At 32.8% G+C, this 99626-nt stretch carries 96 protein-coding genes and 2 pseudogenes (1 of these 98 only partly in view); 76 read left to right on the top strand and 22 right to left on the bottom strand.

Annotated elements, in window-relative coordinates:
- Positions 1-34: 34 nt before the first annotated feature.
- Positions 35-2317, bottom strand: coding sequence for a Xaa-Pro dipeptidyl-peptidase (locus BG261_RS03320; RefSeq protein WP_070791768.1), 2283 nt, complete (start codon positions 2315-2317; stop codon positions 35-37).
- 154 nt (positions 2318-2471) lie between these two features.
- Here BG261_RS03320 and gla point away from each other — a divergent pair, with 154 nt between their 5' ends.
- From gla to BG261_RS03280, 8 genes are all read left to right on the top strand, one after another.
- On the top strand, positions 2472-3356 hold the full coding sequence (gene gla / locus BG261_RS03315) for an aquaglyceroporin Gla (RefSeq protein WP_070791767.1): 885 nt from the start codon (positions 2472-2474) through the stop codon (positions 3354-3356).
- A gap of 130 nt (positions 3357-3486) precedes the next feature.
- Positions 3487-4404, top strand: a complete 918-nt coding sequence (locus BG261_RS03310) for a helix-turn-helix domain-containing protein (RefSeq protein WP_070791766.1) — start codon at positions 3487-3489, stop codon at positions 4402-4404.
- On the top strand, positions 4388-5308 hold the full coding sequence (locus BG261_RS03305) for a helix-turn-helix domain-containing protein (RefSeq protein WP_070791765.1): 921 nt from the start codon (positions 4388-4390) through the stop codon (positions 5306-5308). Before BG261_RS03310 ends, BG261_RS03305 begins: the two co-directional genes overlap by 17 nt.
- A complete protein-coding gene (locus BG261_RS03300) occupies positions 5292-6182 on the top strand; it encodes a helix-turn-helix domain-containing protein (protein WP_070791764.1) in 891 nt (296 codons plus the stop codon). Before BG261_RS03305 ends, BG261_RS03300 begins: the two co-directional genes overlap by 17 nt.
- Before the next feature lie 112 nt (positions 6183-6294).
- Positions 6295-7875: an ATP-binding cassette domain-containing protein gene (locus BG261_RS03295; RefSeq protein WP_070791763.1), complete on the top strand. Its 1581-nt coding sequence runs from the start codon at positions 6295-6297 to the stop codon at positions 7873-7875.
- Between the two features lie 126 nt (positions 7876-8001).
- A complete protein-coding gene (locus tag BG261_RS03290; RefSeq protein ID WP_070791762.1) occupies positions 8002-9582 on the top strand; it encodes an ABC transporter ATP-binding protein in 1581 nt (526 codons plus the stop codon).
- 23 nt (positions 9583-9605) lie between these two features.
- Positions 9606-10469: an aminoglycoside 6-adenylyltransferase gene (locus BG261_RS03285; protein ID WP_070791761.1), complete on the top strand. Its 864-nt coding sequence runs from the start codon at positions 9606-9608 to the stop codon at positions 10467-10469.
- Positions 10453-11307, top strand: a complete 855-nt coding sequence (locus tag BG261_RS03280) for a helix-turn-helix domain-containing protein (RefSeq protein ID WP_070791760.1) — start codon at positions 10453-10455, stop codon at positions 11305-11307. Before BG261_RS03285 ends, BG261_RS03280 begins: the two co-directional genes overlap by 17 nt.
- A 52-nt stretch (positions 11308-11359) precedes the next feature.
- Here BG261_RS03280 and BG261_RS03275 read toward each other — a convergent pair whose 3' ends face one another.
- The gene (locus BG261_RS03275; protein WP_070791759.1) at positions 11360-12034 is read right to left on the bottom strand and encodes a CPBP family intramembrane glutamic endopeptidase; all 675 of its coding nucleotides are present in this window, start codon (positions 12032-12034) and stop codon (positions 11360-11362) included.
- Positions 12035-12159: 125 nt separating this feature from the next.
- Positions 12160-13053, bottom strand: a complete 894-nt coding sequence (locus BG261_RS03270) for a sulfite exporter TauE/SafE family protein (protein ID WP_070791758.1) — start codon at positions 13051-13053, stop codon at positions 12160-12162.
- Between the two features lie 211 nt (positions 13054-13264).
- Between BG261_RS03270 and BG261_RS03265 the strand changes: the two genes are divergently transcribed.
- From BG261_RS03265 to BG261_RS03255, 3 genes are all read left to right on the top strand, one after another.
- On the top strand, positions 13265-14074 hold the full coding sequence (locus BG261_RS03265) for a CppA N-terminal domain-containing protein (protein WP_070791757.1): 810 nt from the start codon (positions 13265-13267) through the stop codon (positions 14072-14074).
- 1 nt (position 14075) lies between these two features.
- Entirely contained in the window at positions 14076-15020 is a 945-nt protein-coding gene (locus BG261_RS03260) for a serine hydrolase domain-containing protein (protein ID WP_070791756.1), read from the top strand.
- Positions 15021-15122: 102 nt separating this feature from the next.
- Entirely contained in the window at positions 15123-16442 is a 1320-nt protein-coding gene (locus BG261_RS03255) for an APC family permease (RefSeq protein ID WP_070791755.1), read from the top strand.
- A gap of 77 nt (positions 16443-16519) precedes the next feature.
- On the opposite strand, the gene BG261_RS03250 is transcribed toward BG261_RS03255, so the two are convergent.
- From BG261_RS03250 to BG261_RS03235, 4 genes are all read right to left on the bottom strand, one after another.
- Positions 16520-17611 (bottom strand): hypothetical protein, encoded by a 1092-nt coding sequence (locus tag BG261_RS03250; protein WP_070791754.1) that lies wholly within the window; start codon positions 17609-17611, stop codon positions 16520-16522.
- Positions 17601-18122 carry an RNA polymerase sigma factor gene (locus BG261_RS03245; RefSeq protein WP_070791753.1) on the bottom strand — a complete coding sequence of 174 codons (522 nt, stop codon included), beginning with the start codon at positions 18120-18122 and terminating at the stop codon, positions 17601-17603. Before BG261_RS03245 ends, BG261_RS03250 begins: the two co-directional genes overlap by 11 nt.
- A gap of 132 nt (positions 18123-18254) precedes the next feature.
- The gene (locus BG261_RS03240; protein ID WP_070791752.1) at positions 18255-18533 is read right to left on the bottom strand and encodes a hypothetical protein; all 279 of its coding nucleotides are present in this window, start codon (positions 18531-18533) and stop codon (positions 18255-18257) included.
- Between the two features lie 18 nt (positions 18534-18551).
- Positions 18552-18956: an HIT family protein gene (locus BG261_RS03235; RefSeq protein ID WP_070791751.1), complete on the bottom strand. Its 405-nt coding sequence runs from the start codon at positions 18954-18956 to the stop codon at positions 18552-18554.
- Positions 18957-19138: 182 nt separating this feature from the next.
- Between BG261_RS03235 and BG261_RS03230 the strand changes: the two genes are divergently transcribed.
- From BG261_RS03230 to BG261_RS03185, 10 genes are all read left to right on the top strand, one after another.
- Positions 19139-19876: an ABC transporter ATP-binding protein gene (locus tag BG261_RS03230; RefSeq protein WP_070791750.1), complete on the top strand. Its 738-nt coding sequence runs from the start codon at positions 19139-19141 to the stop codon at positions 19874-19876.
- On the top strand, positions 19869-20906 hold the full coding sequence (locus BG261_RS03225) for an ABC transporter permease (RefSeq protein WP_070791749.1): 1038 nt from the start codon (positions 19869-19871) through the stop codon (positions 20904-20906). Before BG261_RS03230 ends, BG261_RS03225 begins: the two co-directional genes overlap by 8 nt.
- 85 nt (positions 20907-20991) lie before the next feature.
- Positions 20992-21780, top strand: a complete 789-nt coding sequence (locus tag BG261_RS03220; RefSeq protein ID WP_070791748.1) for a phosphotransferase family protein — start codon at positions 20992-20994, stop codon at positions 21778-21780.
- A gap of 17 nt (positions 21781-21797) precedes the next feature.
- Positions 21798-22436 carry a tRNA (guanosine(46)-N7)-methyltransferase TrmB gene (gene trmB / locus BG261_RS03215; protein ID WP_070791747.1) on the top strand — a complete coding sequence of 213 codons (639 nt, stop codon included), beginning with the start codon at positions 21798-21800 and terminating at the stop codon, positions 22434-22436.
- Between the two features lie 347 nt (positions 22437-22783).
- Positions 22784-23254 carry a transcriptional regulator NrdR gene (gene nrdR / locus BG261_RS03210; protein ID WP_070791746.1) on the top strand — a complete coding sequence of 157 codons (471 nt, stop codon included), beginning with the start codon at positions 22784-22786 and terminating at the stop codon, positions 23252-23254.
- A 53-nt stretch (positions 23255-23307) separates the two neighbouring features.
- Positions 23308-24516 carry a DnaD domain protein gene (locus BG261_RS03205; protein WP_070791745.1) on the top strand — a complete coding sequence of 403 codons (1209 nt, stop codon included), beginning with the start codon at positions 23308-23310 and terminating at the stop codon, positions 24514-24516.
- Position 24517: 1 nt separating this feature from the next.
- Positions 24518-25420: a primosomal protein DnaI gene (gene dnaI, locus BG261_RS03200; protein ID WP_070791744.1), complete on the top strand. Its 903-nt coding sequence runs from the start codon at positions 24518-24520 to the stop codon at positions 25418-25420.
- The gene (locus tag BG261_RS03195) at positions 25413-26123 is read left to right on the top strand and encodes a nitroreductase family protein (RefSeq protein WP_070791743.1); all 711 of its coding nucleotides are present in this window, start codon (positions 25413-25415) and stop codon (positions 26121-26123) included. Before dnaI ends, BG261_RS03195 begins: the two co-directional genes overlap by 8 nt.
- Positions 26124-26416: 293 nt before the next feature.
- On the top strand, positions 26417-27727 hold the full coding sequence (gene der, locus BG261_RS03190; protein ID WP_070788217.1) for a ribosome biogenesis GTPase Der: 1311 nt from the start codon (positions 26417-26419) through the stop codon (positions 27725-27727).
- A gap of 153 nt (positions 27728-27880) precedes the next feature.
- Entirely contained in the window at positions 27881-29080 is a 1200-nt protein-coding gene (locus BG261_RS03185) for an MFS transporter (protein ID WP_070791742.1), read from the top strand.
- 114 nt (positions 29081-29194) lie between these two features.
- Here BG261_RS03185 and lrgB read toward each other — a convergent pair whose 3' ends face one another.
- From lrgB to BG261_RS03150, 7 genes are all read right to left on the bottom strand, one after another.
- A complete protein-coding gene (gene lrgB, locus BG261_RS03180; RefSeq protein WP_070791741.1) occupies positions 29195-29881 on the bottom strand; it encodes an antiholin-like protein LrgB in 687 nt (228 codons plus the stop codon).
- Positions 29882-29905: 24 nt separating this feature from the next.
- Positions 29906-30349: an antiholin-like murein hydrolase modulator LrgA gene (gene lrgA / locus BG261_RS03175; protein WP_070788213.1), complete on the bottom strand. Its 444-nt coding sequence runs from the start codon at positions 30347-30349 to the stop codon at positions 29906-29908.
- A 150-nt stretch (positions 30350-30499) separates the two neighbouring features.
- Positions 30500-31231 (bottom strand): LytR/AlgR family response regulator transcription factor, encoded by a 732-nt coding sequence (locus tag BG261_RS03170; protein WP_070791740.1) that lies wholly within the window; start codon positions 31229-31231, stop codon positions 30500-30502.
- Complete coding sequence (locus tag BG261_RS03165; protein ID WP_070791739.1) at positions 31212-32981, bottom strand: sensor histidine kinase; 1770 nt, start codon at positions 32979-32981, stop codon at positions 31212-31214. Before BG261_RS03165 ends, BG261_RS03170 begins: the two co-directional genes overlap by 20 nt.
- A gap of 187 nt (positions 32982-33168) precedes the next feature.
- Positions 33169-33672, bottom strand: a complete 504-nt coding sequence (locus BG261_RS03160) for a YbhB/YbcL family Raf kinase inhibitor-like protein (RefSeq protein ID WP_070791738.1) — start codon at positions 33670-33672, stop codon at positions 33169-33171.
- A 63-nt stretch (positions 33673-33735) separates the two neighbouring features.
- Positions 33736-34995, bottom strand: coding sequence for a S41 family peptidase (locus tag BG261_RS03155; RefSeq protein ID WP_070791737.1), 1260 nt, complete (start codon positions 34993-34995; stop codon positions 33736-33738).
- Positions 34996-35140: 145 nt separating this feature from the next.
- A complete protein-coding gene (locus tag BG261_RS03150; RefSeq protein WP_070791736.1) occupies positions 35141-35650 on the bottom strand; it encodes a thioredoxin domain-containing protein in 510 nt (169 codons plus the stop codon).
- 244 nt (positions 35651-35894) lie between these two features.
- Here BG261_RS03150 and rimP point away from each other — a divergent pair, with 244 nt between their 5' ends.
- The 6 genes from rimP to rbfA all read left to right on the top strand — a co-directional run bounded on the left by rimP (position 35895) and on the right by rbfA (position 41803).
- Positions 35895-36365 (top strand): ribosome maturation factor RimP, encoded by a 471-nt coding sequence (gene rimP / locus BG261_RS03145; protein ID WP_070788208.1) that lies wholly within the window; start codon positions 35895-35897, stop codon positions 36363-36365.
- Between the two features lie 25 nt (positions 36366-36390).
- The gene (gene nusA, locus BG261_RS03140; RefSeq protein ID WP_070791735.1) at positions 36391-37626 is read left to right on the top strand and encodes a transcription termination factor NusA; all 1236 of its coding nucleotides are present in this window, start codon (positions 36391-36393) and stop codon (positions 37624-37626) included.
- A gap of 20 nt (positions 37627-37646) precedes the next feature.
- The gene (gene rnpM, locus BG261_RS03135; RefSeq protein WP_070788206.1) at positions 37647-37940 is read left to right on the top strand and encodes an RNase P modulator RnpM; all 294 of its coding nucleotides are present in this window, start codon (positions 37647-37649) and stop codon (positions 37938-37940) included.
- Positions 37937-38242, top strand: coding sequence for a YlxQ-related RNA-binding protein (locus BG261_RS03130; RefSeq protein ID WP_162271526.1), 306 nt, complete (start codon positions 37937-37939; stop codon positions 38240-38242). Before rnpM ends, BG261_RS03130 begins: the two co-directional genes overlap by 4 nt.
- 62 nt (positions 38243-38304) lie before the next feature.
- Positions 38305-40755, top strand: coding sequence for a translation initiation factor IF-2 (gene infB, locus BG261_RS03125; RefSeq protein ID WP_070791734.1), 2451 nt, complete (start codon positions 38305-38307; stop codon positions 40753-40755).
- Between the two features lie 700 nt (positions 40756-41455).
- Positions 41456-41803 carry a 30S ribosome-binding factor RbfA gene (gene rbfA / locus BG261_RS03120; protein ID WP_070791733.1) on the top strand — a complete coding sequence of 116 codons (348 nt, stop codon included), beginning with the start codon at positions 41456-41458 and terminating at the stop codon, positions 41801-41803.
- A gap of 42 nt (positions 41804-41845) precedes the next feature.
- Here the strand turns inward: rbfA and BG261_RS03115 are convergent, their stop codons facing one another.
- A complete protein-coding gene (locus BG261_RS03115; protein WP_070791732.1) occupies positions 41846-42427 on the bottom strand; it encodes a hypothetical protein in 582 nt (193 codons plus the stop codon).
- A gap of 160 nt (positions 42428-42587) precedes the next feature.
- On the opposite strand from BG261_RS03115, the gene BG261_RS03110 reads away from it, so the two are divergent.
- On the top strand, positions 42588-42965 hold the full coding sequence (locus BG261_RS03110) for a hypothetical protein (RefSeq protein ID WP_070791731.1): 378 nt from the start codon (positions 42588-42590) through the stop codon (positions 42963-42965).
- Here BG261_RS03110 and BG261_RS03105 read toward each other — a convergent pair.
- Positions 42949-43509, bottom strand: a complete 561-nt coding sequence (locus tag BG261_RS03105; RefSeq protein WP_070791730.1) for a nucleotidyltransferase family protein — start codon at positions 43507-43509, stop codon at positions 42949-42951. The two genes, BG261_RS03110 and BG261_RS03105, sit on opposite strands and share 17 nt — an antisense overlap.
- Positions 43510-43714: 205 nt before the next feature.
- Here BG261_RS03105 and rplK point away from each other — a divergent pair, with 205 nt between their 5' ends.
- The 9 genes from rplK to BG261_RS03060 all read left to right on the top strand — a co-directional run bounded on the left by rplK (position 43715) and on the right by BG261_RS03060 (position 51178).
- Entirely contained in the window at positions 43715-44140 is a 426-nt protein-coding gene (gene rplK, locus BG261_RS03100) for a 50S ribosomal protein L11 (RefSeq protein ID WP_070788199.1), read from the top strand.
- A 145-nt stretch (positions 44141-44285) separates the two neighbouring features.
- On the top strand, positions 44286-44975 hold the full coding sequence (rplA, locus tag BG261_RS03095; protein WP_070788198.1) for a 50S ribosomal protein L1: 690 nt from the start codon (positions 44286-44288) through the stop codon (positions 44973-44975).
- Between the two features lie 542 nt (positions 44976-45517).
- A complete protein-coding gene (locus BG261_RS03090) occupies positions 45518-45862 on the top strand; it encodes an arsenate reductase family protein (RefSeq protein WP_070791729.1) in 345 nt (114 codons plus the stop codon).
- A gap of 17 nt (positions 45863-45879) precedes the next feature.
- Positions 45880-46206, top strand: coding sequence for an inorganic pyrophosphatase (locus BG261_RS03085; protein ID WP_070791728.1), 327 nt, complete (start codon positions 45880-45882; stop codon positions 46204-46206).
- Positions 46207-46472: 266 nt separating this feature from the next.
- On the top strand, positions 46473-47459 hold the full coding sequence (gene rsgA / locus BG261_RS03080) for a ribosome small subunit-dependent GTPase A (protein ID WP_070791727.1): 987 nt from the start codon (positions 46473-46475) through the stop codon (positions 47457-47459).
- Between the two features lie 3 nt (positions 47460-47462).
- Positions 47463-49073 (top strand): ATP-binding cassette domain-containing protein, encoded by a 1611-nt coding sequence (locus BG261_RS03075; protein WP_070791726.1) that lies wholly within the window; start codon positions 47463-47465, stop codon positions 49071-49073.
- A 120-nt stretch (positions 49074-49193) separates the two neighbouring features.
- Positions 49194-49586 carry a GntR family transcriptional regulator gene (locus tag BG261_RS03070; RefSeq protein WP_070791725.1) on the top strand — a complete coding sequence of 131 codons (393 nt, stop codon included), beginning with the start codon at positions 49194-49196 and terminating at the stop codon, positions 49584-49586.
- Positions 49587-50315 carry a DUF1648 domain-containing protein gene (locus tag BG261_RS03065; RefSeq protein ID WP_070791724.1) on the top strand — a complete coding sequence of 243 codons (729 nt, stop codon included), beginning with the start codon at positions 49587-49589 and terminating at the stop codon, positions 50313-50315.
- Positions 50316-50407: 92 nt separating this feature from the next.
- Positions 50408-51178 (top strand): HAD hydrolase family protein, encoded by a 771-nt coding sequence (locus BG261_RS03060; RefSeq protein WP_070791723.1) that lies wholly within the window; start codon positions 50408-50410, stop codon positions 51176-51178.
- Positions 51179-51224: 46 nt separating this feature from the next.
- On the opposite strand, the gene BG261_RS03055 is transcribed toward BG261_RS03060, so the two are convergent.
- Positions 51225-52052 (bottom strand): exodeoxyribonuclease III, encoded by an 828-nt coding sequence (locus BG261_RS03055; protein ID WP_070791774.1) that lies wholly within the window; start codon positions 52050-52052, stop codon positions 51225-51227.
- Between the two features lie 115 nt (positions 52053-52167).
- Here BG261_RS03055 and metG point away from each other — a divergent pair, with 115 nt between their 5' ends.
- From metG to BG261_RS03005, 10 genes are all read left to right on the top strand, one after another.
- On the top strand, positions 52168-54171 hold the full coding sequence (gene metG / locus BG261_RS03050) for a methionine--tRNA ligase (protein WP_070791722.1): 2004 nt from the start codon (positions 52168-52170) through the stop codon (positions 54169-54171).
- Positions 54172-54286: 115 nt separating this feature from the next.
- Entirely contained in the window at positions 54287-55270 is a 984-nt protein-coding gene (locus tag BG261_RS03045) for an agmatine deiminase family protein (protein ID WP_206598613.1), read from the top strand.
- Positions 55271-55621: 351 nt separating this feature from the next.
- Entirely contained in the window at positions 55622-57205 is a 1584-nt protein-coding gene (gene abc-f / locus BG261_RS03040; RefSeq protein ID WP_070791718.1) for a ribosomal protection-like ABC-F family protein, read from the top strand.
- Between the two features lie 69 nt (positions 57206-57274).
- A complete protein-coding gene (locus BG261_RS03035; protein WP_070788187.1) occupies positions 57275-57514 on the top strand; it encodes a DUF2829 domain-containing protein in 240 nt (79 codons plus the stop codon).
- Positions 57507-58226 carry a 3-oxoacyl-ACP reductase gene (locus BG261_RS03030; RefSeq protein ID WP_070791715.1) on the top strand — a complete coding sequence of 240 codons (720 nt, stop codon included), beginning with the start codon at positions 57507-57509 and terminating at the stop codon, positions 58224-58226. The genes BG261_RS03035 and BG261_RS03030 overlap by 8 nt, the downstream gene beginning before the upstream one ends.
- Positions 58227-58247: 21 nt before the next feature.
- Entirely contained in the window at positions 58248-59084 is an 837-nt protein-coding gene (locus tag BG261_RS03025; RefSeq protein ID WP_070791713.1) for a metallophosphoesterase family protein, read from the top strand.
- 224 nt (positions 59085-59308) lie between these two features.
- A complete protein-coding gene (locus BG261_RS03020; RefSeq protein WP_070791773.1) occupies positions 59309-60694 on the top strand; it encodes an alkaline phosphatase in 1386 nt (461 codons plus the stop codon).
- 298 nt (positions 60695-60992) lie between these two features.
- Positions 60993-62096 carry a ribosome small subunit-dependent GTPase A gene (gene rsgA / locus BG261_RS03015; protein WP_070791709.1) on the top strand — a complete coding sequence of 368 codons (1104 nt, stop codon included), beginning with the start codon at positions 60993-60995 and terminating at the stop codon, positions 62094-62096.
- Between the two features lie 119 nt (positions 62097-62215).
- Positions 62216-62857 carry a DJ-1/PfpI family protein gene (locus BG261_RS03010; RefSeq protein ID WP_070791707.1) on the top strand — a complete coding sequence of 214 codons (642 nt, stop codon included), beginning with the start codon at positions 62216-62218 and terminating at the stop codon, positions 62855-62857.
- Between the two features lie 126 nt (positions 62858-62983).
- Positions 62984-63853 carry a hypothetical protein gene (locus BG261_RS03005; RefSeq protein ID WP_070791705.1) on the top strand — a complete coding sequence of 290 codons (870 nt, stop codon included), beginning with the start codon at positions 62984-62986 and terminating at the stop codon, positions 63851-63853.
- A 79-nt stretch (positions 63854-63932) separates the two neighbouring features.
- Here BG261_RS03005 and BG261_RS03000 read toward each other — a convergent pair whose 3' ends face one another.
- Positions 63933-64277, bottom strand: a complete 345-nt coding sequence (locus BG261_RS03000) for a DUF6176 family protein (RefSeq protein ID WP_070791703.1) — start codon at positions 64275-64277, stop codon at positions 63933-63935.
- Positions 64278-64373: 96 nt separating this feature from the next.
- Here BG261_RS03000 and manA point away from each other — a divergent pair, with 96 nt between their 5' ends.
- From manA to BG261_RS02970, 6 genes are all read left to right on the top strand, one after another.
- Positions 64374-65315, top strand: a complete 942-nt coding sequence (manA, locus tag BG261_RS02995) for a mannose-6-phosphate isomerase, class I (RefSeq protein WP_070791701.1) — start codon at positions 64374-64376, stop codon at positions 65313-65315.
- A gap of 64 nt (positions 65316-65379) precedes the next feature.
- Complete coding sequence (locus BG261_RS02990) at positions 65380-66171, top strand: SDR family oxidoreductase (RefSeq protein WP_070791699.1); 792 nt, start codon at positions 65380-65382, stop codon at positions 66169-66171.
- A gap of 63 nt (positions 66172-66234) precedes the next feature.
- Positions 66235-66438: a DUF3923 family protein gene (locus BG261_RS02985; RefSeq protein WP_070791698.1), complete on the top strand. Its 204-nt coding sequence runs from the start codon at positions 66235-66237 to the stop codon at positions 66436-66438.
- 95 nt (positions 66439-66533) lie between these two features.
- A complete protein-coding gene (locus BG261_RS02980; protein ID WP_070791697.1) occupies positions 66534-66737 on the top strand; it encodes a hypothetical protein in 204 nt (67 codons plus the stop codon).
- A gap of 131 nt (positions 66738-66868) precedes the next feature.
- The gene (locus BG261_RS02975; protein WP_070791695.1) at positions 66869-67309 is read left to right on the top strand and encodes a LytTR family DNA-binding domain-containing protein; all 441 of its coding nucleotides are present in this window, start codon (positions 66869-66871) and stop codon (positions 67307-67309) included.
- Complete coding sequence (locus tag BG261_RS02970; RefSeq protein WP_070791693.1) at positions 67306-67710, top strand: hypothetical protein; 405 nt, start codon at positions 67306-67308, stop codon at positions 67708-67710. Before BG261_RS02975 ends, BG261_RS02970 begins: the two co-directional genes overlap by 4 nt.
- Before the next feature lie 24 nt (positions 67711-67734).
- Here the strand turns inward: BG261_RS02970 and BG261_RS02965 are convergent, their stop codons facing one another.
- Positions 67735-68913 (bottom strand): helix-turn-helix domain-containing protein, encoded by a 1179-nt coding sequence (locus BG261_RS02965; protein WP_070791691.1) that lies wholly within the window; start codon positions 68911-68913, stop codon positions 67735-67737.
- Positions 68914-69032: 119 nt separating this feature from the next.
- Here BG261_RS02965 and BG261_RS02960 point away from each other — a divergent pair, with 119 nt between their 5' ends.
- The gene (locus tag BG261_RS02960; protein WP_070791686.1) at positions 69033-70607 is read left to right on the top strand and encodes an ATP-binding cassette domain-containing protein; all 1575 of its coding nucleotides are present in this window, start codon (positions 69033-69035) and stop codon (positions 70605-70607) included.
- Between the two features lie 119 nt (positions 70608-70726).
- Here BG261_RS02960 and BG261_RS02955 read toward each other — a convergent pair whose 3' ends face one another.
- Both BG261_RS02955 and BG261_RS02950 read right to left on the bottom strand, forming a co-directional pair.
- A complete protein-coding gene (locus BG261_RS02955; protein WP_070791685.1) occupies positions 70727-72514 on the bottom strand; it encodes an ABC transporter ATP-binding protein in 1788 nt (595 codons plus the stop codon).
- On the bottom strand, positions 72511-74247 hold the full coding sequence (locus tag BG261_RS02950; protein ID WP_070791683.1) for an ABC transporter ATP-binding protein: 1737 nt from the start codon (positions 74245-74247) through the stop codon (positions 72511-72513). Before BG261_RS02950 ends, BG261_RS02955 begins: the two co-directional genes overlap by 4 nt.
- A 351-nt stretch (positions 74248-74598) precedes the next feature.
- Between BG261_RS02950 and uvrA the strand changes: the two genes are divergently transcribed.
- The 20 genes and pseudogenes from uvrA to pknB all read left to right on the top strand — a co-directional run bounded on the left by uvrA (position 74599) and on the right by pknB (position 95842).
- On the top strand, positions 74599-77430 hold the full coding sequence (uvrA, locus tag BG261_RS02945) for an excinuclease ABC subunit UvrA (protein ID WP_070791682.1): 2832 nt from the start codon (positions 74599-74601) through the stop codon (positions 77428-77430).
- Entirely contained in the window at positions 77420-77836 is a 417-nt protein-coding gene (locus BG261_RS02940; protein WP_070791680.1) for a hypothetical protein, read from the top strand. The genes uvrA and BG261_RS02940 overlap by 11 nt, the downstream gene beginning before the upstream one ends.
- Positions 77837-77842: 6 nt before the next feature.
- Positions 77843-78898, top strand: coding sequence for a M24 family metallopeptidase (locus BG261_RS02935; RefSeq protein WP_070791679.1), 1056 nt, complete (start codon positions 77843-77845; stop codon positions 78896-78898).
- Positions 78899-79008: 110 nt separating this feature from the next.
- On the top strand, positions 79009-79569 hold the full coding sequence (gene efp, locus BG261_RS02930; RefSeq protein WP_070791678.1) for an elongation factor P: 561 nt from the start codon (positions 79009-79011) through the stop codon (positions 79567-79569).
- A gap of 31 nt (positions 79570-79600) precedes the next feature.
- A complete protein-coding gene (locus tag BG261_RS02925) occupies positions 79601-80011 on the top strand; it encodes an Asp23/Gls24 family envelope stress response protein (protein ID WP_070791677.1) in 411 nt (136 codons plus the stop codon).
- On the top strand, positions 80001-80408 hold the full coding sequence (gene nusB, locus BG261_RS02920; protein ID WP_070791676.1) for a transcription antitermination factor NusB: 408 nt from the start codon (positions 80001-80003) through the stop codon (positions 80406-80408). The genes BG261_RS02925 and nusB overlap by 11 nt, the downstream gene beginning before the upstream one ends.
- Before the next feature lie 100 nt (positions 80409-80508).
- The gene (rapZ, locus tag BG261_RS02915; RefSeq protein ID WP_173646038.1) at positions 80509-81402 is read left to right on the top strand and encodes an RNase adapter RapZ; all 894 of its coding nucleotides are present in this window, start codon (positions 80509-80511) and stop codon (positions 81400-81402) included.
- On the top strand, positions 81399-82376 hold the full coding sequence (locus tag BG261_RS02910) for a YvcK family protein (RefSeq protein WP_070791674.1): 978 nt from the start codon (positions 81399-81401) through the stop codon (positions 82374-82376). Before rapZ ends, BG261_RS02910 begins: the two co-directional genes overlap by 4 nt.
- A complete protein-coding gene (gene whiA, locus BG261_RS02905; RefSeq protein ID WP_070791673.1) occupies positions 82373-83287 on the top strand; it encodes a DNA-binding protein WhiA in 915 nt (304 codons plus the stop codon). Before BG261_RS02910 ends, whiA begins: the two co-directional genes overlap by 4 nt.
- Before the next feature lie 204 nt (positions 83288-83491).
- The gene (locus tag BG261_RS02900; RefSeq protein ID WP_070791672.1) at positions 83492-84187 is read left to right on the top strand and encodes a DeoR/GlpR family DNA-binding transcription regulator; all 696 of its coding nucleotides are present in this window, start codon (positions 83492-83494) and stop codon (positions 84185-84187) included.
- A gap of 52 nt (positions 84188-84239) precedes the next feature.
- Positions 84240-85151, top strand: coding sequence for a 1-phosphofructokinase (gene pfkB / locus BG261_RS02895; RefSeq protein ID WP_070791671.1), 912 nt, complete (start codon positions 84240-84242; stop codon positions 85149-85151).
- A gap of 78 nt (positions 85152-85229) precedes the next feature.
- Positions 85230-86013 (top strand): annotated as a pseudogene (locus BG261_RS11740) (fructose PTS transporter subunit IIA); the annotation flags it as partial.
- A gap of 65 nt (positions 86014-86078) precedes the next feature.
- Positions 86079-87191 (top strand): annotated as a pseudogene (locus tag BG261_RS11735) (PTS fructose transporter subunit IIC); the annotation flags it as partial.
- 255 nt (positions 87192-87446) lie between these two features.
- Positions 87447-88055 (top strand): guanylate kinase, encoded by a 609-nt coding sequence (gene gmk, locus BG261_RS02885; RefSeq protein ID WP_070791669.1) that lies wholly within the window; start codon positions 87447-87449, stop codon positions 88053-88055.
- Positions 88056-88081: 26 nt separating this feature from the next.
- On the top strand, positions 88082-88396 hold the full coding sequence (gene rpoZ / locus BG261_RS02880; RefSeq protein WP_070791668.1) for a DNA-directed RNA polymerase subunit omega: 315 nt from the start codon (positions 88082-88084) through the stop codon (positions 88394-88396).
- Positions 88397-88468: 72 nt separating this feature from the next.
- Positions 88469-90838: a primosomal protein N' gene (locus BG261_RS02875; protein WP_070791667.1), complete on the top strand. Its 2370-nt coding sequence runs from the start codon at positions 88469-88471 to the stop codon at positions 90836-90838.
- A 13-nt stretch (positions 90839-90851) separates the two neighbouring features.
- Entirely contained in the window at positions 90852-91787 is a 936-nt protein-coding gene (fmt, locus tag BG261_RS02870) for a methionyl-tRNA formyltransferase (protein WP_070791666.1), read from the top strand.
- Entirely contained in the window at positions 91774-93090 is a 1317-nt protein-coding gene (rsmB, locus tag BG261_RS02865) for a 16S rRNA (cytosine(967)-C(5))-methyltransferase RsmB (protein ID WP_083318250.1), read from the top strand. The genes fmt and rsmB overlap by 14 nt, the downstream gene beginning before the upstream one ends.
- Positions 93091-93117: 27 nt before the next feature.
- Complete coding sequence (locus BG261_RS02860) at positions 93118-93873, top strand: Stp1/IreP family PP2C-type Ser/Thr phosphatase (RefSeq protein ID WP_070791664.1); 756 nt, start codon at positions 93118-93120, stop codon at positions 93871-93873.
- Positions 93866-95842 (top strand): Stk1 family PASTA domain-containing Ser/Thr kinase, encoded by a 1977-nt coding sequence (pknB, locus tag BG261_RS02855; RefSeq protein ID WP_070791663.1) that lies wholly within the window; start codon positions 93866-93868, stop codon positions 95840-95842. Before BG261_RS02860 ends, pknB begins: the two co-directional genes overlap by 8 nt.
- Before the next feature lie 72 nt (positions 95843-95914).
- Here the strand turns inward: pknB and treR are convergent, their stop codons facing one another.
- Positions 95915-96631, bottom strand: coding sequence for a trehalose operon repressor (gene treR, locus BG261_RS02850; RefSeq protein ID WP_070791662.1), 717 nt, complete (start codon positions 96629-96631; stop codon positions 95915-95917).
- 140 nt (positions 96632-96771) lie between these two features.
- On the opposite strand from treR, the gene treP reads away from it, so the two are divergent.
- Together treP and treC are read left to right on the top strand one after the other, a co-directional pair.
- Positions 96772-98826, top strand: coding sequence for a PTS system trehalose-specific EIIBC component (treP, locus tag BG261_RS02845; RefSeq protein WP_070791661.1), 2055 nt, complete (start codon positions 96772-96774; stop codon positions 98824-98826).
- A 52-nt stretch (positions 98827-98878) separates the two neighbouring features.
- On the top strand, positions 98879-99626 hold the start of the coding sequence (gene treC / locus BG261_RS02840; RefSeq protein WP_070791660.1) for an alpha,alpha-phosphotrehalase. The gene runs 866 nt beyond the window's last position; only the first 748 of its 1614 coding nucleotides appear in the window; its start codon is at positions 98879-98881; its stop codon lies beyond the right edge, outside the window.

Raw genomic sequence — 99626 nt, 5'->3', positions numbered from 1 at the left:
ACCACCCACACTAGAAATTATAGAGCCATCTTTTTCATCTATGTGGCAATGTGATTGTTGATTGACTTAAATCTATTTCATAGGTTACAGATCTATTATCTCTGACTGTAAGTTCAAAATCAGTGCTATATATAATAACTCTTAGACTATCACCTTTTTTCAGTTGGTAAATTGTTGGTTGGAGATCAAGCTTTACATCCATCCATGTGTCTGCTGGTATTTCATCGACTTGAAGAAGACCATTACGGTTTTGAAGATTTAACAAGGCTTTTGACACTAATTTATAAGGGGAATCAGCAAGTTTCAATTCTTTTAAGTCGTCGAATTGGAAATTATGACCTAAATCAATTTCTTTTGGTTCAAGCATAGTTGCTAAAGTATTGAGACGTTTTTTGTCACCATATTCAAGAACTTGTGCTGAAAGTAATCCCTTACTGTCATTTAGTTTCACTTTCAAATTAAGCTGAATTTGACCATTAATTAAAATATCATCATCAATCTTGATATCAATTACAGAAGCATTAGCCTTATCTGTATAGAGGTCAGTAATAAATGTACGGTAGTTTTTACTATAGCTATCGTATTTTTCTTGCTCGTATTGATTTTCAAAGCTTGAAATTTCACTGCCAAGCTTAAAGCTAGTTGCATCCTTTTCGCCAAATCTATCAAGTGATTTGAAAGACTGTTCAACATTATTTTCCTGCCATACAACTTCAGGCAATTCAAGATTGAGCTTACGGCCTAAAAGTTTTGCTGTGAAATAAGTATTAATTGTTTCGGAAAAGTCTAGGCTTTGCCAGTTATTAATGTAGATGTGTTCTCCGTGATGGAGGAAGGCGTGCTTAGTGACATTTTCAGGAAGGTCTTTTAAGTATTCAAAGGCATGGATTGGTTTAACATTCCAATCTTGTAAGCCGTGAACAGCGATAATATCTGCCTTAACTTTATTGATATGTGGTCTGTAGTTTCTATCGTGCCAATATTGATTATAATCACCAGTGGTACGGTCGCTATCAGAGGTCATTTGAGTAAGTTCTTTTTGATAAAAGTCATTGTTTTTGAGATAATCTGCAGCATCAAGATTTTTTGAATATGTTAGTGCAGCAAGTACATCTAAGTCTTCACCAGGATAGCCACCAGGGCTTGAAATTGCTCCATTTTCACGGTAGTAGTCATACCAAGAAGTTATTCCAGCTTCGGCAACGATAACTTCTAAACCGTCAACACCAGTAGTTGCTGCACCGTATGCTAGAGTACCAAGATAAGACTTGCCTGTCATAGCTACTTTACCGTTTGACCAATTAGCTACAACTCGAGAAGTACGTTTGCGGTCGGTAAAGGCTTTAGCACGTCCGTTTAACCAATCTATTACTGCAGTTACACTTGCTACCTGTTGGTAGTCTCCTGATGTCATAAATCCATCAGAACCACGTGTACCAACACCTGCAACATAGATAGAAGCAAATCCTCGAGCAAGCATATAATCATTTAAAGTATAAGTCCAACCATGGCTGAACTTTTCAGTTTCGTCAGATTCAGGAATAAGAATAGCTTTCTCAGGTAATTTCGGAAACTCTGAAGTTTCGTCAGTAACTTTAATTTCATGACTTTCTTTTTTACTCAATTCAACGTTCATATCATGGAGTTGATCATCATTTGCCTTAATATTAATTCCTAAATGATAAGGGCTAGCTGTCATAACGGAAGGAAGCTTACCATCAAATTTTGGACGAATAATCTGAACTTTGATTAAGTCATATTCCATATTATTATCTGTATCAACTGGACTCTCTACATAGACAACTTCTCTGATTAAGTTTCTTGTATCGAAAGTAGCAAGACTCTTATCATTGAAGAAGTGGTAGTTATTATCCATAGGTAATAAATTTTCTGATACTAACTTTTCAATTAGGATAACTCCTGATTTAGTACGAGTTACCAGTAGAAGATATATTGCTTGCCAGACATTGTCTTTATTCACTGAAGAATCTTCTTCAAAAATTGGAAGATTTACTTCCTTAATAAATTTCAACGCATCATTAATTTGGAAATCAAAGTGAGCTGTAAACCCTAAAAGTTGTAGAGCAAGTATGTAAAAAATATCCCAAGTTAAATCTTCATCACTTTGAATAAACTCAAAATAATCAAGTGAGTCTGTTGCTTGAAGAGTTGATAAATCGAAGGGAATCTTTACGAGAAAATCATTTAATATTTCTTTTTCTGTTAAATTTTTATCTACTGAAAATCCAAGATTTTTAAGTTCACCAAGTTGCTCTGATTTTTCTTTTTTTACGATCGAAAATTGGTTAAATTTCATTCTTTTACCTTTCTGGATGCATTATTAGTAAAATTATATCATACATCAGAAACTTTCTACTAACTTAAGCGTTTTCATCTTCTGGAAGTTCTTTACAAAAGACTTTTAACTTGTTAGAATTACTTGAATTGATAATTTTTGGAGGTTTTTTTTAATGGATGTAACATGGACAGTCAAGTACATTACGGAATTCTTGGGTACGGCTTTACTTATTATTTTAGGTAATGGTGCGGTAGCTAACGTCGACCTTAAAGGTACTAAAGGTTTTGCCTCAGGTTGGATGACAATCGCATGGGGTTATGGTATGGGTGTAATGATCCCAGCACTTATGTTTGGTAACGTTTCTGGTAACCACATCAACCCAGCTTTCACTCTTGGTCTTGCGGTTTCAGGATTATTCCCATGGGCACATGTAGCTCAATATATTATTGCACAAGTTTTAGGAGCAATGTTCGGACAACTAGTTTTAGTTTCTGTATATCGTCCTTATTACTTGAAAACAGAAAATCCAAACCACGTTTTGGGTACTTTCTCAACAATTGATAATATCGATAACGGAACAGTTGAAGCTCGTCGTGGAGCAACAATCAATGGTTTCCTTAACGAGTTTGTAGGTTCATTTGTTTTATTCTTTGCTGCTGTTTCAATCACAAGCAACTTCTTTGGTGCTGAGATTGTTAAATCAGTTGGTAAATTATTAACTAGCCAAGGACAAAACCTTGCTACAATGACTACTGACCAACAAATTCAAGCAGGTATCACATCAATCGTTGGTGCTAGCTCTGCTTCAAAAGCAGTAGCTCACGTAGCACTTGGTTTCCTAGTTATGGCTCTAGTAGCTGCACTTGGAGGACCTACTGGTCCAGGTCTTAACCCAGCGCGTGACTTCGGTCCTCGTTTGGTTCACTTCCTATTACCAAAATCAGTATTAGGTGAAGCTAAAGGCGATAGCAAATGGTGGTATGCATGGGTTCCAGTTGTGGCACCAATCTTAGCATCAGTAGCAGCGGTAGCTTTATTCAAGCTTCTATACGCTTAATATTAAATCAACCAACCTTTGGGTTGGTTTTTTTTAATGGAAAAATAATTTTCAATATATTCTGATTAATATTAACTATCAGTCATTAAACATTTGTGATAAAATTATGAAAAGACATTGGAGATTTATTATGAAAATGACAAATGAAGAGATAGGCTCTTTTTTCAGAGATATTAGGAAAGTACGTAAGTTAACCTTAAATGATATTGCATCGGACAATATTACCGTTGCTCAATTATCAAAATTTGAGCGTGGTGAAACTGTTCTTTCTTTTGATCGTCTATTTCATATTATTGATGCTTTACATTTAACAATTGAGGAATTTTCCTATGCTATTAATGGTTATGAAAATGATGAATTGACCCAATACGGACTTCAGATATCTGAAGCATATGACCAAAGAGATATCAGTCGGTTACAAAAAATGTTTGACGAGTATCGTAATTTAGAAAATCTTACTAGTGATGATAGAATCAAAAAAATATTTGTATCAACTGCTCTTTACAAATTAAATAAATATTCAAAAGAAACTTTTCAAATTGAAGCTGATAATATTCGTTTTGTTGCAGATTATTTAATGTCTATTGATGAGTGGACTATGTATGATATGGTTCTTTTTAGTGAGATTATGTGGATGATGAACATTGAAACGGTTAAAACATTAGCAAAGGAACTTATATATCGTGATTCTTTTTATTCTGGCATTTTAAATAATAAGCAATTTAGTGTAGTTATTTTGATAAATATATACTGTAGAATGATTTTAGAGTTTGATAGACAGAGTTGTAGGTTTTTTAAAAATAGGATTTCTGAAATGCTCAGTGATTACTCTGGACTTGTAGAAGAAAAAATATATTTTGATTTTGCTAGAGCTTTTGAAGATTATACATTCAATAACTCCCAAGATGGTCTTTATAAAATGGAAAATATTATAGACTATACAAGTAAGTTAGAGTTATTTAAAATTTCTTCACACCTTAAATCACAGTATGATGGTTTGTTAGCACAATTACAGGAGAAAACGATAAGATATGAAAATGACAAATGAAGAACTAGGTTTATTTTTTAGGGAAATAAGAAAAGCTCGCAAGCTGACATTAAATGATGTAGCCTCTGATACTGTAACAGCTGCTCAACTATCTAAGTTTGAACGTGGAGAAAGTGCTTTATCATTTGACAGACTCTTTTCTGTAATTAATGCCTTAAATATGAGTATTGAAGAATTTGCATATGCAATGAATGGTTACGAATTAAATGACTTTCAGACTTTCATAAGTAAGTTAAATGATGCTCAAGGAAGAAAAAATGATAATTACTTATTACAATTAAGAGAAAAATATTCATCAATTGAAACTCCAACAACTGACGAGAGAATGAAAAAAATTTTAATTGACACATATCTAAGAAATTTAAACCGTTTTATCGGAAGCGAATATAAAGTTTCTAAGGAAGATGCGGATTTTGTAGCAGATTATTTGATGTCGGTGGATATATGGACTAACTATGAAGTATTACTACTTAATCAAATTATGTATTTCATTAATATAGAGACAATAAATACCTTGGCCAAAGATATGATTTTCCGTGATACATACTATCAAGATATACATGAGAATAAAGAAGCTATCTTCAGTTGTCTATGCAATATATATTGTTTGATGATTCTCAATAAGGATAATAGCTATCATTTTTATAGGAAAAAAATAGAAGAAATCTTATCTAGTTCATCAGAATCGGAGTTTATATCTTGTAAGATATTCTTTGATTTTGCAACTTGTATGGAAGATTATATTATTAATCAATCACTTCAAGCACTGGAGGAAATGGAAAAAATAATTTCGGGTGTAAAAATATTAAAACTTAATGGGACTTCATCTCACTTACAATTTGAATATGATTTGATTTTAAAAAAATATCCTTTAAAGGAGCAGATCAATGAAGATGACGAATGAAGAACTTGGGATTTTTTTCAGGGAAATACGGAAAGCTCGAGGGTTGACTTTAAAGGATGTAGCAAGTGAACAAGTCACAGTTTCACAGCTTTCAAGATTTGAGCGTGGAGAGACAGTATTATCATTTGAGAAATTATTTGCAACGATTGAAGCTATGAATATGGGAATTGAAGAATTTACTTCAGCAATGAATGGATATTCAAGAAATAATAATCAAAACTTTAGACGTAAAATTTCAATTGCCTACAATGAAAAAAATATATTTGCCTTAGAAAATATGCTCAAGGAATATGAAAACAAGGATCTGACAACATATCAGAGACTTCAATATATAATTGTTCAAGCGAATTTGATTCAAGTTGCAAGATATAGGGAGAAGTACCTTGCTCTAACAAATGAAGATATACTTTTTGCTACTGATTATTTAATGGCAATAGATGAGTGGACAATATTTGAAGTGGAATTGTTTAGAGATTTAACATTTTTTATTAAAAATGAGAGTCTATTCACACTAGCAAATGAGATGATAGCAAGGACAACATTTTATATAGAGAATAGTAAACATAGAGAATCTGTGGTGACTAGTCTAATGTTTATTTATATTAGATTTATTAATGAAAAAGATAAAAAGAAATGTCTTTTTTTCCGGAAAAAAATTGAGTCTTTACTCACTAAAGATATGGTGAGTTATAGAATAAATATGAAAATGCTGAATTTATTTTATGATTATCATATTAATAATGAGAAAGCTGCTCTATTTGAAATGAATGAAGTAATAAGGTCTCTTAATATTATTGGTCTTGATGATTTATCATTAGGGTTCCAAAGAGAGTTTGAATTTTTTTTGAAGTATCTTGAAGACAAAAATTCTTAAATTTGAGAAAATATTTTAATAAATAATCTGGAATTATCATATATGGTAATTTCTTTTTTTAACATATTTTTCATATATACTTAGCCCATAAAAAGAAAAGAAGGGTATAGATATGAAAAAATATTTTTTGAAGCATAAGATACTGAACTTTATACTAATAATTCTAACTACTATTACAGTAGGAGCACAGACTATAAATAGTATGCTCTTAATACCATTAATGCAAGCAATGACAGACAAGAATGTCAATCAGTTTTTAAGGATTTTACTTATTTTTGTGGTTATCTTTGTTGTACTAGTTTTAGCTAATTATTTTCAGACTGTCGTACAAACTATAGTGACGCAAAAGCAGGTAAATGATATCAGAGAAGATATATTGACCAGTGTTTCTAATATGAATTATGAAGAATTTCATTCGAGAAAATCTTCCGATTATGTTTCTTGGATTACAAATGATATGAGTATGGTTGAGACTGAAGGATTTGCTAATTTTTATAACATTATAACGTGTATAATTACTGTTATTTTAACTGCTCTTGCATTGTTTAAGCTAAATAATACTATCTTGATAGTAGCAATTGTACTTGGACTCCTCATGACTACTGCACCAAGAATATTTGACGACGAGATGAGAAGAGCTGTTAAAAATATATCTCAAAAGAATGAAAAATTTACTTTCATTTCAAATAATTATTTAACTGGATTTGATTTACTTTTTCACAATGAAAGAACTAAGCTTTTAATAGAGAAAATAAAAATTTCCTTCACGGATCTAAAACAGGCAAAAGTTAAACAGTCTAAGGTACAAGCTAGCATGATAGTTGTAATACTGCTCTTAAATGTTATCGCTCAATGTTCAATGCTTGGCTTAACAGGTTATTATATAATTCAAGGTAAGTTACCTATTGGAGCCATTATGGTATCAGTTAATCTATCAGGTGTTTTATTCAATACTATCCAAACCATGGTGGGAGCATACTCACGCGCAAAAGCTAATGGTAATATCCTTGATAAGTATCCAGTTGTCGAAAGAGATGATTTAGGCATTTCAAAAGACTTTGATAATATCATAAGTTCCAAAAATCTGACTTTCAAATACAACGACAAATCAACTATTACTTACCCATCATTTACTTTTTCTAAAGGCAAAAAATACGCACTAATAGGATCAAGTGGATCAGGGAAATCTACACTTTTTAAACTTCTGATAGGAGATTTAAGAAAGTACCAAGGAAATTTAAACTTTGATAATGATTCATATAGTGAGTTAAATGTTTCAAGTTTACACAATAATATTTCAATAGTAGATCAAACCAGTCATATATTTTCTGACACGGTGAGAAATAATTTAACTTTGGGATTAGAATTTACTCATCAAGAAATTAAAGAAGCCACAGATAAAGCTCAAATCACAGATTACATTGAGAGTCTAGAAAACGGATATGAAACCATTCTTAAAGACACAAGTGATTTATCTGGCGGTCAAGCTCAAAGACTATCACTAGCAAGGGCATTACTTTTTAATCGTAATATTTTCTTAATAGACGAAGGTACAAGTAGTTTAGATAAGGAGATTGCAAGGAAGGTTGAAGATACTATTCTTAAGACGAAAGATAAGACGGTTATCATGATTACTCATCATCTGCGTGAGGAAAGTAAGAAAGATTTTGATGAGATTATTGAACTTTCTTAGTTAAAAATCACGATATTCAATAAAAATAGTAAGAAATTAAAGGAAAATTATTAAATATGATAATTTTCCTTTTTAGTTAATTTTGTAGTCTATACTATGTCTATCAAGCGATGATAGGAGAAAGACATGAAAAAATATTTTCTAAAACACAAAGGACTGAACTTATTGCTAATAGTACTTTTGGTGATTCAAACAGGTATAGATACAATTACCAGTTTATTATTAATACCTATGATGAATTTTCTATCTAATCATAAGCAAGGAGACTTTATCAAGATTGTAATTCTTATGGGAGTTTTGTTTATTGTTATGATTATTGTTGGAAATCTCGCTCAGGTATTGCAGGCCGACATTACACAAAAGCAAGTCAATGATATCAGGGAAGATATATTGACTAATGTTTCTAACATGGACTACGAGCAATTTCATTCGCATAAATCGGAAGAGTATGTTTCATGGCTTACAAATGATATGGCTATGGTCGAGGCAGAAGGATTTAAAAATTACTATAGTATTATTGAAAATATAGTTGCTATAATCCTTACAGTTGCTGCCTTGACACAGCTTAATTGGACGATTACGATTACTGCAATTATCTTGGGTATAATCATGGCGGTAGCTCCAAGTATTTTTGATAAGAAAATGAGAAAGGCTGTAGAAAATATTTCTGAAAAAAATGAGTCATTTACTTCAATTTCTAATAACTACCTAACTGGTTTTGACTTATTATTTCATAATGAAAGGACTGTAATTTTAATTGAAAAAATTAAAAACAAGTATGAGGAATTGAAAGATTCAAAAGTTAAACAAGCCAAGGTTCAAGCAGCAATGATGGTTCTGATTTTATTCCTTAATATCATAGCTCAAATGACGATTATTGGAATGACTGGTTACTACATTTTAGCAGGCTCATTGACTGTTGGGGCAATTATGACTGGTGGAAACCTTTCAAGCTCTCTTTACAATAGTATCCAAGTAATGGTCGGAGCATATTCACGCGCAAAAGCTAATGGTAATATTCTTGATAAATATCCGGTCGTTGAAAGAGATGATTCAGGTATATCTAAAGACTTTGATAATCTTATAAGCTCCAATAATCTGGCTTACAAATACAATGATAAATCAACTATTACCTACCCATCATTTACTTTTTCTAAAGGCAAAAAATACGCACTAATAGGATCAAGTGGATCAGGAAAGACTACGCTCTTGAAACTTTTGATAGGAGATTTAAGAAAGTACCAAGGAAATTTGAATTTTGATAATGATTCATATAGTGAGTTAAATGTTTCAAGTCTACACAATAATATTTCAATAGTAGATCAATCTAATCATATATTTTCTGACACGGTGAGAAATAATTTAACACTGGGATTAGAGTTTACTGATCAAGAAATTAGTGAAGCCACAGATAGAGCTCAAATTACAGATTACATTGAAAGTCTAGAAGATGGTTATGATACAATTCTTAAAGATACAGGAGATTTATCCGGTGGACAAGCTCAAAGACTATCACTAGCAAGGGCATTACTTTTTAATCGTGATATTTTCTTAATTGATGAAGGTACAAGTAGTTTGGACAAAGAAAATGCAAGGAAGGTTGAAGATACAATTCTTAAGATGAAAGATAAAACTGTTATCATGATTACCCACCATTTACGGGAAGAAAGCAAAAAGGATTTTGACCAGATTGTTGAGTTGAGGTAAAATAGTTTTAAAGGAGCAATCAAATGACTTTTTTTGAAAAGATAGAGGATTACTATAAGGAAGCGACAGATATTGAACTTGTGGCCATGAATGGTTCGCGGGTGAATCCAGAAGTCACACCAGATAAATTTCAAGATTATGATTTAGTTTTTTTTACAAATGATGTAGAAAAGTATCGTGATAATCCTTCTTTTCTTGAACGCTTTGGAAAAATAATGATTATGACTGAACCCGATGGTGAGGGACAAGCTGGTATTCTTAAGTATCCCAATAAAGAGGGATATACATACTTAGTTCAATACGAAGATGGTAATCGTTTAGACTTACAAATAATGGATATGTCTTTACTCAAAAATTATCTTATAGAAGATAGCCTAACTAAAATTATTTTGGATAAAAAAGGATTAATTGATTCAGAAATTATTCCCAATTCTCGCGATTATTATCTTATGAAACCAAGTCAGGTTGAAGTTGAAAATTCTGTTAAAGAATTTTACTGGCAATTTAATAATGTATTAAAGGCGAATCTGAGGGGACAATTTCTTTATAGTCAAGAGATATTAAATCTTGTTAGAGACGAGTTGATCTTGCTTATATCTTGGAATATTGGCTTTGAATATGGTTTTGAAAGGAATCTTGGCAAGGCAAATAATAAAATTTTAGATTTTATTGATATGGAAGATGCGAGATTGCTTAAGGAGTCATATAATACCAGTAGCAAGCAAAAAATATTTTCAGCATTGAGAACATTGAAAAACTTAGAAATTAAGTATTTAAAAGAGCTTGATAAGTTAAGTATTTATACAATGGATAATTTGCTTAATTTGAGTGATGTTCCAGTGAAATATTTACAATCCATGGGAGTGACTGATGAGATTATCAAATGAGGAAATTGGTGAGTTTTTTAGAGATGTCAGAAAAGCACGTAGTTTAAAACTTAAGGACTTAGCAAATAAGCAAGTAACTCTTGCGCAACTCTCTAAGTTTGAACGTGGTGAGACAGTTTTATCCTTTGATCGGCTTTTATCTGTGATTGATCGTCTAAATATGACCTTTGAAGAATTTTCTTATATGGCAAATGCTTATCAGCAGCCAACTTTTCACGAATTTTATGACAAGGCAATTAAGGCAGCTCAATTCCAAAATGTAAATGCTCTACAAAATATGTTAGATATTGAACTCGCAAAAAATAATCCAAACTTTACTGATAAGATTAATCAAATCTATATACGAAATTTTCAAGGAAAATTATCAGATGACGATAAAAAATTTGTAATTAATTATTTGATGGCAGTAGATAATTGGACTTTCTATGAGTTGTTGCTTTTTAACGATACACTCTCAAAATTAAAAATTGACGCAGTAGATACTTTAGCTAAAGAAATGATTTCACGCACTAATTTTTATAAAGATATATATCAGAATAAGAAACTTTTTCTAACAATTTTAATAAATGTTTATCGCTTTATGATTAAACATGATGAAAGGGTTAAAGCCCTCTTTTATCAAAGGGTAGTTGAAGAAAATATATCAGAAGGATTTACAATTGAAAAAATAGTTTTTGATTTTATCAAACAAATATTTTTGTTTAGTTTTGCTGATACTCAAACAAAAAAAGAAGAATTAAAATTAAAAATGCAAGAGATCGTTACTACTTATGAAAAATTAGATTTTCCAGCCATTTCAAAAAGATTAAGAGAAGAATTAAATGAATTGGAAATATAATATACTTCATAGATGTACTAAAAAACCAAATCAGAATCGATTTGGTATTTTTCTATCCTAGCATGGACATAGTAGCAAATGTTACCATGCAATTCCATAGCGCATGAACTGACATGTTAACATATATATTTCGATGTTTGTAATAAGGTATTGTAAGAGCAGCAGACATCGCTAAGTATGGAATGAGACTTAGCAAATCACTCGAACCATGGATATGCAGTAATGCAAATATTAGCATAGACACAATAACTGCAGTTTTAGGATGTTTTGGCAATAGAAGTTCGAAAATACCAGCACGAAATACTAGTTCTTCGAAAAAACCTGCTGAGATAGTTGCCAGTGCAAAAGCATAGAAAGGAACTTTAGACATTAGTTCATTAAGAGTTGTCTGATTTGCAGTATCCGTACTTCCTAGAAATTGTGAAATAATTCCAGATGCTGCTGAAGCAATAAATAGGATAATAAATCCTTGAGCAATCTTGCCTAGCTTAAAGTAATAAATATTTATTTTAGGTATTATCTGCAAATATATAGCATAATAGTAAGTTGCTATTATTGTAATCAGAAGTCCGATTATAAATATAATGTTGGATATTGGTGGACTTGTAAATTTTGGTACTAGTGTCAAAAGAACCATTGGAACTTGACTTAAAATAAAAAGTCCAATCCAATTTGCTTTCCATATAACAATCTTAAGAAAGTTTATAATTTTTTTTAGTATATTCATGCTTGTATTTTAGCAGAGTAAATTAAATTTGTATATAAAAAAAAGCCGTATCTGGCATTTAGTTTTAGTATTTACTATCTTGAATTTAAGTTATACATTTTCATATAACTTTATTTTGAAAAGCTTTATTGAATTTTCTTTTTGAAGGAGCTATGTATCAAAGAAATTCCAGTATAAATTACGATTACAATTGTTATTTTTTTGAGTAATTCAATATCAATTCCAGTTACCACCTTAGCTGCGATAAATACTCCTACAATTCCACCAAGAATCATTCCAAGAAGTCCGTTCCATTCAACACGATCCCGTCTTATGAATTCTTGCGAGCTAGTAACCATGACCATTGCGGCATCAAGCATCATTACAGGTAATGCTATCAAAGGGTTTACTCCAGCAAGTGAAAAGAATACAAGTTCAGGTGCATAATTTCCAAGCCCCATGGTCATTAGGATTCCTAAGGTAAAGTTGAAGATGATTCCAGCGATTAGCCATGCACCATGAAGTCCATGAACTTCCATAGAATTACTTGTTCCTGGATCAAATATCATTCTTATAATCATTACGATAGCAGCAATTAAAAGAAGAAATCCTAAAGTTCTTTGGACAAGCTTGGCATTCCAGTTTTTCGTAACTCGTGTTCCGAGGAATGCTCCAAGAATCGCTGAAGATGTCATCAAAATAAGTGTTGGCATCTCAACTTTTACCGCCGTGATGAAAAATAATGCTTCAAATAATACTGGAATTGCATGTGCTACGGTCATAGTTCCAGGCAAGAATTTGTCGTCTTTTATAAATTTAGTTGCTTTGAAAAGAGTAGTTGTTGTAGCAAAAGAGCCAATACCCCATGTATCAAGTAAATCAGTAATAAAACCTATTGAAAAAGCCGTAATGAATTTTTTAGGTGTTCCAACAATATTGATTTTTTTAGCATATACATGTTTGAAAATTGTATATGCTGTAAAAAAGATAGATATAATAACAATGATTTTAATAATATGTAGTAAAAAATTTTCAGTCATAATGGTATTTTATAGATAAATATTCATAAGGTCAATTAATTTTGAATAATTATCAGAAAATAAACTATTTTTAGTCTTTATTTATCACAAGATTGTAAAGAAAATTATACATTAAATCCTTTGACAAAAGAGTAAATTATAAATACAATATAGCTTATAGGTGTACTATCGCCCTTTTTTTATGGCTTAGGCACAATCATAAGGAGATGTGATGAATAAAATCATAAATGATATAAATAATTTTATTCCCACTGTACGTGTAAACAACAGAGATCTTAATATCGACTTTTACCAACAGTTTTTCGGGTTTAAAAATTTATATGAGGAAAATGCTATCGTAATACTTGGTGGTTATGCCAATAAAGAAGAAAGACTTATTTTAGAAGAGTCTCCAAGTATGTGGACGAGGAAAGTTTCTGATGGAGTTAAGAAATTAAATCGTTTGTCATTTAAAGCTAAACAAGATGAAATATTAGAATTAATAAAAAAACATGATGTCTTACAAGGTATAAAATATTATAAAGGTAAGAATGGCTATGCTTTCGAGGCAACTTCTCCAGAAAACGATTTGATTTTAATCCATTCTGAAGATAACCTGTCAAATTTAGAACAATTTGAAGTGAACATTAAAGATTTAGGTGCATCAGATATTAATTTTAGAGGTCTATCAGAATTTAGTGTTAGCGATGTAGATATTAATGTTCCTGATATTGATAAGGCGATGGAATTTTATATTAAAGTATTTGGTATTATGCCGGTAGGAAATACAATTACTTTACCATTTGTTCGTATTAATTTTATTGAATCAAACGGAGCTGACTTACTTGTAGATGCTGCGGACACATGGGATTTAGAAATTTTAGAGTTGAATGTTCCTGAAGATTTTGACTTAAAAGAAGCAAATGAACGTTTTGAAGCATATGGTTATGAAACTTATGTTGATAAACCAGGTAAAATATTAAGTGTTAAAGACAATTCAGGCATTGAAACATGGTTTCAAAGAAGTAAGGTAAAGTCTTAAAATGCAAGAAACAATCAAAAAAATAGAAGAATATATAGCGTCTGGCGTCTTTCCAGGCGCTTCTTTTGCAACTATTGATGGAAATATAACTCATAGATATTTTCTAGGAAATCAACAAGTTAAACCTTTTCAGAAGTTTACGAGACCAAACTTAATTTATGATTTGGCAAGTGTAAGTAAGGTTGTAGGCGTTGGTACCATAATAATTAGGGATTATTTTAGAGGGAATATTGATATTTATAAATCTCTGAAAGATTATTATCCAGCCTTTCATGATGACAAATTGAAAGTGGTTGAATTCTTGACCCATACAACTGGGGTCGATCCGTATATTGAAAATCGTGATAGCCTTAACGCTCAAGAATTAAAGCAAGCAATGAATAATATTAGTATTGCTCCGGATAAAAAATTCAAGTATACCGATGTTAATTTTCTTCTTTTAGGTTTCATGCTTGAAGAAATTTATGGAAAAAATTTAAAGGATATTATTCATGAAGAAGTATTTGTACCTTTTGAAATGAGTGAAACGTCCTATGGACCAGTTGAAAATGCAGTTCTTACTTCCCTAGATATCCCAAGAGGGCAAATTCATGATCCAAAAGCAAGATTACTTGGGGTCCATGCAGGTAGTGCAGGAATATTCTCAAGCCTTGTAGATTTAGAAAAATTTGTCAGAAATTATTTATTTAATGAATCTTATTTTTTAGATAATATTGAAAAGCTGAATGAAAATTTTTCAATGCAGAATAAGGAGAGAAGTCTAGCTTGGGATTTAAGAAATGGATGGTTACTTCATACAGGATATACTGGTACCTTTATACTCATTAATTTAAAAAAGAAAAAAGCGATAATCTTTTTAAGTAATAGAGTTCATTTAAAGGATGAAAGAGCAAAGTGGATAGAAGACCGTGATCTTTTAATTGATATAATGATAAATGAATTATAAAGAAGTGAAAAAATTCATTTTATTTTCATTAATATTTTGATAGAATAATGAAAATAATAGTGTTCTGATCATTATTGACAAAAATTAGGGAGAGATAATTTAATGGATAAAAATGAGCTCAAACGAGAAGTTGGTTTGATGGGTGCTCTGTCTACTGTTGTTGGAACAGTTATTGGGGCTGGTGTATTCTTTAAAATAGCCTCAATGGCTGAACGAACGGGGAGTGCGAATTTAATAATTCTTGCTTGGATATTAGCTGGAACTTTTACAGTTGCTGGTGGACTTACGGTCGCTGAATTGGCTACCATGTTTCCTGAGACTGGTGGAGCAGTAAAGTATCTTGAAAAGGCATATGGTGGGTTAGTCGGTTATCTCTTTGCTTGGATTCAGACTTTGATTTACTACCCAGCCTCAATCGCAGCTTTGGCAATTATATGGGCAACTCAATTTACAAATTTATTTGGAATGAAGCAAGGCGATAATATTATTTTTATTAGCTTAATAATTCTTGTATCAATTATTGCCTTAAATTCGCTAGGAACTAGAGTAGCTAGTTTTAGTCAATCATTATTTACAGTGTTGAAATTGATTCCAATCGCTTTAATTATTATTTTTGGTTTACTTTCAAAAGCAGAAGTTCATTTTTCATTATTTCCATTCACTGCTGGAAAAGACATTAATTTTGTTACTGGGCTTGGAGGAGCAATAGTAGCAAGTATGTTTGCATTTGATGGATGGATTGGTGTAGGAAATATAGCAGGTGAGATGAAGCACCCTGAGCGTGATCTTCCTAAGGCCATAATTGGTGGACTTAGTCTAATAATGTTTATTTATATAGCTATAAGTTTTGTAATGCTTAAATTTATGCCAGTTGAAGCAATTGCTGGAAATAAAAATACGGCAAGTGAAGTGGCTCAAATGATTTTTGGAAATTTTGGGGGCAAACTTGTAACAATTGGAATTTTGATATCTGTATATGGTGCTATGAATGGTTATACCTTTTCTGCTGTACGCGTGCCATACGCCATTGCTCTTGAAGAAAATTTACCAAAATATAAGTTTTTCCAAAAGCTAAATCGATTTTCAAGTCCTTTCAATGCTTCATTGATTATCGGAGTTATGTCATCATTAATGATTTTGACTAAACAATTCGATATGCTAACTGACTTAGTCATTTTTGTTACTTGGGGATTTTCACTTTTATTATTTATTGCAGTCTTTAAGTTCAGAAAGACTATGCCTAATGCTGACAGACCATATAAGGTAATTGGATATCCATTAGTTCCAATAATTGCAATAGTTGGTGCTTTATATATTATGTATAGCTCGTTAACAACAAATTTTATCCTATCAATGATAGGAATAGGAGCAACATTACTTGGAATACCGGCTTACTATTTAACCGTTAAGAATAAAAAATAACCTTGGAAGACATTTAACCTTCCAAGGTTATTTTATGATATATATTTAGATTGAAAATACAAAACTTATATTAAAAATTATTTTACATTACGGATTTTAAAACTTCCTTTTGTTTCTCCCATTTCCCATGTATTGATGTCATTTACTTCCTTAACATCAAATTTATAGATAGAAGATTTATCATAGGAGCTAAAATCAATAGTGATTTCAAAAGATTGTAAATCTCCATTGCTTTCCTCTGTAGATTCAATAATTGGTTTCACTACTTTTTCTCCATTATAAACTTCTACATAGTATGGTTTGGATGTTTCATTTTTTATTGAAAATTTAACTGTAGTTTGTAAGGCATCATTATCTACTGATATATTATTTATATTGCGATCATCAAAAATTTTAACTTTAGACTTATTAATAACTGGTTTATTAGAAATTTTGAAAATCCAATCTCCTTCAAATTTTAAAGCAGTTGGAAGTTCGTAAGGAGGCTCACCGTTTTGAATGTTACTATTTAATATTTCGTAATCACCCCATGAAAGGCTTTTAATGTTAAGAAACAACTTTGCCTCTTCAGCTATTCTATCACTAGTAAATGTTGAGATTACAGATCCATATAAGGTATTTCCTTCTATACGATACGTAGAATATGTGAAATATCCACCTTCTGTCTCTTCGGATTTATTTGTTGAATCAGATAATGTATATTCAATGTCTTGATACTCTTCACGATGTTTGGGATCAAATTCCTTTTGTTTATTTATTAATTCTTTGATTGTATTTAGTTCATCATCTGAAAGTTTAATTTTATAATCGAATGCGTATTTTTTTGGTGTGGATACAAATTTTGTCAAAGTTATTTTTTTTGAATTACTTTCGCTTATGATGTCTTGAGAAGTGTCTATTCCTTTTTCTTCAACCTTAGACACAGCGATATCATTACTAATTCCAAAGATATCCATGAAAGCAGAGGCGATTTCATGATTAAATAATATAAAAATGGATATTATTGCTGCGGTTAAAAGAATAAAAATATATTTTTTATTTGTGTATTTTTTTGATCCTATATTATTTTTAAAAATAGAAATTCTATCTTCGTCTAATTTATCAGCAATATCTTTTGGGACATCATTTTCTTCTTTTAAAAAATTAAGAACATTTTTTTCATCTCTCATAACTATCATCCTCCATTTGTATTTTTAACTTACCTCGGGCTCTGGCAAGTCGAGTCTTCACAGTATTGCTTGAAGTATTGGTTAGATCTGCGATTTCTTTAATAGAAAACCCTGAGTAGTAGTAGAGGACTATTGGGATGCGATATAGCTCAGAAAGTTCGCTAATTTGTTCATACATTTCAATACTATATGATGGTTCAGAGATGTTTTCAAAGCCATTTTTATTGAAATCGATAATTTTTTTATTTTTTCTTAATATATCATTTGCCTTATTTATCATGATTTTAAATATCCATGATTTAAAGGCTGAATTATCCTTTAATTTTTTAATATTTAACCAAGCACTAATTTGGGTGTCTTGGAGACAATCAAGTACGTCATCATTGTTCAATAATATTTTATATGCTGAATTATAAAGAATCTTCTCGTAAGATTTAGTGAGCTCACAAAAAGCATCACCATTTTTCTTTCGAGCTTTTTTCACTAAGTAAATTTCCCGTTTTTTATCCATACTATTCTCCTTACTATATATTAGACGGAAATAAGACCTAGAAAGTTTCATAAAAAGTTTAAAAAAATAAACAACAAAAAATGAATTAAACTTGGTACTTTTAAGTTTAATTCATTTATAGAAAAACTAAGATTATTTTTTACCACCAAATGGTGAATTATCAAATGTTTCTTTCATTCGATTGGTAATTTTTTTCATTTCATCAAGACGTGGATCAACCTGCAGACGGTACTCTTTATATGATCTATCAAGTTGAGTCATAGCGACTTTAACATCTACTAGTTGGTGATCAAGTTTTTTCTTATCGTCACTAATATCGTGTGCACCATCCCATAAATCCTTGATGTTAGTAGCTTGAGCCTTTAAATCTTGCCCAATACCAACGAAATATTTTTTAATACCTTCAAACATAAAATCCTCCTTAATGTCTTAGAAACGGATTTTTTCAGCTAGTTCAGCTAAATCAAATTTGTCCATATTGTTAGTAAATTCAATCTTAAGACCATCAGCAGTATCATAACGAGGAATTAAGTGGACATGAGTGTGGAAAACAGTTTGCCCAGCAATTTCTTCATTATTTTGTAAAATATTCATACCTGTAGCACCAGTCTTTTCCTTTACTGCACGCGCAATAGCAGGAACCTTAGCGAACAAAGTTTTTGCTTGTTCTTCAGTCATTGCAAGAACATTTTTACTATGCTCTTTAGGAACAACTAAAGTATGTCCAGGTGTAGTTTGAGTTATATCTAAAAATGCAAGCACGTCATAGTCTTCATATACTTTGTATGAAGGAATTTCACCAGCAACAATTTTACAGAAAATACAGTCGTTCATAAATTTTCTCCCAGAATTTGTTATAATTATATTATAGCAAAAGCTTAACAATAAGTCTTGTAAAGAAAAAAGAGCTATTCAGTACTGAAAAATTAACAAAAAGATTCTTAAACAATAAATTACAACTTAACCATACATGGCCCAGATTTTCTAGGCATTATAATAATAAAAACGGAGAAACTATGACTTTAGAAGTAAAAAATTTATCTGGTGGATACTTTGGTTCACAAGTTCTAAAAGATGTTAACTTTAATATAGATAATGGACAATTAGTCGGACTAATAGGGTTAAATGGTGCAGGTAAATCAACAACTATACAAGAAATTATCGGACTTCTAACACCATACTCAGGTGAAATTAAAATAAATGATAAAAAAATTACAGATGGTGTAGATTCATATCGCAAGCAAATAGGCTTTATTCCTGAAACACCTTCATTATATGAAGAACTAACTCTTAAAGAACATATTGAAGTAACTGCGATGGCCTATGATATCCCAATGGAACAAGCTTTTGAACGCGCAAATAAACTTTTGGAAACATTTCGCTTAGCAGACAAACTTGACTGGTTTCCGACAAACTTTTCAAAAGGTATGAAACAGAAAGTTATGATTATTTGTGCATTTTTAACTAATCCAAACCTTTACATTATTGATGAACCGTTCTTAGGCTTAGATCCACTAGCAATTCAAGATTTGATTGATTTAATGATTGAAATGAAAACTCAAGGTGCATCAATCCTTATGAGTACTCATATTCTTTCAACAGCTGAAAAATTCTGTGATAAATTCATTGTCTTGCATGATGGAACAGTAGTTGGAGATGGAACAATTGAAGATTTACGAGAAAAATTCAAGATGCCAAATGCCAGTCTTGATGATATTTATATTGCCTTGACGAAAGGTGTTGCCCATGCATAAACTCTTTTCGAAAAGAAGGCAAGATTTTTACAAGCAAAATAGTAAATATCTCCGCTATGTCTTCAATGATCATTTTGTAATACTTCTCTTTTTGATGATGGGTTTTCTAATGGTCCAATATGCACAATTCGTCAGAACTATTCCAGAAAATTGGTTCTGGGGTAAGATTATAGTTGTACTTATTTCCTTAGTGACTCTTATATTTGGAAATCTAGCAACATTTATTGAAGAAGCTGACAAACAATTTCTTTTACCAAAAGAAGAAGAGGTTAAACAACATATCAGATCTTCAGTACAAAAGTCTATGACATTTCCAGTGATTTTATTTTTTGTAACGGCCTTAATTCTTTATCCAATATCAGCAAAATCTTTTATGGCTGGACTCTGGCTACCTATTATCCAGGTAATTATTTTAGCTTCTATAAAATATGTTTTATTAATACAAAAATCTAATTCTTATGTTAAAAATAATTTACTTAACTGGGATAAAGCTATTGATGATGAGAAAAAACGTCAAACCAATATTTTGAAAATTTATAGCCAATTTGTTGATGTTCCAGGGATTAAACCTGTTGTTAAAAGAAGAAAAGTCTTTGATGAGTTATTGAACGTTATTAAAAAAGAACATAGGAATACCTATCTATATCTTTTCGCTCGTCATTTTCTTCGTACAGGAGACTATTTTGGGCTTTATATGAGACTTGGAATCCTGTCAATTATCTTACTATTTGCAGTATCATCACCTATTATTTCATTGGTTGGAGTTTTATTTATAAATTTCATCCTATTATTTCAATTAATACCCATCAAGAAGTCATATGACTATCAAGTATTAAATAGGATTTATCCAATTTCAAAAGAAGAGAAGAGTACAAGTCTTAAGCAATTACTGATGGTCTCGATGACTCTTTTAGCACTTGTGCAAACAATAGTTGCCCTCTTTACATTTGAAAAAATAATCTTTGTTCCTTTAATTTTAATTGGAACACTTGCTGTATTGTTGTTTTACACAAGTCGCAAGGTTGACTGAAAGATCCTAAAACGGTACAATAATAGGAACTAGGTTGATTTTAGACTAATTAACCGATATCATGAGAATCTAGGAAGTTTTTTGTATGTTACAATCTGATGAAAATTGGCAGTTAACTCCTGTTAAAGGATCAACTGGTAATACTTTTTACGGCACTCTTGGATCTCAACAGGCCTTCATAAAACGAAATGCTACACCTCTTTTGGCAGCAGTTGCAAGGGAAGAAATTGCGCCTAAGCTTTTATGGAGTCGCCGTACCCGAACTGGTGACACGCTAAGTGCTCAAGAGTGGATAAACGGTGGAGTTTTAACATCTGCTGAGATGACAGATAATCAGATTAATATAGTCCTTGGTAAATTACATAGAAGTAGAAACTTAGTGGATACTTTTATGAAGATGGGAAACCTGGCTTTTGGACCTACGGAACTATTAAATGATTGTTATCAAGATAGCCATGAAAATATAGAAAAAAATTCATTCTTAAAGAATATCTTTGACAAAATGAGGGATGATATTCCGCCTTTTGATGTGCGAGAAAGTGTAGTTGTACATGGTGATGTAAATCATAAGAATTGGATTCGTTCAAATACACAGAAGATTTATCTAGTTGACTGGGAAACGGCAATGCTTGCGGATCCATTAGTGGATGTGTCGCATATTTTGTCACATTATATTGATCCAAGAAATTGGAACACATGGCTTGTATATTCAGGATACAAATTGCGACCTGAACTTTTAAAGAGTATTTTGTGGTATGGTCAACTTTCATTCTTCCGTCAGATTGCCTTATATTTTAAGGAAGATGATATCTATAGGGTCAACCGAGAAATTTATGGCTTGAGAAAATTTTGTGAAGCCTTTGAGAATATTTAGTTAAGAGGAAATGAATAATGCGAGTACGCAACCGCAAAGGTAGTGCAGAATACATTGAAAATAATCCCCAATTTGTAGTGTCAAATCCAAAAGAATACAAAGGACGTTGGCATGAAAAATTTGGAAATGATAATCCTATTCATATTGAAGTAGGAAGTGGTAAAGGTGCATTTGTAACTGGAATGGCAGCCTTAAACCCAGATATTAATTACATTGGAATTGATATGCAACTTAGTGTTTTAAGTTATGCTCTTGATAAGGTAATCGAGGCAGAGCTTCCAAATGTACAATTGCTTCATGTAGACGGAAGTGATTTAACAGACTATTTTGCTGATGAAGAAATTGATCTTCTATATTTAAACTTTTCAGATCCTTGGCCCAAAACACGTCATGAGAAAAGAAGACTTACCTATAAATCATTCTTAAAAACTTTTGAACAAATCCTTGTCGATAAAGGAGAAATCCACTTTAAAACTGACAATCGAGGATTATTTGAATATAGTCTAGCTTCAATGAGTCAATATGGAATGATAATCAAGCAAGTTTGGCTGGATTTACATGCAACAGACTTCCCAGATAATGTAATGACCGAGTATGAAGAAAAATTCTCATCAAAAGGTCAAGTAATATATCGAGTAGAAGCACAATATAAGTGAAAAAAGGTGCTAGTATGACTGTTCAGCTTTCGTAGGTAAGAAAGCTAGGAATATTAGCCCAATAATAAAAAGGTGCTTAACCGACTGTTAAAGATTTCTAAACAACGAATCTTGCAGTTTATTAACTTTAAACGAAGTTTAAAGCTGTGAGATGAGTAGTTGAAGAAATCTTAGGAGGATAAGCCCGATAAAAAAAGGTGCTATTCCGCTGGTAGCTTCAATGTCGATAAAACATTAGCAAATAAATTTGCTTGTTTTAATCGCAATATGACTGTTCAACATTTGAGTAGTTAAGTACCGAAAAAAATAAAGAAAAGGTTGTGTCTAACACGTAAAAAGGATTTAATATGCGTTGTCCAAAGTGTCAAAATGAAAGTTCAAAAGTAGTGGATTCAAGACAGGCAGAAGATGGTCGAGCAATTCGTCGTCGTCGTGAATGTGAAAACTGTGGTAACCGATTTACAACTTTTGAGCGCATTGAAGAAATGCCCCTTCTTGTTATTAAAAAAGATGAAAGTCGTGAAGTCTTTAACCGCGATAAGATTCTTAATGGAATTATCCGTAGTGCTCAAAAACGTCCTGTATCCATAGAAGATATGGAGAGAACTGTTGAACGAGTTGAACAAAAGGTAAGAGCTCTAGGTGAAAATGAAGTCAAAGCGGATGTTATTGGTGGATTTGTCATGGAAGAGCTTGCTGAACTTGATGAAATTACTTATGTTAGGTTTGCAAGTGTCTACCGTAGCTTTAAAGATGTAAGTGAATTAGAAGAATTATTAAGAAATATAACAAATAGAGGAATTGATCCAGAAAAATAATTTTTTACCTACTTGTTTATTTAATAGATTATAAGAAAAGATAAGGAGATATCATGCAAATTAGACCTGCAGATCAAATTAATTTTATAAATAAAAATAGATTAGCTTGGTCAGCTGATGTTTTAATGAGCTTTTATCTACCAATTATTGGGCGAGATGCAGTCGCTCTTTATCAATATTTGACGACATCTGATTCCGTACGCGTTTCAGATGTTTTAAATCACTTAAATATTGGGATCATTGATTTTAACGATTGTTTAGATAAATTGACTGCCATGAGCTTACTTGATGTTTACACTGATAGAAAAACATATCAACTCGAGCTGAAAAGTCCTAAAAATCCAAATGATTTTCTAGCTGACGAATTTTATTCAAGACTTTTACTTAGTAGAGTTGGAGAACAAGCTTTTGAAAAGATAGCTGAATATGTTCAGCCCTTTGAGACTAAGCTTTCTAAGAAATTCTCAGATGTCTTCAAGATTAATTTTAGTGGTACTGTAGAAAGTATTGCTGAGGATAAGACAGATAAAGATGGCTTTGATTTGACAAGTTTCCAGAATATAATGCGACAAAGGCATCTTGATTTTACAAATAAAGAAGTTGATGTTCTTAGAATTTACGAGTTAGCTGATAAATATAATTTTGACTGGTATGACTTATTTAAGATTGCTGAAAAAACAGCTAATGCCAATAATACAATTAATATTGATGCTATTATTCTTGAAATAACTAAACCAGATCAGGAAAAACCTGACTTATCAACTTTTTCTGCAGATGAAAGGCAATTAATCATGATTGCTAAGGAAGTTGAGCCAGAAGTATTTTTAAATAGCCTTAAATCTCAAGAAGGTGGCTTTGTAACTAAGCAGGAAAGAGAAATATTATTAAGGCTTACTAGACTTGCAGTTGAGCCTGAGGTTCAAAATATTTTGATTCACTACTCATTAATTCAAACTGCACAATCTAGTTTGAATGAAAAATTTGTTGATAGAGTAGCCAATGACTGGAAGAGAAATAATGTATCTTCTGCAGAACTAGCCCTTAAAAGAATTGAAAGTTTTAAGGAAAATCAAATTAGCAATAATTCAAAAACAAATAATAACTATAAACAAAATAATAGTTTTGATTCGACTAAATCTAGTGCTAAAGTTCCAGAGTGGCACAATGAAACCACGAAGAACATGACAACTGATCAGGACATGCTTGCCTTAGAAAAATTAAGACAGGAAGCTTTGAAGGATATACAGGGAGTAGGTGATTAAGATGGAAAAAATCGGTGATATTTTGAACAGTAGACCGGGTATGAGAGAAGGGTACGACCGTCTAATTGCTACTGTAATGGGAAACAAGAAGATTCAAGAGTTTATTCAAGAGCAAAAGATGACACCTGAGCAGGTTAGTCGTTCTTATTCAAAGTTTTATGAATATATTCAGGAACACGAGAAGTTTCTGGGTAATGATCCTAAGTACGCTACTAAAGGATATGAACCTGTATTAGTTATGAATCATGGTTATGCGGACGTTTCTTATATGGTGACTCCAGAACTTGAAAGTCAGCAAAAAGAAGCTAATCAACGTCGTCGTGTTAGGCTTGTTGGTCTGCCGAAGAGTTTTAAGGATATTGATTGGGCTGATGTTGCTATTGATGATACTAGACGCGTTGATGCATACAAGGCTATATCTGCTTTCATCAAAGATTTTAAAAAACATGCAAAAGGATACTATATATATGGTGACTTTGGTGTGGGAAAATCTTTCATCATGGCTGCAATGGCGCGTGAGTTAGCTAAAAAAGGTGTAAGTACAACGATTCTTCACTATCCAACTTTTACCATTGATGTTAGAAATTCCATTAAAACAGATGGTGGTGTCAAACAAATGATTGATGACGTTAAAGGTGTGGATGTTTTAGTGCTAGATGACATTGGAGCGGAGCAGTCAAGTTCTTGGCTTCGTGATGAGGTCTTGCAGGTTATTCTTCAGTACCGTATGCAAGAAGATTTACCAACCTTTTTCACATCAAATCTTGATATAGCTGGTTTAGAAAAGCACTTGGCGGAGACAAAAAATGCTAATGAAGTATGGCCAGCAAAGAGAGTTATGGAACGTGTACGTTATTTAACAAAAGAGTTACGTTTAGAAGGAGAAAATCGTCGTTATGAATGAAACTATTGATTTAATGAAAAAACATGTGTCAGTAAGAAATTTTACAGATGAAAAAATCCCTGCGGATGTGTTGAAAGAAATTATTGAAGCTGGTCAAGCTGCTTCAACATGGAAAAATTTTCAATCATATTCAATCGTTCTGGTTCAAAGTGATGAGCAAAAACAAGCTTTGTTTGATGTTCAAGCTCAAAAATCAATTCTTGGATGTTCAGCATTCTTAGTTATGGCTGGAGATTTGAATCGTGCTCAAAAAGCTGTTAATATGTATCAAGAAGAGTTTCATCCAGAAGGTGTAGAAAATCTACTTATTTCAAGTGTAGATGCTGCTCTTGCTGGTCAAAATATTTTGTTAGCGGCTGAAAGTCTAGGATACTCAGGTGTAATGGTAGGCTTAATTAGAGAGAAATCAAAAGAATTTTCTCAAGTTCTTGGTTTACCAGACTATACTTATCCAGTATTTGGTATTGCTTTAGGGAAAGCTTCTCGTGTAAATGAAGTTAAACCTCGTTTACCATATGAAGTAGTGGTTTCAGATGAAAAGTATCAAGAAAATACTAAGGCTGATATTGAAGCTTATGATCAAGTTCAAGATGAATATTCAAATCACAGATTTAATAAATGGAGTGAGAGAATAGTTGAGCAATGGGGAAAACCAGAAGACTCAGCAACTCTTGAAAATTTAAAAGATAAAAAATTAATGTAAATTATATAAGATTTAGCCAATTAAAAGTAACACATTGATATGGCTTAGTAATTAAAAGGAATGAGGATGTTATGTAGGCCAAAATAGGGGCACAAGCAATCAATATTATAAAAAATATATTTCAGATATTAAATTTAAAGTTTTTAATAATTTTATGCTTATAATTTTTCTTATCCGATTTGGTCAAGAACGATACGAGTGAAGATTAGTAAAAACAAATTATTTTCTCTGAATTTCAAGACCCCAAATATCACCATTTCAATAAGCAAAGTAGATAAAGAGGAGGGTATGTTATGGCATTACCTACAGTAGCGATAGTTGGTCGCCCAAACGTTGGAAAATCAACAATTTTTAACCGTATAGCTGGAGAGAGAATCTCAATCGTTGAAGATACACCTGGAGTAACACGTGACCGTATCTATGCAATTGGAGAATGGCTAAATAAAAAATTCTCATTAATTGATACAGGTGGTATCGAAATGTCTGATCAACCATTTATGGCTCAGATTAAAGCTCAGGCTGAAATAGCTATGGATGAGGCTGATGTAATCCTCCATGTTGTTGATGGTGAAGGTGGTGTTACAGATGCTGATGAATACGTGGCTCAAATTCTATATAAAACAGATAAGCCAGTAATTCTAGTAGTAAACAAGGTAGATAACCCTGAACGTCGATTAGATATTTATGATTTCTATAGTCTTGGTCTTGGAGAACCTTATCCAGTTTCAGCCGTTCACGGTATTGGTACTGGTGACGTTCTTGACGCAATTGTTGAAAATCTTCCAGTTGATGATGAAGAAGAAAATCCAGATATCATTAAGTTCTCACTTATTGGTCGTCCAAATGTTGGTAAATCAAGTTTAATCAATGCTATTCTTGGAGAAGAACGTGTAATCGCTAGTCCAATTGCAGGAACTACAAGAGATGCGATTGATACTCATTTTGTTGATCCAGAAGGTCAAGAATATTTAATGATTGATACCGCAGGAATGCGTAAAAGCGGTAAAGTTTATGAATCAACTGAAAAATATTCAGTAATGCGTGCTATGCGTGCAATTGATCGCAGTGACATTGTTCTTATGGTATTGAATGCGGAAGAAGGAATTCGTGAATATGATAAACGAATTGCGGGATTTGCTCATGAAGCTGGTAAGGGAGTAATTATTGTAGTTAACAAGTGGGACACACTTGAAAAAGATAATAAAACTCTCCAAAACTTTGAAGCAGATATTAGAGATCAATTCCAATATCTTTCATATGCTCCAATTATATTTGTCTCTGCTAAGACTAAACAACGTCTTAACAAACTTCCAGATATGATTAAAGATGTTTCAGCTGCGCAAAATATGCGTATTCCAAGTGCCGTTCTTAATGATGTAATCATGGATGCTGTTGCAATCAATCCAACACCAACAGACAAAGGACGTCGCCTAAAGATTTTCTATGCGACTCAAGTTGCTGTGAAACCACCAACATTTGTAATATTTGTTAACGAAGAAGAATTACTACATTTCTCATACGAACGTTTCCTTGAGAATCAAATTCGTAAGGCATTTGTCTTTGAAGGTACTCCAATTCGTATTATTGCAAGAAAGAGAAAATAATTGTTTATTAACCAGGCCTTATCTATAAAGTCTGGTTAAGTATTACCTGTTCAAAACATTATTTAAGTTTTTATCTTTTTTTAAATTTAATAATGTATTTTATATCCAAATCATTAAATTTTAAGTATTTAATATTGGATTAAGGAAAAGGAAATGAACAATCAAAAACAATATAAAAAAAATATACCTCTGATAATAGCGGCAAATTTTGTTTCATTTTTTGGAGTTACAACTTTCTTTGTAGCCTACCTTTCGAGTAGAGGTATGTCAGTTGTAGAGATTGGTGTATTGGAAAGTATTTTTCATGTTACTAGTCTCTTATCAGAAATTCCATCAGGAGCACTTGCTGACCGTTTTTCTTACAAGTCTAACCTTATTATTGGACGATTCATGCAGATTTTTTCCGCAATTTTAATGATAGTAGGACATAGTTTCTGGGTATTTGCCCTTGGTATGATACTTTCATCATGGGCATATAATTTTGACTCTGGAACTAACGGAGCATTCTTGTATGAGTCAAGTGTAGATGCAGGCCTCAAGGAAAAATTTCTAAAGATCACTTCATTAGAAAATGCAGCTATTGAAATTTCGCTTGCTCTAGGACAAGTTGTAGCAGCATTATTCATCAAGGGACTCTTAGTTTATACATACTACATAAGTATATTATTATCACTTGTAGCAATTGGTATATATTTGTCCACAAAAGATATTGAGAAAAAAGATGATAATGAAGAAAAACTAACCTTTAAAAAAATTATTTCAACAGTAGGAATAGAGTTCAAAGAAAAGCCATATATCCTAATTTGGATGTTCTTTCAGAACTTTTTAGGAATGGCTCTATCAATGTTTTATTTTTACTATCAATTGAAATTTCCTAGTATGAATAAAGGCTTAGTAGTAGGAATAATGGTCTTAGGTACAATTCTTAATGCTCTATTTTCAATCTTTTCAGCTAAAATTGGAGAGAAGATTTCGGCAATTAAGATTATGAGATATGTATCAATTATCTCATCAGTTATTCTTTTAGGAGCAATTACTGATAATAATTTAATTTATATTTTTATCTACCTATCTTTAAACGCTCTTTATGCTTTGACTATGCCAGCCTATAATAATGAGTTAAATTTGGTTTTACAAAATGAAACCAGAGCTACTATGATTAGTGTTTCAAGTATGGTGTTTAGTCTATCAATGGCTATCTTCTTTCCGCTTGTAGGTTATATCATAAAGAAATTAGAATTTCCACTTGCTTTTACAGGATTGGGTATTCTGATACTAATCTTTATTATGGTAAGTTATAGATATATGAATAAGGTTGATGATGAATTGATAGTTGATATGAATAATAATTAATAACAATAATATTGAAAGCTAGCAAAATTTTTGCTAGCTTTTTTTGAATAAAGAATTTTAAGTAAAGGTAATCCCACTAAAAAAGTGAATGATTTTAGTCATTCACTCATATTTTTATACGATTCCCATCATTCTTGCGAATAGAGGTACTGCGATTACTGTTATTACACCTACGATTACGACTGAGATACTGGCCATAGCTGCTTCGGTATCACCACTATCCATAGCTACTGATACCCCAAGTGCATGTCCAGCAGCTCCAAGTGCAAGACCTCTGGCAATTGGATTTTTAATATGTAAATATTTAAGACAAATGCTACCAAGAGCATATACCAATACACCATTGAAAATTACTGTAAATGAAGTGATTTCGCCAATTCCTCCGACTGATTGAGAAACAGGCACTGCAATTGCAGTTGTAGCTGCTTGTGGAAGAATTGAAGCCATCACGCTTTTTTCCATACCAACAATTTGTGCTGAGAAAACAACTGCGAACAAAGAAGCGAATGTACCAAGTGAGATTGCTGATACGATTTCTAACCAATATTTTTTTAAAACTTCTCTTTTTTTGTAAAGTGGTATTGCAAATGCCACTGTGGCAGGTTCTAGAAAGAAGCTTATAACTTTTCCACCGTGATTATATTCTTCATAAGTTATACCTGTAAGTTTTAATACAACTACACCTAATATCATCGCTACAAATAAAGGTGTGAAGAGGAAAAATCCATTCGATTTAGTAAAGGCCCAAGTTCCAGCTTGGAAAACGATTAATGATATTATAATTCCAACATATGGTGTCATAAAATTACTCCTTATTTATTCTATCTAATTATTATGTGTTAAGATTTGCTCAGCAAGTTTTTTAGCTTCGGCTTTTTCTTTTTTATCTATTTTCTCTTTATTGTGGTGATTTTTACGAACTTTTAAAAAGAAAGAAGCAGACCAACCGGTTGTTCCAAGTAACACTACAGTTGCTACAAGAATTACAAATACTATTTGAAAGGCGTAATGTTGCATTAGGTCTAGCGAATTAATTAGAGAAATTCCCGATGGAACAAATAGAAATGCAATTATACTTGATAAATCATTACTAAGTTCTTCAACTTGATCTAGTTCAACAAGATTTGTACATAATGCGATAAATAGAATTACCATTCCGATTACTGATGCAGGAAGTGGAATAGGTGAAATATAAGCAATACCATTGGATATCAACATTATAATTGCAAAAATAAATGCTTGTTGTAGGAACGAATAAGTTTTTTTCATTTTGACTTCTCCTTTAATTAATCAACTTTTATACTTGGATTATATAAAAAATTCTGATGTTTTAGTGGAAATTTTCATGAGATGTCATATACCCAACACGAAATGCAAAAAAATATCTCCAATTTACATGAAGATATTTTTATAATTTTTTTAATTTAATCCGAGTACTTCCTTAAAGTTTTTTATATATGAACGACTTACTGGAACTCTTAAATCATTGTCCATTATTACTTGCAAAGTATTATTAAACCACGGTTGTATTTCTTTTATTTTATTAGCATTTAGAATGAAACTTCGATGAGTCTTAATGAAGATGTCATTAGGTAATTTTTCTTCAATTTTATTTAGACTTCCAGTCATCTGATAGTTTTTACTTTCTAACATTATGTTTAACTGTCTTTCTTCGACAGATACTAGATATATTTCATCTGGTGCAACAAGATATATTCTATCATCCGTTTGAATTGGGATTGAGTCAATTATTGGATGTATAGAAGTGTCTGATTTATCTTGAATCCTAGAATTAATTGATTTAAAAGCTTTTTTCAATACCTTTTCAATTTTCACTTCATCAAATGGTTTTAATATGTAATCTTTTGCATTTACTTGAAAAGCTTTCAATGCGTATTCATCATAGGCTGTTGCAAAGATTAGATAAGGTGCATTATTAAGGTTCACTAGTTTTTCAGCGAGATCAAATCCACTTTCATCAGTTAAATGAATATCTAAAAAAAGTATATCTGGCTTGTGATCAATCATTTTTGACATGGCTTCATCAACTGACTCAGCTTCATCAATAGTATCTATATTTTCATTTTGACTTATTATGTAGTTTAGCTCCTCGCGAGCTAGAGGTTCATCATCAACTATTAATACGTGCATTTTGTTCCTCCGTATATGCAGGGAAATTCAGTTCAATTTGACAGCCACCAGTTTCAATATTAGAAATCGAAAAACTTCCATCATTTGAATATAAATTACTTATTCTCTTATAAAGATTTTGAAGAGCAGTTCCGGTACCACTTTTTGAGTCTACCTTCATTTTTCCAATTTGTGGAAGTCTTTCTGGTGATATTCCATTTCCATTATCACTAACTAATACATTTAGTTTGTTATTAACTAGTTTAACTTTTATGTCTACAATGTTATTTTCTTTTCGATTTCCAAAAGCATGTTTAATAGCATTTTCAAGCAGAATTTGAATCGAGTATGGTGGGACTAAAATATCATCTAAATCATCTTCTATATCAAAGTTTACTGTATATCGATTTGGAAAGCGGGCTTGTTCTAGTGAAAGATAGGAATCTACTTGACTTAGTTCTTGTTTTAATGGAATTGTTGTCTGGCTTGCTCCTTGAAGATTCCCCCTAAAGTAATTACTAAGTTGAAGTAGTAATTTTCTTGCCTTATCGCTATCTTTTCGCATAAGTGCAGAGATTGTATTTATAGCATTGAAGAAGAAGTGAGGGTTTACTTGTGCCTGTAAGGATTTTATTTCTGCTTCCTGAAGTAATTTTGCTTGAGCTTCACTCTCACCTAGCTCAATTTGAGAAGAGAATATAGTAGCAAGTCCTTCAGCAAGTTGTTCTTCAACATGAGTTAATTTAGATGGATCTGTGAAGTACATTTTTAATGTTCCAACGGTCTTGTCCTTAACTACAAGTGGGATAACAATTGCTGCTTGCAATGGGCAATTTGGATTTGGACATCCTACTTCTTCCTTAGAGTGGGCAATTACCATCTCTCCAGAAGTTATTACATTTTTAGATAATTCAGTAAGTATTTCAAGCTTTGGTATATGATGGTCGCTTGCAGCTCCAACATGTGCTAAGATATTATTTTCATTTGTCATACTTATTGCACTTACTCTGGTGTAATGTTTAATAATTGCTGCTGCCTGTTGGCAGGATTCTTCATTTAGGCCTTTACGGAAAAAGGGGAGTGTTTCAGCTGCCAAAGATAGAACATCATGAGTTTGAACAGCTTTTGCTTGTTCTTCTTGTCTAAGAGTAATTGTCAGTATTGACATGAATATAAAAGTTCCCAAGCTATTTAGTATAATCATTGGAAGAGCAATAAGACTAATTAACTTTTTACTTTCCTCAAAATTACTACTAAATGTAAGGATAAAGGCAAATTGAATCAATTCCATGAGCACAACAACAATCACTGAATAGACTGGTGGAGGAAATGGATGTTTTCGGCTCAGTAACTTACTAGCAATACCTGACAAGACTCCGATAATTAGAGATGAAGGTATATAAAAAGCGGATGTCCCTCCACTTTGAAGTACCCGATGGATACCTGCGATTAATCCAACAGCTCCTCCAACAAATGGACCTCCTACGAGACCGGAAACCCCAATAACAAGTGTTCTTGTATTTGCTATTGATGTTCCAATGTTTATTGATGTCAGTATATTACTAGGTATAATTTGATTTTTGCTTATTTCAACACCAGTAAAGTTTGAAATTATGGCAAAAGATCCAAGAATCAATATAAGCTGAAGCTTAGATGACAATTTTTCTCTACTAAGTAATATTTTTTTAAAGTAAGGTACATTAACAAGTAAGAAGGCGAGTAAAATTATGAGACCAACCCGCTCCATCATTAATATGAATAATTCGAACATAAGCGACTTCCCTTGAAATATATTTATATAATAAGTATATCAAAAAACAACTTAAATAATGCTTTTACTTTTAACTTTTATTGGGAGAGCCAACATAAGACAAAATAAAAAAGACTACTAAAATTAGAATCTATTGCTAAGTTTAGTGAGTCATTTTATTTTAAGTAGATATTTTAAATGAGTACTTTCAATTACGTCCGATTAATTCATGACTTGTTTCTTCAATTATTTTTCCTTCTGTAGCTTTAAGAAAATCATTTAAATAGAATCCATTTTCTAAGTTCAAGTCTTCAGAAAGAGCATAGACAGTTAAGGTATATATGTGATCCTTGTCTGGTGGATAGGGACCAACATAGTTATTTTCAACTGCCGATAGATCTTCAGGAAGAAAGCGTGATACGTTGCTATTTTTCCCTTCAATTTTATTATCTGAAGTTCTTGAAAAGTTGTCTGGTATCTCAGTTTGACTTTTTGGGACATTGGTTACAAGCCAATGAATCCAAGGAAATCCGCATACAGGAACTGCATCATAATCAATCAAGGTAAATGCAATACTTTTTGTGCCTTCAGGTAAATCTAATATTTCAAATGGAAATGATCTAATGGTCTTTCCTAGTAGTAAATCGCTTCCCTTAGCTCCTTTAGAATATTTTTCAGGAATCACATCATTAAAATTTGTCTTTATTTTCATCATAACCTCCTCTTTAACATTTATTGTATAATTAAATGTTAAAAAAGTTAAATTTTAACTATATTATTTTTCATCAAAGATTTCAAATGCTTTTTCTATATCTAAGTCTTTTTCAAAGAATTCAGGATTCCAAGGAACATGGATGTCTGGAGCAATTCCAATGCCATTTATACCACGACCTTCATCGACAACTGACATCTTGCTGGTTGGATAAAAAAGACAAAAATCTTCATATTTTTGGGCGACACAATCAGAGTAGTCGGTTATCCCCATAGTGTTTCGGCCAATGACTGTAACTTTGGGTGATTCTTTAACTGTCGCAACAAAGTTATCACCACTAGAACCACAGTAAAAATCTGAAAGAACAACAATATTTGCAGGCGTTTCTCGACCATTTATTAAATAATCCGAAAAAGGATCATCAGAATTTTCGTCACTATATAATTCAACAAAACCATTACCTATATTTTTGCTCCATTTAGAAAGTTCATCATTCATTAATTCCTGATTTTCCTCACTTACAGAATGTCGTTTAAACTCTTCTTCAAATATCTCTTTACGAAGCCTATAGTTACGATCAGTTACATTGTAGTATTGTTTTTCACTAATACTCTTTTCAATGTCTTCGAGCTTTGTTTCCTTTGGGAAAATATAATCTAGAAGTTTGAAATAATAAATATCACTTCCTCCATGATTCGTTCTGACATCAATTATTAGGTTTCTGCAATTGTTTAATTCCTCTTTATTTTCCTTAATCAGATTTGCTATAGGAGCTTCGCTTGCAAAATTTTCAAGTTTTAAGTAACAGGTATTTGGGTCCAATTTCTTAAATATAAATTCATCAGATTTCCAGTTTCTTTTTAAGCTTTTGACTAGTTCAATATTTTGTCCAGAGTCTAGTGTAACAATTTTTGCTTTGTTTAATATATGGTTAAAATTTTGTCGTTCAATTACACTATCAAATAACTCTTGATTTTCTGAAACAATTTGATTAATATTTTTTCCATCAATTGCAATAATCGCTTGACCAATTTCAAGAGGAGATTCATCAGAGATATCAGTTACAAAAAGCTTGTTTTCAAATCGTCTTGTTGTAAACGTGTTATATTTTATCTGTTTACTTGTATCAATAGGCATGAGATGGCGATCTTTAAATTGAAGAATGTAGTCTGTAACTATTGAGAAAAATTCTTCATATGATTTTGCATCTCTTACATCAGAAATAAACTTCTCCTTATTTCCAATTTCCTTTGTTTCCTGACAACCAGAATAATCATTAGCCAAGATCTCTAGTAAGTCATTTGCAGTATCTACATAATTCATAATTTCCTCCTTTAAGCTTACTCTTAATTATATCAGTTAAAGAAATTCATTTTGAAAAATATCATATTTAATATTTGAACGGGAAAAACATAAGAAAAATATTAAATATAATAACAAGTCGATTTCTCGACTTGTTATTAATTGCTTATGCTAGAAGATCTTTTAATTCATTTTGAGAAATTGATTCGTCAAAGATTGTTTGACCAATGATTATAGTTGGTACGAATTTAACATTAGCTCGATCAGCTTCGTCAGATAGTTCTTTTGCATATTTTTTGTGGTCATGTTCAGCTAGACCTAATTTTTCTTGAGCGTATTTTTCAACATCATCAAGACTTAGATTGCCCCACTCATCTTGATGATTAAAAATTAGTTCAATTTCTTCAAGTGCTTTTTGAGGGTTTGAGGTATCGACGAAGCGATGCATAACATTTCCGCGTTGAAGAGATTCTTTAGTTTTATCCACTAACTTGATTACTCTTTCAGCCTGTCCATTTGAAACAGCTTCGTCTAAAATATCTTTAGATTCGAAGAACCATTTTCTACAGTAAGGGCATCTTAAGTTGATTAATTCTAAAACTTTTTTATCTGATTGGCCAATATGAATTCCAAATTCACTTCCAACTTCTTGAGCTTTTATTACACTAATATCCATTTTCTACCACCTTTCTTTTATATAATTTTAGCAAATATAAAGTAAAATATAAAATTTTGTGGATTTTAAATATTATGTGAGCTTTATTCCTTTAGATAGGCTTGTTACTTGCAATAGTAGGCAAACTGTGTTATTATAAATAAAAATACATGGAGGGAGCGGACTTAGTTGTTTCGCTCTTTGTGTTTGTTTTTGACTAATAATTATTAATAGACGCAGTCTTTGTAGATGAAAAGGAGGTATCATGTCAGAAGTTATTAGTATTGTAACTAAGGAAATCGAACCCTTGATTCCAGCGCCATATGAACTTGTGGATGTTGAATGGGAGAAGATGGGAGCCGATTTTGTCCTTCGTATTTTGCTTGATAAACCAGAAGGGATTACTCTTCAAGATACGGTTGAACTTACGGAAATTATTAGTCCAGCTTTGGATGAAATTACACCAGATCCGTTTCCAGCTGAGTACATGCTTGAAGTAGCAAGTCCAGGTGCTGAGAGACCACTAAAGAAAGCTAGTGATTTTGAAAATGCTGTTGGGGACCATGTCTATGTTAGCCTTTATACAAAGGTTGATAAGTCAAAGGAATTTATCGGAGATTTAGTGAGTTTTGATGGTGAGAAACTTGTGATCGACTATCTTGATAAATCACGTCATAAAACAGTTGAAATTGAACTTAAAAATATTGCCAAAGCTCGCACGGCTGTAAAAATCTAGAGCGCATAGGAAAGGAATTTATAAATTGAGCAAGGAAATGCTAAGTGCCCTTACAACTCTTGAAGAAGAGAAGGGAATCAAAAAAGAAGTAGTAGTTGAAGCAATTGAACAAGCAATGACTGCTGCTTATAAAAAACAATATGGACAATCACAAAGTGTAGAAGTTATCTTCGATGATAAAAAAGGAGATTTCCAAATCTATACTGTTCGTGAAGTTGTTGATGAAGTATTTGATAGTCGTCTAGAAATTTCATTAGATGATGCTTTGAAAATTAATCCTCACTATGAAATTGGTGATAAAATTCGTTTTGAAGAAAAACCAAAGGATTTCGCTCGTACAGCTGCAGGAGCTGCTAAACAAGTAATCATGCAAAAAATGCGTGAAGAAGAACGCACAATTATCTATAATGAGTACTCACGTTATGAAAATGAAATCATGACTGGTACAGTTGAACGTTTTGATAATCGTTTTATCTTTGTTAACCTTGGTAAGATTGAAGCACAATTATCTAAGCGTGACCAAATTCCAGGAGAAAAATATGAAGCACATGATCGTATAAATGTCTATGTTTATAAAGTTGAAATGACTTCAAAAGGAACTCAAGTTTTTGTAAGTCGTAGCCATCCAGAACTTCTTAAACGTTTATTTGAAAAAGAAATTCCAGAAGTTTATGATGGAACTGTTGAAATCATGGGAATCGCGCGTGAAGCAGGCGATCGTGCAAAGGTTGTTGTTCGTTCAAACAAAGAAAATGTTGATGCAATTGGTACAGTTGTAGGTGTGGGTGGTTCAAGAATTCAAAGTGTAGTTAAAGAACTTCACGGTGAGAATATGGATATTATTGAATGGGATGAAGATCCAGCAGTATTAATTGCAAATTCATTAAAACCAGCTAGCGTTGAGCAAGTAATTCTTAATCCTGAAACTCCAAGACAAGCAATTGTTGTTGTTCCTGATGATCAATTGAGTTTAGCAATTGGTAAGCGTGGACAAAATGTTCGTCTTGCTGCACATGTAACAAATCATAAACTTGATATCAAATCTTCATCTGACTATCAAAAATATTTAGCTGAACAAGCAAATCAAGTTATTGAAGAAGTCGACGAAGTTGAAGAACTTCTCGGAGATGTTCAAGGTGATGAACTAGCAGTTGTAGAAGAAACTATTGTTACAGACTCTGATGAAATTGAAGAATTTAAAGCAGAAGAAGTTGAAGCAGAAGAAGCAATTGAAGATTTTGATGAGGAAGTTCTAGATTAATCCAGAATAAGGAGCCTTTAATGAAGACACGTAAGACACCAATGAGAAAATCAGTTGTTTCAAATGAACAGTTTCCCAAAAAAGATTTATTAAGAATCGCCTTTGATAAAGAAGGAAATGTTTCAATTGATCCAACTGGTAAAGCCCATGGACGAGGAGCTTACTTGGCCTTAACAAATGAAGAGGCAGCTCTAGCCAAAAAGAAAAAAGTATTTGATCGTACTTTTCAAACAAGTATCTCAGATGATTTTTATGATGAGTTAATCGAATATGTAAATCATCGAGTAGCTCGTCGTGACTTAGGACTCGAATAAAAATGGAAGAAAAAGTATTAAATCTATTAGGCCTTGCCAAAAGAGCTGGTAAACTTACCACAGGTGAGGAATTAGTAGTCAAAAGCATTCAAAACGGTAAAGCTAAATTAGTTTTTGTCGCAAATGATGCTTCAGAAAATTTAATCAAAAAAATTGCAGATAAAACAGACTATTACAAGATAAGAATGACAGATATCTTTAGCTCTTACGAACTTAGTAATGCAATTGGTGAACCACGTAAGGTGATCGCCGTTACTGAAAAAGGATTTGCTAAGAAGATGGGAGAACTTATGTCGAAATAGGATAATATAGATGATGAGCCAGTGATATACTCCTTGTCATCAGACAGTTAGGAGGACATATTTTGTCTAATAAAAAGCGTATAAATGAAATTGCCCGCGAAAGTGGATTGAAGAATAAAGAATTGATTGAACATGCTCAAAAATTAGGATTTGATGTTAAAACACATTCAAGTAGTGTGGATGGCGAGCAAGAAAAGAAACTTCTTGCAAGTTTTAAATCTTCTAATAATCAAGCAAAACCTGCTCCAAAAAAGGTAACTAATAATCAGTCACCTAAACAAGCAGATAACAATCAACCAAAAAAGGCAGCACCAAAACAAGAGAACAACCGTTCTAATAATCGTCCTGTCCAAGCTCAACAAGGGAAAAATAGTAAACAAAATTTGAATAATAAGCCACAGAAGAAACAAGCAAGTAACCAAAATAAACAAGTAAATAACCAAGGTAGCCAAGGTCAAAAACCAGCCAATAATAGCAACAAGAATAATAATAACCGTAATAACCAAAAGCCTAATAATAACCAAAATAGACAACAAGGTAACGGAAATAATTCTCAAGCTAGAAATAATAATGCTGGTGGAAACCAAAATCAAGGTCAAAACCGTAACAATAACAACAATAGAAATAATAATAACAATAACGGACGTAATCAAGTGCGTAATGCCCGTAACAGTAACTGGAACTCTAAGAAAAAAGGAAAACGTAATAATCAAAATGCTGCACCAGCAGTTCCACAACGTAAATTTCATGAACTTCCAGAATCATTAGTTTACTCTGATGGTATGACAATTGCTGATATCGCTAAGAAAATTAAACGCGAGCCAGCTGAAATTGTTAAAAAACTTTTCATGATGGGTATCATGGCAACTCAAAACCAATCACTTGATTCTGAAACTATTGAATTACTTCTTATGGATTACGGAATTACTCCTGAGAAGAAGGTTGAAGTGGATTCAGCTGACATTGAACGTCTTTTTATTGAAGATGATTATCTAAATGAAGATGAATTAGTAGAACGTCCACCAGTTGTTACTATCATGGGACACGTTGACCACGGTAAAACTACTTTGCTTGATACTCTACGTAATTCACGTGTTACTAGTGGTGAAGCAGGTGGTATCACTCAACATATTGGTGCCTACCAAATTACAACTGAAGGTAAGAAAATTACTTTCTTAGATACACCAGGACATGAAGCATTCACAAGCATGCGTGCACGTGGTGCCAGTGTAACTGATATTACTATTCTTGTAGTAGCGGCTGATGATGGAGTTATGCCTCAAACAATTGAAGCAATCAATCACTCTAAAGCAGCAGGAGTTCCAATTATTGTTGCTATCAACAAGATTGATAAACCAGGAGCAAATCCTGAACGTGTTATTCAAGAACTTGCTGAACATAATGTTATGAGCACTTCTTGGGGTGGTGATTCTGAATTTGTACAAATCTCAGCAAAATTTGATAAAAATATTGATGAGTTATTAGAAACAGTCCTTCTAGTTGCTGAAATGTTAGAGCTTAAAGCAGACCCTACTGTCAAAGCAATTGGTACAGTTGTAGAAGCTCGACTTGATAAAGGTAAAGGAGCGATTGCTACATTACTTGTTCAACAAGGAACACTGCATCAACAAGATCCAATCGTTGTTGGTAATACATTCGGACGTGTTCGTGCAATGGTTAATGACCTTGGTCGTCGTGAAAAATCTGCTGGTCCAAGCTCACCAGTTGAAATTACTGGACTTAATGATGTACCTCAAGCAGGTGATCACTTCGCAGTATTCGATGATGAAAAATCAGCGCGTGCTATTGGTGAAGAACGTGCTAAACGTGCTCAATTACTCCAACGTCAAAGTACAAATCGTGTAAGTCTTGAGAACCTATTTGATACTCTTAAAGAGGGAGAAGTTAAGTCTGTTAATGTAATTATTAAGGCAGACGTACAAGGTAGTGCCGAAGCTTTAGCAGCAAGTCTTCAAAAGATTGATGTTGAAGGTGTGAAAGTTGATATCGTTCATTCAGCAGTTGGTGCAATTAGTGAATCAGATGTAAGTTTAGCCGAAGCATCTAACGCTATTATTATCGGATTTAATGTTCGTCCTACACCACTTGCTCGTGTTCAAGCTGAACAAGATGACGTTGAGATTCGTCTACATAGCATTATCTATAAAGTTATTGAAGAAGTTGAAACAGCTATGAAGGGACTTCTTGATCCTGAATTCGAAGAAAAAGTTATCGGAGAAGCAGTTGTTCGTGATACATTCGTTGTTTCTAAAGTTGGAACTATTGCTGGTTTCTTAGTTACATCTGGAACAGTTAAACGTGATGCGAGCGTCCGTGTAATTCGTTCAGGAGTAGTAATTCATGATGGAGCAATTGCTAGCCTTAAACACCTTAAAGATGACGTTAAAGAAGTTAAAAACGGTAACGAAGGTGGAATGATGCTTGAAAACTTCAATGATGTTCAAATTGACGATACATTCGAAATCTATGAAATGGTAGAAATCAAACGCTAAACCATTGAAGTTACTAAGGAATCATCTTGAAAAGATGATGAACAGTTACGGAAAAGGTTCTCCAGATCACTTATTGATTTTACGACTGAATAAGGAGTAAAGAGATTGCGATTAGGACTGTCAAATTTTATTTGACATAGTTCTATCGATAGCGAAAAGAGTGAAACTCTTGAAGATAGTGAATCTGGTCCATTGAAGTTACTAGCGATTAAAACTAGCAACTTTAGTTGCTTAGGTTTTATCGACATCGAAGATAACGAAGTTAACGTAAGTAGGAGTCATCTTGAAAAGATGATGAACAGTTGCCATTGAAACTCAAGAGTTTACTCTTGTAAGTTTCATGGACAGCGTAATGAAATGAAGATACCCAAAAAGGTTCTCCAGATCACTTGCGACTTATACTAGTGAGCTTTGCTCGCTACAGTATAATCGACATCGAAACGAAGTGTAGTATTGATTTTACGACTGAATAAGGAGTAAAGAGATTGCGATTAGGACTGTCAAATTTTATTTGACATAGTTCTATCGACAGCGAAAAGAGTGAAACTCTTGAAGATAGTGAATCTGGTCCATTGAAGTTACTAGCGATTAAAACTAGCAACTTTAGTTGCTTAAGTTTTATAGTAGACTTACTTTAATTCAATGAAATTAAGAATCAGATATAAAAAAAATTTAATTATCAAATAAAGGAGGAATTTCTATGGCAAACTTTCGTTCAGATCGTGTTTCAACAGAAATTAAACGTGAAATAAATGATATTTTACATAATAAAATCCGTGATCCACGATTAGAAGACGTAAATATCACTGATGTTAAGGTTACTGGAGATTTAAGTCAAGCTTCAATCTACTATAGTCTTCTTAGTGATTTGGCAAGCGATAACGAAAAAGCTCAAAAAGCATTTAAAAAAGCTAATGGAGTTATTCGTAGTGAACTTGCAAAACGTATGAGCCTTTATAAAGTTCCAGAACTTATTTTCGTTAAAGATGAATCAGTTGAATATGGAAATAAGATTGATGAACTTTTAAGAAATTTAAATAAAAATTAAAAAGAAAGCGAATTGGAATATAGCCAATTCGCTTTTCTTATATCATAATTTAAAAGTTTTGATAATTTTATCAACCACCTGTTTTTGAGATAAGTCGGTGTTATCAATTTTTATATAATTAACAGTAGGGAATTCTTTTTCAACCTGTCCGTCTGTACTTACAAGTTGAAGATTATTATTTGTTTCGATAATTTCATTACGTGAAAATTCAAGATTTCGCTTAGAGGGTTTTGCATTCAATCGTTCTTCATGAACATTACGACTTAATCTAGTTTCAACATCTGTTACAAGTTCAATTAAATATACTTTTTGACCTGCATCTGTAAAGATGTTTGAGATATCATGTAAGAAATTAATATCATCTTGACAACCAAAATTTATAACAACAGTAAAGATTAATGAATCAGTAGCATTAGTTTCAGGATTTTTGACAAAAGACTGAAATAATTCTTTTCTTGTTAAATCTGAAAGTCTAAATGCATCTTCTGTATAATTGAGATAATTAGCAAATAAATCAATGGTTTGATGATTATAGAGAAGTTTTCCATTGATATTTTCTTCAAGAGTTCTACCAACAGACATTTTTCCTACAGCTTGTGCACCGATTATGACGAATAGACTCATATTGTTCTCCTTTTATTTTTTTGCAAATGCTTTAAAATATTGTGTAATAATTTTAACATATTTTTGTGATAAAAGTTATCATTAACTTACTAAATTTAATAATAATGAAATTCTTAAAATGATATATTATACTTAGAAAAATATTGTAAGGAGCGAAATAATGACAAAGGAAATGTTTTTTAAAACGATTAAATCGAATATTGAAATAACACTATTAATCCTTATCATTATGGGAATTGATCAGATAGTTGTAAAACGTCAAGATGTTGTAAATCTATACACCGACGGGATAGTTATAATTGTTACAATTTTATCTTTAAACATATTACGTGAAACAAATTTATCAATGTGGAAGACATTTCTTGGTACAATAATTGTCAATTACATCTTAGTTCAAATAATGCAGTTTTTCTCAATACATTGTTTATCATTCAATATTTATATGTATATTTTCATAGTTGTTGTGCTCATGATTTTAGCGCTAATAATAGGATTTCTATATAATAAAATGCATAACTCTACTAAAATAAATACCTAAGCTTGGGCCATTCAGTTGTCCAAGTTTTTTTCTGCATTCTTTCCTTGAAAATCAGCATTCGTTCCTCATTAGATGCAAAATGAGGAGTTGGTGCAATAATAAAATCTACGATATCGGAAACTCCATATGGTGCAAAAAGTTCAATTTCCATATCTTGAGAATTTATACGACAAGCAATAGCAGTACATTTTTCAGGAAATTTAGAAACTGCATCTCTAGAATTTAAGTAAGGAGAGGTGTTCAAATTATGAGAGTGCATATAAACTTGATTTTTGACTTCCCATTCATAATGGGGATATGAAGCTTTTAACTTTTCTTGTATGAGAAAGTTTTTTTCATAGGGAATTGATTTATCGTAGAAAATTACATCAATATCTGTATTTTTATCAAGCGAATTTCTACCTGATAAATAGTTCCACATGAGGTTACGAATAGTTCCTGCACAAATCCAGGAATCTTTAAGTTTTAAATTATCGACAATAGCAAGTAGTTCCATAAAATCAGGGTTAGATTGCAATATCTGTATAAATTGACTTTCTTTCATAAAAAATGTCACCTGCCTTTAGCTGAAAAATATATTTTAATTTATTATATCATTTGTATTGACTTAAGTGATGTTACTTGTTATAATATTTAGGTGTGTTTAATCACACTCGCGTGGGAGGTGGTTCGTCCGCCATTAAACCACATCACGATGAACGTGTTAGGACATTGGTCTTAAGCGTCATATAAAATAGGAGGAAATTATCGTGGCTAAAAAAGTAGAAAAACTTGTAAAATTACAAATTCCTGCCGGTAAAGCAACACCAGCTCCACCAGTTGGACCAGCATTAGGTCAAGCAGGGATCAACATCATGGGATTCACTAAAGAATTCAACGCTCGTACAGCTGACCAAGCTGGTATGATCATCCCAGTTGTAATCAGTGTTTATGAAGATAAATCATTTACATTCATTACTAAAACTCCACCAGCTGCTGTTCTTTTGAAAAAAGCTGCAGGTGTTGAAAAAGGTTCTGGTGAACCTAACAAGAAAAAAGTTGCAACTGTAACTCGTGCACAAGTTCAAGAAATTGCTGAAACTAAAATGCCTGACTTAAACGCTAGTGACATTGAATCAGCTATGCGCATGATCGAAGGTACTGCACGTTCAATGGGCTTCGTTGTAGAAGACTAAGAGAAAGTTTATTAAATTATCAATTGGTAATTTAAAAGTTTTCAGATTACAATTCCCACGAAGTTCGGGTGGGAGGATAAGTATATTTTTAGATAAAATCTGAGTATATACAAGACCCGTAAATACCACAAAGGAGAAAATAAAAATGGCTAAAAAAAGCAAACAAATGACTGCTGCTATTGAAAAAGTAGACAGCACAAAAGTTTACAGCGCTGAAGAAGCTGTAGCTCTTGCAAAAGAAACTAACTTTGCAAAATTTGATGCAACTGTAGAAGTTGCTTACAACTTAAATATCGATGTTAAAAAAGCTGACCAACAAATCCGTGGAGCTGTAGTGCTTCCAAACGGAACTGGTAAAACTCAAAAAGTTTTAGTTTTCGCTAAAGGTGAAAAAGCTAAAGAAGCTGAAGCTGCTGGTGCAGACTACGTTGGTGACGACGAATTAGTTGCTAAAATTAATGGTGGATGGCTTGACTTTGACGTTGTAGTTGCAACTCCAGACATGATGGCTGTAGTTGGACGTCTAGGACGTGTTCTTGGACCTCGTAACCTTATGCCAAACCCTAAAACTGGTACAGTTACTATGGACGTAACTAAAGCAGTTGAAGAAGTTAAAGCTGGTAAAGTAACTTACCGTGCTGATAAAGCTGGTATTGTTCATGTTCCAATCGGTAAAGTATCATTTGATGATGCTAAACTTGTTGAAAACTTCAAAACAATCAACAACATCATTGCTGCTGCAAAACCTGCAACTGCAAAAGGAACTTATATCACAAGCTTAACATTAACAACAACAATGGGACCTGGCGTTAAAGTTGACCCAGCTTCTCTATAAGATATAAGATAAAAATCAGATTTCGATCTGGTTTTTTTATGAACGGTTGCCATTGAAACTCGCAAATTTTATTTGCGCTAGTTTCATGGACAACGTAGCGAAGCGAAGTACGGAAAAGGTTCTTCGACGCCCTAGATGATTTTACGACATAAGGAGTAAAGAGTCTTAGCAAGTCGAATGCAAAGCAAGATAAAAATCAGATTTCGGTCTGGTTTTTTTTATGAACGGTTGCCATTGAAACTCGTAAATTTTATTTGCGGTAGTTTCATGGACAACGTAGCGAAGCGAAGTACGGAAAAGGTTCTTCGACGCCCTAGCCATTAAAACTTACAAATTTATTTGTTTAGTTTTATGGACAGCGAAGTAAAAGCGTAGATGATGATGATTTTACGACATAAGGAGTAAAGAGTCTTAGCAAGTCGAATGCATAGCAAGATAAAAATCAGATTTCGGTCTGGTTTTTTTATTCTCACCATTTTTCTTTACGTAAATACTTGATTTGATATAATTAGAGAATAACTAATGGAAAATAGGGGAAATATATGTATACATTTTATTGTTATAGCAAGTGTTCAACTTGTAAAAAAGCTAAAAAACAGCTAGATGATGCTGGAATTAAATATGAAAGTATTGACCTAAAGGAGAATCCGCCAAAAGCAGATTTAATCTTATCTTGGATTAATGAATCAGGTCTTGATAAAAAGAAATTCTTTAATACAAGTGGTATAAAATATCGTGAACTTGGACTAAAAGACAAGATTGATAAAATGACAGACCAAGAAGCTGCAGATTTACTTTCAACTGATGGAATGCTTATTAAGCGACCAATCCTGTTAAAAGATGGAAAAATTGTCCAAATTGGCTATCGTAGTGAGTACAATCTGTAAAATCTAAGGAGGAAGTCATGGAAAGACTGCTGCTTAAAGTAACTATTGACCGACCCATTGGATATCAGGATGACTTTGGTAATATTTATCCAATAAATTATGGATATATAGCAGGTATAATTGCAGGTGATGGTGAAGAGCAAGATGCCTATGTTTTAAGGACATCAGATGAACCACTTAAAGAATTTACAGGCTATCTAGTAGCTATTATAAGGCGAAAAGATGATGTTGAAGATAAGTGGGTGATCGCAGAAGCTAATCAAACTTACTCCGCACAAGAAATATATCAAGCAGTTGAATTTTTGGAGAAATATTTTGATTCAGAAATTGAGCTTATAGAATAAAAGAAAACCAAAATCGAAGTTTTGGTTTTTCTTTGACTTTATATATAAAATAAAGTATTCTTAATTTTAATAAAGACACAAAGGAGGTGTGGCATATGAATACAGCAGAATCTAAAGTTAATAAAACCAGAAGTTCGTATCATATTCACTTTACTCGTAAAAATAATGAAGATTTGGTGACGGTGGACTAGGAAATCACTAGCTGATGCGAATTACTGCTTATTAACCTTTCCTTTTCATTTTTTGAAAAGACAAAGGAGAAATATTTGGTAGATTTAAGCATTGCAAATAAGGTAAAAGATTTTGGTTTAAAGAAGTTTATAGAAGGCAGAAAATGTCTTGAAATTTCTGAAAATAATCTTGCCCGTATTATTAAAAAAGACAATAATAGCTACACTCTTGTTAAAGAAGACGAGAGTAGAATTCAAGCTAAAAAAATCAAAAAAGATGCTAGAGATTTTGTAGTTGGGGATTTTGTAACCTATATTCAAAAAGCTGAGCATGTTTTTTTAGAAGATTTATTGGAAAGAAAAAATCTTATTTCAAAAAAATCTTCAGAAGCACGTAAAAGTGTACATTTTAAAGAAGAAGAGCAAGCTATGGCAGCAAATGTTGATAGGATTTTTATCGCGCTTGCCTGCGACCAACGTTTTACGATTTCAAAGTTAGAACGTTATGTAGCAACATTCAGTATTAAAGATGCCGAGTTAATTATTCTTTTGACAAAATCAGATTTCAAAAAGAAATTCAAAAAAATTCATGACCAAATTACAGGTCTATATCCTAACTTAAAAGTAATTCCATTAACTACAAGCAACGGAAAGTCATTTGATGTATTAAAATCCCTACTAAATGATAATGATACATCAATCATTATAGGCGCATCGGGCGCCGGAAAATCAACCTTAATTAACTTTTTAACTGGAGAAAATACAGGTAGTGAAAGGACTAATGAAGTAAGAAGTGATGGGAAGGGGAAGCATACGACAACAGGTTCAACCATGATAGCTTTGGAGCCAGGGATGGGTTATATAATCGATACTCCCGGTTTTAAAACTATTGATACGACTAAGGATGAAAGGTCAGATGAACTATTATTTCAGCCCATTTATGAGCTAGCTACTTCTTGTAAATTTAATGATTGCAAACATGATAGTGAACCAAAATGTGCTGTGAAAGAAGCGGTCAAGAATGGTACTTTGACAAAGGAACTGTTAGAACGTTATCAAGCTAATTTAAGGATTAAGGGGTAATTTATGAATTTCAAATATTACCTTCTGATGTTTTGGCGTGAAAATATAATAGTTTTAATATGGACATTGATCGGTTCAGCTTGTTCTACTATCTGGGGTTTATCAACGTCAAATTCTTTAACGAGTCTTGCAAATTATGATGTTCAAGGATTTATTAAATGGATAATAATATTGTTTATTACCTTGTTTATTTGGGTATTACAAATATATTTGGATAGACTTTTAATTGCTAAAGTTATACAAAAGACTAATATCAAAATTAGAGAAGACATTGCAAAAAAAGTTTTCAAATTAGACTATCAGAAGTTTCATAAACAAAATGAAGCAACATATGTATCCTGGCTAATTAACGATATCCAAGTTATCAATGATTATGGCTATGAAAATTTACAGATGATCGTTAGACAAATTGCTAATCTAATTTTCTGTGGTATAGCTTTATTTTCTCTAAATTTCACTTTGATAATTACAACTTTATTTTTGTCTGTTGTTATGATTATTGTCCCTAAGTTTTTCAGTAAGATTTTAAATAATAAAATGGTTGAGGTCACGAAAGCAAATGAAAGTTTGACTGATGAGGTTACAGATTCTTTCAATGGATACGATAGTCTGTTTTTGACTGAAGACGATCAATTTCTGCTAGGGAAAATAATCAAAGGTTCAGAAAAATTAGCAGTCAAAAAAGTTTCTTATGCTGATTTATCAGGGAAGTTGTTTGCATCAACCAATGGTATGAGTTTGTTTAGTCAACTTTTAATTTTAGTTCAAACAGGATATTTATTCATTAATAAACTAGTTCCAATTGGCGCAATAAGTGGGGCGCAATATTTTTCGGCAACCATTTTTTCAAGTTTAACAGGTATGAGTGCAAATATAATTGAAATGAGAACAATTGATTCTATTTTTGATAAATTTGAAAAGATTAGAACTGATGAAAAGTCAGGAAAATTAATTGAAGAATTTTCTGAGAATATAAAATTAACTGATTTAACCTATGGATATAACAAAAAAGAATCAAAAATTTTAGATACAATAAATATTGAAATAATGAAAAATAACAAGCATGCATTAATTGGTCCATCAGGAAGTGGTAAAACCACAATACTTAATATCTTATCTGGTAAGCTGAGTGAATATAAAGGAAAAGTTGCTTTTGACAATGTTGACTACACTTCTTTGAATTTTCAAAGTTTACAAAAGAATATAACTTATTTGAAACAAAAACCTCATATATTTAATGCGACTATTAGAGAAAATATATTGCTGGGAAGAAATATTTCTGATGATGTCCTAAATCAGGCTATTAGAAAAGTAGGTATGGAGGACTGGCTTGATAGCTTGAATTATGGGCTTGATACGGTGATATCTGGTAATGGATCAAATATTTCAGGAGGTCAGGCTCAAAGAATTGCTATTGCGCGTGGATTAATTTCAAACAAAAATATAATATTATTTGATGAAAGTACTTCCGCACTAGATGAAAAATCAGCATTTGAAATTGAAGATTATTTATTAAAAAGGGAAGATATAACTTTAATTATGGTAAGTCATCGTCTTAGCTCAAATCATGTTATTCATTTTGATAAAATGTATAATTTGGGTAGTGTAATCTGAAATACATCAATAATTTGGTTGAAATATCATAAACATTTTAGAAACTAGATATACTAGTTTCTTTTTTCTTGCTATATTCATTATATATGTTATATTACTTATATAACAAAGAGGTGAGATATGATTATTGAAATTGATTTAGAAAGTTCAACGCCTATTTATGAACAGTTAATCTGGGAAATAAAAAAAGGAGTTGCCAATAAAAAGGTTAACTCAGGTCAGGAGATGCCTAGTGTTCGTGAGTTGGCTGGAGATTTGGGTATTAACTTACATACCGTTAACAAGGCATATAAATTGCTTGAAGATGAAGGAATTTTGCTCCGTAGACGAAATCGTTTTGTTGTAAATGAAGTAGAAAACTTCAAAGAAAACGGTTCATGGAGGGAAGAGATGGATGATTTGCTTTATAAAATCATCATTAATGAAAAGTTGTTGGAACTTAGCGAAGATGACTTTTCGGCACTTTATCAAGAAAATTTGAAGAAAATAGAAAGTAAAATGGAGGATGAGTAGATGGGTACTCAAAAAAGATACGCTAGCCTCGATTCCAGAACCAGAGTTCCCGTTGTCACTACTAGCAGGTATATAATCGTTTATTTGATTGCAGTCGTTAGTGAGTTGATTTTTACATTTGCCTTTTATGATAAAATTCCTAATCAGATTCCGACACATTTTGATGCCTTGATGAATCCAAATCAATTTACAGAGAAAAGTTTGTACTCAGTTCTTTGTATGCCGCTAATTCAGACTGTAATGTTGATTATTTTTATTGTTTGTAATGAAATGATGAAAGCATCAAAAATTCAACTTTCTTCTTCCAACCCAAAAGATTCATTGAAGATAAATGAAGAAGTTAGACTAACTAACTCTAAATTATTATTTAATTTGTTTATCCTAATGCAATTAATTTTCTTTACTGTTCAGATGATGACTTGTTTTAATATAAGAAGTTTAAGATATGTCATGCTTGCAATTTTAAGTTTAACCACTATTTATATCGTGACCTATATATTTATACTATTGAAAATACGTAAGGGTCATTCCTATCCAATAGTTGAAGATAAATCTGCATGGAAACTTGGAATCTTATATTACAATAAAGATGATGTTGCCTATATTGTTCAAAAAAGAAGTGGACTTGGCTATACACTAAATTTTGCAAGATATCAGTCATGGTTGATTACCTTAGCTTTTATTTTAGTAATGTTTGCTATTGTTTTCTTAGGAAATAAATTTTCGTAGTTATATATTTAAATGGACCGGTAAGGTCCATTTTTTATAAAATTAAATATTATAATATGATATAATGAAAACAAAAAAGAGAATAGTTTGTTATGAAAGAAAATAAAGTAATAATATTTGATTATGATGGAACTCTATTATTAAAAGGTGAAGAGATTATATCAGATAAGATAAAAATACTTTTGAAGAATTTAAAGGATAAAAATTTTCTTATTATTTTAGCAACTGGTAGGCCGCTAAATCATTGCCAATATTTATTGGATGAAAATTTAGTAGATTACATAGTAAGTGCAAATGGTTCTTTGGTTACAGCAAGGAAGAGATTTCATTCAATACCTATTTCTGCAACTAAGATCAAGATTTTTGATGACTTTTGCTCTGAAAAAAATATTCCAGCAACTTTTTATAGTGAGGATATGCTGACAAATGGAGTGGTGGATAATAAAATAATAGTGGGTTTAAAAGAAGCGATGAATATTAATGCTTTGGATTTACCTCTTATTGATGTTGAAGAAGTGGAAGATATATATTTAATGTGTGCCTTCTGTGATGAGAGCATGGATGAGCAACTTAGAAGTTCTTTTCCTGACATGTATTTATTGCGTTGGCACCCTTTTATAATTAGTGTTTTGGAGCAGGAAGTTTCAAAAACTAATGGAATAATGGAAAGTTTAACTCATCATAATATTTCGCCGAACGATTGCATTGCTGTTGGTGATGGTGGAAATGATATTGATATGCTTCAAATGGTGGGACGTGGTATTGCCATCAAAGGAAACAAGAAATTAATGGAGGTTGCTGACTATGTAATTCAGTCTGTAAAAGATGAATTGATTAATATTATCGAGATACAAGACTTTTAACAGCTCAAAAGGACTTGGCATTTGCCAAATCCTTTTTCTTATATTTTTAGATATTAATTTCTAAAATAATTGGTGTGTGGTCTTGTCTTGCGCCACTATCAATCATATCAGATACTTCAACCTTGTCAGCAATTCTGTTACTTACTAACCAGTAGTCGATTCTCCATCCAGAGTTATTGATTTTACTTGTTTTAGAGCGTTGTGCCCACCAAGTATAACGTTCTGGCACATCACCATGTTTATATCTGAACGTATCAGTAAATCCAGCATCTAAAAGCTCAGTAAATTTATTACGTTCTTCAATTGTGAAACCTGGTGATTGTCTATTTGAATTTGGATTCTTAAGGTCAATTTCCTTGTGAGCTACATTATAGTCACCACAGGCGATTACAGGTTTATTTGCATCAAGGGTATGTAAGTATTCACGATATTTATCATCCCATAGTCCACGATCCTCTAAACGTCTCAAACCATCACCAGCATTTGGAGTATAAACTTGAGTTAAGTAAAAATTATCAAACTCAAGAGTAATAATACGTCCCTCACAGTCCATGGTAGTAGGCGCTAAAATTTCCGGTTGTTCAACGACTGGTGCATACTCTTCCTTATAAATAAACATAGTACCAGCATAGCCCTTGCGAGCAGGTTCACAGCTTGAACGCCAAACGATTTTATATTCAGGAAAAAGATTTCCAAGAATTTCCAAGTGTTTTTTTGTAGGTCCAGTTTCCTTAAGTTTTGTCTCTTGTAAAGCCAAGACATCAGGTTTCATAGAAGCTAAGTTTTCCAAAACTCCGAATGTCATTTGACCACGCGGAGAAGTAGCAGTTAAACCTGCATTCAGTGAATCAATATTCCAAGAAATAAATTTCATTTTAATTAGTGTTCCCATCTATTATTGTTGTCTTATCCTACTAATTATAGCAAAAAAGCAAATATTTTGTGATATAATGGATTCAAACATTGTTTTTTGGAGGAAATTATCAAGCATGACAGATAACACTTATTATATTACGACACCTATTTACTACCCATCAGGCAAATTACATATTGGTAATGCTTGTTCAACAGTTCTTTGTGATGTACTCGCAAGATACAAGAGACTAATGGGATTTGACGTGTTTTTCTTAACAGGTACTGATGAACACGGTCAAAAAATTGAGAAAAAAGCTGAAGAATTAGGCATAACACCACAGGCTTACGTAGATGAAATGTCTATGCACTTTAAAGACCTATGGACTTTACTAGAAATCACAAACGATAAATTTATCCGTACAACAGATGACTATCACGAAAAAGTTGTAGGTCAAGTATTTGAACAATTACTTGCACAAGGTGACATCTATCTTGGTGAATATGAAGGATGGTATTCAGTTTCAGACGAAGAATTCTTTACTGAAAGCCAACTTGCTGAAATCTATCGTGATGCGGACGGCAAAGTTATTGGAGGTAAAGCTCCAAGTGGTAATGAAGTTGAACTTGTTAAGGAAGAATCTTATTTCTTCAAAATGAGCAAATACGCTGACAGATTAGTTGAATACTATGATGAACATCCAGAATTTATTACACCAGAATTCCGTAAAAATGAAATGCTTAATAACTTCATCAAACCAGGACTTGAAGATTTAGCAGTAACTCGTACTACGTATACTTGGGGAGTGCCAGTACCGTCAAATCCTAAACACGTAGTTTATGTATGGATTGATGCGCTTTTAAACTATATTACAGCCCTTGGATATGGAACAGACGATGACTCTAACTTCCAAAAATTTTGGCCTGCTGATGTTCACATGATTGCAAAAGAAATAACTCGTTTCCACACAATTTACTGGCCGATCATCCTTATGGCTCTTGACCTTCCATTACCTAAAAAAGTCGTAGCACACGGTTGGATTGTCATGAAAGACGGTAAAATGTCTAAATCAAAAGGTAACGTAGTATATCCAGATATGTTAGTTGAACGTTACGGATTAGATGCACTTCGTTATTATCTAACTCGTGCGGTTACAATTGAAAATGATGGTGTATTTACTCCAGAAGATTTCGTTGACCGTGTAAACTTCGATTTAGCTAATGACCTTGGAAATCTTTTAAACCGTACGGTAGCAATGATTAATAAATACTGTGATGGAGTAATTCCAGCTTACACAGGAAATGTTACTGAATTTGACGAGGACCTTAAAAATACTGCAAGTGGTGCCATCAAAGCTTATCATGAAGCACTTGACCACAATCAATTCTCTCAAGCACTTGACCAAGTTTGGGTTTTAATTCGTCGTGCAAATAAATATATCGATGAAACAACTCCATGGATTCTAGCTAAAGATGAAAGCAGAAAAGAAGAGCTTGATTCAGTAATGGTTCATTTAGCTGAGTCGCTTAGAACTGTTGCTTTGCTTTTACAACCAGTTTTGACACATGCACCTAAAGAAATTTTTGCCCAACTTGGACTTGATTTTGAAGATACATTTGAAAATCTTGAATTTGGAAAAATTGCACCAAATACTAAGGTAGTTGCTAAGGGAACACCAATTTTCCCACGTCTTGATACTGAAGTAGAAGTAAACTACATTAAAGAGCAAATGTCAGGTGGAGTATCAAAAGAAGAATCTGATGATAATGAATTCGTTCCTGAAGACACAAAACTAGTTTCAAGCAAAGAAAAAGCAATCAAATTCGAAGACTTTGATAAAGTTGAAATCAAGGTTGCTGAAGTTATTGAAGTTGAAAAAGTTGAAGGCTCAGACAAGCTCCTTAAATTCCGTTTGGATGCAGGAGATGAAGGACACCGTCAAATTCTTTCAGGAATCGCTAAATACTATCCAAATCCAGAAGAATTAGTTGGTAAAAAACTGCAAGTAGTTGCCAACTTAAAACCTCGCAAGATGATGGGGTTAGTCAGCCAAGGTATGATCCTGTCAGCTGAAGACGCAGATGGAAGCCTAAAAGTTTTAATCGCTCCAGATGTTGCAAACGGTTCAGTAATCGGATAATAATGAAATAAAGGAAGTTGTGGTCTAGGGACCCAACTTCTTTTTCTAAATAGGAATCAACATGAAAAAAATATTTTTAATTATTATAGCTTTAATTCTCATAGGAGGAGTTTTTATGTTTTGGAATACAATGAATAATAGCGACAAAGAAAAAGTTACATACTCAAAAGAAGAAGGTACAACACTAGTACTATCAGCTCCTTCGCTTGATGATAAATACTACAAGAAGGTGTTTCAAGATATTGTTGATTTCCAAATCGCTTACGCTAAAAAAGTGATAGATTCGGGTATTGATGATGTCCGTATTTGTGTAGATAATAAAACGCGAAAATTCTATGTGAATAAGGGTATTGATGATATCCTTTTAACTGCTAATATTGATGATATTTGGATGCGTGACTTCACAACAGTGAATCCTAACAATCCTGTACAATTTATTTATACCCATGCCTCTATGTCAAAAGCAGATTCAAAAAGAGTGCAAAAATCATTTACGGATTTTGCTGATGAAGTAGGATTCGAAAGAAGAAAAAGTTCCTTAATACTTGATGGTGGAAATATAGTAGATAATCATGCTGGAATGGCAATAACAACAACTAGATTTTTAGAAGATAACGATTTATCATATCAAGAAGGGAAAGAAGAGTTAGCAAAGACATTAGACGCTAAGCACGTAGCAATAATTGAACCAGATGACGAGATTCTAGCTCACTCTGACGGCATGACAGCCTTCATTGATGAAAATACTCTACTCTTATATAAGTATGATGACAAAGAATTCGATGAAAGTATTCTAGATGAGCTTCAAAAATCCTTACCAGGAATTAAAATTATCACACTACCATTAAAAATCCCTAAAAATATTGAAAAATGGCCAGGTTTCGAATCAGCCTTTGGAATAAATCTAAACCTTGTCTACACTAAAGATTGCCTTTATGTACCAACATTTAGTTTAGAAAGTGATAAGGAAGTTCTAAAACTCATTGAAGAAAATACTGACAAAAAAGTCGTTCCAATAGATGCCACTAAAGTCGCAAAAATGGGAGGCAGTGTAAGGTGCTTAACATGGCAAGTAAAAGGGAGTTTTGAGCAGAATTAAAGTACTATAACTTTCTTAATTACACATAAAGTTGACAAAACATTAAAATCTGCTAAAATTAAGAAAAATACTAGAAAAGGAGGAATATTTCATGGCTCATATGTACAACATGCAAAATAATATCATTAATCATATTTTTGATGTACGTATGATTGGTTTTACTGTTGCCATTTAGTGGGGTTAGTGCGCCCTTTTTACCAAAGATAGCTTCTTAGAGCTATACACTAAAATGACAATTAAAATCAAGAGCCGTGGGATGTTTTTCATTTAAATGAGGAGAGACTATGGAATTTTCGTAGTCTCTTTTTTCTTTGAATAAACATATCCACCTTAAGTAACAAGGAGGGAACTATGTTAGTTCAACTAAATAAAATAAGAAAGAATTTTGGAGGTCTTCCTCTATTTGATAATATATCTTTATCAATTTCTGATAATCAAAGAATTGGTCTTGTCGGGAATAACGGTACAGGAAAAACAACATTATTAAAACTTTTATCAGGTCAAGAGCATCCAGAATTTGGAACTGTAAGTAAAAATAAAGGAGTCAAAGTTGGTTATCTTGAACAAAATCCAATCATAAGTGAGGATGCTGTATTCAAACATATAATTGAAAATTTTGAACAAATAAGTAAACAAAAAAGGGAGCTATCAAGAGTTGAAAGAATGATGGCAGACCCAGAAACCTATGACGATAAGTTGCTCGCTTACTACGGTCGTTTGCAGGAAGAGTTTGAAAAGCAAGGTGGTTATGAGATTGAGGACCGAGTAATTTCTGTTTTGAAAGGACTGGGTTTAGGGGATAAGTTAGAGCAAAGTCTCGACAGTTTGAGCGGTGGAGAGCGTGTGCGCGTAGAGTTAGTCAAGCTACTGGTCTCGGATTCTGATTTACTACTTCTAGACGAACCAACCAATCACCTAGATTTGGCAGGGATTTCTTGGCTGGAAAACTTTTTAAATAATTCCAAGAAAGCAGTCATTGTCGTTTCGCATGATAGAGAGTTTTTAGATAATGTTACGCAAAGAACCATTGAGATTGAAGACAGCAAACTAATTGATTATCCTGGAAATTATTCTATCTATCAAAAGCTTAAAAAAGAGCGCATCAAACAGATGCAAAAGGATTTCGATTTACAGCAAGCAGAACTTGCAAGACTTAGAAAATTAGCCCGCCAATATAGGCAATGGGGTAATGAAAGTGGTGAGGAGAAGTTTTACAAAAAAGCTAAGGAGATTGAGCATCGAATAGAGAGAATGACCATACTAAAAGCTCCAGAAACAACCAAAAAGCGTGTCCGTGTTGACATATCAACTACGATTAAAGCCAGTAAGGAATTAGTAAAAGTTAATGATTTATGCAAAATCATGGGTGAAAAAATACTATTTGAAGACTCAGACTTTATTATTTTCAAAGGTGAGCGAATTGCAGTTATGGGTGAAAATGGTTCTGGGAAGTCAACCTTACTCAAAATAATTTTAGGACAAATATCACCAGACCAAGGAAATGTGAAAATCAGTGACTCAGTTCAAATCGGCTACCTTCCACAGGTAATAAAATTTGATAAAGAAAATCAAAGAATCATTGAATATACTAAAGATATAACTGGAAATGAAGAAAGAGCGAGAAGGGAACTTGCTAAATTTGGTTTTTATGCCGGTGATGTGAGTAAGAGACTAAAAGACTTATCAGGGGGAGAAAAAGTTAGATTATACTTATTAAAAATCTTCCAAAATGAAATCAACCTACTAATCATGGACGAACCGACTAATCACCTTGATATTTTTGCCAGAGAAGAAGTAGAAAATATTCTCGCAAATTACCAAGGAACATTATTAGCAGTATCCCATGATAGATATTTCCTCAAGAAAAATTTTGATAAAACACTTCTCGTAGATGATGGCAAAATTGAAAAATTTGATAGATTACTTATTGAATAATTCACTTAATTTAACTTGCTAAAGAGATAGTGTATAATATATACATATCAATAAATGCAAGGAGATATTATGACTTTTGAAGAAATTTTACCTGATTTAAAACAAGGAAAGAAATTCGTTCGTTCTGGTTGGGGTGGAGCTGAAAACTTCATCAAACTTTACGATTCAATAACTTTAGATGATGGTCAAGAATTACAGGTTACACCATACTTTCTAATCAACGTTACAGGTGATGGTGAAGGATACTCTATGTGGAGTCCAACACCGTGCGACGTTTTGGCGACTGATTGGGTAGCCGTAAATGACTGATTTTAGAAATAAAAAAATCCTTGTCACAGGTGTGGCAAGTGGAATAGGCCTAGCGCAAGCTAAGGCTTTTCTTGAAGCAGGAGCTAGCGTTTGGGGTATTGATAAAAATTTACTATCAGAAGAAATCAGAGGATTAAATTTCATTCAAGCTGATTTGTCTTCATGTGATTTTGATGAACTAAAGGAAAAGTTACCTGATAAATTTGATATCCTATGTAATACTGCTGGAATTCTAGATAATTACAAACCACTTCTTGAAACAAGTGAGGCTGAGTTTGAAAATGTTATGCTGACAAATTTCATGTCAATGGTTAAAATGACAAGACTTTTTCTACCAAAAATGATTGAAGGAAAATCAGGAATTATCATCAACATGGCAAGTATTGCAAGTCTTGTGGCTGGAGGCGGAGGAGCTGCCTATACTTCTAGTAAGCACGCTGTTGCAGGATTTACTAAGCAATTAGCTCTTGATTATGCAAGAAGTGGAGTCGGTATATTTGCAATCGCACCCGGTGCCATTCAAACTGCCATGACGAAGGCTGACTTTGAAGGCGATGGGAAAATGGCTGCATGGGTAGCAGAAGAAACACCAGTCGGAAGATGGGCGCAACCTGAAGAAGTAGCAGACCTAACTTTATTTTTAGCATCTGGCAAGGCAAGCTATATGCAAGGTGCAATCATTCCTTTAGATGGTGGTTGGCTTCTAAAATAAGGAGTTAGATGAAAGGATATTATGAATCATAAAATTGGGATAATTTCAGATATACATGGTAACTTTACCGCCTTGAAGGCTGTGATTGAAGATGCAAAGAAATCTGGTGTGACAGAATATTGGCTACTAGGTGATATTGTATTACCAGGTCCAGGGGCAAATGAATTGTTTGATTACTTGTCTACCCTACCAATAACTGTTAAAGTACGAGGGAACTGGGATGATTGCTTTTTGGAAGCGATTGGAAAAGAAAACTCATTGGAATCTCCCTCAGATGTTTATATTACACGATTAAGTCAGTATCTAAAAGAAAACTTGGATGAAAAGTATATTGATGAATTAAGGAGTACTCCACTTTATATTGAAAAAGAAGTAAACGGTATAAAGATATTAATCAGTCATAATTTGCCTAATCAAAATTGGGGTCGTGGTCTTTTAGCGACAAATTCTACTGAGGATTTTGATAAGTTATTTACTGATTCAGATTATGATATGGCAATATACGGCCATATTCATACTCAACTAATACGCTATAGTAGTAAAATGCAAATTATTTTAAATCCAGGAACAGTTGGTCAGCCATTTTCAATGTGGAAGAAATTTGAAAAAGACCTTAGGGCTCAATATGCAATTTTAGAATTTGATGATTTTGGTTTGGGAAGTATCCAACTCAAAAAGGTTTTATTCAATATTGAAGAAGAGTTAGAGCTTGCTAAAAAAGAAAACTTACCATACTTAGACTTATATGAAGAGCAACTTAAAACGGGAGTAGTTCATACTCATGATGAGGAATTACTAGAAAAAATAAATCTTAAAGAAGGCTATATAGCTGACCTAAAAGAGTATTTCAACTTTTAGTGAAATGCTTTTTTTAATTCTCCAAAAGTAAATTCATTTACATAAAGTTTTCAAATTATTTACATTGGATTTACACAAGACCTTAAAATTTTAAGATAGAATAATCATGTTGGTTCAATTAATCACTTGTTTAATAAATGAACTAATTAATATCATTATATTAATACTTAAAATTAGATGGAGAATGTAAGGAATTGAAAAAGAATAAGTTATTCAAAGTTGGTATGGTTTTAGCAATGGGGACTTTGCTTACGGGATGTGCTAGTGGAACAGGGGCTAGTAAATCAGCAAGCAACAGCAAAGGCAAAGTAAAGAATGTTATCTTCATGATTGGTGACGGTATGGGAAATTCTTATACTTCAGGCTATCGTTACTACAAAGCTAATGGTGGTGAAAGATTTGTTTCACAGACTGAATTTGATAAATATTTGATTGGACAACAAGCTACTTATCCAGAAGATCCAAAGCAAAATGTTACCGACTCTGCATCAGCAGCTACAGCTATGGCAGCAGGAGTTAAGACTTATAATAATGCAATTGGTTTAGACAACGATTTATCAGATACTGAAAGCGTCTTGGAACGTGCTAAAAAGAAAGGTAAGTCAACTGGGTTAGTTGCTACCTCAGAAATTACTCACGCAACACCAGCAGGTTACGGTGCTCACGAAGCAACACGTAAAAGTATGGATAGAATCGCTGATGACTACTTTGATGAAAAAATTGATGGCAAACATAAGATTGATGTACTTCTAGGTGGTGGTTCAAAACTATTTGAACGTGATGAAAGAAATCTTGTAAAAGAATTTGAAAAAGATGGTTATAGCCATGTTACTGACAAAAAAACATTAGAAGCTGACAATAGTGATCAAATTCTAGGACTATTTGCAACTGGTGGACTACCTAAGATGATTGACCGTACAGATGAAACGCCATCGCTTGCTGACATGACGGATGCAGCAATCAAACGTCTTGATAAAAATAAAGATGGATTTTTCCTTATGGTTGAAGGAAGTCAAATTGACTGGGCAGGACATAGTAACGATATTGTTGGTGCTATGAGTGAGATGGAAGACTTCGAAGCAGCCTTCAAAAAAGCAATTGAGTTTGCTGAAAAAGATGGTGAAACAATTGTTATTGCGACTGCTGACCATTCAACAGGAGGACTTTCAATTGCAGCTGATGATGTTTACAATTGGGATACTAAGCCAATTCATCAAGCTAAGAGAACTCCAGATTTCATGGCAGAAGAAATTCTTGAAAAAGGCGATGTAAAGAAAACATTAAAAGACTATATTGAATTTGATCTAACTGATGAAGAGATTGCTTCAGTTGAGAAGACTGTTAAAGATGCACAAGAGCTCAATAAAACTAACAATGAAAAAGCAGTTGATGCAGTAGCAATTCCAATTCGTAAAATCTTTGACGTTCATTCAAATACTGGCTGGACAACAAAAGGTCATACGGGAGAAGATGTTAACGTTTATGCCTTTGGCCCTCAATCTGACCTATTCAAAGGTCAAATTGAAAATACAGACCAAGCAAAACTAATCTTCGGACTAATCGAAGGGACTAACAAAAAAGAAGACGTTAAAGACGTAGAGAAGAAATAAAACAAAAAAGTATCGTTGGATAATTGTCCAACGATACTTTTAATAAATCTATAAACTTAATGATATGTTTTTACATATTGATGAGAAAAGTTGACAATTAAGTAATTTTTAATATAATAATCTAAATTAGATCCAAATGAAAATTTGGATAAGTAGGAAAGGAAAATATTATGAATAAAAATGATAATATGAAAAAGAAGGCAATTGTAATGAAAAAGGAGATTTTTCAAATAAAATGATAATAGGAAAATGAGCAAGAGAAATCTCCTTTGAAGCATAAAAAACTTAGGAGAAAAAATTGAATAAATTAAAAGAATACGGATTTACAGATCGAGTATACACTCAAACAGAAGAATTAAAAAAAGAAAATGATGATCTTCATCTAGCTCGGATAATTGGACAATATCGAGACAGATATAAAATTATTAGTGAATTTGGAGAAATGTATGCTAAGATCTCAAGGAAATTTAGATTTTCTACTGAGCATCTTTCACAGTATCCTGCAGTTGGTGATTTTGTACTTGCAACATTTACTAAGAATGATGATATAGCTATAATTCATAATATTTTGCCCCGTAAAAGTATTTTTGGACGTACGGCAGTTGGTAGTAGTCAAGAAGAGCAGGTTCTTGCAACAAATATTGATATTATTTTCATCTGTATGTCCCTTAACAATAATTATAGCCTTAATCGACTTGAGAGATATCTTTCAATTGCGTGGGATAGTGGTGCTAAACCAGTAGTTGTACTTACTAAATCAGATTTGTGTAAGGTTATAGATGGGATTATTACAGAAGTTGAAGAAGTATCATTTTACTCTGAAATAATTGTTACTACCAATCAGGAAAATAATAGTGAAAAGTTTGCTCATCTCATGACATATTCGCCAACAGTAGTCTTCGTAGGATCTTCAGGTGTTGGAAAATCAACGCTTATTAATCAACTAGTCAATGAAAAACTTGCTACTAGTGAAATTGGTCATGGTGATAAAGGCCGACACACAACAACAGGTCGAGAGATGTTTCTGTCAAAATATGGCGGTGTGATTATTGATACACCGGGTACTCGAGAAGTTGGTATACAAAATACTGATGTGGCTAAATCCTTTAATGATATTGAAGAATTGGCGCAAAATTGTAAATTTCGTGATTGTACACATATGAAAGAACCGGGTTGTGCAGTAAAAAAGGCGCTTGAAGATGGTACTCTCGATCAAAGACGTTTAGATAATTACTCTAAACTATTAATTGAGTCATCCTATGATGGATTAAATAGTAGGCAAATAGAAGAAGCAAAATTAAACCGTATGTTCAAAAGTATGGGTGGACATAAGAGTGCTAAAAAACAAATGAAGAATAATTTAGAACGAAAAAATGCACAAAAATATGAATCATTAAGATAGGTTATGAAAAAAAGGATATTTCAAAAATGGGATATTCTTTTTTCTCTACTTTTGTTGTTAATTATTTTATTGACATGATATAATTTAATAAATAAATTAAAAAATAAAGGGGTAATATTATGGTCAAAAATAAAGCATTAGTCTTACTTTATGAAAATATGTCAATGAGTGAGATTACCTTATTAACAGATTATTTAACAGTATTTCAGCCGATGAATGAATGGTGGGAAATTGACACTGTAAGTTCTGAGAATAAAAAAATGATTAAATCAGAAGATTTTTTCCAGTTAGTACCCAATAAAAGTTTTTCTGAAATCAATTTTGGAGACTATAATTTGATTTTATTTAGTGGTGACAGTGACCCCGTTGCTGTAACAGAAGATAAAAGTCTAATTGATTTTCTAAAACCATTAGCTGATATGACTAATCGTCCACTGATAGCTGCCATTTCTTCAGCGCCAATGACATTGGCTAAAGCTGGTATCCTAAAAGGAGTGAAATTTACAGCAGGATTATTTGAAGAAACATATAATGAATTTGACTTTTTAGAAAAAGAAAATGTAGCCAGACAACCTGTGGTTTACGATGAAGAACATGGAATTGTCACTGCAATTGGTTTTGCCTACCGTGAATTTGCTGTTAAGGTTGCACAAATATTAGGATATGACATACCTGACAATTCATTTTCAGGAGTACCCGAAGGACATGTTTATACTGAAGAAGAACTAACATTTTATATGTATCCAGAAAATCAAAAATAAGTAGTAATTTATGGGAGAAATCACACTAGAAGTTTCGTTTTAATAGGAAGATATACCAAAAATAGATTTTCTATTTTGAAACTTGTTTATAAAATTAAATATTGTATATGTGGGGTGAAAATTTATATGCTAAAATTATTAGCAAAAAGTGAGCTAAATCAATATATTGATTTAATGTATTCTCTCGTCATGCAACCAGAATTCACAAGCTACCCCGTTTATTATGATGGTATAAAAACTAAGGATGATTTCATAAGAAGAAGTTATGCCGCATACGATTATCCAGATGAAGAAGAAATACTTGTCTATGCAGAAGGTAATGAAATCAAAGGATGGATTCACTATTCTTATATTGAAGATGAAAATTATCTTTCGACCATATATTTTGCAATTGAAGAAAATTTTTCCCAGGCCTATGAAGAATTCCTAAATTATATAAATAATAAGTATCCACAAGCAGAAATATATATTGGCATTCCAACGGAGAATATCAGTGCTATAAACTCCCTTGATAAACATGAATTTAAACTAGTGGAAGAATCTTGGAATGACGTTTTTCACTTTGAGAATTTTAAATCAGAGCCTTTTTCTGAAGAAAATATAATTGAAATTACAAGTGAGAACTTTGATTATTTTGCTCAAATCCATGAACCCAATCAAGATGAAATGTATTGGACTAATGAAAAACTTGAGCAAGATGTGGATAACTGGCAAATTCTGGTCTATTTAAAAGACGGAAAACCACTTGCTGCAATTTATGCAAGTATATACAATGGGAAAAAGTTGGCAGAAATTTTTGGCATTGATTTTTTTGATAAGAAATACAATGAAATATATTTCGAAAACTTACTTAAAAGAATGCTTTGTAATTTAAATAAAATGAAAGTTGAACATTTAGTTTTTTTCAATAGTGATGAAAGTCAAAAATTAGTCTTAGAATTAGGCTTTAATTGTATCGGGAAGTATAGGTTATACACTAAAAAATTTGAAATGTAGTGAGAAATGATTTATAAGATAATATAGCATAATATGACAAAATTATAAGACAAAAAAACTAGAACTTAATCTAGTTTTTTCATTTCATGTGTTTTTCGATTTTCTCTGGTATTGCTGTCATTTCGACTTTTAAATCTACAGGACGGTATGTCTCATCGATACATTCATTCCAAAACTCAATGTGTTTTTTGTCCAGCCAATGTTCTGAGTCAGCAAGTTCTTGGGGATTTTCACCCTGAACTGAGTACCAGTATAGATACTCTCTACCATCTAATTCTTCACGAAAAATATTTTCGACATACATTTTTTCTGGTTCAAGCGTTTCTAAGAGAGCTTCTTGATTATCGTTTAAAAATTTCATCCACTCATCTACTTTTTGAGATTTACCTTCTTTTACTCTAAATCTTGTTAGTTCAATATTCATAATATTTCCTCCATTTTGGATAATTATATCATGTTTTAAATTAAAAAATTTAGGTGTATAATTAAAACATATCAAAATACAAGGAGCAAGATTTTCATGACACAACCATTATTTTTAAAACCTGTTCTACAAGAAAAAATTTGGGGTGGAAAGCGTCTGGAAGAGTTTGGATATGATTTACCAACAGATAAAATAGGTGAATTATGGGCAATTTCTGGACATCCTAATGGTCTATCAGTTGTTGAAAATGGACCATTTAAGGGTGAAACTTTAGATGAATTATACATAAACCAGCCACAACTATTTGGTAATCCAGATGACCAAGTATTTCCTTTACTTACAAAAATCTTAGATGCAAATGAGTGGCTAAGCGTACAAGTACACCCTGATGACGCATATTCATTGCCTGAAGAAGGTGAACTTGGGAAAACTGAATGTTGGTATATTATTGATTCTGAGCCAGGTGCTGAAATTATTTTTGGGCATACTGCTCAAACAAATGATGAACTTGAACAACTGGTCGAAGAAGGAAAATGGGACGATTTACTTACAAAGGTTCCTGTCAAAAAAGGCGACTTTTTCTATGTACCAAGTGGAACTATGCATGCCATTGGTCCAGGAGTACTTGTCCTCGAAACACAACAGTCAAGTGACATAACATATCGAGTTTACGATTTTGACCGTAAGGACGATGAAGGTAATCTGCGCGAACTCCATATCAAAAAGGCACTAGACGTTCTAACAGTACCTGCTAAAGAAAACCAAGCACATCCTCAAACAAGCTTATATGATGATGCTAAAATCACAGAACTTATCAAATCAGACTTTTTCGCAGTCGAAAAATGGCAAATACATGGAGATATGGTCTTTGCTAAAAAAGCTCCATACACTTTGGCTACAGTCATTGATGGTCAAGGAATTTTGACGGTAGATGGTCAGGACTATCCTATTGAAAAAGGACAATCTTTTGTTTTAACTGATGATATATCTACATGGACAATTTCAGGTCAACTTGAAGTAGTTGCTAGTACAAAATAATAATTGAGAAGAGCAGGATTTACTGTTCTTTTCTTGTATTTATTAAATAAAAGTGGAGAATAATATGGATTTAAACAATCAAAGTATCTTAATAACTGGTGGTACTTCAGGAATTGGTCTAGCATTGGCTAGAGAACTTGTTAAAATGGATAACAAAATCATTCTTCTTGGGAGAAATAGGGCAAGACTAGAGGAAATTTCTAAAGAGAATCCTAATTTTTTGATTTATCAAGCTGATGTTGGTGATTATAGTTCATTGCTTGAGCTACCAATATGGGTAGAAAAAAATATTCCAAATCTAAATATTCTTATTAATTCTGCATGTACAATGACAGCCTATAATCTTCTTGATGTCGAAAATCAAGATATAAATCTCTTAACTCGTGATATTCAAACAAATCTACTAGGAACAATCAATATCAATAGTCTGTTATTACCTATATTAAAAAATCAGAAAGAATCTATGATTGTAAACATATCTTCAGGATTAGCAAATATAAGTTCGGCGGCTCATCCAACATACTCGGCATCTAAGGCAGGAGTTCATATGTTTACATCTGCACTTAGAGATCAATTATCAACTGCTAAAATAAATAATCTGCATATTATGGAATTAGTTCCCCCACTAGTTTCTCAAACAAATTTAGAGCATACAACTTCATCCTCATCCATTGGCGACATGAAGCTGGACGATTTGGTCAAAGTTACCTTAAAAGGCATGGAAAAAAATAAAATTAGAGTTAATGCAGGCTTTTCAAAGGTAATAAGAAAGATGGGTCAGATTGCACCAGATTTTGCCGAATCAAATATGGCCAAACAAAGCTTAAAGGATTATTTTCCAGATAATTTTAAATGATTGATGTTTTTTTGATTTTCAAACTAATAAATGATATTATAAATTAAAAACTAGAGGTGTATTATGAAAACATGGAAAGTTGTGTCAATAATAGAAGTTGTATTATTTGTAATTACAGTGTTGTTCTTATGGTTTAGGTCAGTTGATGGTCACGGAGCAGTAAATAATATGGAAAATAAACTTCTATCTTTATTTATAATTACGATTTTTGCTTTAATACTATTGGCAATTCAACTAGTATGGTTTTACCAAATTAAAAAAAGATAAAAATTTCCTAATTATTAATAAAATGGTTAAGCTATCTCATTTTTGATTTTTATTGCGAAAAATGATACTCTTAGTAAAAAAATTAGGAGTTATTTATGAAAACTTGGAAATTAATAAATATTATTCTTGCAGTCTTTTTCATTGGCTTTGCCTTGTATATTTGGTTTGGAACTAATGTAAGTCCAGGAAATGATAATAGAATCTTATACATCTCAATTTTAGCTGGATGTGCGTTACTTGTTTATGCTGTTCAACTCATTTGGGAAATCGTAATCAAAAATAAAAACAGATTAAAATAATTGTTAAAAGAATGAAGTTCTCTTATGGGAGAGCTTTTTTTGTAGATAAGTCGCTTATTTTTGTAAGATGGCTAAAAAATATATTAATTTATTAAGAATATTGATATTCTATATTCAAGAAAGGGGTATAGATGAAAATAAATTATTTATGGAAAAAAGAGCTTGGTCTTGATGAGATTGACATCATTTCTAATCCCTACAATAAAGAAAAGCTAGAAAAAATTGAAAAATATCTAAATTTTGATTTAAAACTTTCAGCCATTGATATAAGAAATAACCGCTCTGTTATCCTTGAACTTGAAGAGATAGAATCTTTTGAAAGTATGGGGCACATGTGTAAAATAAATTGTATAGATGGAAGATTGTTTCATTATCCAAATAGATTGAAGGATTTAAGTTATCTTGAAAAATATAAGTTTTCAATGATTAATCAATCTACAGTATTTAATCTAAGCCAAGTTAAATTTTTTTCAGTTGAGAAGAATGCTAGGTTACAAATTACTAGCAAGGGTGATAACGATTATTTAGTCAGTAGGCATTACGCAAAAAAAGTAAAGGAGATTTTATCATGATTAAAGAACTTAAAGGAAATTTTTTTCAAATAACAAGCATAATGATTATTTGGGTATATTTCTTATCAGCTTTTGGTAAAGTAGGAGGATCAGATTACAGCTTTTTCGGTCGAATTATTCTTATTGGATTGTTATTTGGCCTTACCTTTGGGGTCATCTATGCTTATCTTTGGAAATATTCAACTTTTAAAGTAATAACAAATATCATCATTTCATCACTAGTAAACTTATTTTGTGGATTACTAAGTGTCTACCTTTTTTCTAAAGAGATGTTTAACTTTATATTCCCATATATTTATATAATGGTAATTATAGTTTTCATAGGTCATATAATTGGATTTTATTTTTATTCAAAACATGAGAATAAGGTAATAAGTGATGAACTAAATAGTGTTTTATGAAAAATAGATGATCTTCAATTGAGATCATCTATTTTTATTTATTAGATTATATGCTTCTTTGTATTTACGATTTTCAACCAATTCTTCAATTAAAATGGTTTTTAGAATTTCAGCTAGAATTGTAAGGCGTAGTGAGAAGGCTGTATCCATAGCTGTTTTTAATAAGTCTAAATCTAATTTATTATTTTTTACTGTAAGACTTTGAACTATTTGTAAAATATTTTCTTTATAAAAATCATGCAAACTTTCTTCATATTCCCAAGGCGATTCATTGGAACTTAACCAGTTTTTGTATTTTTCTAATATTTTTTCAGTATCCCTTGATTTATTATATTTATTTGAAGAGTATGAATATATGAGATAAATGTAGGGATGATTTATCAGACTAGAGATTTTCATTTCACTAATTCGTTTGTAATCATTATTCTGAAAATCAGTGATAAGCTGATAATAGTTTTTTTCTCTTTTACTTAATTTATTTTCAATTAGTCTTTCTCTTTCAAGTAGAAAATCATCTAGACAATTTACTTCACCCATAATACAAATCGTGTCTAGTATTTCTTTTGAAATACGCTTTGCAAATGTCATATTTCCGAAAGAGATTTCAAATTGATACTGTTTATTAAAAAGATAAAAAGCAGTTTGATAGCTTCCCAGGGAAAATTTACATTGTGCTTTTTCATAGTCTCCCAATCCAAAATAATTTAATTCTGAAGCTTTTTCAAAAAAAATCTCAGCAGTATCCGGCTGACCATTGAAAAGATATATTAGTCCAAGGACCATCGATTGGTAATATTGTTCAGATGAATTACTGGGTTTAAGATTAATAAGTGCTTTTGTATCTTGAGGCGAAAGTTTGTTTATTCCTAGCTTATATATACTTTCAATTAACATATAGAATGTTGAAATTACGGAGTACTTTAAATCTTTATTTTCCAAGTAGAATTGACTTATTTTTGAAAAATCATCTTCCATGAAAAAAACTTCTAAGACTTTTTTTGCCTCAGCAATCTTATTTTCACTTACTTCATAAATTACTGAGATTTTCAACTTATCAAGTAGAAGTTGATTTATTTCGGGATGTGCACTTACGGAATTACTTTCAATCTTGCTAAGGTAGGATGGAGAGCATATATCAAGAGATAAAGATTCTAAACTTAAATCTTGTTTTATACGTTCTTTACGAATTAGTGAACCGATCATAGTTTCTCCTTGGGAAAATATTCTTTAAAAAGTCATCTTAATTAACTTAATATTATCATTTGTTTCAATACAAGGCAAAATGAAAATTGATATTATTTAATTACGAGGAGGATATACATATGAAGAATATACTTACTATCAATAGGAGTTTGATAATTATTACTATTGTTATTGGACTTATTTCATCTGCATTAAATGTTTATGCAGGAACAACTCTATTAAAATTTTTTGTCAAGAGTCAGAAAGAATTACTTTGGGTTTTCGCTTTGGTATTATGTGCTTGGACACTCGCAATATTTAGTACTTTTGTCTATGAAAGATTGAAGAATAAATCTTTAAGTAAGAGTCGTATTAACATTAAGAATCAATTAACAATAGATATTTATAGAAATAATTATGTTGATTTTTCAAGTAAAGATACGGGATTCTACATTTCAAAGTATACGAATGATGTGAGTCAGATGATTGAAAGTGGAATTAGTCAAGTTTTTGACTTGTTTTTAAATGGAGCTACTGTTTTATTTACTATAATTGTTATGTACTATTATCACAAAATTATCGCATTTACAGCCATAATTCTTTTTTTCATTGTTTATTTTGGTTCGAAAATATTTAATAAATCATTAAAAATGCGGATGAAAGAATTTTCTAATCAGAATTCAATTTACCAGCAGAAAATTGTTGAACTGATAAATGGATTTTTACTTTTTAAGAATTACGATCAAGGGAAAGAGTTTGTTGGAGCTCAAGAATATGCTAGTGACCATTTAGAAGAATCCTTTCTAAATTATAGCAATTTCCGTGTTCTTTCTTCAAGCTGGATTAGTTGGGTTAATCTTTTGTCTCAGTTAATTTTACTTTTTATCTCAGCTTTGATGGCAGTTAGGGGAGAAATTTCCTACGGGGTTTTGATTGTAATTTCCAATATTGGCGGTATGTTCTTCTCAGCCTTGATAGGCACCATTAATTCGGTTATCGAAATAAATATTTCTCATGTTTATTTTGAGAGTTTGACTAATAATAGACTTGAAGAAAATTTTGCTGATTATATAGATTTTAAAAAACTACAGATGGAAAGTATTTCATATTCGTATAGTGATAGCCCTCTTTTGGAAAATATTAATATTTGCATTAACGCTTGTGATAAGGTGGGTCTTAAAGGTGAAAGTGGTAGTGGTAAGAGTACACTCCTTAAGATAATACTTGGTTTACAAAATGACTTTGAAGGTTCATACATACTCAATGGAGAGCGCTTAAATCCCAAGGATACTCTTATTATGTTTGAAAATTCGTCATATGTGGGACAAAATACTTATCTATTCAATGAAAGCTTACTTGATAATATAGTGAAATTTGCACCATCTGATTTAGAAAGTCAAGAAATTGAAGAAGTACTAGAAAAATTAAATATGTATGATTTTGTGACAAGTCTTGATAATGGACTTAATACCGAAATAAAAGAAAATGGCAAAAATATATCAGGGGGTCAGACTCAAAAAATTGCATTAGCAAGAGCAATTTTATCAGGAAGAAAAATTTTAATAATTGATGAAGCAACATCAGCACTCGATGAATATAATAAAAATATTGTTGAAGACTACCTTTTGAATCTTAAAGATAAAACAATTATATTTGTCTCTCATAAGTTTTCAGATAAGACTATAAAAAGTTTTGATAAGATTATTGAATTATAAAGAGTACATGAAATTCAATCAACTCTTATATTATGCGCTTAGTTAATTTCTATAAAATGTAGTAAATAATTAAAAAACAACTGAGAATTAATTTTCCCAGTTGCTTCTTTTTGTAGATTTTACATTTCTTGCTTGGTTTGCAGCTTAACTAATTCAGCATATCTCCCATCTTGTTTAACAAGTTCATCATGAGTTCCTCGTTCTACTACTTGACCTTGGTCGAGTACAAGAATCAGGTCTGCATGTTGGATTGTTGAAAGTCTGTGGGCGATAGCAATGGTAGTACGATCCTTCTGAATTACTTCTAAGGCATCTTGGATTAGATGTTCACTTTCAGTATCTATATGTGAAGTTGCTTCATCCAAGATAAGAATTTTCGGATTATGCGCAATTGTTCTTGCAAATGAAATAAGTTGTTTTTCACCTGCTGAGAATCCATTTCCACCTTCACGCACAATTGTCTTGTATCCATCAGGTAATTTTTCAATAAATTTATCAGCACCGACAAATTTCGCGGCACGTTTGATATCTTCATCTGTTAAAGTTTCATCGTACATGCGAATGTTGAAATTAATATCACCATAGAAAAGGTAAGGTTCTTGAAGAACGAGTCCCATCTCACGGCGCAGATTCTTCATTTCAATATCGCGAATAGGTTGGTCATCTAGTAAAATTTCTCCACTATCAAATTCGTAAAAACGCATTAGTGCATTGATAGTTGAGCTTTTTCCAGAACCAGTGTGCCCTACAAGGGCAATGGTTTGACCAGGTTGAGCTACAAATGACAGGTCTTTAAGTATAGTATTTTTTCCGTCATAAGAAAAATTAAGATTTTTAAATTCAATTTTACCTTTTGTTATTTTTCCATCAGCATTAGCATTTTGCTTAGGTGCATATTCGTCTTCAGCAAAAAGTTTTTTCACTCTATATGCGGAAACTGTTGCATCTTGTAAGGTTGACATGCTTCCAGTCAAATGGCGTAGTGGATGGAAGATATTACCTAAGTAGTTTACAAAGGCATAAACTGTACCACCAACTATGATATTTGAAACAGAAAGTTCACCAAGTAAATATAGTGTTAATGCTAGTGAAAATCCATAAACTAAGTCTACTAGTACATCTAGCCAGGCATCTGCTTTAATCATGCGGTAGCGTGAATCATAATATTCACTATTAATTTTTTGGAACTCACTTGATAAGCGTGCTTCTTGGTTGAAATCTTGGATTACGGCAATTCCTGCAACACTTTCAGCAATTTTTGCATTTAAACTAGATAGTTTTGAACGCATTGTTTTGTATACTGCTGTAGAAAATTTTTGATAAACACCGATTATTAAAGTGATGGCAGGTATTATTATTAGCAACCAGTTAGTAACGTGGGCATTACTCATATACATTCCGATATAAGCTCCAATAATTAACGTTATAGCGCTTAGGAATTGGAATATGAAGAACCAAAAATCCCAAAAAGTACTGGTATCATTCATTGTACGAGTTACAAGAGAGCCTGCAGGTATTTGATCAAAGAACCTCATTCCAAGACTGTGTAATTTATCAAATAATCTTACTCGAACATCTGAAAGAGCCATAAATGCTCCTTGTGATATAAAGTAATTTTGAATGAAATTAAAAACTGCTAAAATCATGCGCCAAAATGTAAAAATTAACGCAAATACAACTAACTGACTAAAGACAGTTGTATCATCGGAAAGCTGATTATTCATGAAATTAGCTAGAATTCGAGTAGTGTAGGTCATTAATACAGTACCGCCTAGCATTCCAAATAGAGCAGCTAATATATAATATTTAGCAGGTTTAGCTGTTTTAATGAGCCACCCCATTAAGCTTAGTTGTTCTTTAATACTTATACTTTGAGACCAAACGGAATTATTTTTTTCTTCGTTCATGCTTGACCTCCTTGTTGTTCATTATAGATTTTAGCGTACCAGTCAGGCTTATTCATAAGTTCATCATGTGTACCCCTTTCAGTGATTTGACCATTTTGCATGACAGTGATTTCACTTGAATTGGCAACTGAAGATAGCCTGTGAGCTAAAATAATAGTTGTTTTGTTTTTTCTCTCCTTGGCTAGAGTCGCAAGAATTGTTTTTTCTGTTTTGGCATCAACAGCAGACAAGGCATCATCTAGAATTAATATTTCTGGATTAATTAAGATTGCACGTGCGATTGCAAGACGTTGTCTTTGCCCACCAGATAGGGAAATTCCTTGTTCGCCAACTTCTGTTTCATAACCATTAGGCATGTTTAGAATATCGTTGTGTAAATCTGCTTTAATTGCTGCTTCCTCAATCTCTTCCATACTAGCGTCAGTTTTTGCGAATGCAATATTTTGAGCAATGGATTGCGAGAAGAGGAAGTTTTCTTGAGGTACATAACCTATTGATTTACGGTAGTTAGCAAGTTGATAATCACGAATATCAGTATCCCCAACTTTGATGCTCCCTTTATATGAGTCAAATTGACGCATGATCAATTTAATTAATGTTGTCTTCCCTGAACCCACTGGTCCAACGATTCCCAAACTTTCTCCCTCTTCTAAGTGGACGTGAACATTTTCAAGAGAACTTGATTCATGTTCTGTCTCATCAGGGTAGTTGAATGACTCTACATCAATTCTCAAGTTTCCTTGTACAGGACTTGTAATACCATCTGGACTGATATGGCTTTCTTGATTAAGAACCTCTTGAATACGATCATAAGAAGTATTTCCACGTTCAAGTACATTAAATACTTGTCCAAGGGCAAACATTGGCCATACTAAAAGACTTAGATATCCTGAAAAGGCTACAAGTTCTCCGATAGTCATGCTCTTATCAAGTACAGCTGCACCACCAATAGTGATTAAGGCGACATAAGAAATAGTCATAACAATTGTTGCTAGTGGATCAAACATTGAATCGATTTTTGACAGATATTTGTTAACAACTATTGATTCATCAACTTGAACTTTAAAGTCCTGTAAGTCAGCATCTTCTTGTCCTAATGTTTTAATAACCTTGATACCTCGAAGCGACTCCTGTGTTTTATTACTTAGCTTGTCAAATGCTTCCTGACTTTGTCCAAAAGCGTCTTTAATTTTTGGTACTAAAATTGATACCCCATATGCAAGGAGTGGTAGTGGAAGAATAGCTAAAATTGTTAACTTAAGACTTGAGTTGAAAATCATTGAGCTGACTGCTAATATCATCATTACACTTGAATCTACTGCCATCAAAATCCCGCCACTTGCGACACGTTGAACCGCAGATAGATCATTAGAAGCAAGTCCAATTAATTCACCTGTTCTGTGGGTCTGATAGAATGGTGCATCCATTATCATATAATGATTGAACAGTTTTTGTCTTAGATCTTTTTCAAGCCTTGCGGCACCACGTCTTAGAAAAATTTGCCAAAAAAAACGGCCGATGTTCATTATAAGAACAACAGCCACAAGTGAGCCAACGGCTCGAAGCAGTCCGGACGTGGTCAGATGGTTTCCGACAATAAGGTCCGTTGTTTTTCCTATAATATAAGGTAGAAATACTTCCATTACGTCTGTGAGCAACAGAAAAAATAGTCCAAAAATATAGATAGTTTTATTTTCTTTGAAAAACCAAGTTAATTTTTTAAATACGCTCATTGTAAGTATCTCCTTTCTTCTTTTATGTAATATAAAATTTTGATTTAGATTGTTCAAATAACAAAATTTTTCCTGAACAATTTTAAGTTAATTGTTGAATGACTAGGTGGATTCGTCTGTTTAATCAATTTACATAAATCAAAACATCTATAACATAACAATTTTATAAACAAAAAGCAAGTGATTATAGAAGATTGGTGAAAATATTTTTTTAAATGTTCGCTATTTACTGAAAATTCAAAGGTTTTAAAGAAAAAGCTGCTCAAACGAGTTAAGTGTTTTTTAATAAAAGGTGAAATATGGTATAATTGTAAGGCTAGTTACTATAGTAAAGAGAAACAAGGGGGTCATATGGCTCAAGATAAAATAGTTATACATGGTGCGCGTGCGCACAATTTAAAAAATATAGATGTTGAAATTCCCAGAGATAAAATGGTGGTTGTGACAGGACTTTCTGGTTCAGGAAAATCAAGTCTAGCATTTGATACAATCTATGCTGAAGGTCAAAGACGTTATGTTGAAAGTCTTTCTGCATATGCTAGACAATTTTTGGGGAACATGGATAAACCTGATGTTGATAGTATTGATGGATTAAGTCCAGCAATTTCTATTGATCAGAAAACAACCAGTAAAAATCCGCGTTCGACAGTAGGAACAGTGACAGAAATTAATGACTACTTAAGATTGCTTTATGCAAGAGTTGGTATTCCCATGTGTCCAAATGGACACGGTCCAATTACTGCACAATCTCCTGAACAGATCGTTGATAGTGTTTTGGAGTTACCTGAACGTTCAAGGCTTCAAATTCTAGCTCCAGTTGTTCGAGATAAAAAGGGACAACATAAAAAAACTTTTGAAAAGATACAAAAAGATGGATATGTTCGTGTACGTGTTGACGGAGAAATCTATGATATTGATGCAGTACCAGAACTTGAAAAAAATAAAAAACACAAGATTGATATCGTTGTAGATAGAATAGTATTAAAAGAAGGTATAAGAAGTCGTCTTTTTGATTCGATTGAAAATGCTTTGAGATTGGCTGAAGGTTATGTAGTAGTTGATACGATGAATGGAAGCGAGCTCTTATTTAGTGAACACTATGCCTGTCCAGTTTGTGGCTTTACAGTTCCAGAACTTGAGCCTAGATTATTTTCATTTAATGCACCATTTGGTAGCTGTCCTGAGTGTGATGGACTTGGAATCAAACTTGAGGTCGACTTAGATCTAGTAATTCCTGATCCAAGCAAAACTTTAAATGAAGGTGCAATAGCGCCATGGAATCCTATATCATCAAATTATTATCCTCAGATGCTTGAACAAGCTATGACTGAGTTTAAGATTGATATGGATACACCATTTGAAAAATTAACTGATGAAGAAAAAGATATTATCCTTTATGGTTCAAAAGGTCGTTTATTCCACTTCCATTATAAAAATGACTTTGGTGGAGTGCGTGATATTGATGTTCCCTTTGAAGGTGTAGCAAACAATATTGCTCGTAGATATCACGAAACAAATAGTGATTTTACTCGTGAACAAATGAAGACATATATGACAGAACTTACTTGTGTGGCATGTAATGGTTATCGTTTGAATCCACAAGCATTATCAGTAAAAGTAAACGAAAAACATATAGGGGAAGTCTCTAATCTAGCTATCGCTGATCATCTTGAATTTATTAACAGTTTAATTCTGACAGAAAATGAAGAGAAGATTGCTCGTCCGATTGTCAAAGAAATTTCTGACCGACTTTCTTTCCTTAATAATGTTGGTTTGGATTACTTAATACTTTCGAGAAGTTCAGGGACTCTATCAGGTGGCGAAAGTCAACGTATTAGACTTGCTACACAAATTGGATCAAACCTAAGTGGTGTCTTATATGTTCTTGATGAGCCTTCAATCGGTCTCCATCAAAGAGATAACGATAGACTTATTGAAAGTCTTCAAAAAATGCGTGATTTAGGTAATACTTTAATAGTTGTTGAGCATGATGAAGATACAATGATGGCAGCTGACTATTTAATTGATGTAGGTCCTGGAGCAGGTGAATTAGGCGGACAAATTGTTGCTGCGGGTACTCCAAAGCAAGTTGCTAGAAATAGTAAATCAATTACAGGACAATATCTATCTGGGAAGAAAAAAATCCCACTTCCAGAAACAAGAAGACCTATTGATAAAGATCGAATGGTTAAAGTTACAGGTGCTACTGAAAACAATCTGAAAAATCTTGATGTTGACTTTCCTCTAGGGGTAATGACAGCAGTCACCGGTGTATCAGGCTCTGGTAAATCAACACTTGTAAATCAAATCCTTAAAAAAGCATTAGCACAAAAATTAAATGGTAACTCGGAAAAACCAGGTAAATATAAAAAGATTTCTGGCTATGAAGATATTGAGCGCTTAATTGATATTGACCAAAGTCCAATTGGGCGTACTCCAAGATCAAATCCAGCAACTTATACAAGTGTATTTGATGATATTCGTGACCTATTTGCCCAAACAAATGAAGCCAAAATTCGTGGTTATAAAAAGGGACGTTTTTCATTCAATGTTAAGGGTGGACGTTGCGAAAATTGTAAGGGCGATGGTATAATAAAAATCGAAATGCACTTCTTACCGGATGTTTATGTAGCATGTGAAGTGTGCCACGGTCGTCGTTACAACAGTGAAACACTTGAAGTTCGTTATAAGGAAAAAAATATTTCAGAGATTCTTGATATGAGAGTATCTGATGCCTTGGAATTCTTTAAACATATTCCAAAGATTGAACGCAAGCTACAAACAATTGTTGACGTTGGATTAGGTTATGTGACTTTAGGTCAACCAGCTACTACCTTATCAGGTGGTGAGGCACAACGTATGAAATTAGCTAGTGAGCTTCAAAAACGTTCAACAGGTAAGAGCTTCTATATTTTGGATGAACCTACAACGGGTCTCCATACAGAAGACATAGCTCGACTTCTTAAAGTTTTAGATCGTTTGGTTGATGCAGGTAATACAATAGTGGTTATTGAACATAACCTTGATGTTATCAAGACTGCAGATCATATTATTGATTTAGGACCAGAAGGTGGAGCAGGTGGTGGTCAGTTAATTGCTACTGGCACACCAGAAGAAATAGCTAAAGTTAAAAAGAGTTATACTGGACAATATCTGAAAGGAAAATTAGAAAATGACAAATGAAAATATTAAAGAGATTTTAGACGAAGAGTTAGCTGAAAAAGGAACAAGTAATCTTCCCGGTGATTTAGATTTTGAAGGAGTTAATGATCTTCCAGAAGATGAAGAACTTCTTCAAGAACAATTACTTGAAAAAGGTACAACAAATTTACCTGGTGACTTAGATCCAAATGATGAATTAATTCATGGTACAACAAACATTGGTGCTGATGTTGAAGAAGAACCAGAAAATCACATTGACCGTGGAACTACAAATATTCCAACAGCGCCACATGAAGATGAAGATACAATTGAAGGCCATGAAGAAAAAGGGCGTACAACAAACGTTCCTGAAATCGTTGAAGAAGAGGAATCATGTTCTTGTCAATGTTCATGCGGAAGTGATGAAGATAAGACTAAGGAAGACTAAAATTCAATGGAAAGAATTGAAAAATTACGTAATTTAATGAAAGAGGATTCGGTAGAATCCCTTTTAATTACCAACTTAAATAATATTTTTTACCTTACTGGTTTTTGGGGAACTTCAGCTACGGTTCTCGTTACAGAAAATGAGCAATATTTTATCACAGATGCAAGATATACACTCATTGCAAGAGAAACTGTTAAAAACTTCAAAATTATTGAAAGTCGTCAACCGTTAGTTGAAGTGGATAGCATCCTAAAATCTGAAAATATATCCAGTCTTCAGTTTGAAGGAGAAGTCTCTTTTGCTTTTTATCAAAATCTAAAGAACACTTTATCAGTTGATTTAAAAGCTTCTTCTAATTTAGTTGAGAAACTTAGAATCATAAAAGATAATTCAGAAATCAAGCTTATTGAAAAAGCTTGTAGTATTTCTGACCAGGCCTTCATTGATGTTCTGGACTTCATTAAAGTTGGAATTTCTGAACTTGATGTAGCGAATTTTCTGGACTTTAGAATGCGTGAGCTTGGAGCATCTGGAATTTCTTTTGAAACAATCGTTGCAAGTGGAAATCGCTCTAGTATGCCTCACGGAGTGGCAAGTGATAAACTTTTGGAGTTGGGTGATACCATAACACTTGATTTTGGTTGCTACTACAATCATTACGTAAGTGATATGACTAGAACTGTTTTCTTGGGTCAACCAGAAGATAAGATGGTAGAGATTTACAATACTGTTCTTGAGAGCAATAATACACTTATAAATCAAACAAGAGCTGGTCTTTTATACAAAGACTATGATGGTATAGCGCGTGATGTCATTGAGCAAACAGGTTACGGGGACTATTTTACTCATGGAATAGGTCATGGAATTGGTATCGATATTCATGAAGATCCTTTCTTTGGTAAAACTTCCGAAGAAAAACTTCAAGCTGGAATGGTAATAACAGATGAACCTGGTATATATGTTGATGATTTGGGTGGTGTAAGAATTGAAGATGATTTAGTAGTCTTGGATGATGGATGTAAAATTATTACTAAAGCACCAAAAGAGCTTATAATTATTTAATATAGTTTGAGGATTATTGATTTAAAAGATACTGTTTACAAAAAAAGTGTCAATTCCTTTAAATTGTGTTAAAATGGTAAAGAAATTAAGATTAGGAGATTTTTAATAAAATGGTAGCAGCAAATGAATTAAAAGCAGGTATGACTTTTGAAATGGACGGAAAATTACTTCGAGTTCTTGAAGCAAGTCACCATAAACCTGGTAAAGGTAATACAATCATGCGTATGAAACTTCGTGATGTACGTAGTGGTTCAACAGTTGACACTTCTTTTAGACCAGAAGAAAAATTCGAACAAGCAATTATCGAAACTCGTCCAGCACAATACTTATATCAAATGGATGATACAGCATTCTTCATGGATACTGAGTCATATGACCAATATGAAATTCCAGTTGCTCAAGTAGCAGAAGAATTAAAATATGTTCTTGAAAATGAAGAAATTAAAATTCAATTTTATGGAACTGAAGTTATCGGTCTTACATTACCAACAACAGTAGTTCTTACAGTTGCTGAAACTCAACCATCTATTAAAGGTGCAACAGTTACTGGTTCAGGTAAACCTGCAACAATGGAAACTGGTCTTGTAGTTAACGTTCCAGATTTCATCGAAGCTGGTGAAAAATTAGAAATTAATACTCAAACTGGTGCTTATTTAAAACGTGCTAACTAGTACTTTGAGCACTTTCTATAATTAAGAAAGGATGATTATGAAAGATGTACAAGTTGAAAACTTGGGAGCAGTAGTTATTTCTCCACGAGTTATCGAAACAATTGTTAGTATTACAACATCTAATATAGATGGTCTTTATTCTTTAAGAAATAAAAGTTTTTCTGATTTTCTTGGAAAGAATTCAGAAGGTCGTGGTGTATACATTAGCCAAGATGAAGATGGTTTAGTAGATGTTGACGTATATGTATTCTTATCATTTGGTGTTAATGTACCTTCAGTTGCAATGAATATTCAAAAGGAAATTAAAGAAGCTGTCTTTAATATGACTGGAATTGAAATAAACGACGTTAATGTGCATGTTTCTGGTATTGTACCAGTAAAAACTCCAAAGCCTAAGCATACAGATTTATTTGATGGAGGAGATTTTCTAGATGCCGAGTAAAAAGATGAGTCAGCATGAGATTCGTATGAGTGCTGTTCAAGCTCTTTATTCTATAGAACTTCAAGATGAAGCTACAGTGACGGATGCAATGGACTTTGTACTTTCTTATGATGAATTTCCTGAAGAGAGTCCTGCTTATTTGGAGACACTAATCAGAGGTGTTCAAATAAACAAGGAAAAACTTGATGAAAATTTAGCAAAGTATATTAAGAGTCCATGGAGCCTTGATCGTTTAACTAATATTGACCGTGTAATTTTAAGACTTGGTGCTTATGAAATTTTAGAGACAGAAACACCAAATGTTGTGGCGGTTAATGAAGCAATTGAATTAGCAAAAAATTTCAATGACGAAAAATCAGCAAAATTTATAAATGGTGTACTAACTAATTTAGTATAGGAAAAAGGCGGTTTATATCGTCTTTTTTTGTTATAATAAAGTTAGTATATTAGATAATTACTTGCGATTTAAAAGTAATTGTGGATAAAAATAAGGAGGAATTATGAACTCACTAGATTTAGTAATAGTAACTGGGATGAGTGGTGCAGGAAAAACTGTCGCTATTCAATCCTTTGAGGATATGGGCTACTTCACAATTGATAATATGCCACCAAACCTAATTGAAAAATTTGTTTCCCTTTTAATCAATGCCGATAATGGAAGTATTGATAAGGTAGCAATGGTAGTTGACATGAGGGCTAGAACATTCTTTGATGAACTTCAAGAAGTTGTTAATGATTTAAGTGACATGCCAGGTGTGAAGTTTAGTCTGCTTTTCCTTGATGCAAAGGACCCAGAACTAGTTGCTCGTTATAAAGAAACAAGACGTAGTCATCCGCTAGCAGCTGATGGACGTGTCATGGACGGTATTACCAAAGAAAGAGAACTACTTGCTCCACTTAAATCGTTCTCTCAAAATGTAATTGATACAACCGACTTAACTCCAAGGAATTTACGTGCTCAAATAATTAATGAATTCTCCGAAGGAAACAGTCAACAATTTAGAATTGAAGTAATGAGTTTCGGCTTCAAATACGGTTTACCACTTGATGCTGATTTAGTATTTGATGTACGCTTTTTACCTAATCCCCACTATGTACCTGAATTAAGAGATAAAACTGGTATTGATAAGGAAGTCTATGATTATGTGATGGATGCACCGGAATCTGAGGAATTCTACCAAAATCTTAAAAATTTATTGTTACCTATTGTGCCAGGTTATGAAAAAGAAGGTAAGTCGGTTCTTACTATCGCTATTGGATGTACTGGCGGTCAACATAGATCAGTTGCCTTTGCAGAACGAATCGGTAAGACTTTACAAGAAGACAACTGGAAAGTCAATACTGTACACCGCGATAAAGATAGAAGAAAAGAGACGGTTAACCGCTCATGAGAAAAAGAAAGATTGTAGTAATTGGGGGGGGAACAGGGATTCCTGTCATCCTTAAAAGTTTGAGAAAAGAAAATGTTGATTTAACTGCGATTGTAACTGTAGCGGATGATGGCGGTTCAAGTGGTGAAATCAGAAATGCTATAAATATTGCGCCTCCAGGTGACTTGAGAAATGTTCTAGTTGCTATGAGTGATATGCCAAGATTTTATGAAAAAGTTTTCCAATATCGTTTTGATAAAGATGACGGTGCTTTAGCTGGACATCCTTTAGGGAACTTAATTATTGCTGGTATTAGTGAAATGCAAGGTTCTACTTATGATGCAATCCAGCTTCTATCTAAATTCTTACATGTGGAGGGGAATGTATACCCGTCAAGTGAGAATGCGCTAACACTTCAAGCCATTTTTGAAGATGGACATGAAGTGACTGGTGAAAGCAATATTGCAGATTACGACGGTAACTTGAGATTTGTATATGTTTATAATACTCATGATGGTTCAATGGCTAAGGCAAGTCGTAAGGTTGTAAAAGCAATAATGGAAGCAGATACTATTGTCATGGGTCCAGGTAGCCTATTTACAAGTATTTTACCAAACCTTGTGATTCCAGAGATTAGTAAGGCGATTTTAAATACAGAAGCTCAAATTGTTTATGTATGTAATATCATGACACAACGTGGGGAAACTGAACATTTTTCTGATGCAGATCATGTTCATGTCTTGCATGAGCATCTTGGAAGAAACTTTGTAGATACAGTTTTGGTAAATATTGAAGATGTACCTCATGAATATATGAATACACATAAATTTGATGAGTATCTTGTTCAAGTTGACCATGATTTTAAAGGATTGCAGGCAGAAGGATGTAAGATAATTTCATCAAATTTTCTTAAATTGGAAAATGGCGGTGCCTTCCATAACGGGGATGCAGTTGCTGAAGAAATTCTTAATATTAGTGAAAGAAGATTATCATGAGTTTTTCTGCTGAAGTCAAGAAAGAATTGACATCGCTAGACGATAATTCAACAGTTCTTATGGCTTTGATTAGAATGAATGGTTCACTTGGTATTTCACGAGGATTAACACTGTCAATTACAACTGAAAATGCTACAACAGCGAGATATATCTATACTCTCTTATTAAAAATTTATAATATTAAATCTGAGATTAGGACCCAGCAAAAAACTAACTTATCAAAGAATCGTATATATACAGTTTATATTGATGATCAAGTAAATAATCTTTTAGATGAATTAGACTTGGCTGATGGACTGCTCTTGGATAATGGAATACCTGCATCAGTTAAATATGATGAAAAAAAGAGTATTTATTACCTAAGAGGGGCTTTTCTTTCTAGTGGTAATGTTAGTGATCCAGAATCTGGAAAGTATCATTTGGAACTTTCATCTGTTTACCAAGATCATGCACAGGATTTAAAAGATATCCTTGAAAATTTAGGGTTTAATGCTAAGATCATTGAACGAAAAAATAGGTATGTACTTTATATAGCAAGTGCAGAACAAATTATGGATTTTCTAACAATAATCGGTGCTATGAATGCAAGACTTAAATATGAGAATGCGAAAATTTTTAAGGAAATGCGAAATCAAGCTAATCGAGTTGCTAATTTTGAAACGGCAAATTTGGGAAAAACCGTCAATGCATCATACGATATGATTGAAAAAATCAATATCTTAGATCAAAAATTAGGACTAGAAAATTTACCAGAAAACCTATTCGAAGTTGCAAGGATTCGTTTAGAGAATCCTGATTTAACTATTAAGGAGTTAGGAGAAGCAATGTCTCCTCCATTAGGAAAAAGTGGTGTCAACCACCGATTAAGGAAACTTAGTCAGATGGCTGAGGTATATTTAGAAGAAAAATAATTAAGTGGAAATGGGAAATGATATCCTATTTCCTTTTTGTTATCATAATAGAATAATTTTTTCATTAAATGTGCCCTGGATTCAAAGATTCACTAAAAATGTTATTGAAAAACACACAAAAACATAAAAAATGAACGTTTTTGATTGACTTTGAACGATTTTGATGTAAAATAATCTTGTAACCGATTTCTAAAAGGGGAAGATATGCTTGCAAATGATCGAAAAAAGATAATTCTTGCAGAACTACACAGTAAGGGAAGTGTTACAATAGATGATTTGTGTGATTTGACTGAGGCTTCAGTATCCACACTTAGAAGGGATCTCAATGAGCTTGAAGAGTTAGGAAGACTTATCCGTGTTCACGGAGGAGCCGAACCAATTTCAAGTGTTCCGAAAGAGCCAAGTATTTATGAAAAAAACTCCATAAACGTTCATGAGAAATTAGATATTGCAAATATCGCAGTTTCTAAAGTAAATGAAGGAGATGTAATTTTTCTAGATGCTGGGACTACTACCGGAATGATGATTGAAGGACTTCTTGAATTAGAAAAATCATTCACAGTTGTAACAAATAGTGCTACCCATGCTTCAAAATTAATTAGTGAAAAAATTACTGTTTATATTATCGGGGGTATAATAAAAAAATTAACTGATGCAGTGGTTGGGTCATATGCCATTCAACAAATAAATCAGTTTAATTTTACAAAGGCTTTTATAGGAGCCAATGCAATAAGTGCTGGGAATATCTCAACACCTGATATTGAGGAAGCTAATATTAAACGTACAGCCTGTGAGCAGTCAGCACAAACCTATATTTTAGCAGATAAAAGTAAGTTTAACCAAGTAAGTTTTGTTACTTTTGCGCAAACCGATGATGTTGAAATAATAACAAATAAGTAGTAGATATATTTGATAAATATCAGATATAAAAGCTACAAGAAAAGGAGAAAATATGATTTATAGTGTAACTTTAAATCCTTCAATTGACTATATAGTTCGTTTACCGGAAGTTGTAGTCGGTGAAGTAAACCGCATGACTAGTGATGATAAATACGCTGGTGGTAAAGGAATTAATGTAAGTCGAGTGCTTTCTAGATTAAATTATGATTCAACAGCATTAGGATTTATCGGTGGTTTTACAGGTGATTTCATTACTAAAAAGCTTATTGAAGAAGGAATTTCAACTGACTTTGTAGCAGTTGATCAAGATACTCGTATTAATGTAAAAATTAAGGCAGATCAAGAAACAGAAATTAATGGGCAAGGTCCAGAAATTACAGAAGGTCAATTAAATGATTTTCTTAATATTCTTGAAAAATTAACTGCTGACGATACAGTTGTTTTCGCAGGAAGCGCACCAGCATCTCTTGGAAATATTGTCTATAAAAAATTAATTTCTACAGTTCGTGCTACTGGAGCACAAGTGGTTTGTGATTTTGAAGGACAAACATTACTTGATTCATTGGAATACAATCCATTACTTGTTAAACCTAATAATCATGAGCTTGGAGCCATTTTTGATGTTAAATTTAAAACAACAGAAGAAATTATTCCTTATGCACAAAAAGTTTTAGAAATGGGTGCACAAAATGTGATTATTTCTATGGCTGGTGATGGAGCTTTGTTAGTTAACAATGAAGGAAGCTACTTTGCAAAACCAATTAAAGGACAAGTTAAAAACTCAGTTGGTGCAGGTGACTCAATGGTCGCTGGATTTACTGGTAAGTTTGAAGAAACTAAAAATGCTGTCGAAGCATTTGCCCTTGGAGTAGCATGTGGTACAGCAACTGCCTTTTCAGATGATTTAGCAAGTGCAGAATTTATTAAAGAAACTTTGGATAAAGTAGAAATTACAAAACTTTAATTAATAAGTTTCTGAAATAAAGAATAAAAGTTAAAAAATATTGAAATATTTATATTAAACCTATTAAAAGGAGAGAAAATGGAAATTACAGATTTACTTGTAAAAAATGCCATGATTATGGATATGCAAGCAACTGATAAGTTGGGTGCAATCGATGAGATGGTTGACAAACTTTACGAAACTGGTCGAATCACTGATAAAGTTCTTTTTAAAGAAGGAATTCTTAATCGTGAGGCGCAAACTTCAACTGGTCTTGGTGATGGAGTAGCAATGCCCCATGCTAAAAATGAAGCAGTTAAAGAAGCAACAATTCTGTTTGCTAAATCAAACAAAGGTGTTGACTATGAGGCTCTTGATGGTCAACCAGTATACCTATTCTTCATGATTGCAGCCCCTGCTGGTGCAAATGATACTCACTTAGCAGCACTTGCAAGTCTTTCAAAATATCTAATGCAAGATGGTTTTATTGCTAAAGTACGTGAAACTAAAACTCCTGATGATGTGATTGCATTATTTTCAAGCGAAGAAAAAGAAGAAAATAAAGAAGAAGCTAAAATTGAATCAACAGTAAAAGATACTGGGAAATTTGTTGTAGCAGTAACTGCTTGTACAACTGGTATTGCACATACTTATATGGCAGAAGAAGCTTTGAAGAAAAAAGCAGCCGAAATGGGTGTTGGCATCAAAGTTGAAACAAATGGAGCAAGTGGTGTTGGTAACAAGTTAACAGCTGAAGATATCGCTAAAGCTGACGGTGTTATAGTAGCTGCTGACAAAGCAGTTGAAATGGATCGATTTGATGGGAAACATTTAATTAGTCGTCCCGTAAAAGATGGTATTCGTGAACCAGAAAATCTAATTACAATGGCTACAGATGATTCGCTTCCTATCTATCATGGTAGTGGAGATGCTTCAGGAACTGGCGAAAGCGATGAAAAACTAAGCTTAGGTAAAGCATTCTACAAGCACTTAATGAGTGGTGTATCAGCAATGCTTCCATTTACAATCGGTGGTGGTATTGCTATCGCAATTGCCTTCTTAATTGATAACGCTATGGGAGTTCCAACAGATCAACTTGCTAATCTTGGTTCATATAATGAACTAGCAAGTATGTTCAAAAACATTGGTGGTGCAGCCTTTGGATTTATGCTTCCTGTATTAGCAGGATATATTGCTTATTCAATCGCTGAAAAACCAGGTCTTGTAGCAGGTTTTGTAGCAGGGGCAATGGCAAGTAATGGACTTGCACTTGGTAAAGTACCTTTTGCTAAAGGCGGAGATGCTACATTAAACCTTGCTGGAGTTCCATCAGGATTTCTTGGGGCATTAGTTGGTGGTTTCCTTGCTGGTGGAGTAATTATCTTACTTAAGAAATTATTAGCAGGTCTCCCAAGATCACTTGATGGTCTAAAATCAATTCTTCTTTACCCAGTATTTGGAGTAATTATTACAGGTTTCTTAATGCTTCTTGTAAATATTCCAATGAGTGGAATCAATGAAGGACTTAACAACTTCCTATCAAGCTTAAGTGGTTCATCAGCAATCCTAATGGGAGCATTGGTTGGTGGAATGATGGCAGTGGATATGGGTGGACCAGTTAATAAGGCAGCCTATGTATTTGGTACAGGAACATTAGCAGCAACAGTAACAAGCGGTGGTAGTGAAGTAATGGCAGCAGTTATGGCTGGTGGTATGGTTCCTCCTCTTGCAGTATTCGTTGCAACTCTATTATTCAAAGATAAATTCACTAAAGAAGAACGTGAATCAGGTCTTACAAACATTGTAATGGGACTTTCATTCATTACAGAAGGAGCAATTCCTTTTGGAGCAGCTGACCCAACACGTGCTATTCCTTCATTCGTTGCAGGTTCAGCACTAGCAGGAGCATTAGTTGGACTTTCAGGAATTAAATTAATGGCACCACACGGAGGAATCTTTGTAATTGCTCTTACAAGTAATCCATTCCTTTACCTACTTTATGTAGCAATCGGAGCAGTTGTTGGTGGAATTTTATTTGGTTTCTTACGTAAATCAAAATAATAATTAAAATTAACGAGGGAATTATTTCCTTCGTTTTTTATTTTTCTGAAAAAATTTATAAGTAAAAATATACATTAATTATTGTGAAAAATATTTCTTAAACAGCTTGATTCTGTTGAAACTGTTTGATATTACAGTTCTGTTACAGTTCTGATTTTTGCTATGAATTAAGTGTTATAATGAATTTATCTTATTTGAGATCAGCCAAAAAATTTTTTGGATAATAAAAGAATATTTTTTTCTAAGGAGATTAACATGCAGGAGCGTGGTTTATTAATTGTCTTTTCAGGTCCTTCGGGAGTTGGTAAAGGTACAGTTCGTAAAGAAATTTTTGAAGGACATGGTCATGATTTTGATTATTCAGTTTCAATGACAACACGTCCACAACGTCCAGGTGAAGTTGACGGAGTAGATTATTTTTTCAGAACACGTGAAGAGTTCGAAGAAATGATTAAAAATGGTCAAATGTTAGAATATGCTGAGTATGTGGGTAACTACTATGGAACTCCCCTTACTTATGTCAATGAAACACTTGATTCTGGTAAAGATGTATTTCTTGAAATTGAAGTTCAAGGAGCCTTACAAGTTAAGGAGAAAGTTCCAGATGGAGTATTTATCTTTTTAACACCGCCTGATCTTGATGAACTACGTGACAGAATCGTAGGTCGCGGAACAGATTCAATTGATGTAATTGATCAACGTATGGAAAAAGCTCGTGAAGAAATTAAATTAATGAGCGAATACGATTATGCTGTTGTAAATGATGAAGTATCTAAAGCAGCTGAAAGAGTTAAAAAAATTGTTGAGGCAGAACATTTCCGTGTTGACCGTGTAATCGGTAAATACCGCGCAATGATAGATTAATAAGGGATAAAATAGGAGAATATATTATGATGTTAAAACCGTCAATTGACAAACTTTTGGATAGAGTAGATTCTAAATACTCATTAGTAATTCTTGAAAGCAAACGTGCCCATGAATTAAATGATGGAGAGCCTTCAACAATGGGGTTTAAATCTGTAAAACCAACTCTTCAAGCACTTGAAGAAATTGAAGCAGGTACAGTTACAATCCATCCTTTCCCTGAAGAAAAACGTGAAGAAAAACTTCGTGCTATTCAAGAAGAAAAAGAACGTCAAGAAGAAGAAGAAAGAAAAATTAAAGAACGTATTGCAAAAGAGCAGGAAACTGAACCAGCTAAATAAGTTCTAAGATATATAGAATGAGATTGGGTTTTGTTTCCCAATCTCTAATTTTATTTAAGGAAAGGTGTTGTAATGAAAGCAGCTCAAGTTATTATTGATGTTCCCTTGATGCAGACGGACCATCCTTTTACATATTTGATACCTGACAATTTACAAGGTCTTATCCAAGCAGGAATGCGAGTTCATGTACCCTTTGGTCAAGGAAATCGTCTAGTTCAGGGGATAGTAGTAGAGCTTTCTGAAACGAACGATGATGAAAATCTAAAAGAAATTCGAGAAGTTCTAGACTTAGAACCAGTTTTAAATAAGGAGCAGTTGGAATTAGCTGATCATATGCGAAAGACTGTGTTTTCTTATAAGATAACATGTTTAAAAGCCATGCTTCCTAATCTTTTAAATTCGAATTATGACAAGATTGTCATGCCACTTGATCAAGAAACAAAAGATACATTTTTTGCAGGAAAAGAGAATTTGAAATTTTCTACTTTAACTGAAGATGAACAAGCGACCATCTTGAAATTGAAAAAAGAAGATAAAGTTTCTTTTGAATATGAGGCAAAGAGCCGAGAAAATAAAAAATATGAAACTTTTATTCAAGTTGATGATATAGAAAAATTAAAAGATTTCGAAATTCCTACAAGAGCTAAGAAAAAGCAAGAATTCAAAGAATTTTTGCTTGAAAAACCTGGTAAAAAGCAAGTTAAGGAAGTCAGAAAAAATTTCTCTAAATCAATAATTGACTTTTTCGTGGAAAACGGGATTGTAAAATTAGAGCATGTTGAACTTCGTCGCGCACAAGAGCATTTTGATAAGATTAAGGCAGATAAACCTTTAGTTCTAAATAAAGGACAAGAGAAAGCTTACCAAGCCGTTATAAACGGAACATCGGATAAACCTTTCTTACTTGAAGGAATAACTGGAAGTGGTAAGACAGAAGTATATTTGCAAATTATAGCCCACACCTTGAATGAAGGTAAGACAGCAATCATGCTAGTACCTGAAATTTCTCTTACTCCGCAAATTACCAATCGTTTCATTGCTCGTTTTGGTGATCAAGTAGCAATACTACATAGTAGATTGTCCGATGGAGAAAAATATGACGAATGGCGTAAAATTGAAAGTGGTCAGGCCAAGGTTGTTGTCGGAGCTCGTTCAGCAATTTTTGCACCTTTAGAAAATATTGGTACAATTATTATTGATGAGGAGCATGAATCAAGTTATAAGCAAGATTCTAATCCAAGATACCATGCAAGAGATATTGCTTTATTTAGGGCAGATTGGCATAAGGCTAAGTTGATAATGGGAAGTGCAACACCAAGTCTTGAGTCGCGAGCACGTGCTGAAAGAGGAGTCTATGAGTTTCTTGAACTTAAGGAGCGAGCAAATCCTTTGGCGCGTGTACCAAAAGTTGATATTATTGACTTTGGAAAAAATATGAATGAAAAATCGGCGAATTTTACTTTGCAGTTACTTGAAAAAATTCAAGAAAAGCTGGATAAGAATGAGCAGATTGTTCTAATGTTAAATCGTCGAGGATATTCAAGCTTTATTATGTGTCGTGACTGTGGATATGTGGAAGAATGTCCAAATTGTGATATTAGTTTGACCCTTCATATGGATACAAAGACTCTTGATTGTCATTATTGTGGTTTTCAAGAGGCTATCCCAAGTCGCTGTCCAAACTGCCAAAGCAAAAAATTTAGATATTACGGTTCAGGAACTCAAAAAATTGAGGAAGAACTAAATAATTTATTTCCTCAAGCTCGCATTTTGAGAATGGATGTTGACACAACTAAGAAAAAAGGTGCTCATGAGCAAATTCTTGATAAATTTGGGAATCATGAAGCAGATATTTTGTTAGGAACTCAGATGATAGCTAAAGGTTTGGATTTTCCCAACGTAACACTAGTTGGTGTTATAAATGCTGATACTGCTTTGAATTTACCTGATTTTCGATCAAGTGAAAGAACATTTCAACTTTTGACACAGGTGGCTGGACGTGCCGGGCGCGCCAATAAAGAGGGAGAAGTAATCATTCAAACCTTCAATCCAGAACACTATGCAATAAAATTAGCAGAACATCATGATTATGAGGCGTTTTATAAGCAAGAAATGCAATATAGAAGAACCTTGGCTTATCCACCATATTTCTATACAGTTCAAATTGTGGTTAGCCATAAGAACGAAGAGGAAGCAATCAAGAAAAGTTATGAAATAATGAGTCTTCTTGCTTCAAAAGTAACAGACAAAGCTAAGATCTTGGGGCCTACAGCTAAACCTATTGCTCGAACTCATAATATGTACCATTATCAAATACTCATTAAATATCGCTTTGAGGAAGAATTACAGATTGCCTTAAACCAAGTATTAGAAATGACACAGGATAAGAACAATAAAGGACTTCGCATTATAATCGATAGCGAGCCACAGAATTTTATTTAGGAGAATTAAACTAATGACAAAAATAATTTTTATGGGAACTCCTGATTTTTCAGTTCCTGTTTTAGATGGATTGATTGAGAAAGGCTATGAAGTTTTAGCCGTGGTTACACAACCAGATAGAGCAGTTGGAAGAAAAAAAGAAATTAAAATGACCCCTGTTAAAGAAGCAGCTCTTAAGCATGGTCTAAAAGTACTTCAACCTGAAAAACTAAGTAATAGCCCTGAACTTGATGATATAATTTCATTGGGTGCTGATTTGATTGTAACGGCAGCATTTGGTCAATTTCTACCTGAAAAACTTCTTAACTCTATTGATAAAGCAGTAAATGTTCACGCGAGCTTATTACCGAAATATCGTGGAGGTGCTCCTGTTCATTATTCAATCATCAATGGTGATGATAAAACAGGTGTGACTATCATGGAAATGGTTAAGAAGATGGACGCTGGAAATATTATCAGTCAAGTTGAAGTGGAAATTACAGAAGAAGATAATGTTGGGACAATGTTCCAAAAGCTAAGTTTAGCTGGACGTGACCTATTATTAGAAACTTTGCCAGCTTATCTATCTGGTGATATTACTCCTCAAGTACAAGATGAAGATTTAGTAACTTATAGTCCAAATATAACTCCTGAGGAAGAAAAAATTGACTGGAATAAATCAGCAAGACAAATATTTAACCAAATTCGTGGAATGTATCCATGGCCAGTTGCTCATACTTACTTGAATGAAAACCGTTTTAAAATTTACGAAGCAAAAGTATCAGATAAATCAGGGAAACCTGGTCAAATCGTAGAACGTACTAAAAATTCATTAGTGGTGGGTACTGGTGCGGGTGCAATTGAACTACTAACAGTTCAACCTGCTGGAAAACCAAAAATGAAAATAAATGATTTTCTAAATGGAGTAGGTCGTGACCTAAAAGAAGGAGATAAATTTGGGCAAGAATAATAATCCAAGAGACCTTGCATTAAATGTAATTAATCAAGTATTTAATGAAGAAGCCTATGCTAACATTGCACTCAATGATGCCCTTAAACAATCTAATTTAACTGCCTTAGATAAATCAATGGCTACAAATATAGTGTACGGAACTATAAGCCATAAAATGACTTTGGAGTGGTATTTAAAACCATTTATTAAAAAAACTAAAAAATGGGTTAAAAATTTATTGCTACTTTCGATTTATCAAATTGTATATATGGATAAAGTACCTGATAATGCAGTTGTTGATGAGGCAGTAAAAATTGCCAAACTTCAAGGTGATAAACGACTTTCGGGATTTGTAAACGGAGTATTACGTAATTTCATTCGTACAGAAAGAGCTGATTTCTCTCAAATTAAAAATGAAACTGAGAGACTTTCAATTCAATATAGTATGCCGACTTTTCTAATTAAAAAATTTACAAAGCAATATGGAAAAGAAAGAACACTTGCGATCCTTGAAAGTTTGGAAACTCCTAGTAAAAATAGCTTGAGAGTTAATACAAGTTTAATTGCCTTTGATAGTGAATTTGATAAGCTAGATGCAAGATTTACTGTTTTAAAAAGTAAAATAGCATCAACAGCTATTTTAGCTGATACAGGGAATTTTGCAGTTACTGATGACTTTAAGAATGGTTTAATTACCATTCAAGATGAATCAAGTCAGTTGGTTGCACCAGTAATGGAAATATCAGATTGCGATAAGATTCTTGATGCTTGCGCAGCCCCCGGTGGGAAAACTGTTCATATGGCTGAATATCTTAAGGATGGACATATTACAGCTTTAGATTTATATGATCATAAGTTGAAGCTAGTTAATGACAATGCTGAAAGACTAAAATTGTCAGATAAGATTACAACTGAAAAAATTGATGCAAGTAAAGCTTTCGAGAATTTTGGAGCAGAAGTTTTTGATAAGGCCTTGGTTGATGCACCTTGTAGTGGTATGGGACTTATTAGAAGAAAACCTGATATTAAATATCGTAAAGAGACTACTGATTTTCAAGGTTTGCAAGAAATTCAATTGTCTATTCTTGAAAATGTTGGAAAAACAATTAAAAAGAATGGTATAATGGTATACAGCACATGTACAATTTTTGATGAAGAAAATTTCCAAGTAGTGGAGAAATTTTTGGAACAAAATGATGATTTTGAACAAATATTAATAACTAATGAAAAAGTGGATATTGTTAAGGATGGATGTATTATGCTTACTCCCGAACTTTATCATACTGATGGTTTCTTTATTGCGAAGTTTAGAAAAAAATAAACCAATCAATATTCTGAAAGGATGGTTATGAAATTTACAGTACTTACAGATGTCGGCGTAAAGCGTGTTACTAACCAAGATTTCGCTGACGTATACTCAAATAAAGCAGGACAAAAGATTTTTATATTAGCAGATGGAATGGGTGGACATAAGGCTGGTAATGTTGCTAGTCGTCTTACTGTTGAAGATATTGGAAATCTATGGAAAGATACTGATTTTGACAACAGTAATTCTATAGAACAAATATCTACTTGGTTAACAGAGAAAATTTCACTTGAAAATCAAAATATTGCTGATTTAGGTAACTTAGATGATTATAAAGGAATGGGAACAACTCTTGAAGCAGTTATCATTCTTAATAATAAACTTATTTGTGGTCATGTTGGTGATAGCAGAACGCAAGTTATTAGAGGTGATCAATTAATAAAAATTACCAAAGATCATTCCCTAGTTCAAGAACTTGTCGATGCAGGAGAACTTACTCCTGAACAAGCAGAAAATCATCCAAATAAAAATATTGTTACTAAGAGTATAGGACAACAAACATTTTTAGAACCTGATATATATGTTTTCGATCTTGAAGAAAATGACTATGTACTTATCAGTAGTGATGGTTTGACTAATATGGTAAGTAACTCTGAAATTGTTGGAGTTATAAAAGGCTATGATACTCTGGAAAAGAAAGCAGAAACTCTGATTGAGCTTGCTAACACATATGGAGGATTAGACAATATCACTGTGACCCTAGTTCAGTATGAGAATGGAGGTCTTTCGAATGATTAGAGTAGGTAAAATGTTTGTAGAACGTTACATGGTTATTAAAGAAATTGGCCGTGGCGGAATGGCAAACGTCTACTTAGCTGAAGACAGATTTCTTGATAATCGTTTAGTAGCTATTAAAGTTTTGCGTTCAAATTTTGAAAATGATAGCATTGCTACTGCTAGATTTCAAAGAGAAGCCTATGCTATGTCAGAGCTTACACATCCAAATATTGTTGGAATTTCTGATGTAGGTGATATCGACAAGCAACAATATATTGTAATGGAATATGTAGCTGGAAAAACTTTAAAAGAATATATTAAAGAAAAAGGTCATCTTTCTAATGATGAGGCTATACATTTCACTAGTCAAATTTTGTCTGCTATGCAAATGGCACATGACAGAGGAATAATTCATCGCGATTTAAAACCACAAAATATTCTAGTTAGTGAAGAAGGAGATGCAAAAGTTACCGATTTTGGTATAGCTATGGCCTTTGCAGAGACTAGCTTAACTCAAACAAATAGTATGTTTGGAAGTGTTCACTATCTTTCACCTGAGCAGGCTCGTGGTTCAAAGGCAACTGTACAAAGTGACATTTATGCAATTGGTGTTGTTTTGTATGAGATGCTTGTAGGAGATGTGCCATTCGATGGTGATAGTGCGGTTACTATTGCTTTACAACATTTTCAAAAACCGCTTCCATCTATTAGAAAAGCAAATCCAGATGTTCCACAAGCATTAGAGAATGTTGCTATTAAAGCGACTGCAAAATCACTTGATGATCGTTATAAAAATGTATCTGAAATGCTTTCTGATCTTTCTACTTCGACTTCTTTAGATAGAAAAGATGAGCCAAAACTACTTTTTATTAAGGAAGACGAAGGTGCAACTAAGGTACTTCCGAAGGTAATAGTTGATAAGTCTGATACCGAAGATTTAGTTAAAAAAGTGAGTGCAGATACTTTAAAAGATGAACCTGAAAAAATCGAAATTCAAGAAAAAAAAGAGAAAAAAAATAAGAGAAAACTTATTATTGGTGCAATAGTTGCTACAGTACTGGCTTTAATAATAGGTTTAGTAATTGTTACCACACCTAAAGATGTACGAGTTCCTCAAGTAGGTGGTATGACTGTAGAAGAAGCAAAGGAAGAAATTAAAAAATCAGGTCTATCAGTAGGTAAAGTCACTGAGGAGATTAATAGTAGTATTGATAAGGATAAAGTAATTAGGACAAATCCAACAATAGGTACCTCAAAGAAAACTGGTTCTAAAATTGATATTTTTGTATCAATGGGTCCAAACGTTATTGAGCTTTCCAATTATGTTGGTCAATCTTATGACGATGCTGTATCAGATTTAGTGAAAAATTTTGGTATTTCAGAATCACAAATTGTTAAAAATGTCGTTACTGATGATAATTATGCTACCAATGAAATAATCAGTCAGGATCCTAAGAAGAATAAGTTCTTTGATAAGAGTTCTGATGATAAGATTACTTTCAAAGTAAGTGATGGTGGTAAAAATGCTACTATGCCTGATTTAATTAACAGCCCTCTTGAAAATGCAAAGGCAACACTTAATAATATGGGGGTTCCTTCGGCAAATATCAAGACCATTGTATCACAAGCTACAATTGATCCTAATAATCAACTAGAGCCTGTCGTCGACCAAAATATTACATCTGGCAGCTTATTTAACCCTAAAAAAGATAAGATAGTATTGTATTATTATACTTATGATCATGCCGCAGCAACAGCCGCTTCAGAAGCTCAAAAACAAAAAGAAGAGGAAGAGGCCAAGAAGGCTAAAGAGTCTAGCGAACAGGCTTCTCGCGATAAAGAAGCAAGTGATCAAGCATCGAAAGATAAAAGCTCTACTACTCATTCGTCACAAAAACAAGATAATGATGATAGTGATGACAGTAGCAAAGATGATACAATTGATAGCAGTGATACTAGCACTTCTGAGACAAAAAAAGATAATAATTAATAAAGCTTAAATCAATATAAAAATCGGATATTCTTCTGCATATATGATATGTAGATAAGAAATCCGATTTTTTTATATTTTTTGTCTTCTTGCAAATTCAGTAAATCTGAATTTATCAACTTGATGACGACTTTCAGTATATTGAAGTGGTGTAGTATCAGCAAGATATACATGACTTTTTACACTAACAACATGATGATCAATTTTTGCTAAATCTATATATTTGCGATCATCTTCGTTAATAAAGTCAATTGTTATTTCTTTATTTGCATAGGAAATAATAAGTCCCAACTCATCCTCTAAATATTCATAAAGAGAATCTTTCACTATATCTTCTGTTAAATCTGGTGCGAGATCATATAGAATATAATCCCGGTCTAAGACAGAATATTTTCCTTCGATTTTTCGTGCTCTTAATATATGCCAAGCATAAGAATCATTTGGAAGTAAGGTTAAGATATGAAGTTCATCATCAATTTTAACTTTTTCAAATTTCAATACTGTTGTTGAACTTTCAAAATCTAAACTTTCTTGAAGTTCCTTATAGCTTGTTAGACCAGAAATGGGAAAATTGAGTTTTTCTGATGAGATTACCAAACTGCCTTTGCCTTTTTGTTTTTGGATAAAACCTCTGCTTTCTAATATATTTAGAGCTTGTCTTATTGTAGCTCTGCTGGCTTCATAGTAGTCAGATAATTCCATTTCACTTGGAAGGAACTCCCCTTCATCATAAATTTTTTTTAATATTTTATTTTCTAAATCTTGAAAGATCAATTCGTATTTTTTCATATATATATTTTAGCAGAATTTTTGGAGAAAAAAATATTTTTTTAAATTTATTTGTAAACGGTTGCAAATGGAAAGTAAATAGTTTATAATTTTATTAACAACTTGTATGTACAGGTTAGAAAATTATTTAGGAGAATAAGATGGGAAAATTCGATCAAGAAGCTCGTGACCTACTCGTTGCTATAGGAGGCAAAGAGAACGTCGCAGCTGTAACTCACTGTGCGACTCGCATGCGATTTGTTTTGAATGATGATTCAAAAGCAGATGTTAAAGCAATTGAAAAAATTCCAGTGGTCAAAGGAACTTTTACAAATGCAGGCCAATTTCAAGTAATTATTGGTAATGATGTACCAATTTTTTATAAAGATTTTAGCCAAGTTTCAGGTATTGAAGGAGTTTCTAAGGAAGCTGCCAAAGCTCAAGCAAATAAAAATCAACCAATTGTTCAAAGATTGATTGCAACTTTGGCTGAAATCTTCACTCCATTATTACCAGCAATTATTGTAGGGGGACTAATTCTTGGTTTCCGTAACCTGCTTGAAGGTGTGCCAATTGAATCATTGGGACAAAAAATTATTGATGGAGTAGCAGCAACAAACGCTGATGGTTCAGCAATTTATAATTCAATTACTGATGTATCTCCATTTTGGAATGGTGTAAACTCATTCTTATGGTTACCAGCAGAGGCAATTTTCCACTTCTTACCAGTTGGTGTTGTTTGGAGTGTGGTTCGTAAATTCGGTGGAACTGAAATTCTCGGTATTGTACTAGGTATCACTTTAGTAAGTCCACAATTGTTAAATGCATACGCAGTAAATGCTGCACGTGCTGATGGAACTATTAAAGATTGGGTTTGGAATTTTGGTTCATTTCAAATTGAAAAGATTGGTTATCAGGCTCAGATAATACCAGCAATATTCACCGGTTTACTATTTGTTTTCTTAGAGAAACAGCTGCGAAAAGTAATACCAGAAGCCGTCGCAATGATTTTTGTTCCATTCTTCTCATTGTTACCAGCTATTATCGCAGCACATACAATCATTGGCCCAATCGGATGGAAAATCGGTCAAGGGCTTTCAACAATCGTTAACGCAGGACTTACAAGTTCAGTGAACTGGTTATTTGGATTAGTATTTGGTGCATTGTATGCTCCGCTAGTAATTACTGGATTACACCATACATTACTTGCTATTGACTATCAATTGATTGCAGACCTTGGTTATACAAACTTATGGCCTATGATCTGTTTATCAAATATTGCTCAAGGTGCGGCAGTTGCAGGAGTTATTCTTCTACACAAACGTACAATGAAGAGCCGTAAAGATGATCTTGAACGCGAAGAACAAATTTCAATTCCATCTCTTATCTCTGCTTGGCTGGGTGTTACAGAGCCTGCAATGTTTGGTATTAACCTTAAATATGTATATCCATTTGTAGCAGGTATGATTGGTTCAGGTCTAGCAGGCATGTTCTCAATTTTAACTGGTGTTCGTGCTAACTCTGTTGGGGTTGGAGGACTTCCAGGAATTCTTGCTATTCAACCAAATTCATGGATGAATTTCTTTATTGCAATGGTTATCGCAGTTGTAGTACCTTTCTTCATGATATTCGTACTTCGTAAAATTCCAGCACTTAACAAAGTTGATGGTGTTGTTGAAGAAATTGATAGCAATATCGCACGCGAAGAAGAAACAATCTCTACTATTCGTCAAACTGATGTATACCCACAAGAAGCATCTCTAGAAGTTAAGGTTCCATTATCTGGTAAAGTATTACCAATTACTGAAACCCCTGACCCAATGTTTGCCCAACGCTTAATAGGTGATGGTGCATTAATTGATCCTGATGAAGGTGTGCTAGTTGCTCCATTTGATGGAGTTGTACAAATGATTTTCCCAACTAATCATGCTATTGGTCTTGTATCAAAAGAAGGTGTGGAACTATTAATTCATATTGGATTAGATACAGTAAAACTTGATGGTAAACATTTCCAAGGTTTTGTTAAAGAAGGTCAAGAAGTTAAAACTGGTGACGAGTTAATTCGTTTTGATGTTAAAGCTATTAAAGAAGCTGGTTATGTAACAATGACACCAATCATTGTAACTAATCAGGACAGCTTCCAAGTAGACGACGTTAAGACAAGTGGACAAGCAATTTTAGGTGAAGAACTATTCACTGCAACATCTATAAAATAAAAAATAGGGCTGAATATAGCCCTACTTTTGTATTTAAGAGAAAGGAAATAATATGACGTTTAAAGACAAAGTAATTTATCAAATCTACCCAAAATCGTATTTAGATACTACAGGTTCTGGTGTGGGTGATTTGCAAGGAATCATTCAAAAATTAGATTATCTTCAAGACCTAGGTGTGGATATGCTTTGGCTCAATCCAATCTATCCGAGTCCTCAGTACGATAACGGCTATGACATTGCAGACTATGTAGCAATTAATCCAGATTTTGGGACAATGGATGATTTTGAAGAGTTGGTAGCAGAGGCTAAAAAACGTAATATCGATATCATGCTTGATATGGTACTTAACCATGTATCAACTCATCATGAATGGTTTCAAAAGGCACTTGCAGGAGATAAATACTATCAAGATTTCTTTATCCTAAGAGATGAACCAACTGACTGGGTTAGTAAATTTGGTGGGAATGCCTGGGCACCATTCGGTGATACGGGAAAATACTATTTACATTTGTTTGATATTACACAAGCCGATCTTAATTGGCGTAATCCTAATGTACGTAAAGAATTGTATGATGTAGTTAATTTCTGGCGTGCAAAAGGTGTGCATGGATTCCGTTTTGATGTAATTAATTTGATTGGTAAAGATCAAGCATTAAAAAATAATTCAAATAATGATGGTAAACCAGAATATACTGATAAGCCAATTACCCATGAATATTTACGCGATCTAAATCTGACAACATTTGGTCAGGATCCAGAAAGTATTACTGTTGGTGAAATGTCTTCAACAACTATTGAAA

This window comes from Floricoccus tropicus (assembly GCF_001832905.1).
Classification (GTDB): Bacteria; Bacillota; Bacilli; order Lactobacillales; family Streptococcaceae; genus Floricoccus; species Floricoccus tropicus.
The sequence above is the reverse complement of the archived record's forward strand: the minus strand, read 5'-3'. Positions and strand labels throughout refer to the sequence as shown.

Coding starts and splice junctions, on each gene's coding strand:
- BG261_RS02860 (WP_070791664.1), top strand. CDS start 93,118: ATGAAATTTACAGTACTTACAGATGTCGGCGTAAAGCGTGTTACTAAC.
- BG261_RS03230 (WP_070791750.1), top strand. CDS start 19,139: ATGACTTTAGAAGTAAAAAATTTATCTGGTGGATACTTTGGTTCACAA.
- BG261_RS02910 (WP_070791674.1), top strand. CDS start 81,399: ATGAGAAAAAGAAAGATTGTAGTAATTGGGGGGGGAACAGGGATTCCT.
- BG261_RS03000 (WP_070791703.1), bottom strand. CDS start 64,277: ATGAATATTGAACTAACAAGATTTAGAGTAAAAGAAGGTAAATCTCAA.
- BG261_RS03265 (WP_070791757.1), top strand. CDS start 13,265: ATGAATAAAATCATAAATGATATAAATAATTTTATTCCCACTGTACGT.
- BG261_RS03290 (WP_070791762.1), top strand. CDS start 8,002: ATGAAAAAATATTTTCTAAAACACAAAGGACTGAACTTATTGCTAATA.
- BG261_RS02940 (WP_070791680.1), top strand. CDS start 77,420: ATGACAAATGAAAATATTAAAGAGATTTTAGACGAAGAGTTAGCTGAA.
- BG261_RS03150 (WP_070791736.1), bottom strand. CDS start 35,650: ATGGATATTAGTGTAATAAAAGCTCAAGAAGTTGGAAGTGAATTTGGA.
- gmk (WP_070791669.1), top strand. CDS start 87,447: ATGCAGGAGCGTGGTTTATTAATTGTCTTTTCAGGTCCTTCGGGAGTT.
- BG261_RS02965 (WP_070791691.1), bottom strand. CDS start 68,913: ATGATCGGTTCACTAATTCGTAAAGAACGTATAAAACAAGATTTAAGT.
- uvrA (WP_070791682.1), top strand. CDS start 74,599: ATGGCTCAAGATAAAATAGTTATACATGGTGCGCGTGCGCACAATTTA.
- efp (WP_070791678.1), top strand. CDS start 79,009: ATGGTAGCAGCAAATGAATTAAAAGCAGGTATGACTTTTGAAATGGAC.
- BG261_RS03105 (WP_070791730.1), bottom strand. CDS start 43,509: ATGAAAGAAAGTCAATTTATACAGATATTGCAATCTAACCCTGATTTT.
- BG261_RS03255 (WP_070791755.1), top strand. CDS start 15,123: ATGGATAAAAATGAGCTCAAACGAGAAGTTGGTTTGATGGGTGCTCTG.
- BG261_RS03060 (WP_070791723.1), top strand. CDS start 50,408: ATGAAAGAAAATAAAGTAATAATATTTGATTATGATGGAACTCTATTA.
- BG261_RS03165 (WP_070791739.1), bottom strand. CDS start 32,981: ATGTTCGAATTATTCATATTAATGATGGAGCGGGTTGGTCTCATAATT.
- der (WP_070788217.1), top strand. CDS start 26,417: ATGGCATTACCTACAGTAGCGATAGTTGGTCGCCCAAACGTTGGAAAA.
- whiA (WP_070791673.1), top strand. CDS start 82,373: ATGAGTTTTTCTGCTGAAGTCAAGAAAGAATTGACATCGCTAGACGAT.
- BG261_RS03185 (WP_070791742.1), top strand. CDS start 27,881: ATGAACAATCAAAAACAATATAAAAAAAATATACCTCTGATAATAGCG.
- BG261_RS03280 (WP_070791760.1), top strand. CDS start 10,453: ATGAGATTATCAAATGAGGAAATTGGTGAGTTTTTTAGAGATGTCAGA.
- pfkB (WP_070791671.1), top strand. CDS start 84,240: ATGATTTATAGTGTAACTTTAAATCCTTCAATTGACTATATAGTTCGT.
- abc-f (WP_070791718.1), top strand. CDS start 55,622: ATGTTAGTTCAACTAAATAAAATAAGAAAGAATTTTGGAGGTCTTCCT.
- BG261_RS02960 (WP_070791686.1), top strand. CDS start 69,033: ATGAAGAATATACTTACTATCAATAGGAGTTTGATAATTATTACTATT.
- BG261_RS02950 (WP_070791683.1), bottom strand. CDS start 74,247: ATGAGCGTATTTAAAAAATTAACTTGGTTTTTCAAAGAAAATAAAACT.
- BG261_RS03305 (WP_070791765.1), top strand. CDS start 4,388: ATGAAAATGACAAATGAAGAACTAGGTTTATTTTTTAGGGAAATAAGA.
- BG261_RS03155 (WP_070791737.1), bottom strand. CDS start 34,995: ATGAATTATGTAGATACTGCAAATGACTTACTAGAGATCTTGGCTAAT.
- BG261_RS03300 (WP_070791764.1), top strand. CDS start 5,292: ATGAAGATGACGAATGAAGAACTTGGGATTTTTTTCAGGGAAATACGG.
- BG261_RS03010 (WP_070791707.1), top strand. CDS start 62,216: ATGGTCAAAAATAAAGCATTAGTCTTACTTTATGAAAATATGTCAATG.
- BG261_RS03285 (WP_070791761.1), top strand. CDS start 9,606: ATGACTTTTTTTGAAAAGATAGAGGATTACTATAAGGAAGCGACAGAT.
- metG (WP_070791722.1), top strand. CDS start 52,168: ATGACAGATAACACTTATTATATTACGACACCTATTTACTACCCATCA.
- lrgB (WP_070791741.1), bottom strand. CDS start 29,881: ATGACACCATATGTTGGAATTATAATATCATTAATCGTTTTCCAAGCT.
- BG261_RS03085 (WP_070791728.1), top strand. CDS start 45,880: ATGGAAAGACTGCTGCTTAAAGTAACTATTGACCGACCCATTGGATAT.
- nrdR (WP_070791746.1), top strand. CDS start 22,784: ATGCGTTGTCCAAAGTGTCAAAATGAAAGTTCAAAAGTAGTGGATTCA.
- BG261_RS03295 (WP_070791763.1), top strand. CDS start 6,295: ATGAAAAAATATTTTTTGAAGCATAAGATACTGAACTTTATACTAATA.
- lrgA (WP_070788213.1), bottom strand. CDS start 30,349: ATGAAAAAAACTTATTCGTTCCTACAACAAGCATTTATTTTTGCAATT.
- BG261_RS03240 (WP_070791752.1), bottom strand. CDS start 18,533: ATGTTTGAAGGTATTAAAAAATATTTCGTTGGTATTGGGCAAGATTTA.
- BG261_RS03260 (WP_070791756.1), top strand. CDS start 14,076: ATGCAAGAAACAATCAAAAAAATAGAAGAATATATAGCGTCTGGCGTC.
- BG261_RS03235 (WP_070791751.1), bottom strand. CDS start 18,956: ATGAACGACTGTATTTTCTGTAAAATTGTTGCTGGTGAAATTCCTTCA.
- BG261_RS02970 (WP_070791693.1), top strand. CDS start 67,306: ATGATTAAAGAACTTAAAGGAAATTTTTTTCAAATAACAAGCATAATG.
- BG261_RS02975 (WP_070791695.1), top strand. CDS start 66,869: ATGAAAATAAATTATTTATGGAAAAAAGAGCTTGGTCTTGATGAGATT.
- BG261_RS03275 (WP_070791759.1), bottom strand. CDS start 12,034: ATGAATATACTAAAAAAAATTATAAACTTTCTTAAGATTGTTATATGG.
- BG261_RS03065 (WP_070791724.1), top strand. CDS start 49,587: ATGGGTACTCAAAAAAGATACGCTAGCCTCGATTCCAGAACCAGAGTT.
- BG261_RS02955 (WP_070791685.1), bottom strand. CDS start 72,514: ATGAACGAAGAAAAAAATAATTCCGTTTGGTCTCAAAGTATAAGTATT.
- BG261_RS02980 (WP_070791697.1), top strand. CDS start 66,534: ATGAAAACTTGGAAATTAATAAATATTATTCTTGCAGTCTTTTTCATT.
- fmt (WP_070791666.1), top strand. CDS start 90,852: ATGACAAAAATAATTTTTATGGGAACTCCTGATTTTTCAGTTCCTGTT.
- treR (WP_070791662.1), bottom strand. CDS start 96,631: ATGAAAAAATACGAATTGATCTTTCAAGATTTAGAAAATAAAATATTA.
- rpoZ (WP_070791668.1), top strand. CDS start 88,082: ATGATGTTAAAACCGTCAATTGACAAACTTTTGGATAGAGTAGATTCT.
- manA (WP_070791701.1), top strand. CDS start 64,374: ATGACACAACCATTATTTTTAAAACCTGTTCTACAAGAAAAAATTTGG.
- BG261_RS03195 (WP_070791743.1), top strand. CDS start 25,413: ATGAATGAAACTATTGATTTAATGAAAAAACATGTGTCAGTAAGAAAT.
- pknB (WP_070791663.1), top strand. CDS start 93,866: ATGATTAGAGTAGGTAAAATGTTTGTAGAACGTTACATGGTTATTAAA.
- trmB (WP_070791747.1), top strand. CDS start 21,798: ATGCGAGTACGCAACCGCAAAGGTAGTGCAGAATACATTGAAAATAAT.
- BG261_RS03115 (WP_070791732.1), bottom strand. CDS start 42,427: ATGAGTCTATTCGTCATAATCGGTGCACAAGCTGTAGGAAAAATGTCT.
- BG261_RS02935 (WP_070791679.1), top strand. CDS start 77,843: ATGGAAAGAATTGAAAAATTACGTAATTTAATGAAAGAGGATTCGGTA.
- BG261_RS03205 (WP_070791745.1), top strand. CDS start 23,308: ATGCAAATTAGACCTGCAGATCAAATTAATTTTATAAATAAAAATAGA.
- BG261_RS03045 (WP_206598613.1), top strand. CDS start 54,287: ATGTTTTGGAATACAATGAATAATAGCGACAAAGAAAAAGTTACATAC.
- BG261_RS03250 (WP_070791754.1), bottom strand. CDS start 17,611: ATGAGAGATGAAAAAAATGTTCTTAATTTTTTAAAAGAAGAAAATGAT.
- rimP (WP_070788208.1), top strand. CDS start 35,895: ATGTCAGAAGTTATTAGTATTGTAACTAAGGAAATCGAACCCTTGATT.
- BG261_RS03160 (WP_070791738.1), bottom strand. CDS start 33,672: ATGAAAATAAAGACAAATTTTAATGATGTGATTCCTGAAAAATATTCT.
- BG261_RS03170 (WP_070791740.1), bottom strand. CDS start 31,231: ATGCACGTATTAATAGTTGATGATGAACCTCTAGCTCGCGAGGAGCTA.
- BG261_RS03030 (WP_070791715.1), top strand. CDS start 57,507: ATGACTGATTTTAGAAATAAAAAAATCCTTGTCACAGGTGTGGCAAGT.
- BG261_RS02875 (WP_070791667.1), top strand. CDS start 88,469: ATGAAAGCAGCTCAAGTTATTATTGATGTTCCCTTGATGCAGACGGAC.
- BG261_RS03270 (WP_070791758.1), bottom strand. CDS start 13,053: ATGACTGAAAATTTTTTACTACATATTATTAAAATCATTGTTATTATA.
- BG261_RS03035 (WP_070788187.1), top strand. CDS start 57,275: ATGACTTTTGAAGAAATTTTACCTGATTTAAAACAAGGAAAGAAATTC.
- rbfA (WP_070791733.1), top strand. CDS start 41,456: ATGGCAAACTTTCGTTCAGATCGTGTTTCAACAGAAATTAAACGTGAA.
- BG261_RS02985 (WP_070791698.1), top strand. CDS start 66,235: ATGAAAACATGGAAAGTTGTGTCAATAATAGAAGTTGTATTATTTGTA.
- gla (WP_070791767.1), top strand. CDS start 2,472: ATGGATGTAACATGGACAGTCAAGTACATTACGGAATTCTTGGGTACG.
- rplA (WP_070788198.1), top strand. CDS start 44,286: ATGGCTAAAAAAAGCAAACAAATGACTGCTGCTATTGAAAAAGTAGAC.
- nusB (WP_070791676.1), top strand. CDS start 80,001: ATGCCGAGTAAAAAGATGAGTCAGCATGAGATTCGTATGAGTGCTGTT.
- BG261_RS02925 (WP_070791677.1), top strand. CDS start 79,601: ATGATTATGAAAGATGTACAAGTTGAAAACTTGGGAGCAGTAGTTATT.
- BG261_RS03055 (WP_070791774.1), bottom strand. CDS start 52,052: ATGAAATTTATTTCTTGGAATATTGATTCACTGAATGCAGGTTTAACT.
- BG261_RS02990 (WP_070791699.1), top strand. CDS start 65,380: ATGGATTTAAACAATCAAAGTATCTTAATAACTGGTGGTACTTCAGGA.
- BG261_RS03320 (WP_070791768.1), bottom strand. CDS start 2,317: ATGAAATTTAACCAATTTTCGATCGTAAAAAAAGAAAAATCAGAGCAA.
- rnpM (WP_070788206.1), top strand. CDS start 37,647: ATGAAGACACGTAAGACACCAATGAGAAAATCAGTTGTTTCAAATGAA.
- BG261_RS03110 (WP_070791731.1), top strand. CDS start 42,588: ATGACAAAGGAAATGTTTTTTAAAACGATTAAATCGAATATTGAAATA.
- BG261_RS03245 (WP_070791753.1), bottom strand. CDS start 18,122: ATGGATAAAAAACGGGAAATTTACTTAGTGAAAAAAGCTCGAAAGAAA.
- BG261_RS03220 (WP_070791748.1), top strand. CDS start 20,992: ATGTTACAATCTGATGAAAATTGGCAGTTAACTCCTGTTAAAGGATCA.
- BG261_RS03075 (WP_070791726.1), top strand. CDS start 47,463: ATGAATTTCAAATATTACCTTCTGATGTTTTGGCGTGAAAATATAATA.
- BG261_RS03090 (WP_070791729.1), top strand. CDS start 45,518: ATGTATACATTTTATTGTTATAGCAAGTGTTCAACTTGTAAAAAAGCT.
- BG261_RS03070 (WP_070791725.1), top strand. CDS start 49,194: ATGATTATTGAAATTGATTTAGAAAGTTCAACGCCTATTTATGAACAG.
- dnaI (WP_070791744.1), top strand. CDS start 24,518: ATGGAAAAAATCGGTGATATTTTGAACAGTAGACCGGGTATGAGAGAA.
- BG261_RS03025 (WP_070791713.1), top strand. CDS start 58,248: ATGAATCATAAAATTGGGATAATTTCAGATATACATGGTAACTTTACC.
- BG261_RS02900 (WP_070791672.1), top strand. CDS start 83,492: ATGCTTGCAAATGATCGAAAAAAGATAATTCTTGCAGAACTACACAGT.
- BG261_RS03020 (WP_070791773.1), top strand. CDS start 59,309: ATGGTTTTAGCAATGGGGACTTTGCTTACGGGATGTGCTAGTGGAACA.
- BG261_RS03225 (WP_070791749.1), top strand. CDS start 19,869: ATGCATAAACTCTTTTCGAAAAGAAGGCAAGATTTTTACAAGCAAAAT.
- treP (WP_070791661.1), top strand. CDS start 96,772: ATGGGAAAATTCGATCAAGAAGCTCGTGACCTACTCGTTGCTATAGGA.
- BG261_RS03310 (WP_070791766.1), top strand. CDS start 3,487: ATGAAAATGACAAATGAAGAGATAGGCTCTTTTTTCAGAGATATTAGG.
- BG261_RS03005 (WP_070791705.1), top strand. CDS start 62,984: ATGCTAAAATTATTAGCAAAAAGTGAGCTAAATCAATATATTGATTTA.